This window comes from Chlamydiales bacterium (assembly GCA_016185065.1).
Taxonomy (GTDB): Bacteria; Chlamydiota; Chlamydiia; order Chlamydiales; family Rhabdochlamydiaceae.
Genome location: JACPOL010000007.1, coordinates 1 through 87716 on the forward strand (window position 1 = coordinate 1; position 87716 = coordinate 87716).

At 49.0% G+C, this 87716-nt stretch carries 71 protein-coding genes and 2 tRNA genes; 20 read left to right on the forward strand and 53 right to left on the reverse strand.

The features are described from left to right. Nucleotides 1–178: 178 nt before the first annotated feature. Together HYX48_03600 and HYX48_03605 are read right to left on the reverse strand one after the other, a co-directional pair. The gene (locus HYX48_03600) at nucleotides 179–811 is read right to left on the reverse strand and encodes a phosphoribosyltransferase (protein MBI2742981.1); all 633 of its coding nucleotides are present in this window, start codon (nucleotides 809–811) and stop codon (nucleotides 179–181) included. Continuing rightward, nucleotides 772–1866, reverse strand: a complete 1095-nt coding sequence (locus HYX48_03605) for a putative sugar O-methyltransferase (GenBank protein ID MBI2742982.1) — start codon at nucleotides 1864–1866, stop codon at nucleotides 772–774. The genes HYX48_03600 and HYX48_03605 overlap by 40 nt, the downstream gene beginning before the upstream one ends. Before the next feature lie 71 nt (nucleotides 1867–1937). Between HYX48_03605 and HYX48_03610 the strand changes: the two genes are divergently transcribed. From HYX48_03610 to dnaB, 3 genes are all read left to right on the forward strand, one after another. After that, nucleotides 1938–2774: a hypothetical protein gene (locus HYX48_03610; protein ID MBI2742983.1), complete on the forward strand. Its 837-nt coding sequence runs from the start codon at nucleotides 1938–1940 to the stop codon at nucleotides 2772–2774. A 45-nt stretch (nucleotides 2775–2819) separates the two neighbouring features. Further along, a tRNA-Ser gene (locus tag HYX48_03615) sits at nucleotides 2820–2909 on the forward strand. 271 nt (nucleotides 2910–3180) lie between these two features. Next, nucleotides 3181–4611, forward strand: a complete 1431-nt coding sequence (dnaB, locus tag HYX48_03620; GenBank protein ID MBI2742984.1) for a replicative DNA helicase — start codon at nucleotides 3181–3183, stop codon at nucleotides 4609–4611. Between the two features lie 2 nt (nucleotides 4612–4613). Here the strand turns inward: dnaB and HYX48_03625 are convergent, their stop codons facing one another. From HYX48_03625 to HYX48_03635, 3 genes are read right to left on the reverse strand one after another with little or no spacing between them, the layout of a single operon-like run. Beyond that, nucleotides 4614–5261: a hypothetical protein gene (locus HYX48_03625; protein ID MBI2742985.1), complete on the reverse strand. Its 648-nt coding sequence runs from the start codon at nucleotides 5259–5261 to the stop codon at nucleotides 4614–4616. Beyond that, complete coding sequence (locus HYX48_03630) at nucleotides 5261–5890, reverse strand: hypothetical protein (protein MBI2742986.1); 630 nt, start codon at nucleotides 5888–5890, stop codon at nucleotides 5261–5263. Before HYX48_03630 ends, HYX48_03625 begins: the two co-directional genes overlap by 1 nt. Nucleotide 5891: 1 nt before the next feature. Then, on the reverse strand, nucleotides 5892–6524 hold the full coding sequence (locus HYX48_03635) for a hypothetical protein (protein MBI2742987.1): 633 nt from the start codon (nucleotides 6522–6524) through the stop codon (nucleotides 5892–5894). Between the two features lie 327 nt (nucleotides 6525–6851). Here HYX48_03635 and HYX48_03640 point away from each other — a divergent pair, with 327 nt between their 5' ends. The 3 genes from HYX48_03640 (at nucleotide 6852) to HYX48_03650 (ending at nucleotide 9538) form a co-directional block, all read left to right on the forward strand. After that, a complete protein-coding gene (locus HYX48_03640; protein MBI2742988.1) occupies nucleotides 6852–6938 on the forward strand; it encodes an AURKAIP1/COX24 domain-containing protein in 87 nt (28 codons plus the stop codon). 78 nt (nucleotides 6939–7016) lie between these two features. Continuing rightward, complete coding sequence (gene mnmG / locus HYX48_03645) at nucleotides 7017–8837, forward strand: tRNA uridine-5-carboxymethylaminomethyl(34) synthesis enzyme MnmG (GenBank protein ID MBI2742989.1); 1821 nt, start codon at nucleotides 7017–7019, stop codon at nucleotides 8835–8837. Further along, a complete protein-coding gene (locus HYX48_03650) occupies nucleotides 8834–9538 on the forward strand; it encodes a lipoate--protein ligase family protein (GenBank protein ID MBI2742990.1) in 705 nt (234 codons plus the stop codon). The genes mnmG and HYX48_03650 overlap by 4 nt, the downstream gene beginning before the upstream one ends. A 263-nt stretch (nucleotides 9539–9801) precedes the next feature. Here the strand turns inward: HYX48_03650 and HYX48_03655 are convergent, their stop codons facing one another. The 20 genes from HYX48_03655 to mutL form a co-directional block, all read right to left on the reverse strand. Then, nucleotides 9802–11289, reverse strand: coding sequence for a hypothetical protein (locus tag HYX48_03655; protein ID MBI2742991.1), 1488 nt, complete (start codon nucleotides 11287–11289; stop codon nucleotides 9802–9804). After that, nucleotides 11286–12878 carry an F-box protein gene (locus HYX48_03660; GenBank protein ID MBI2742992.1) on the reverse strand — a complete coding sequence of 531 codons (1593 nt, stop codon included), beginning with the start codon at nucleotides 12876–12878 and terminating at the stop codon, nucleotides 11286–11288. Before HYX48_03660 ends, HYX48_03655 begins: the two co-directional genes overlap by 4 nt. Continuing rightward, the gene (locus HYX48_03665) at nucleotides 12875–14368 is read right to left on the reverse strand and encodes a hypothetical protein (protein MBI2742993.1); all 1494 of its coding nucleotides are present in this window, start codon (nucleotides 14366–14368) and stop codon (nucleotides 12875–12877) included. Before HYX48_03665 ends, HYX48_03660 begins: the two co-directional genes overlap by 4 nt. A gap of 236 nt (nucleotides 14369–14604) precedes the next feature. Beyond that, on the reverse strand, nucleotides 14605–16197 hold the full coding sequence (locus HYX48_03670) for a hypothetical protein (GenBank protein ID MBI2742994.1): 1593 nt from the start codon (nucleotides 16195–16197) through the stop codon (nucleotides 14605–14607). A 97-nt stretch (nucleotides 16198–16294) separates the two neighbouring features. Beyond that, the gene (locus tag HYX48_03675; protein MBI2742995.1) at nucleotides 16295–17419 is read right to left on the reverse strand and encodes an ATP-binding protein; all 1125 of its coding nucleotides are present in this window, start codon (nucleotides 17417–17419) and stop codon (nucleotides 16295–16297) included. Between the two features lie 77 nt (nucleotides 17420–17496). After that, on the reverse strand, nucleotides 17497–19089 hold the full coding sequence (locus HYX48_03680) for a hypothetical protein (GenBank protein ID MBI2742996.1): 1593 nt from the start codon (nucleotides 19087–19089) through the stop codon (nucleotides 17497–17499). Beyond that, nucleotides 19053–20585 (reverse strand): hypothetical protein, encoded by a 1533-nt coding sequence (locus HYX48_03685; GenBank protein ID MBI2742997.1) that lies wholly within the window; start codon nucleotides 20583–20585, stop codon nucleotides 19053–19055. Before HYX48_03685 ends, HYX48_03680 begins: the two co-directional genes overlap by 37 nt. After that, nucleotides 20582–22162 carry a hypothetical protein gene (locus tag HYX48_03690; protein ID MBI2742998.1) on the reverse strand — a complete coding sequence of 527 codons (1581 nt, stop codon included), beginning with the start codon at nucleotides 22160–22162 and terminating at the stop codon, nucleotides 20582–20584. Before HYX48_03690 ends, HYX48_03685 begins: the two co-directional genes overlap by 4 nt. Further along, nucleotides 22159–23730 (reverse strand): hypothetical protein, encoded by a 1572-nt coding sequence (locus tag HYX48_03695; protein ID MBI2742999.1) that lies wholly within the window; start codon nucleotides 23728–23730, stop codon nucleotides 22159–22161. Before HYX48_03695 ends, HYX48_03690 begins: the two co-directional genes overlap by 4 nt. After that, nucleotides 23717–25246, reverse strand: coding sequence for a hypothetical protein (locus HYX48_03700; protein ID MBI2743000.1), 1530 nt, complete (start codon nucleotides 25244–25246; stop codon nucleotides 23717–23719). The genes HYX48_03695 and HYX48_03700 overlap by 14 nt, the downstream gene beginning before the upstream one ends. Then, entirely contained in the window at nucleotides 25243–26892 is a 1650-nt protein-coding gene (locus HYX48_03705; protein ID MBI2743001.1) for a hypothetical protein, read from the reverse strand. Before HYX48_03705 ends, HYX48_03700 begins: the two co-directional genes overlap by 4 nt. An 8-nt stretch (nucleotides 26893–26900) precedes the next feature. Continuing rightward, nucleotides 26901–28493 carry a hypothetical protein gene (locus HYX48_03710; protein MBI2743002.1) on the reverse strand — a complete coding sequence of 531 codons (1593 nt, stop codon included), beginning with the start codon at nucleotides 28491–28493 and terminating at the stop codon, nucleotides 26901–26903. Nucleotides 28494–28915: 422 nt separating this feature from the next. Next, entirely contained in the window at nucleotides 28916–29539 is a 624-nt protein-coding gene (locus HYX48_03715) for a mobile mystery protein B (GenBank protein MBI2743003.1), read from the reverse strand. Further along, the gene (locus tag HYX48_03720; GenBank protein ID MBI2743004.1) at nucleotides 29536–29997 is read right to left on the reverse strand and encodes a helix-turn-helix domain-containing protein; all 462 of its coding nucleotides are present in this window, start codon (nucleotides 29995–29997) and stop codon (nucleotides 29536–29538) included. The genes HYX48_03715 and HYX48_03720 overlap by 4 nt, the downstream gene beginning before the upstream one ends. 93 nt (nucleotides 29998–30090) lie before the next feature. Beyond that, nucleotides 30091–30903 (reverse strand): hypothetical protein, encoded by an 813-nt coding sequence (locus HYX48_03725; protein ID MBI2743005.1) that lies wholly within the window; start codon nucleotides 30901–30903, stop codon nucleotides 30091–30093. Then, nucleotides 30900–31709 (reverse strand): hypothetical protein, encoded by an 810-nt coding sequence (locus tag HYX48_03730; GenBank protein ID MBI2743006.1) that lies wholly within the window; start codon nucleotides 31707–31709, stop codon nucleotides 30900–30902. The genes HYX48_03725 and HYX48_03730 overlap by 4 nt, the downstream gene beginning before the upstream one ends. A 92-nt stretch (nucleotides 31710–31801) precedes the next feature. Then, the gene (locus HYX48_03735; protein ID MBI2743007.1) at nucleotides 31802–32887 is read right to left on the reverse strand and encodes an ATP-binding protein; all 1086 of its coding nucleotides are present in this window, start codon (nucleotides 32885–32887) and stop codon (nucleotides 31802–31804) included. Beyond that, nucleotides 32884–34320 (reverse strand): adenylate/guanylate cyclase domain-containing protein, encoded by a 1437-nt coding sequence (locus HYX48_03740; protein MBI2743008.1) that lies wholly within the window; start codon nucleotides 34318–34320, stop codon nucleotides 32884–32886. Before HYX48_03740 ends, HYX48_03735 begins: the two co-directional genes overlap by 4 nt. Continuing rightward, entirely contained in the window at nucleotides 34317–35390 is a 1074-nt protein-coding gene (locus tag HYX48_03745; GenBank protein ID MBI2743009.1) for an aminopeptidase P family protein, read from the reverse strand. The genes HYX48_03740 and HYX48_03745 overlap by 4 nt, the downstream gene beginning before the upstream one ends. Next, nucleotides 35350–37101, reverse strand: coding sequence for a DNA mismatch repair endonuclease MutL (gene mutL / locus HYX48_03750; GenBank protein ID MBI2743010.1), 1752 nt, complete (start codon nucleotides 37099–37101; stop codon nucleotides 35350–35352). The genes HYX48_03745 and mutL overlap by 41 nt, the downstream gene beginning before the upstream one ends. Nucleotides 37102–37161: 60 nt before the next feature. Between mutL and HYX48_03755 the strand changes: the two genes are divergently transcribed. After that, nucleotides 37162–38403 (forward strand): CCA tRNA nucleotidyltransferase, encoded by a 1242-nt coding sequence (locus HYX48_03755; protein MBI2743011.1) that lies wholly within the window; start codon nucleotides 37162–37164, stop codon nucleotides 38401–38403. After that, nucleotides 38391–39338, forward strand: coding sequence for a hypothetical protein (locus HYX48_03760; protein MBI2743012.1), 948 nt, complete (start codon nucleotides 38391–38393; stop codon nucleotides 39336–39338). The genes HYX48_03755 and HYX48_03760 overlap by 13 nt, the downstream gene beginning before the upstream one ends. Before the next feature lie 113 nt (nucleotides 39339–39451). Here the strand turns inward: HYX48_03760 and HYX48_03765 are convergent, their stop codons facing one another. Further along, nucleotides 39452–41344 (reverse strand): SpoIIE family protein phosphatase, encoded by a 1893-nt coding sequence (locus HYX48_03765; protein MBI2743013.1) that lies wholly within the window; start codon nucleotides 41342–41344, stop codon nucleotides 39452–39454. On the opposite strand from HYX48_03765, the gene HYX48_03770 reads away from it, so the two are divergent. The 4 genes from HYX48_03770 (at nucleotide 41343) to HYX48_03785 (ending at nucleotide 45223) form a co-directional block, all read left to right on the forward strand. Then, nucleotides 41343–42101, forward strand: a complete 759-nt coding sequence (locus HYX48_03770; GenBank protein MBI2743014.1) for an RNA methyltransferase — start codon at nucleotides 41343–41345, stop codon at nucleotides 42099–42101. The two genes, HYX48_03765 and HYX48_03770, sit on opposite strands and share 2 nt — an antisense overlap. Continuing rightward, entirely contained in the window at nucleotides 42098–43210 is a 1113-nt protein-coding gene (gene rsgA, locus HYX48_03775; protein MBI2743015.1) for a ribosome small subunit-dependent GTPase A, read from the forward strand. Before HYX48_03770 ends, rsgA begins: the two co-directional genes overlap by 4 nt. 5 nt (nucleotides 43211–43215) lie before the next feature. Beyond that, nucleotides 43216–44499, forward strand: a complete 1284-nt coding sequence (gene eno, locus HYX48_03780; protein ID MBI2743016.1) for a phosphopyruvate hydratase — start codon at nucleotides 43216–43218, stop codon at nucleotides 44497–44499. A 328-nt stretch (nucleotides 44500–44827) separates the two neighbouring features. Continuing rightward, nucleotides 44828–45223, forward strand: coding sequence for a hypothetical protein (locus HYX48_03785; protein ID MBI2743017.1), 396 nt, complete (start codon nucleotides 44828–44830; stop codon nucleotides 45221–45223). Between the two features lie 62 nt (nucleotides 45224–45285). Here the strand turns inward: HYX48_03785 and HYX48_03790 are convergent, their stop codons facing one another. The 7 genes from HYX48_03790 to HYX48_03820 all read right to left on the reverse strand — a co-directional run bounded on the left by HYX48_03790 (nucleotide 45286) and on the right by HYX48_03820 (nucleotide 52069). Continuing rightward, nucleotides 45286–45900, reverse strand: coding sequence for a hypothetical protein (locus HYX48_03790; protein MBI2743018.1), 615 nt, complete (start codon nucleotides 45898–45900; stop codon nucleotides 45286–45288). 145 nt (nucleotides 45901–46045) lie between these two features. Beyond that, nucleotides 46046–47353, reverse strand: coding sequence for a hypothetical protein (locus tag HYX48_03795; GenBank protein MBI2743019.1), 1308 nt, complete (start codon nucleotides 47351–47353; stop codon nucleotides 46046–46048). Nucleotides 47354–47371: 18 nt separating this feature from the next. Further along, nucleotides 47372–48421 (reverse strand): DUF2974 domain-containing protein, encoded by a 1050-nt coding sequence (locus tag HYX48_03800; protein ID MBI2743020.1) that lies wholly within the window; start codon nucleotides 48419–48421, stop codon nucleotides 47372–47374. A 42-nt stretch (nucleotides 48422–48463) separates the two neighbouring features. Then, complete coding sequence (locus HYX48_03805) at nucleotides 48464–50353, reverse strand: sulfatase-like hydrolase/transferase (protein ID MBI2743021.1); 1890 nt, start codon at nucleotides 50351–50353, stop codon at nucleotides 48464–48466. Nucleotides 50354–50526: 173 nt separating this feature from the next. Continuing rightward, on the reverse strand, nucleotides 50527–51297 hold the full coding sequence (locus tag HYX48_03810; protein ID MBI2743022.1) for a hypothetical protein: 771 nt from the start codon (nucleotides 51295–51297) through the stop codon (nucleotides 50527–50529). A gap of 51 nt (nucleotides 51298–51348) precedes the next feature. Further along, a complete protein-coding gene (locus tag HYX48_03815) occupies nucleotides 51349–51990 on the reverse strand; it encodes an MBL fold metallo-hydrolase (GenBank protein ID MBI2743023.1) in 642 nt (213 codons plus the stop codon). A gap of 5 nt (nucleotides 51991–51995) precedes the next feature. Beyond that, nucleotides 51996–52069: transfer RNA gene (locus HYX48_03820), tRNA-Arg, on the reverse strand. Nucleotides 52070–52096: 27 nt separating this feature from the next. Between HYX48_03820 and HYX48_03825 the strand changes: the two genes are divergently transcribed. Beyond that, entirely contained in the window at nucleotides 52097–52726 is a 630-nt protein-coding gene (locus HYX48_03825; protein ID MBI2743024.1) for a 50S ribosomal protein L11 methyltransferase, read from the forward strand. A 28-nt stretch (nucleotides 52727–52754) separates the two neighbouring features. On the opposite strand, the gene groL is transcribed toward HYX48_03825, so the two are convergent. From groL to HYX48_03840, 3 genes are all read right to left on the reverse strand, one after another. After that, the gene (gene groL / locus HYX48_03830) at nucleotides 52755–54437 is read right to left on the reverse strand and encodes a chaperonin GroEL (GenBank protein MBI2743025.1); all 1683 of its coding nucleotides are present in this window, start codon (nucleotides 54435–54437) and stop codon (nucleotides 52755–52757) included. Nucleotides 54438–54469: 32 nt separating this feature from the next. Beyond that, nucleotides 54470–54769: a co-chaperone GroES gene (locus HYX48_03835; protein ID MBI2743026.1), complete on the reverse strand. Its 300-nt coding sequence runs from the start codon at nucleotides 54767–54769 to the stop codon at nucleotides 54470–54472. 121 nt (nucleotides 54770–54890) lie between these two features. Then, complete coding sequence (locus HYX48_03840; GenBank protein MBI2743027.1) at nucleotides 54891–55352, reverse strand: Hsp20/alpha crystallin family protein; 462 nt, start codon at nucleotides 55350–55352, stop codon at nucleotides 54891–54893. A 49-nt stretch (nucleotides 55353–55401) separates the two neighbouring features. Between HYX48_03840 and HYX48_03845 the strand changes: the two genes are divergently transcribed. Beyond that, the gene (locus tag HYX48_03845) at nucleotides 55402–57513 is read left to right on the forward strand and encodes a UvrD-helicase domain-containing protein (protein MBI2743028.1); all 2112 of its coding nucleotides are present in this window, start codon (nucleotides 55402–55404) and stop codon (nucleotides 57511–57513) included. Between the two features lie 249 nt (nucleotides 57514–57762). Here the strand turns inward: HYX48_03845 and HYX48_03850 are convergent, their stop codons facing one another. Continuing rightward, nucleotides 57763–58722 (reverse strand): hypothetical protein, encoded by a 960-nt coding sequence (locus tag HYX48_03850; GenBank protein MBI2743029.1) that lies wholly within the window; start codon nucleotides 58720–58722, stop codon nucleotides 57763–57765. Nucleotides 58723–58784: 62 nt separating this feature from the next. Between HYX48_03850 and rpoN the strand changes: the two genes are divergently transcribed. Further along, the gene (gene rpoN / locus HYX48_03855) at nucleotides 58785–60125 is read left to right on the forward strand and encodes an RNA polymerase factor sigma-54 (GenBank protein ID MBI2743030.1); all 1341 of its coding nucleotides are present in this window, start codon (nucleotides 58785–58787) and stop codon (nucleotides 60123–60125) included. Here the strand turns inward: rpoN and HYX48_03860 are convergent. The 6 genes from HYX48_03860 to HYX48_03885 all read right to left on the reverse strand — a co-directional run bounded on the left by HYX48_03860 (nucleotide 60100) and on the right by HYX48_03885 (nucleotide 65612). Beyond that, nucleotides 60100–60915, reverse strand: coding sequence for a hypothetical protein (locus HYX48_03860; protein MBI2743031.1), 816 nt, complete (start codon nucleotides 60913–60915; stop codon nucleotides 60100–60102). The two genes, rpoN and HYX48_03860, sit on opposite strands and share 26 nt — an antisense overlap. Further along, on the reverse strand, nucleotides 60905–62014 hold the full coding sequence (locus tag HYX48_03865) for a hypothetical protein (protein ID MBI2743032.1): 1110 nt from the start codon (nucleotides 62012–62014) through the stop codon (nucleotides 60905–60907). Before HYX48_03865 ends, HYX48_03860 begins: the two co-directional genes overlap by 11 nt. Next, the gene (locus tag HYX48_03870) at nucleotides 61998–63080 is read right to left on the reverse strand and encodes a hypothetical protein (GenBank protein ID MBI2743033.1); all 1083 of its coding nucleotides are present in this window, start codon (nucleotides 63078–63080) and stop codon (nucleotides 61998–62000) included. The genes HYX48_03865 and HYX48_03870 overlap by 17 nt, the downstream gene beginning before the upstream one ends. Beyond that, nucleotides 63073–64164 carry a hypothetical protein gene (locus tag HYX48_03875; protein MBI2743034.1) on the reverse strand — a complete coding sequence of 364 codons (1092 nt, stop codon included), beginning with the start codon at nucleotides 64162–64164 and terminating at the stop codon, nucleotides 63073–63075. The genes HYX48_03870 and HYX48_03875 overlap by 8 nt, the downstream gene beginning before the upstream one ends. A gap of 61 nt (nucleotides 64165–64225) precedes the next feature. Further along, nucleotides 64226–64831 carry a porin family protein gene (locus tag HYX48_03880; protein MBI2743035.1) on the reverse strand — a complete coding sequence of 202 codons (606 nt, stop codon included), beginning with the start codon at nucleotides 64829–64831 and terminating at the stop codon, nucleotides 64226–64228. 16 nt (nucleotides 64832–64847) lie between these two features. Next, a complete protein-coding gene (locus HYX48_03885) occupies nucleotides 64848–65612 on the reverse strand; it encodes a hypothetical protein (GenBank protein ID MBI2743036.1) in 765 nt (254 codons plus the stop codon). A 71-nt stretch (nucleotides 65613–65683) separates the two neighbouring features. On the opposite strand from HYX48_03885, the gene dprA reads away from it, so the two are divergent. The 4 genes from dprA (at nucleotide 65684) to HYX48_03905 (ending at nucleotide 73120) form a co-directional block, all read left to right on the forward strand. Continuing rightward, entirely contained in the window at nucleotides 65684–66724 is a 1041-nt protein-coding gene (gene dprA / locus HYX48_03890) for a DNA-protecting protein DprA (GenBank protein MBI2743037.1), read from the forward strand. Further along, nucleotides 66717–69317, forward strand: coding sequence for a type I DNA topoisomerase (topA, locus tag HYX48_03895; GenBank protein ID MBI2743038.1), 2601 nt, complete (start codon nucleotides 66717–66719; stop codon nucleotides 69315–69317). The genes dprA and topA overlap by 8 nt, the downstream gene beginning before the upstream one ends. A gap of 264 nt (nucleotides 69318–69581) precedes the next feature. Further along, nucleotides 69582–71972: a glycosyltransferase gene (locus tag HYX48_03900; GenBank protein ID MBI2743039.1), complete on the forward strand. Its 2391-nt coding sequence runs from the start codon at nucleotides 69582–69584 to the stop codon at nucleotides 71970–71972. Next, nucleotides 71969–73120, forward strand: a complete 1152-nt coding sequence (locus HYX48_03905) for a class I SAM-dependent methyltransferase (GenBank protein ID MBI2743040.1) — start codon at nucleotides 71969–71971, stop codon at nucleotides 73118–73120. The genes HYX48_03900 and HYX48_03905 overlap by 4 nt, the downstream gene beginning before the upstream one ends. Nucleotides 73121–73136: 16 nt before the next feature. Here the strand turns inward: HYX48_03905 and HYX48_03910 are convergent, their stop codons facing one another. The 3 genes from HYX48_03910 to HYX48_03920 all read right to left on the reverse strand — a co-directional run bounded on the left by HYX48_03910 (nucleotide 73137) and on the right by HYX48_03920 (nucleotide 76379). Beyond that, nucleotides 73137–74633 carry a class I SAM-dependent methyltransferase gene (locus HYX48_03910; GenBank protein ID MBI2743041.1) on the reverse strand — a complete coding sequence of 499 codons (1497 nt, stop codon included), beginning with the start codon at nucleotides 74631–74633 and terminating at the stop codon, nucleotides 73137–73139. 387 nt (nucleotides 74634–75020) lie between these two features. After that, nucleotides 75021–75698: a class I SAM-dependent methyltransferase gene (locus HYX48_03915; protein MBI2743042.1), complete on the reverse strand. Its 678-nt coding sequence runs from the start codon at nucleotides 75696–75698 to the stop codon at nucleotides 75021–75023. 81 nt (nucleotides 75699–75779) lie between these two features. Continuing rightward, complete coding sequence (locus HYX48_03920; protein ID MBI2743043.1) at nucleotides 75780–76379, reverse strand: LicD family protein; 600 nt, start codon at nucleotides 76377–76379, stop codon at nucleotides 75780–75782. A 144-nt stretch (nucleotides 76380–76523) separates the two neighbouring features. Here HYX48_03920 and HYX48_03925 point away from each other — a divergent pair, with 144 nt between their 5' ends. Then, nucleotides 76524–78695 (forward strand): inverse autotransporter beta domain-containing protein, encoded by a 2172-nt coding sequence (locus tag HYX48_03925; GenBank protein ID MBI2743044.1) that lies wholly within the window; start codon nucleotides 76524–76526, stop codon nucleotides 78693–78695. 187 nt (nucleotides 78696–78882) lie between these two features. On the opposite strand, the gene HYX48_03930 is transcribed toward HYX48_03925, so the two are convergent. From HYX48_03930 to HYX48_03960, 7 genes are all read right to left on the reverse strand, one after another. Then, complete coding sequence (locus HYX48_03930) at nucleotides 78883–80229, reverse strand: hypothetical protein (protein ID MBI2743045.1); 1347 nt, start codon at nucleotides 80227–80229, stop codon at nucleotides 78883–78885. A 140-nt stretch (nucleotides 80230–80369) separates the two neighbouring features. Beyond that, complete coding sequence (locus HYX48_03935; GenBank protein ID MBI2743046.1) at nucleotides 80370–81770, reverse strand: mannose-1-phosphate guanylyltransferase/mannose-6-phosphate isomerase; 1401 nt, start codon at nucleotides 81768–81770, stop codon at nucleotides 80370–80372. After that, entirely contained in the window at nucleotides 81715–82863 is a 1149-nt protein-coding gene (locus HYX48_03940) for a glycosyltransferase (GenBank protein MBI2743047.1), read from the reverse strand. Before HYX48_03940 ends, HYX48_03935 begins: the two co-directional genes overlap by 56 nt. Then, nucleotides 82860–83921 (reverse strand): glycosyltransferase family 4 protein, encoded by a 1062-nt coding sequence (locus tag HYX48_03945; protein MBI2743048.1) that lies wholly within the window; start codon nucleotides 83919–83921, stop codon nucleotides 82860–82862. The genes HYX48_03940 and HYX48_03945 overlap by 4 nt, the downstream gene beginning before the upstream one ends. Before the next feature lie 19 nt (nucleotides 83922–83940). Then, nucleotides 83941–84990: a GDP-mannose 4,6-dehydratase gene (gene gmd, locus HYX48_03950; protein ID MBI2743049.1), complete on the reverse strand. Its 1050-nt coding sequence runs from the start codon at nucleotides 84988–84990 to the stop codon at nucleotides 83941–83943. Nucleotides 84991–85009: 19 nt separating this feature from the next. Then, nucleotides 85010–85831 (reverse strand): FkbM family methyltransferase, encoded by an 822-nt coding sequence (locus HYX48_03955; protein MBI2743050.1) that lies wholly within the window; start codon nucleotides 85829–85831, stop codon nucleotides 85010–85012. Between the two features lie 159 nt (nucleotides 85832–85990). Further along, the gene (locus HYX48_03960) at nucleotides 85991–87493 is read right to left on the reverse strand and encodes an oligosaccharide flippase family protein (protein MBI2743051.1); all 1503 of its coding nucleotides are present in this window, start codon (nucleotides 87491–87493) and stop codon (nucleotides 85991–85993) included. Nucleotides 87494–87716 lie beyond the last annotated feature (223 nt).

An 87716-nucleotide genomic window follows, 5' to 3' on the forward strand; every position in this document is an offset into this window, starting at 1 on the left:
TAGCACAGAAAAGCCGGCCAGGCGTACAGGGTAGGGCAGTGGCCCACTCTGTTTTCGAGCACACGGTTTGGCAAAGCGAGGTGAAGCGCAAGGTGGTCGCAGGAGGTGTGGCGAAGCGCACACCATCCGACATGTCTATTTTTGGCTCTTCAGAACGCCAAACGTAAATTTTTTAAATTTAAATGCTGTCAAAGAGGGAGAGGAGGTCGGAGTCAGAGGTTTGGGGGAAGAGGTCGTAGAAGTTGCCGACGGCGTAAAAAGGGTCGGGAGCTGCAATACAGATGGTCTCATCGACCTGTTTTTTCAGGCGCTTTAGCGAGTCGGGCGCTGCAACAGGAACTGCGAGGATGATCTTCTTGGCGCCCGCTTTTCGCATCGATTTGATTGCGACTTCCATCGTGGATCCAGTGGCGATCCCATCATCAACTAGGATAATCGTCTTGTTTTTGAACTGCGCCTGAGGCCTCTTCCTGCGATAGAGCAGTGAGCGCTCTGCGGCGAGTTTAGACTCTCTTTCGACACTCTGTTTAAGATACTCTCGGCTAGCACCAGTTGCAGCGATCAGCTCCTCATTGAAAACTGTTTCGCCAGTCTCTGAAAGAGCGCCGATTCCAAGCTCACTATTCCCCGGAGCGCCAATCTTTCTCACAACAAGTGCCGCGAGTGGAAGCTCAAGACCTTTAGCGATCTCGAAAGCGGTAACCACACCCCCGCGCGCGAGCCCCACGACAAGAGCGCTCTTATCATTCTGATAGTTCAGCAATAGGCGGGTCAGCTGCTTTCCCGCATCTCTCCGATCTTTAAAGAGCATCTTTGATCTCCCCAGTAGAGGATGAAGTGGCCCTTGCCAGAGGCGGGCTCCTCATTCACCACCTTTGCTTCTATACCATGCGCCTTCAGTTCGCTCAAGAGCTTCTGCTGAGCGAGGGGTTTCACGCGCTTATGCTCCTTCTCGCTGTAGGGGATCTCCTTCCAGTGCGCAGGCGCGCAGATCAGATAGCCCGCTCTGGCCTGGCTCAAGATCTTCTCGATATAAGCAGTTTGCAGGCTGCGGTCGCACTCCGAAAAGAAGAGGTAGCTGATGACAAGATCGACCTGCTCCGGCTTCGCGGAGAGAGGCAGCAGCTCGACGCCACCTATCTTCTGCGCACGCAGGTAGCGCTGAGAGAGATCGAGGGATTCCGGCAGATCAAGCAGCGCATAACTCTTGGGAGGCGCAAGCGCATGCATTAGCGTGCAGAGGCCGCCATACCCACCTCCAATCTCAACCACTCTGTAGCTGCTCAAGTCGCCAAAATGGCGCTTTAGATCGGCGACGACTCTCGCATAGCGCAAAACTGCAGGAGAGAGCTCTCCATGTGCGCCGTATGAGAAGGTGCGAGGGTCTCCCACCAGATCAAGAGCGCGGCGCTGTTTAACACTTTCGAGAAGCTCCGGCGCTTTCGCAACAAGAGCTTTAAGTTCTGCCTCCCCCTCTTTTTCGCTCACATTCTCTGAAAAAAGAGTGAAGAGTGGATCTCGTTTAAAATGGGCAAAGCGCGCCTCTTCTTGAGCGAGACTCTTGCAATGCTCTGGATAGATCCCATTATCCTGAAAACAGCGCGGCTGCACTGCAACCGCAGAAATGGAGAGAGAGAGGAAAATTATACCACTTGCAAAAAACAACTTCACTTTATGACTTCCCCGGCAGTCCCACATTTTAACCCCGCTTGCATCGCTCAACTTATTCAAGTTGAGCTGCTTCAGCACCGGCTGCGCCTGGTTTAAACTCCGGGCGCCGGCTTTGTCAAAAATGCAGTTATTTTTCGCAAATGGTATTAGATAGAGCAGTCTCATAAAAAAGTTTAATAATTCGGTGCGTAGCATTTTACACTTTTACAACTGGGGGCTCTATCTAAAAATTATTCTTCCCGATAACGTTATAGAAGAGGGCTATCATGCGTATTCTGATCACACTTATTAGTCTTGCAGCGGGAGGGTATGGTCTCTGGTGGGTCGATTCTACCCATCCCGAGATCCGCAATAAGATTCAGGAGTATGTCAGCTCTGGGTCGTTCCCCACGCTCGAAGTGCGCTATACTGCGGGTCAGATCATGGAGAGCCACCGCAGGGACCTGCTTAAAGATAGCCGCCACCGCTTCCTCGAGCCTCAATTAAAGTTCTACCCCTACCTCTTGATGGAGGTTAAGTATAACCTCACTGAAGATAAGACGCGCGAAGGGGTGATTCTCTGGGATCTGCGCGACGGCGAGATGGTTGTCGACACCCGAGATTGGGAGAAGACGCACGGCTTTGGAGATTGCATCAACGCAACCACCCAGCGGCATGAATTTAAAATTTTAAATATATTAGCTAAAAAAGGCGGCTCGATCGACCGCGAAGGGCTAACAAAGGCCCTGCAGGTCGAAAACGACATCCTCGACGGCTGGATCGACAGCTGCCGCAGAAAAAAACTTATCGTCCAAGCCGGAAACCGCTACCGCCTCCACCTGCAGAACCCCAAGCTGCGGACCGTTCCAGAGACCAAGCTCGACCATAAGCTGGTGACGATGCCCTACAAGAATGCGATGAGGATCCCCCGGCGCTTCTCCTTCTCTCAAATTGAAAAGCTGACGAAATCGGCGTTTGGCCACGACTTTGCGATCCGAAAGACCTCCGATGTCTACCTGCCCGTGCACTGCATCGTGGTGCAGAACCCCGACGGCTCGATCCATACAAGCCACTGGAACGCCCTCAACGGCAAGCAGCTCTCCAACTCCCATTTTATCGAGTGAATCCTTGCTGAAAAAGCAAGGCCCAAGCTACCATCACACCCTTCTGGAAAGATGGCTGAGTGGCTGAAGGCACGTCCCTGCTAAGGACGCGTACCTGCTAAACAGGTACCGCGGGTTCAAATCCCGCTCTTTCCGTTTCCCTTAAAAAAGAGCGCTCGGAGAAGAAACGGACGTCAATGGACGAACACGGACAGGAAACGGACGAGAACGGACACGCGCGAAAAAAAGAATTCTTTCCCTCTCTCTTGCCCGCCTGTCCGTTTCCTGTCCGTGCCCGTCCATTTCTTGTCCATTAATGTCCTTTTCCCAGGCGGGCCTTCTCTTCTCTCAGTCAAAGCGAGGGAGAAATAATGATGGCACTTGGAAAGGCAAAAAGTTATAAGGTATTACTCATGGAGACACGCCGATGAAAGTTGCGCCTCATTCAAAAGAGTCGGAGATGATGGTTCTTGGCTGTATGCTCACGAGCGTAAATAGCCTGAACATCGCTGCCGATGCCCTAGATGAAAACGACTTCTACTTTCCAGAACACAAGGTCATCTTCCAGGTTTTGAAGACGGCCTACCGCAACGATAGACCCGCCGATGTGCATATCGTCTGCGAAGAGCTCAAGAGGCTGGATCAGCTCACAACAGTCGGCGGCGTCAGCTACATCACCACACTCGCACAGTATGTCGGCACCTCGGCCTACATCGAAGAGTATGTCGACATGGTGCGCGACAAGGCGCTCTTAAGACGCATGATCGAGGCGGCGCAATTCGTTGAGAAGGCCGCCCTAAACGACCCCGACGACGTCCACAACACTCTCGACACTGCGCAGCAGAAGTTCTTCGTCATTAGCCAGAGCGCAAACCCCTCTGCAGGCGTCCATATCCGCGACCTCCTCTCTGGATCGAAGGCCCTCTCCAAAACTCCCTATCTGAAAGAGCTGCAGGAGCGTCAGGAGCAGTTTCAGAAAAAGGGGCCCGATGAGCCGGGCATTACAGGCATCCCTACACACTTTATCGACCTCGACACGATGGTCAACGGCCTCTCCCCCTCCAACTTGATGATCCTCGCCGCGCGCCCTGCGATGGGAAAGACAGCGCTCGCGTTAAACATCTGCGAGCACGTCTGCTTTAAGAACAACCTACCTGTCGGGATCTTCTCGCTTGAGATGACAGCAGATCAGCTTTTACACCGCATGATCTGCTCTCAAGCTGAGGTCGAGTCTGACAAGATCAAGAAGGGAGCGCTTAGCGGCAGCGAGTTCCAGCGGATTGTCGGCACCGTGAATGCGATGCAGAAGTCTAACATGATCATCGACGATCAGCCGGGACTTAAGATCACAGATCTGCGCGCAAGAGCCCGCCGCATGAAAGAGAGCCAGGGCATCGCACTTCTCGTCGTCGACTACTTGCAGCTTCTCTCCGGTTCTGGAGTGACGCGCTCTGCTGAGAACAGACAGAATGAGATCTCCGAGATCTCGCGAATGCTTAAGAATTTAGCTCGAGAGCTGAACATCCCGATCATCTGCCTCTCTCAGCTGTCGCGTAAAGTGGAAGAGCGCGCAGGACACAGGCCGATGATGAGCGATTTAAGAGAGAGTGGATCGATCGAGCAGGATGCGGATATCGTGATGTTCCTTCTGCGCAGAGAGTATTACGACCCCTACGACAAGCCCGGCACAGCCGAGCTCATCGTCGCAAAAAACCGCCACGGCGGCATTGGAAATATCAACCTGACCTATAGGAAGGAGCTCGCGCAGTTTGCAAACTACTCAGCTGTGCGCGCAGGCTCTAGTGGAAAAGAGGAGAATGATGCGGCATTCGCAGCCTTCTCTCCTGGAGAGGATTAACTCTATAAAACTTCTCTTGGAATAAAAGCTGCCGCGTCGCCAAACGGACGTCTGCGCTCATCTTGCCATCGCTCAAAGGCGTTCCTGATAAGATAGGTTTGCCCCTGAAAATGCGCAGTGCACTGCTCCATTCTAGTCATCGCGGGGAAGAGCTCTTTAGTCCAGAGACGCGGAGCATAGTACATCACGCGCATCAGAACGGGAGCCATCCAGTATATCGTTACCCCTATTGAAAAGAAGAAATCTGTGAGACCCCCTAGAAGCGTCGCTTCAGAGAGGAGCATCCCTCCAAAATAGGCTGCATCTAGAGACTCGGCAGCTATCAATGGTAGAAAGGCGAGGAAAAGCGTAGCTACTGCCAGAGCAGCCACGAGAAAGACTGTAGCTACCGATACGCCAAACGAAAAGAGAGTGGATTTGACCTCTTCCCTGAATGCACAGCTCTCTGCTTCGCGAAGAGCTGCTCTAAACTCTTCAATGGTATGTAGATCTTGCACGTTCCAGCTGCGCCACTGCTCTGGAGGAGAGTAGAGGCCCGCCCATCGAAGAAGGGTTGCATCTTCTGCGTCCGCAAACGAGTCCTCTAGAAGAGGGCCCCAGTTAGCAAACTGCTCAGTAACGCCGCGCATGACTGATGTGAAAAAAGCCATTATTGTGCCCTGAGTGCAAGTCTCTCTGCAGTCCAGAGCGCCTGCTCAAGGTCTTCGACCTGCCTGTCCAGGTGCGAAACATAGGCGTCCATACTCCCGATTGCTGGGATGATCTCTTTGGTCCAGGCGCGCGGAGCGTAGTAGACAAAGCGCAAGCCCATTGGGACTACCCAAAAGACGAAATGACTCCACGAAACGGAGAAGATAATAGTCAGATCTAGAAATACGCTCCCGGTATCAAGAGGCGTCGTACTTAAATAGCTGGCCAAGAAGGTGTGATCCACAAATTCCAGAATGTTAAAAGGTAGTTCAATGATTATAACCAGCGCTGTGACTAGTGCGTTGTAGATGAGCGGAGTTGCAAGAATGCCGCCAATTAGCACCGCCCAGCTCTTAAACGTCTCCCAGCGCTGCAAGCTTTGAGCCTCTTCAAAAGCTGCCCTTATACGCGCAACATCACCGCTTAACTCCTGCACACTCCATCTACGCCACTCCTCTTGGCGAGGAGAGAGGCCAACTTGACCGAGAAGCGTCGCATTTCTATCGACTGTAAACGACTCGGCGATGTGAGGCATCCACTGATTTAGCTGCTCTGTATATGTGCGCATCAGCGCTGTGACACAAGCCATATTATCTCTTTATTATAAGTAAAGATTGTTCCTTCGCTTCAGCAACCTGAAGCTCGTCTTCCAGGACATCAACCGCTCTGCGTAGATGTACAACGTAAGCGTCCAAGTTATTTACTGCAGGGATGAGCTCTTTGGTCCAGACGCGCGGGCAGTAGTAGGCAGTGCGCAAGAGTACTGGAATCTCCCAGTAGATCGCATAGCTTCCCATAATCCCGAGGACCGTGGCCAGGTCTAGAAATACGTTTTCTAAGTCCGGATTGATTGGACCACTGCCCAAAATGGCAGGGGCTACGAAATCAAGGACCACAAGAGGTAGCGCTAGAACTGCAAAAAACGCTACTGCCATTGCAGCGACAATAACGGGCGTTAAGAGCACTCCGCTAATCGTTAGCGACCAGCTCTTAAACGTCTCCCAGTACATCAAGCCGCGAGCCTCTTCAAGAGCTGTCCGAAAACCTTCGACGGTATCTAAATTTTCAACGTCCCACGTGCGCCACTCTGCCTGCCTCGGAGAGAGGCCAACGTGCGCAAGAAGCGTCGCATTTTGTGCCGTTGTGAGTGAGTCGTGAATAAGAGGACCCCAACGGTCTAATTCACCAAATGCCGACCGCATAAATGCTGTAATACAAGCCATTCTAAATCCTAATAATTACTCTTTTATTCCTAATATTATACAGCGTTTTCGACATTATTAAAACATCAACATTATCAACCAAATTTTTTATAATAGAGTTGTTCTGATTTATTTTAACAAGATCCGCTTCGCTGGCAGGATCGCTCCTTCGGAGCGGCAGGATCTTCGGATTTTTTATCCTGCCGGCGCGCTTAGCGCCGATCCTGCCAGCGAAGCGGATCTTGTTACTTTTTTCTTTGATTCTCTTCGAGCATATGCTCTTTGAACGACGCTTTACTTTTAATCGAGCAAGAGTTTAGGATAAGAGGATATTTTGGAGTGATGTAAATGTCTTCAGTAAAAAAGAAGCGTCGAGCAAAGATCGCGAAGCATAAGCGCAAGAAACAGCGCCGCCGTGACCGCCACAAGAAGTAGTTAATCCCTAGGCAGTAGTTAACTCTGCTGCTTAGCGGCACAAAGAAATTATTTTAGTTTTTCACACTCCCTTCACTCATGTGGGTTTATCCAGAAGAGTTTGATGTCATTGTTGTAGGCGCAGGCCATGCGGGCTGTGAAGCTGCACACGCATCTGCACGCATCGGGGCTAAAACACTCCTTCTTACAATGAATCTGGATACGATTGCCAAGATGAGCTGCAACCCGGCAATCGGAGGCACAGCCAAGGGGCATATCGTCCGCGAGATCGACGCTCTCGGCGGGGTGATGGGTAAAGTCGCCGATGAGACTTCGATCCAGTCGCGCATGCTGAACGCCTCAAAGGGGCCAGCCGTCTGGTCGCCGCGCGCCCAAGCCGATAAGCTCGCCTATCAGACGGCGATGAAGCACCGCTTAGAAAAAACCGACAACCTCCACATCAAACAGGGCACGACAGAGTCGCTTATCATCGAGGATGGCCGCATCCGCGGGGTGGGCTCGCTCGAAGGGATCGCCTACCACGGCAAGACGGTGATCCTCTCCTCGGGGACCTTCATGCGCGGTCTTCTCCACATCGGCGAGACGCAGTTTGCTGGAGGACGGGCGGGAGATAAGCCCTCGGTTGGCCTCTCTGCCAGCTTGGAAGCTCTGGGTTTTACTCTCGGCAGATTGAAAACAGGAACCCCTCCCCGCATCCACCGCCGCAGCATCGATCTCTCTCGAGTAGAGGTGCAGCCCGGAGACAAAGATGTGCGCTTCTCCTACGATGAACCTGAGAGCCCTGGCCTGCCGCAGGTGCCCTGCTACATCACCTACACGACTGAAGCGACAAAAGAGATCATTCTTAAAAATCTCTCGCGCTCGGCGATGTACTCTGGAAGGATCCAGAGCGTCGGCCCGCGCTACTGTCCTTCTATCGAAGATAAAGTTGTTCGCTTTGCCGACAAAGAGCGCCACCAGATCTTTTTAGAGCCCGAGGGGCTCACCACAGAGGAGTTCTACGCAAACGGGATCTCCTCCTCCCTCCCCTTCGATGTTCAGCTGGCGATGATTCACAGCGTGATCGGCCTTGAGCGCGCAGAGATCATGCGCCCCGCCTACGCGATCGAATACGACTACCTGAAGAGCGGGCAGCTCTTCTCCACACTCGAGACCAAAAAGGTCGAGGGGCTCTTCATCGCAGGCCAGATCAATGGAACCACGGGATATGAAGAGGCGGCAGCGCAGGGCCTCATCGCGGGAATCAACGCCGCGAATAAGGTGCTCGGACGCCCCGCCTTCATCTTAAAGCGCTCGGAGGCCTACATCGGCGTGATGATCGATGAGATCATCACAAAAGAGCTGGATGAGCCCTACCGCATGTTCACAAGCCGTGCAGAACACAGGCTTCTTCTGCGCCAAGATAACGCCGACCTACGCCTGCGCGCCTATGGCTACGCCCTCGGACTGATCGACGAGACGCGCTACCAGAAGATGCTCTTGAAGCAGAAGACCATTGATGAAGAGACCGCACGTCTGGCAAAGACCTTTCGCCCCTTCGAAGGACAGTCAACCTCCCTCGCAAAACTTCTCTGCAGACCCGACATCACTCATGAGAGCTTGCGAGAGCAGTTTCCCGAACATGTTCAAGATCTGGGAAGAGAGATCAACCAGCAGATCGAGCTGACGCTAAAGTATGCGGGCTACATTCAGAGACAGGAGAAAGAGGTCTTAAAACTCGAGAATGTCGAGAAGCTCCTCATCCCCCATGACTTCGACTACAGCAAGATCTCAGGTCTTGGAAGAGAGGCGAAAGACCGCTTAGAGCGCATCCGCCCTGCAAATCTCGGACAGGCGGCGCGCCTCTCGGGCATCTCGCCCGCCGATATCAGCGTGCTCATGGTGGCGCTAAAACGATGAGTTTTAACCTTCTTCACTTCAAGAATCTGCCGATTCTGGAGCAGCTTAAGATTGAAGAGGCGCTCCTCCGCTGCGACACGCGCAACTTCTGCATCATCAACGAGGGGTCGACTCCCGCTGTTGTTCTAGGAATCTCCGGCAAAGTGGATGAGCTGGTCGATCGCGAGATGGCTGTGAAGAGCAGCCTTCCGCTCATTCGCCGCTTCAGCGGTGGCGGGACTGTTGTTGTCGATGGCTCAACGCTCTTTGTAACCTTCATCTGCCAGAAAGAGCAGCACCTCTTTCCTATCTTCCCCGAGCCGATCCTGAAGTGGAGCGAGGAGCTCTACCAGGAGGTCTTTGCTAATCCCCTCTTCAAACTCAAAGAGAACGACTACGCTCTCGGCGACAAGAAGTGCGGCGGCAACGCCCAATATCTAAAGAAGGAGCGCTGGCTACACCACACCTCCTTTCTCTGGGACTACTGTCCTATCCTCATGGGGCACCTCCTACACCCAAAGAAGACGCCGAGCTACCGCGCCGGCAGATCTCACGCGGAGTTTCTCTGCACCCTCAAAGAGTTCCTTCCCACTCGCGACCACTTCCTAACCAGTCTCAAAACCGCACTTCAAAAGCGCTACGGCCTCACAGAGCTTAGCCCAAGCGAGATCGCTCCCATCCTGCAGCTGCCCCATCGCCAGACCACCCAGCTCCTCACTTAAAAGAGCGCGCGAGGGAGAAGGCCCGCTGGGGAGGCGCTCGGAGCAAGAAGAGCCCGCCGGAAGAACGGACAAAAAACGGACTGGGAACGGACGTTAATGGACAGGAAACGGACAGGCGGGCAAGAGAGAGGGAAAAAATTTCTTTCTTTGGCGCGTGTCCATTTTCGTCCATTTCCTGTCCATTCTTTGTCCGTTTGCGTCCATTTCTTTTCCGAGCGCTCTTTTCCCCGGGCGGGACTTCTCCGCGCGCTTCCCTCTCGCTCTTAAAGACGGACCATGCGGCTATAGCCGAGGAGGTCGCGGCTGAGGGTGACGAGGGGCTCGATGATGCCGTTGATGAGCATATTGGCGAGGAGAATGGGGCTATTTATTAAAAACATACACGCGACCACACTCACCACAACAGACATGAAAAGAACAACACCCAAGACATTGTACCATGGGAGGTATCGTAAAAAGTCAACTCTCAATAGATGATTAGTAGAATTGATCAGAGGATCCACAAGATGATGAAAGGGCAGATAGGAAATAGAGAAGGTGTCTCTAAACCAGATGAAAAAGGGGACTTCCGTAAGATGGTGCGGATCGAGGCCGACGTAGTCTCGAAATTGCCCGTATTCTTCTTCTGCTCTTCCATGAGGAACACTACTTCTTAAAAAGCGAAAGTTATGAATAGCAAATCCTGTGCATTGAGCGCGGGCGATCTCATCTGAAAGCACCGTGATCGGGCGCTGGTTCTCTCTGATTTCTAGATATTCGATATAGGGCATTCTTGCGAGGACAGGTGGAAGTCTTAGCAGAGAATTGTGTTCAAGGACCAGTGCATTGAGCGAGAGCTGTGCAAGAGTTTCTGGAAGCGTTGTCACTCCGCCTGTGTCCTGATACCCTTTTAACTCCAGCTTTTTTAAATTTTTTAAATAGCGGATCTCGTCTGGAAGGAGGTGAGAAAAGGAGGCCGCCTCTTCCCAAGTTGTTACTGCCAGAAGAGAGTTCCTATCGTGCTCGGTTGGAGGAGATCTTAGCCAGTCGCGTATCGTTTCCGCTCGGGCTTCGGTGGGAACGTTCCATACTCGATGCTCTGCAAATAAAGTAAGGCTCGCATCTCTTAATCTTCCCACTCGCTCTAAAATAAATGTTTCAGCGGCACAAAAAGATTCTGAGGATGGATTCAGCTCGAGGTTCTGGAATTGGATACGTGTTAGTAATAGAACATCAGCCGCCTCTTTCTGAGAGGCATAGAGTTTGGGAATGGTGCGAGAGGCTAACAGAAAGCGCTGGGTTACCTTCTCTCGGGCAATAAATGCGGTAAAATTATCGAGCCTTGCAGCTTGCGTATCAAAAGTGGGAAGCTCCCGATGCAGGAAGCAGGCAAGACGCATACGCATCTGATCGTTCTGCGCATTATCGATAAGATGAATGAGCTCTTTATGGTGCCGGTCGATGCGATTTCCAGTCTCTATCGAAAAGATCTGCCTAGCGGTCGCAATTTTAGTGAGATACTCTGTCTTTAATCTTCCTAGAACTTCAGTCGGAGTACGCCCCTCACTAGCAAAGACCAGATTATATCCCGCGCTCACACTGTCTTCTACCTGCTCGAGCTCATCGCCAAGCTGTCTAAAAAACTCTCCGGCAATCTGATGTAACGCAGTGCAGGTAGCGCCTAATCGACACAACTCCCTAGTGTTTAAGTAACCGAAGGTTGTGATCGTAAGGTCCTGGCCGATCCCTGCAATGTGAGGGACGCTGCTCATGCAGCACCTACTGGTACTGGATCGCGGAGGTGGACCATGCGGCTGTAGCCGAGGAGGTCGCGGCTGAGTGTAACGAGGGGTTCGATGATGCCGTTGATGGCGATATTGGCGAGGAGAATGGGGGTGTTGAGGAGCATGAAGAGCCCTCCAAAAGATGCGCTACCAAGCATGATAAGCACAAAAAATATCTCGATCCAGAAGAAGAGGCAGGGATTATTTCCTATTTGGCGGGTTAAAGAGCCGCCCTGGTTTACAAACGCAATCAGTGGATCCATGATGAGATGGTAGGGCAGGTAGGGAAGAGAGAAGGTGTCTCTAAACCATATGAAAAAGGGAACGTCCGTGAGATGGCGCGGATCGAGGCCGACGTAGTCGCGAAATTGCCCCCAATCTTCTCCGACTCTTGTTTTTGAACAACTACCCAGAAAACGATACCCATGGATAGTAAATCCTGTGCATTGGGCCCGTGCGATATCATCGGGGAGCACTGCAATCGGATATTGGGGCTCTCTGATGTCTAGATATTCGATGAAGGGCATTCTTGCAAGGACGGGTGGGAGCCTCTGCAGGGGGTTCCGACAAAGAACTAGCTGGGAGAGCGAGAGCTCTGAGAGAGTATCGGGAAGCGTTGTCACACCAGCAGCTATCCCTAGATCAGGTGGTGGAGGAAAGCCTGCTGCTTGTGACAGCTCTGATTGTGTTACAGTAGAGCCTGTTAATTCCAGCAGTTTTAGATTTTTTAAGTGACAAATCTCATCTGAAACAACGAATCCAGAAGTAGTGATTGTCATTCTTAAGCTTGTTATAGCAAGCAAGCTATTTCTATCGAGTTCAGTTGGAGGAGATCTTAGCCAGCCGCGTATCTGCTGAGGGGCAGCCATAAACTGGAGAGCTACAGAATGATCATATCTTAGAGTCGTGCTAAACGCATCGAGACTGTTATCTCTTATCTGTCCTATTCTCTCTAAAATAAATGTTTCAGCAGCACAAAAGGATTCTACGGATGGATTCTGCTTGAGCTGCAAAAACATGGTGCGCCCTGCAAGCGCAACATCCGCCGCCTCTTTCTGAGAGGCGTAGAGCTTGGGAATGCTGCGAGAGGCTTGCAGGAAGCGCTGTGTCAGTTTTTCTTGAGCTATAAATGCGGCAAAATCATCGAGATCTGCAGCTTGCGTATCAAAAGTGGGAAGCCGCTGACGCAGGAAGCTGGCGAGCCTCATCCGCGCTTGATCATTCTGCGCAGTGTCGAAAAGGTGGAGCAGCTCTTGCTGGTGCCGGTCGAGGCGATATTGAGTATTGGGTACTCGAAAGAGAGCACGCGCTGCCACGACTTTGGTGAGATACTCCGCCTTTAATCCTTGCAGAACCTCGACTGGAGTACGCCCCTCACTAGCAAAGATCCTGTTATACTCCTTACTCGCACTGTCTCCTACCTGTTCGAGTTCATCGCCAAGCTGTCTAAAAAACTCTCCAGCAGCTCCACGCAACGCTTTGCAAGTGGCGCCCGCTCGACATAGCTCTCTACTGTTTAAGTAGCCGAAGACGGTGACAGTGAGCTCCTGAGGAATTTTTACTGAAAGCGAGCTCATGCGGCACCTACTGGTACTGGGTCGCGCAGCTTAACCATGGGAGAGTAGCCGAGCCTTTCGCGGAAGTGGCTCACGATGGGCTGGACGCCCCAGTTAAGCAGAAGATTAAAGGCAAAGATCGGAAGGTGAAACGCAAGGTTGCCAGCAACTGCTGCGAGCACTCCCACAAGTGCTATGGGATAGATAAGAATCTCTGCCAGACAGAAACAGTCAGCAATGAACCAAGCAGCTCCACCCGCAAGCATGACAGCGAGTGTAATAATTGGAATGTAGGGCAGCGAAAAGGTGTCCCTAAACCAGAGGAAGAAGGGGATCTCAACGAGCGCTTCGCGTTTTAACCCCAAGAAGTAGGATATCCCATCCTCATTCATAATGCCTTGGTCAAGCCAGCCAAGCCCCATTCCCCAAGCCGCCTCAAAAAGATGCGACGCGACCCCCGTACAGTGCATCTCCGCAACCGCCTTGGAGATGCTCAGATTTGAACTCTTATCGCTCTTAAAAATTATCAGTCTCGCATCAGCAAGCTTCAAAAGCGCCAACTCTGGAAGCAGATCAAAGCGGCTCTTCTCCAGCGTTAACCAGTTCAAGGCGGGCAAATGGGCAGAAAAATCTGTGAGAGGTAGCTCATCTACCCCCTGGCAATTAAGAATCCTTAGACCGTTTAAGAGCTCGAGCTCTGGCGGAGCATCCGATACTCCGACTAAGGTGAGATGACTCACCGAAGCTAGCAGTGCAATATTTGCTCTAAGCCACTCGCGCCGCACTGAAGTGGGGGTATCGTCTGCTGGTGGATTCTGGGCAGGAAGGATACCGCCGGCAGCACCCAAGGCATCCCACAACCGATCGAAGTTCCGATCTTTTACCAGCTCATTGGAGATCTGCTTTCCAATGATCAGCTCTTCAGCTTTTTGGAAGCGTTCAACTTGAAAAGATCCCTTGAAAGGCCTCTCAACTTCTGCTTTATATCTCACTACCTCTCTGTGGAATCTCTCTATCGATCTTTTCTGGCTCTCTACAAGCACTCTCATGCTTGTTGAAGCTTTAAACCGACTAAGCAGGCTCTCTTGAACTAGAAAGGCTTTTACAGAGACGATGATCTCTTCCGGCTCCATTGTGGCTAGCTTCTTGTTGATCCATTCTAAGCATGCAAAACTTCTCATGCTGCGCTGCTCAGCAACTTTTTCGATGCAAACTATTAAAGCATCATCTTCAAGATCTTCTGTAAGCGTAGGCGCCAGTCTATCGATAGCCCCACCCACAGAGTCTTCGGTCTCGCGATTGTATACGTCCAAAACCTCAGCGTTAAAAATGCGGGATTCAAAGATCTGATCGCCGGTTTCCTGCATCGAAAAGCGGTTGGCCTTCTGGAAGGCTCTACTGACGCGGGAGAGCGAGGTCTGATCTAAAAAGCTGAGAACGCGAGGGAGTAGCTCCTCGCTATCTTCGAAGAGCGGCCGCAGAGCTTCTACATTCCCGCGAATAACTGTCATGTGGCACACAAATTAATAATTTTCTAAACATTTTACCACACAAACTAATTAACTTTCATTCAAGAATATGGCTCGAAAATCTAATAATAAAATATTTATTCGACCTCTTTTTTGGAGTGCGTGCGACCCGGCGCCGCTTTTCCGGACATCGGCTTGACGATGTCTCTTAAAAGATATCGACAGGTCGATATCGAGAAGAGCGGCGCCGGGTCGCACGCACTCCAAAAAAGAGAGCTTTAAGCTGTGGGGGGAGCGGGAAGCCTGACCATGGGAGAGTAGCCGAGGAGGCTTCTGGAGAAGGTGACAACTGGCTGAACGGTGTAGTCGAGCAGGATGTTAAGTAATAAAGTGGGAAGCCCTATCAAAACTGCTAAAAATAAACTAGGAAACGCAACAGGCACCCCGATGAACGCCAGAAGAAGAATTTCAACGATGAGGGGAAGCTGAAATGGGCGCAGCCAGTCCAACACGCCTGTCATGATTAGTCCAAAAACATATCCAAAGTGGGGAACGTAGGGGATTGAATAGGTGTCTCTAAACCAGAGCGAAAAGGGGATCTCTTCGAGATCCTCCCGCCTCATTCCCATGAAGTGCTCCACCTCTTTATTATACCGAGGCTCCATCATGTTTAATCCCCGCTCCATTATTCCCCAGTTATAGTCTGCCCAGTGGGAGAGGATGCCGCTGCAGTGCATGCGCGCGACAGATTCGGGAATGGTGACGCGCCCAACATTGCCTTCAATCGTTACCTTTGCAGAGACACTTCCAAGAACATCTGGGATACGCGAGAAGGCCGACTGCCTTATATCCAGAGATTCTAGCTCTTTTAGCTGCGCTAGCTGCTTGGAGAGGCCCTGCAAACGGTCATCATGGTTTTCCAACTTGCCAAGGTAGAGGCGAGTTAAACGCGGGAACTTCTCAATTTCAGGGGGAAGCATTGAGAGCCTAAAAAAGTTTAGAGTGGTGATCTGTGCAAGCTCTGCCGCATGTGTGTTTAGCCAGTCTCTGTGAGTCGCTGCATCATGGTTACTCATTTCTACAAAAGGAAAATTTGGAATCTGAGAGCAGAATATCTTTAGGTTGCGATCCTCTTCCTGTCGCAAATTTATGCAGTGCATCTCCTGACGCATGAAACGATTCAAGTGAAAAGAGTCCTGCATCGTTCGAGTATCCGCAATGAATGCCGCAGAAAAGCCCTGGTGAATGGAGAGCTCCTCAAGCTGGCTTCGGTGAGTGCCGGAGAGGATGACCTCGGTGGAGACAGTGAGCTCTCCGCGAGCGTAGGCCTCCTCTCCTAGATGCGCTCTGCACACTCGCTTCGTGCGCGCATTCAGACTCTCTCGAGCAAGAGCTCCTTCAACCTCCGCAAAAACCGCATCACGCAGCTTTTGAACGGCAGCGGGCTCTCCGCCTATCCCCTGCTGAAGCGCATCTACTCGATCGGCTATTCTGCCTAGATAAACCACGTTGATACTTGCAAAAGCGCGAAGCGGCTCCATGAGAGCCCAGAACCTGTTAAATTCTGCGCCAGAAAAAGTGGCAATCATCTTTTCAGGATCTAGTCTGAGTAAATGAGTTCCAGCAGCAACCAGTTCAATCTCGTGATCTCCTACTAAGCGATCGCGATCCTGCTCGACCTGCGCGGTATGAACGCGAGAGGTCATGAGGAGCTGCTTTGCAGCCTCCACCTTCCTGGTGTGATTGACAACCTGAAAGGCCTTGCAGACCGCAGAAAGGGCCTTCTCATCCAGAAAGCTAAAGAGCAGAGGCCCTGTCCCTTTTGGATCTTGCAGAACTAATTCTAAATTTGTTTTAGGCCTAACTGCCATCGCTTATTCTCATTATTATTTCCAACAATTCTAACATAAAAACAGATTTTAAACGAATAACCAATAACAAAAAATCGATTAATATATAATTAATATTTTAAATTATGAAAGGCAGGTAGTTCTCAGAATTTATGCAAGCGAAAGAGGCATCTGGATAGGTCTCCTTCCAAAGCTTTGGCGCCTGCTCCATTGTCTTCCATTTAAATTCATAAGCAAAGAGACCTCCCTCTCTCTCTTCAAGCCAATCGATCTCTTTTTTATCATATGTTCGCCAAAAATAATTACGGCTCCAGATCTGCTGATGCTCCTGTTTTTTCAACCTCTCCATTACGATGTAATTTTCCCATAACTGACCAATATCCTGTCTTCGGTAAAGAGGATTGAAATTATTGATAAGCGCATTGCGAATGCCATTGTCGCAAAAATAGTATCGCGAAGTTTTTGTTACTTCTTTGCGGAGATTTCTACTGAAACCACGGATGTTCACCAAGACAAATACTTGCTCAAGTAGATCGAGGTATTTTTCTACGGTATTTTTCCCCATCGACAGCTGTGTTGCGAGCTCATGATGAGAGACCTCTTGGCCAATTTGAAAGGCAAGAAGGATTAAGAGGTCGATGAGCTTTTTCGACTTATGAACACCATCTAAAGCGAGAATATCCTTCAGTAGATAAGAAGAAACAAGTTCGTGCAGATATTCTTTCCGCAGCTGATCATTTTCATGAGTGATAATCTCTGGGTACGAACCATAAATAAGGCGCATTTCCAGATTGGCTCTCGTCTGGGATGGGGTTTCTACTGCATTAAGCTCCATTTGCGAAAGAGGGTACATCTTAATAACCGACTTGCGTCCTGTTAATGGCTCGCCCACCTGTTTTGCTAAATCAAATGTAGAAGATCCCGTTGCAACGACTCTAACTTGAGGAGCGTGATCAACAATAAGCTTCAAGTTAAGGCCGATCTCTGGAATGTATTGCGCTTCATCGATAATCAGAAGATCCTTGCTCCCTACAAAGGCCTTCAATTTATCAATGGAGCCACTCGATAGAAATTCGCGAACAAAAATATCCTCTCCAGAAACAAAGAGGAAATTCTTCTCCCCCTCAATAAATTTGTTCAAAAGGGTCGTCTTTCCCACACGCCTGGGGCCATGAATCACGACAACTTTACCGGGCAAACTAGAGTTTTGAAGCTTTTTTAATGAAAATTGGGGAATATACATATACCGTTTCTCCTTATATTCAGTCTATAAAAAGACCAAATTTATGTAAATACAGCATATTTATAGAGATTTTTTACTTAACTGAAACGAGGGTCGGGAAGCCTAACCATCGGGCTATAGCCGTAGAAGTTCCTGTAGAGGGTAACGACCGGCAGGACTGTGTAATCGAGCAGCAAGTTATAGATCAGGAGGGTGAAATTCGTAAGAAAGATGAAAGGCAGAAAGGTCCAAATTAAGGCTCCAAAAGCCACTCCATACATGAGAGCAGCAAGAGGTTCTAAAAAGGGAGAGAACTCTGTTAGCCCGCGCGTTGCAGATTCCACCGCTCCTATCGCCTTAAAAAACCAGACCCCCTGCTCGTAGGTATAGCGTGCTGAATAGGTGTCTCTAAACCAGAGGAAGAAGGGGATCTCTTTTAGCTCTATTCCAGGTTTCAGCCCCATAAAAAGAGAGAATCTTGTGCTGTCCTGCCTGTGAACGATATTGAACGGACGGGTCCAGCTATTCCAGATGAACTCTTCTACATGCGACCTGATGCCGCTGCACTGGTGGCGGGCGATAGCTTCTGACAGAATGGCCCTCTTTTGATTATAACAAAACGTCACCTTGAATGCGCCTGTGGCCAGAACGTCGGGAATTTTCTCAAAATTTGTAAAGCAAAGCTCTAGATTTTTGAGACTAGCTGGAAGCTCATTAGGAAGAGCGTGTAACAGAGAAAAATCATCGATTCCCGAGCTTAAATAGAGAGTTTTTAAGCATGGAAGCCGAACAACTTCTTTAGGAAGGATCGAAACTTCATAGCCTGGTCCAAGGTATAGGCTTTCGATCTGCCGCAGCTGCTCAGCATTTGCCTGATCATTTAGCCACTCTCTACGCTCGTTAACCGTGCGCCTATCATTGGGAAAAATTGCTGGATGGCCCGCTTTTAATTTCTCCCAAAACTTCGTAAAGTTGAGATCCTCTTCCAGCTGCAACTCCACGCAGCCCTCTTCTTGGCGCTGAAAGCGGTCCTCTTTGAAAAGATTAAGACGCTGCCCTCTAACTTGCCAAAAGAGAAAGTTTTGTCTGGGATGGGCGGCCACTCTCTTATGCTGGCTCTTCTCGAGCTCTCCTAAACGCACCAGCGCCCCTTCATGAGGAAATGGATCTCCACCAACTGTGGTGGCGTGAACCTCTTTAACTCGCCGAGATAAGCTCGCTTGAATCAGAAACTTTTCAAGTATATGCCAGACGGGATAACGATCTGCTATTGGATCCGGAGCGTATAGCTTTTCAAGAGCCGCATTCATCTCACCAAAGAAAATTCCCTCTCTAGCGATAGGCACTTCACCCTCATATCTAGCTACCTGTTCGATTAAACAATTAAACTGCTGCACATATATCGCATCTAGCCGCGTAGCCAGTCTCTCCTGAATGTAGTATTCAGAAAAAAATTGCGCCTTCAGCCTTGCGACCGCCTGAGGAAAGGACTCTCCTGGATTCAAGAAGCGGCGGCACTCCTCTTCCATCTTGGCGTTTAGATCTGCGCACTGCATGAGAATCTTGAGGCCCACCTCATCACGCGCAACATGATTCATCGCTGCGCGAAAAGCCTTGCTTACTCTTGTTAGGGGGATCTCCCTCTCGCAGTAGCTCAGGATGTGCGGCAGCACACTGTCAACATCGTGCATGGGATGGACCGCAAGGTAGCAAGAGGAAAAACAATGAATAAGAGCGGAGTCATCAACACTAAAATAAGAGCGATTTTGACCCATTCATGAAGATTCAGCCTGTGGCCTACTTCATCAGCAAACCCGAGCAGAGCACGTCCAATTACTCCTCCAACGTACATCACATAAGGGCAGTAGGGAATAGAGAAGGTATCTCTAAACCAGAGAAAGAAGGGCATCTCGGCTATCTCCTCGCGCCTCATGCCCAGGAGGTGTGGAGCTCCTGGTTCTGGATCTCCGTAGAAACCCCCGTTAAATCCAGCATCGTAAGCTTCATCAAAATAGTCTGTTAAGTGTGAGGTGATGCCGCTGCAGTGCTTAAGCGCAACAGCTTCTGGCAGAATGGCGCGGCTCTTGTTACCAGTAATCACCACACCCGCAGAGATCTCGGCCAGAAGATCCGGAATGCGCGAGAAGTTGGAGCCGCGAATCATAAGAGAACTCAGATTTAAGCCTCTAAGCTCATCGGGAAGAGTCCGCAGACCAACTCCGTCCAATGCTCTGACACACAGGCCTTTTAAATTGGTGAATTTGCCAATCTCTGGAGGAATCATCCAGAGATTCATAAGCACAAGAATAGTGATCTGCTGGAGCCTCTCTGCATTTTCGGGGGCGTTTAGCCATCTTCTTCTTGATGCAGCGATTTCAGCTGGGAAGATCTCGGGATGCCTCTCTCTTAACTGATTCCAAAAGCTGTTGAAGTTGTCACCCTCTTTATCTTCAAAATCTCTGCAGAGCGTCTCTGTCTGGCGAAAGCGCGCTAGGCTAAAAGAGTTCTTATTCTCATCCGCATTTGTGTGCTCGGCAAACTCTGCAAAACTATCGGGATGAAGAGAGAGCCTATTTCGTTGACTTAAGTGAAGCTCTCTTAAAGAGGCAGCAGTTAAATTTAGGCCCATTAGAAACACCTGCTCAGCGCGGCTACGCAAACTTATTTCGGAAGCAAATCTCTCGCCTTTTTCCCTAAGCTCTGATTTTAGAGCTTCCCGACGCTTTAGTAACGCCGCATCAGCAATCTCTCCCGCTGGCATTTGACAGAGCATGCGAAAGCCTTCATTCAGCTCAGCATGACAAATCAGTATTTCGGATTGGGAGATGAACAGTTCAAAAAACATCATTCTTTCTGATAATGAAAAATAGACTTGCAGCCTGCCTGTGTTTATATGTACATGTCCGCGAAATTCTTCACGGTGTCTCGATGCCGCTTCCTGTACAGACTCTCCGGCATTTATGAAGCGCCTGCTCTCTCGTTCTACCTCCGCTTCGTAGTCGGAACCTCTCATGAGAATGCGCAGGCCCACATCGATCATGGCTTGATTATTGCTATCCCGAAAGGCGTGATTGACAAGAGAGTGCGACTTCTCCTGGCAGTAGCTCAGGATGTGCGGCAGCACGCCGTCAACATCGTGCATAGGATGTGGGCGAGAAGCTGCTGTTAGCGCAAGCGTGCTACTCATAGACGCACCATCGGGCTATAGCCTAGGAGGCTTCTACAGTAGCTTACGAGAGGCTGGACGGTGTAATCGAGGAGGAGGTTAAAGAGAAGGATGGGGAGATCTAACAGAAGATTGGAAAAGCTGTAGGCGATTACAAGAAAGAAGAGAGCTAATACTTCTAGCAGCTCAGTAAAGCAGCCAGGAAACAGCCTATCTACCCCCATCAGCCAATTCAGTGCCGTTCTAAGGAGAATCCTCGTCATCGCGGGATAGGGAATTGAGTAGGTATCTCTAAACCAGAGGAAGAAGGGGATCTCCGCCAGCTCCTCGCGTCTTAGCCCCATAAAGTAGGCAGCTCTTCTGACGCGCTCACCCACAAGAACAGGAAACGACAATACCTCTCTCTCAAAATCTCTGAGATGAGTCATGATGCCAGTGCAGTGCTGGCGAGCGACAGCTTCTGGCAGAATGGCGCGTCTAGCATTGCCGCCTTTAATCGTCACAGCTGCATGAACCCTAGCTAAGACCTCGGGGATAGTTGCAAAGTCTGGGCTTGAAATTTCTAACTCTTGAAAATCTGCCAGCGTCGCTAGTTCGTTGGGGAGGCTGTGCAGATGAATTCCGCTATCTCCGTTCTCCAATAAACTGAGGCTGGATAGACGTGAAAACCTTCCAATTTCAGGGGGAAGCATCGAGAGGTTATATAGATCAAAACCAGTGATCTGCTGGAGCCTCGCTGCATTTTCGGGGGCGTTTAGCCACGCCCTTCTCGGCATCGGACGCTCAACGACATTGTCTGGGAAGATCGCGGGATACTTCTCTCTTAATTGATCCCACAACTTCATGAAGTTGAGATCCTCTTCATGCTGAAGTTCTACGCAGCGTGTCTCGAGCTCTATGAAACGCACTACGCTGTAGGAGCTCTTGTGCGTTTCAGTATCTTTAACAAATTCTGCGAGTTTATTCTCATGGATAGAGACTCTCTCTCGCTGACTTAAGTGAAGCTCCCTTAAACACGCTGGGCTCTGCAGATGGTTGAAGCGCCCCTGAAAAATTCGTTCAGCGCGCACTCTCAAGCTCTCTCTGCTAAGAAAATTCTTAGTTACTTTCGTAATTTTTTCTTTTTGGGCCTGTGTTTGAGCTGCTCCTGCAGGAGACGCATAAAGCTGCCGGAATAGTTCATTCTCCTCGCCAGCATAGATTAGCGCTCTATCGTCCGGAGGAAGACAGTAGGCTGTTTGTCTAAAGAGACCCCATAATTCTACTATTTCACGTTCTGAAAAATATGGCCTCATGACGTCCCGATGGACATACCCAAGAAACACCGCACTCTGCCTCTCGCAAGCTTGCCTTAGAGTTTCTCCTTCATCCATGAAGCGCCTGGAATCACGTTCTACCTGCGCATCGTGGCCTGGATTCTTCATGAGAATCTGAGAGCCCACCTCTAGCATGGGGTGTGAGATGCTATCTCGAAAAGCGCGGCTGACGCAAGCCAAGGTCTTCTCATGGCAGTAGCTCAGGATGTGCGGCAGCACACCGTCAACATCGTGCGTAGGATGTGGGCGAGAAGCTGCTGTTAGTGCAAGCGTGCTACTCATAGTCGCACCATCGGGCTGTAGCCGTAATAGCTTCTAAAGAGGGTCACAACCGGCTGAACGGTGTAGTCGAGCAGCAGATTAAAGAGCAGGATGGGCAGGTTGAGAAGGAAGAGGAGCGGAAAATAGGTTGCACCTAAAACTCCCAAATTAACCGTTTCAAGAACGATTGCGAGAGGTTCTAAAAAGGGAGAGTATTCGGTTAATACATGCCTTACGTATTCGACTGCCCTACCCGCTTTTATGAACCAGATCCCGTTCTGGTAGAAGTAGGGCATAGAGAAGGTGTCTCTGAACCAGAGGAAGAAGGGGATCTCTTCCAGCTCATGGCGTTTAAGTCCCATGAAGTGAGAATATTCTCTATCTCCGTTGTTATATACGATCTGCGCTGCACGGCCAATTGAGCCCCAGTAGTACTCTCGCAGATGCGTCATGATGCCGCTGCACTGATGCCGAGCAACAGCTTCAGGCAGAATGGCCCTCTCTGCATTATCATCAAAACTCACCCTGAACGAGCCCGTAGCCAGAACAGCAGGAATCTCTTCAAAGTGCGTAAAGGAAAATGTTAGGCTTTCGAGACTAGCTGGAAGCTCATTAGGAAGAGCGTGTAACTGAAGAGAAGCATCAATTCCAGAGCTCAAGATGAGCGTTTTCAAGCATGAGAGCCTAATAACTTCTTTTGGAAGAATCGGAACTGCTCGCGGATGGCTCATTGATAAACGGCTTACCTGTTGCAGCTGCAGAGCATTTGCCGGATCATTCAGCCACTCTCTACGCTCGTTAACTGTGCGCCTATCATCGGGAAAAATTGCCGGATGAACTATTTTTAATCTCTCCCAAAAATAGGTCAGGCTGACATCTTCAGCAAGCCGCAATTCCACGCACTGCTCCTCTTGGCCCAGAAAGCGGTCTATTTTGAAGAGGTTAGGATGCTTCCTTTTTGCTGCGACAAAGAAAAACTCTTGCCTGGGGTGAGCCGCCACTCTCATCTCCTGACTCCGGTGAAGCTGACCTAAACGCACCAGCGCCCCTTCATGGGGAAATGGATCGCCATCAGCTGCTGCTGCGTGAACCTCTTTAACTCGACGGCATAAGCTCGCCGGAATCAGAAGCTTTTTTAAGATCAGCGTGAAATTATAAAAATTCCCTGCGCGTGGATCCCATCGATGTAGCTCCTCAAAAGCAGCATTCATCTCACCAAAAAAAAGCCCCAGTCTAGCCACAGGCACTTCACTCTCATACCTAGCTACTTGTTCAAAGAGGAGATTAAATTTTTGCACATCTGTAGTTTCGAAATGCTGTGCTAGGCGCGCCTGAGTGTTGTCAGAAAGAAATTGTGCTTTCAGTCTTGCTACGCCATCAGAGAAGGACTCTCCTGGATTCAAGAAGCGGCGGCACTCCTCTTCCATCTTGGCGTTTAGATCTGCGCACTGCATGAGAATTTTGAGGCCCACCTCATCACGCGCAACATGATTCATCGCTGCGCGAAAAGCCTTGCTTACTCTTGTTAGGGGGATCTCCCTCTCGCAGTAGCTCAGGATGTGCGGCAGCACACTGTCAACATCGTGCATGGGATGGACCGCAGGCAAGACCTCCTAAGTCGTTAGCGACTTCTGGGTCAAGACCCAGGTTCTCAATGAAGGAATGGATCGCTTCCAGAGCGTCGAAAAAAAGAATCCCCGGCTGGTAGAAGTAGGGAATAGAGAAGGTGTCTCTAAACCAGAGGAAGAAGGGGATCTCGCTCAGCTCCTCTCTTATCAAACCCATAAAAACAGGAGATCCTCTATCTTCACCTGTTCGTACAACATCACTCGGACGCTCAAAGATGGCCCAGAAAAACTCATCCAGATGCGACATGATGCCGCTGCCGTGCATGCGCGCAACAGACTCGGGCAGAATCGCCTGCCTATGATTACCATGAATTTTTACAGTTGCACGAACTCTTCCTAGCACCTCAGGAAGGATTCTAAAATAGGCATTATAAATAGATAGCGAATTGAGGTTTGCTAACTCTGCCAGTGCGGCTGGGAGGTTACGGACAGTTGGAAATACGGCATCGTCACCAGCATCTTCTGGCCAGAGAATGAGCCTGGTTAAGGCTGAAAATCTTCCGATCTCTGGAGGGAGAGTATCTAGACCGCTAAATGATAAGTGGGTGATGGTTGCCAGTTGCGCGGCATTCGCTGGATCATTTAGCCACGCTCTCTGCGCCTCAACTGTGTCTATCCCATCTGGAAAAACTGTCGGATGCTCTTCTCTTAGCTGATTCCAGAACAGTTTTAAGTCGTAATGCTCTTCGAGCTCAAGGCCTACACAGGATCTCTCTGCCCTTAGAAAGCGCTGTAAGGCAAAAGTGTTCCCTTCACTCCGCGCACTTGCGGCAAATTCTTCTAATCTGTCTGCATCGCGAAAGAGCCCATCTCGTTGGCTTAGGTGAAGCTCGCGTAAACAAGTAGCCCTCTGCTGATAAGGCGCATCTACGCTTAAATCTAAGCGCCCCTGAAACACCTGCTCTGCGCGCTTACGCAGGCTCATCTCAGCAGCAAAATCCATAGCAATACCGCGTATCTTGTCTTTTTGCTCCTCGCGAAGCTCCAGCGCCTCCTCATCTTCAATCTCTCCTCCCGGAGTTTGATAGAGATTGCGAAACGCTGCATTTATCTGAGCCAGAAATATTACCCTTCTTGTACAAGTTGCATCATCGCGAGTGGCTCCAGGAATAAATGGGAAAATAAGCAGTCTTAATATCGCCCGCTCTTCAAATGAATAATACTCATCTATCCTGCTTGTATCTTGATCAAGATGATTTAAAAACTCTTCACGCTGTCTCAGCTCAGCTTCTTGCACAGACTCCCCCGCATTCACGAAGCGTCTGCTTGCGCGCACCATCTGCGCTTCATAGTCTGAAGCCCTCATGAGCATCTGCAAGCCCACCTCTACCATGGTGTGCCTGCTAGCTTCGCAAAAGGCGCGGCTAACAAGAGAGAGGGTCTTCTCTCTTGGGCAGAAGCTCAAGATGTGCGGCAGCACACCCTCAACATCTTGCATAGGATGCATCACTGTTCTTAATGCTACCTGGCCGGTCATAGACGCACCATGGGGCTGTAGCCGAGCAGGCTTCTGCAGTAGGTCACGAGAGGCTGGATGGTGTAGTCGAGCAGGAGATTGAAAAGAAAAACAGGGACGTCAAACAGATAAACGCAAAGCCCATACAGTATACTTAAAGGCGTGATGGTAAAAGCTATTAACGGTATAGAGATGCACTCGGGAAGATCCCACTCTCGCATTTGGGTTTCAATCCCATGTGTAGCGACAAAATAAGGAATCCCCAACTGGTAGAAATAGGGGAGAGAAAAGGTGTCTCTAAACCAGAGGAAGAAGGGGATCTCGCTCAGCTCCTCGCGTTTCAAGCCCATAAAAACGGGAGATCCTCTGTCTTCACCTGTGCGTGCAATATATTCTGGACGTTCAATGATGCCCCAGAAAAACTCTAGTATATGTGTCGCGATACCGCCGCAGTGCTGCAGGGCGACGAATTCTGGCAGAACGGCGCGCCTCTTGTTGCCAAAAAACTCTACAGTGGCACTCATCCTGCCCAGCACATAGGGGATAGTTTCAAAATCTGCGTTGCTAATCACTAGCGATTCAAGATTTATAGTGGCTAGTTCGTTAGGGAGGCTCTGCAGACTCTCTGCCTCTCCTTCATGGATATGAAGAGTCGTTAAGTTTTTAAAGCGTCCTATCTCAGGAGGAAGAATAGAGAGATCGCTTAACGATAAGAAGTCGATCTGCTCGAGCTGGGCTGCATTTGCCGGATTATTTAACCAGGCTCTCTGCATACGGTTATAAACCATAAACACGGGGAAAACGTCCGGATAATCTTCTTCTAGCTGCGACCAAAATTTTTCTAAGTTGTAATTCTCCGCAACCTTAAGATCAACGCAGAGCCTTTCTGCCTGCTGAAAACGCGTTAACTTGAAGGAGTCCGCATGTGCCTTGTCAGCTTTTTCAAACTCTGTGAAGAATCTATTTCCATACTGACAGAGCCTTGCTACCTGACTCCAGTAGAGCCCTTTTAGGCAGGCTGCGTTCTTTACGTGATGCAGAAGCCTATCTTCCTCGGCTAGTTGAAGCCCACTTGAGCAAGCTGCACTCAGCGTATAAGGCACATTTAGATGCCCCTGAAATACTCGCTCGGCGCGCGCGCGCAAACTCTGCTCGTAGGCAAAGTTTTTGAACATCTCTTTAAGCGCGCTTCTTCGCTGCTCAACTTCTCCTTCGGGAGCCTGATGTAAATTCCGAAATGCCTCATTTAACTCGCCATAGAAAATCAGACATCTCCTACTAGTGGCGATATTAGAATCAGCGCCCGCCTCTGAGGGGGATTGTTCAATGTATAATCTGAATTCTGTTCGTTCTTTCTGCGAGAAATGCTCTCCAAGTCTGTCCTCATCTCTTAGATAGATTAAAAACTCTCCCCGCTGCCGCTGCCTAGCTCCCTTTAAAGACTCTCCAGCATTCCTAAAGCGATCTGATGCGAGGCTCATATGAGCCTCTCCACCTGGAGCTCTCGCAAGAAGCCCATGCCTCTCCTCTGTAATGAGGAGCGAATTAGCGTCCCGAAAGGCACGACTTACAAGAGAGAGCGTTCTCTCATAGCAAAAGCTCAAGACGTGAGGCAGAATCTCTTCCGTGTCATCAAATATAGGATGAGCTACTGCTCTTGATGCCACCTGGCCGGTCATAGACGCACCATCGGGCTGTAGCCGAGCAGGCTTCTGCAGTAGGTTACGAGGGGCTGAACGGTGTAATCGAGCAGCAGGTTAAGGAGGAAGGTGGGAATGCAGATCAGCGCGTTGTAAGCGAACTGAGCATACATTACTAACATGTAGCCAAGAGCTTCTAATAGAGCAGAGACTGGACCAGGAAGATCTAGTCCCTGAATGTACGTTGCGATTGCAGCTGTTGAGCGATCCTGAAGAGGGTTTAACTGGTAGAGGTATGGAACAGAAAAGGTCTCTCTAAACCAGAGAAAGAAAGGGATCTCGGAGAGCTCCTCTCGTCTCATGCCCATAAAAAGGCTAAATTCCAGATTACTCCCAGCTCTCTCGCGGCCACTCATTGCCCACAAGAGTTCATCCACATGCGCCCACATGCCGGTGCGATGCTGGAGAGCGACAGACTCGGGCAGAATGGCACGCCTCTGGTTGTCTCGAATTTCTACGGTTGCACGAACCCTGCTTAACACCTCTGGAACTGTCTCAAAATCCGGGCCGCGAATTGTTAGATGAGCAAGCTTTGTAAGGTTTGTAATCTCGTCAGGAAGAGCTCTCAAGTGTATGCCGCTACCATAGCGGGGATTGAAAGAGAGATGGGTTAAGTTTCTAAATTTCCCAATCTCGGGAGGAAGAAGGGCGTAGTCAACTAGCCACAAGATCTTGACCTGCCCGAGCGCGGCCTCATTCGCGGGATCGTTCAGCCACTCTCTTATCTCTGGAGCACGCCGTTCTACTTCGGCTGGAAAGTGCGCTGAATACGTCTCTCTTAATCGATTCCAAAGATTTACGAGCGCGAGATCTTCTTCTGACTCTAGCGCACGGCACTGCCCCTCCTGCGCCACAAACCTCTCTGCACTAAATGAGTTCTGGTGCGCCCTTGTACTAGTGACAAAATCCGCAAACAGCCTTCCATGAACAGAGATTCTATCTCGTTGATTTTGGTGGAGCTCTCTTAAGCAGGCCGCACTCTGTGTGTGAGGAGCTTCTACATCCAAGTTTAAGCGCCCCCGAAACACCTGCTCTGCGCGCTGGCGCAAGCTCTCTCTGTAGTTGAATTTCGCAAATACCTGCTTAAGCGCCTCCTTTTGAGCCATGCGTTCTGGCCTATCATCCGCACTGACCCGTGGTGCATAAAGGACGCGAAAAGCTTCGTCCAACTCTCCAAAGAAAACTAGCGTTCTAGTATCCGTAGGAAGCTCTTCCGTAGGAAACCCTACAAGAATGCGAGATACAACCTCCCGTTCTTCCATTGAAAAGAGGTGGTGCATTATAAGTACATGACTAGCATTTTCAGAACGCAAGCGCTCTAAAGCTTGCTCTAGAGATTCTCCCGCATTCATGAAGCGCCTGCTCTGTAGCACCATCTGCGCTTCATAGTCAGCACCCATCATGAGGATCCTTCGCCCCTCAGCAACCATGGCGTATGGATTGCTAGCGCGAAAGGCGTGGCTGACTAGAGAAAGAGACTTATCCCCTGTGCAGAAGCTCAAGATGTGCGGCAGCACACCCTCAACATCTTGCATAGGATGGGGACGAGAAGCTACTGTTGCAGCCATTGGATGCACCTAATAATTTTCTAAGTATTTTACCAAAAAAACTAATTAGATTTAAGTATTTCCACCCCTAAAGAAATTTTAATTCCTAAATACTAAATAATAAAAATTTTCTTTGATTAGCTAAGGCGACTCTTCTCTAGAAGCGCGACAATTAATTATTTAAAGCCTCTCTTTTTGGAGTGCGCGCTGGGAGCGCTCGGAAAAGAAAAGGACAAAAAACGGACATCAATGGACAGGAAATGGACGAAAACGGACACGCGCTTAAGAGAGAAAGAATTCTTTCCTTCTCTCTTGCCCGCCTGTCCATTTCCTGTCCATTGATGTCCGTTTTTCGTCCATTAATGTCCATTCTCTTAAGCGGGCACTTCCCAATCGGAGTTACAGAAAAGCTTCGATGCTAGAGGAAGAGGTCTACAGAAAATCTATAAGATTGCGCTTTCGGATAACTCGGCACCGAGCTGTTTCATGAATTCAATCAGAGGCGCGTAGTCGCCTCTATCTGCATTTTTTAAAGTCTGGATATAATCCTTGCGGATCACCCCTTTTTCATTTAGTTGATTAGGCCAAACAGGGTGAGCACATTTGCATGCGATGAGAAAGCGGTCTGCAATTAGCCGTGAAAACCTCCCATTCCCATTCTCAAAGGGGTGTATTAAGACTAATCGGTGATGGACCCTCGCTGCCATCTCTATAAACGTAAGATCTACCGGTGACTCGGACCAGGAAATGACTTCAAAACTTAATGCTGCAAGTTGTGCTGGAATCTGATTCGGCGCAATCCCAATCGAGGTGATCGATTTTCTATAGCAGCCCGCCCATTCCCAGACTTCTCCAAACATATCTCGATGGATCGCTCTCAGCTTATCAACTTGAAACCAGTTTTTCGGATCATCAACTGGAGGTTTTAGATATTTCCTCTGTGCCTTCAATATATTCTCGGCTTCCACCCTATTCAAATCATGTATGTTATGAACCCAACTGGGGATAAGACCACTACAATCTGCTATCGGAGTTGCTCCTTCAGGAAATGCAAAATGTTTAATCATTCTTCCCACAGCTTGTAATTAGGCCCTGCTAAGAGGCGATTTTCTTCTTGTTTTAAGAGCTCCTCAAGAAAACGGGAGTCGGGTTGTTGTTCTTCCAAATTCATTGTGCCCTTAAGATAACGAATACGAGCGGCTGCCACCTTTTTTGCTTGTTTGCGTCGAATAGTTTCGATCGAATCTTGCAATGAAGGCGCGATGACAAGATCGCAGGAGAGTGCTGCACAAATTTTCTCTAAAGTCGGAATGCTTACACTCAGCCGACCCTTTTCTAATCTGGAAATTGTAGACTGAGGGGCTCCCGACCGTTTTGCAAGAATCTTTTGCGGCATGCCCAACTGCGTCCGAATGATTTTTACGAGCATTCCTATTGGAAGCCCACGGGCAGCAGCGATAATCCCACGTGCCACCTGCGTAACTTCTTCTACTAGAAGAATTTCCGATGCTGAACCTTGCTTCATTTAACCTACTCTTTATTAAAAGTTATGCATTACAGCTATAAAATTCAATGAATTTTATGCATATAGAGCATATTTATAGAAAATATTTGATGTTTAGAGGGTGAGGTTGAAGAGGAAGAGGTCGTTAAGGGCGTTGATCTCCTCTTTGATCTGGGCTTTGCCCTGGGGGCCGCCAAAGTGGCGGATGCGAGCGGCGGCCTTATCGCCCAGCACGAGGAGCCAGTTGTAAGTGATGGGCAGCTCTTGAAATGCGAGCTTCTTCTCATGCAGGGCTCTGGAGAGTATGTTCTGGTCGCCAAAAAACTCCGCATTTCTGGTTGCAGTCCACTCGGCCCATTGGGTGATGATGGGCGAGCCGTGCTTGTAGACTACAAAGCCCGAATTGAAGGTGATCTCATCTGGCAGTGCGAACGCCTCTTTTCTTCCTTCATACTGGTAGGGGTCTCGGGCGAGTGCGATCATGGCGGGGTTTTCACACTTGTCAAAGAGCTCTGAAAGAGAGGTGCGCACCTGGCAGTCGAGATCGACCCAGATGGTGCGTTCATAAGGCGTTTTAAGAAAGGCAAAGGGCTTGCTGAACCAGCCGGGTCGATGCTGCCAGAAGTCAGGATATAGGGTCTCCCAAGCAGTAGCAAGCTTAGGATCGACCTTCTCCTTGGGAAGGATGAGGCTATCTGTAGCTTCAAGCGCGACGAGCTCGCCTCTCTTCTTGCACCAGTTTTTGGCTTTCTCACTCATCCCAAAATCGACAAAGGTGACAGGAAGCGAGTTGTAGAAGTGGTAGTGCATCCACCACCAGGGAAGGATCCACTCCTGTCTGTGCGTGCAGCCGACTATCACGCCATCTTGCCCCTTCTTTAGCCCTTCGCGTCTCCACAGGTTTTCGTTCAACTTGTTCTGTTTCATTGGTAATTAAATGAACTCACGGAGAGGTTGAGGAGCATATTTTCTGTGAGCTTGCTGATCTGCTTTGCGATCTTCTGGGTCCCTTGTGCGTCTCCGTAATCATTAATGCGTGCTTGGGGATTTGCACCACGGCTCACCTGCCAGTTGTAGATCTCAGGCAGCGGGCTCTCACTGCTGCCTTCCATGAGATGTGCGAGCACGAAGGGTTCAGCTAAAAAGCGGTGGTTCTCTTTTTGGCATCTATCTGCCCACTCCAGAATGAGAGGAGAGCCGCGCTTAAAGACGAGCACGTTGATCTTGCAGAGCTTCTCATCCGGACGGAGAATCCCCCTCTCTTTTTGAAGGGCAAGACTCTCCTCTTTTTCGTACGAGAGGGAGGCTCCACTCTTGTTTTCACAGAGAGGAAATATCTCATCGAGGGGACCTCGGATCTGACAAGAGGGTGCAACCCAGAGGGTGCGCTTGTAGGGCGACTTCAAAAGTAGAAAAGCCCTCTTAAACCAGCCCTCTCTAAGCTTCCAGATCTTCTCTCCTGCCAGACTCTCCCAGATGAGCGCATGCGCAGGATCGACCCTCTCTCTGCCTGAAACGGTAAGCTCTTGCGCCACGAAGGAAAGCAGCTCTCCCCTCTCTTTACACCAGCTGCGCCCCTCTGGCGAGAGGCCCATGTCGACAAAGGTCACAGGAAAACTATTGTGAATGCGGTAGTTTAGCCACCACCAGGGCAGCATCCACTCTTCAGCTTGTCCGCAGCTGATGATGACCCCATCTCCCTCAACCAGATCTTCCGCTCTCCAAGACAGCACTCTCTCCCTCACCTTTCCCCACTATTAACACGAGTGACAAACAAGTGGCAATTGTCTTGCTGCGTAAGTCCAAGTGGCTCGAGAAAAATTCGTTAGAAAGGGGAAGAGGGGAGAAGGAGGGTGAAGGTGGTGCCCTTGCCGAGTTCGGAGGTGACGCTGATCTCGCCCTCGTGTTTCTCGATGATCGTCTTGACGATGGAGAGGCCGAGGCCTGCGCCGCCGAGGTGTTTGGAGCGGGCTTTATCTACGGTATAGAATCGAGAGAAGATGCGGCTGATGCTCTCGGGGGGGATCCCGAGGCCTTGATCGCTGATGGAGAGCTTCACCTGGTTTCTGCTTCTCTCGACGTTAACTTGAATCTGTGCAGGAGGGTAAGAGTACTTCACTGCGTTCTCGAGGAGGTTCATGAGGGCGAGTTCGAGAATATCGGGATCTGCGAGTGTGCTGGTGAAGCCACTCTTCTTCTCGATCTGAATGCGCACAGTGGGATGCGCTGTAAGAAGCAGCTGCGCGCAATTTTCAAGGAGGGCGACGATGTCGCACTCTTGGAGGCGCAGGGCGGGAAGGTTCTCCAGATCTGCGAGTGTGAGGAGGTTTTTAACGAGGAGGTCCATCCTCTGGCAGCTGCGGAGAATCTTCTGCGTAATCTCGCTGACGACCTCGCGCGGAAGCTCGGGCATATCTTGGAGCGTCTCTGTAAATCCTTTGATGATGGTGATCGGCGTTCTAAGCTCATGCGAGGCGTTGGTGATAAACTCTTTTCCAATCTCTAAAACTTTGTGATGGTCCGATTTGTTCTGCAAAACGAGTAGAGCACCGGATGAGTTTTTTTTGGGAACTGCGATGAGGTCGAAGTAGATTTTGCGGTCTGAATAGGAATCGGTAAGAACCCGTTCTCTTCTCATGCACTCTTCAAGAAGAGATCTCCCCTTCTTGAGCAGCTCGCTCGTGTTATTTAGAGGCTCTCCAACGAGATCTTTCTTTGAAATGGAGAGCATTCTGCTGGCGCTATAGTTTGCAGCGAGAACGGTGAGTTTAACATCCAGAGAGAGAACTCCCTCTTCGAGAGACTCGAGCATCAGAGCACGCTCTCTCTGCTCCCTCTTGATTCTCTTATACTGAAAAATCACTACAAGCAGCATTCCAGTAAAGGCAAAGAAAATCGGTGCAGAAATCAAGCCTTCTCTCCTTTCACGGCGTAGACTTTGATCTCGCCGTCGAAGCCTTTGAACTGCATTGGGGGGAGCTCTTGAACTGCGATGTGTGCGCTGACGTCGTCGGCTTCGAGGGTCTGCTTGGAGATTAGGATCTGCATCCCTTCTGCTGCGCTACAGAGGCGTGCGGCGAGGTTTACGTTTCTGCCGAGAACGGTGTAGTTTAACCGGTTCTCTGCACCCATATTGCCCGCTAAAACGTTGCCTGTGTGCAGTCCAATTCCCATTTCGATTTTGGGAAGCCCTTTCACAGCGCGCTCCTCGTTCCAGCGCTTTAGCTCTTCAACGATTGCAAGAGAGCAGCGAATGGCGCTTAAGGGGCTATCTTCTCGCTCAATCGGCGCTCCGAAGAGGGCCATCACCTCATCGCCCACATACTTGTCGATCACGCCGCCAAACTCATCGATGACATGGGAGACGCGGGTCATGCAGACGTTGAGCATCTCGATCACCTCTTTGGGAGTCATGTTCTGCGAAAGGTGGGTGAAGTGGCGAATATCGGCAAAAAGCACAGTGATGACCCGCTCCTCTCCGCCGAGATGGACAGTGCCCTTCAGAATCTCGCGCGCAATTTCTGGAGAGACGACCTTGTTCAATACTCCTTTGACCTTCTCCTTCTCTTGGAGGCCGCTGACCATCTTTCCAAAGGCTTCGCAGAGAGTGGCAATCTCATCTGTTCGATTCGGAGGAAAATGGGGGATGGTGATCCCTTCGAGCTTTCCCTTTTCCACAGATTGTGCAGCTTCTGCAAGCATGACGATCGGCCTTGTCATGCGACGGGAGAAGTTATGCAAGAGAAGTAGAACAAGCCCAAGAGCTGCGATTGCGATCATTCTCATCTGAAAAGAGATCGTGTACAGCACCTCTTTTGTGCCGACATCGATCTGATTGATGATGGCAAACTCCTTCGCTTCGAGATTGAAGATAAAGAAGAAGAGATTCCTCTCTTTTATGGGTTGGAAGCGCAAAAAGACGTAGCTCTTTCCCTCGAATGTGATGATGCCTGTGCTCTTCTCTTGGAAAAGAGCAGTCTCTTGCGAACTAATGGGAGGAATAGGCGCTTGGACACCCTCCGGTGTGTAAAAGAGAAGAGGACACCCCTCTTCAATCAAAAGAGCGGCCTCTCCAGTTGAAAGGGAGAGCTCGCGCATCATCTTTTCTAGGATAGCCTGGGAGGGATTTGCAGCGTCAAAGAGCTCCTCATGTAGCCTTACGGAGAGAAATTTTTCGTAACCCTTCCGCTTCGCCTCATCGATTTGTAAGATCTCAGCGCGAAGGTTTTTCTCAGCTTTCAGAAGAATCTTTGAGGTGGCTCTATTCTCGAAAAAGAAGGAGGCGAAAAAAACGAGAAAAAAGAGACCTCCGATCCAGAGAAATAGCTTCTCTCTAATCTTCACTTCTCCTCCGGGTAGAGGTTCTCATAGCCACTCTTCGTAACAATAATTGTATCCTCGTAACGGATCCCCCCCTTTCCAGAAAGATAGAGGCCGGGTTCAACTGTGATCACCATTCCCGGCTTTAGCAGAAGGTCTTTGTCGACGCCAGTGGATTTCAAACGGGGGTACTCGTGTATCTCAAGCCCAACGCCATGTCCTAGACTATGGAGGTAGTACTCTTCGACTCCCTCTCTCTTCATGACCTCTCGTGCTGCCTCGTCAAGCGCGCCAGCTCTAACACCAGCCTTGCAAATTTTAAGAGCTGCATCATGCGACTCTTTGACAATAGCTTGCCACTTCTTCAGTTTGGGATCTGGAGTGCCGAAAAAGAGTGTGCGCGTCATGTCGGAGCAGTAGGAGTCGACCTGAACGCCGATGTCGATTAGCACGATGTCGCCGCTCTTCAAGAGGGTCTCTCCTGCGCGGTAGTGGGGCATGGCGCTATTTTTTCCAAATGCGATGATCGGATCGAACGAGAGCTTCTCGGCGCCATTTTCTCTGCAGAAGAATTCAAACTCGCGCGCAAGCTCTATCTCGGAAACACCCTTTCTTACTCTCTTCTGGAGATAGCGGTAGCCCTTCCAGAGCAGCGCTGCGCTCCTGCGCATTGCATCTAGCTCGAAGCTATCTTTGATGAGGCGCAGCTCTTTGAGCAGCCCAGGATAGGGAGTGAGTTTAACTTTTGGAAAGCGGCTCCCCAGTTTTTCAAACTCTGCATAGGTGGTTGTCTCGGCGTCGAATGCGATATTTTTGGGCGCGCACCTCTGTAAAAAGGAGTGCAAGTTCTTCCCTTCTAACATCTCGACAGCTACCGGGCTCTTCTCTTTTGCAGTCTGAATGTATCTTCCATCGACAAAGAGGCAGCTCTCTCCTTTGAAAATGCAGAGAGTGCCAAGAGAAAGAGATAGACCTGTGAGATAGTGGAGGTCGACAGGAGATTCGACGATGCACCCATCGACCTTCTCCTTTTGAAGTTTGTCTATAAGGGCTTTAAGGCGCTTTTTTAGCAGCAAAGAGCTTGGTAATTTCATCAGATGTCACCTGGATCATAGTGGGTTTTCCATAAGGACAAAAATAGGGCGAAGAGCTCCTCATCAGCTCTTCAAAAAGCAGCAGGGCCTCGCGCTGCGAGAAGCTCTTCTTCTCCGAAGCTGCTGCGCGGGCGGCGATCAGAGCAAGCCTCTCACTCCTCTTATCTCGTGCTGGGCCTGCATCTGCAAGTTCATCGACAATAAGAAGCAGAAAATCTTTAACTCTCTCCTCCGGAAGAAAAGAGGGAAGAGAGTCGATGATAAAAACATTCTTCCCCAAAGAGTGAATGCCGATACTCATCTTCTGGATCTCTCCGATGTTCTCCTCGAGAAGTGAGGAGTGGGCCGTTGTAAATTCGAAAGTAAGAGGGAGGAGCAGGCCTTGCGATCCGACCTTCTCGCTTCTGTCGCTAGAAAGAAGAGCGTCGAAGATTAGACGGCTGCGTACAAGAGAGAGATCGACCATGACGATCCCCTCTTCGGTAAATCTGGGAAGCGACTGGCTATCTAGAAGGAGGTAGCGAGAGAAGAGTCCAATTGGTTTTGGGGAGTCTGAGCTCTCTGGTAGAAGAGCGAGTTCTGAACTGGAGCTTGAACTCTCTGCAAAGCGGAAAACAGGGGCTTCGGAGAAATTAGAAAAAGAGGGCGTTTCACTCTCCCATGGCAAACTCTGAGAAAAATCTGGAGCGGAACCGATAACCGGCATGTTGGGGAGTTCGTGTTTCTGCAGACTCGAGGAGACGGCTTGCTGAATGAGCGCCTTCACGCGTCTCTCATCGTGGATTCTCACCTCTTTCTTCTGCGGATGGACATTCACATCGAGCTGGTCCGGGGGTATGTGAAGGTAGAGGACAAAAATCGGGTAGCGGTCGGAGGGAAGCCGCGTTCCATACCCATCTTTTACCGCATAGGAGATCTGGGGAGAGTAGACGGGTCGCTCGTTAATAAAGAGGTACTGCCCTGTGCGATTTGGCCTGCTCTGCAGCGGCTGGCCGATAAGACCGCTTAGCTTGATGCCGCCCTCACTCATTTCGAGAGAGAGGCTATCTGTGAGAAAGCCCTCTCCCAAAATATCTTGAATGCGATCGGTGCGGCCTGGGCTCATCGAGGAGGGCGATGAGAAGACGAGCCTCTCTTGCGAGATGAGTTCAAAAGCAACTTCGGGGTGTGCAAGCGCAAGGAGAGAAGCGGTCCGTGTGATATCGGCAGCGCAAGCGGATGGAGATTTCTGGAACTTTCTTCGCGCGGGGACGTTGTAGAAGAGAGAGCGCACTTCGATTGTCGTGCCACGCGTGCGGCCACAGGGAGCAGAATGGACGATCTTCCCCGCCTCGATCTCAATTGCGGTTCCCACCTCATTTTCTGCACTAGTGCGTAAAGAAATCTTTGAAATTGAGGAGATGGCGGCAAGGGCCTCTCCTCGAAAGCCCATCGTTGAAAGAAGAGAGAGGTCGTCAAGCTCGCGGATTTTTGAGGTTGCAAACCGTTCAAAGGCGCGGAAGGCGTCGTTTTTATCCATGCCGCACCCATCATCGCTGATGCGAATTAGCTGGAGTCCGCCGCCCATCACTTCGATTGTTACCTTGCGCGCGCCGGCATCGATCGCGTTCTCTACTAGCTCTTTAAGAGCCGACGCGGGGTTTTCAATCACCTCGCCCGCTGCGATCTGATTGATGGTAAGCTCGGAAAGGAGTTGAATCTTGCCTGTCATCGATTGTACACTCACTACTTCTGATCATAGTCCATAACTCGAGAATTGTCACATCGGAAAATGCCAGCACGCACAGCCGCAACGAACGTAGTAAAAAAACTTGTAGCCGCCGGTTTCACCGCCTACTTCGCTGGCGGCTGGGTCCGCGACTTTCTCATGCAGCGCCCCTCCGATGATATCGACATCGCAACGAGCGCATCTGTCGAGGAGGTGCAAGCCCTCTTTCCCAAGACGATCCCCGTAGGCGTCGCCTTCGGCATCGTCATCGTCGTAGAAGAGAACTTCCACTTTGAGGTGGCCACCTTTCGAAAGGACAGAAACTATGTCGATGGAAGACGGCCAACAGGCATCGAACCGGCCTCGGCCGAAGAGGACGCTCAGAGAAGAGACTTCACTGTAAACGGCATGTTCTACGATCCGATCAATGAGAAGCTGCTCGACTACGTCGAGGGACAGAAGGACATCCAGAAGCGTGTGATCCGCGCGATAGGCAGTCCCGAAGAGCGCTTTTTAGAAGATCGCCTGCGCATGATGCGCGCCGTGCGCTACTCGACGCGTTTCGACTTTCCCATCGATGAAGAGACTGTAAAAGCAATTAAACTGCACGCAGCCTCCCTTCTCCCCGCTGTTGCCATGGAGAGAATCTGGCAAGAGTTTAAGAAGATGTCTCAGTTCGCCCACTTCGATTCCGGACTTGTGACACTCCATAAACTCGGCCTTCTTCCGACTATTTTTCATAAGCTAAAAGAGGTCTCTGCAGAAGAGATCGAAAGACGAGCAGAGCCGATCAAGCACTTCCCCAAAGATGCTCCTGCCATCGCAGAGCTCCTAGAGCTCTTCCCCGATCTTACCCTCGAACAGCATCTCGACCTCTGCGACTATCTGAAACTCTCAAATCAAGAGAGGGAGATCGTCAGCTTCCTACACCACTCCAAAACGCTCTTCCAGATGCCCGAAGAGTGGCAGAAAAACCTTGAAAAGGTTGAATGGGCGCGCTACTACGCAAATCCTCTTTCTGAGCTCTGCCTCAGAATTGTTGCCGCACGCTACCCGGAAGAGAAGCGGGAGCATTTTTTAGAAGCCCATCTTAAGCAGATGGAGGCGATGCAGCCTGCACTTGAACGCATACGCAAGCAGAAACCTCTCGTCCGCGCTCACCATCTTAAAACTGCGGGTGTCGCCCCCGGAAGACACATGGGCCTTCTTCTAAAAGAGTGCGAGAGAATCAACATCAACGAGGGAATAGAAGATCCCCTGCTTATCATCGAGCGCATGAGAAAAAATCCTCTATGGCCATGGTGAAACGTCTACGCATCCTTCTTCTTGTTGCACTTGCAATCGGCCTCTTCCGCTGGGTCGACCACTCTTTTCACAGAATCGGAGGAAGATCTTTTTTCAGTAAGATCGAGATACCAGCTTCTTACGCATCCGTCCCGGCAGATCAACACTTCCCAAAAGAGATCTTAACGCAACACTTCACCTATCTAGGCAAGGGCTCGCAAGCTTGGGTCTTTTTAAGCGAAGATCAGAAGTATGTACTCAAGTTTTATAAGCAGCACATCTATGAGCCCTCCTCTTTTTTAGCCTATCTTCCCTTCGGTCCGTGGAGAGCACTTCACTTAGCGAAGCAGAAGAAGTACCAGCGAACAATTGCAAGCACAAATACCGCATTCAGAAAGTTTAGAGAGGATACCGGCCTTCTCTACGTGCATCTACTTCCAACAAATGAATTGAATCTGCAAGTAAAGCTGTTTGACAAGCAGGGCGATGAGCATCTCATTCCGCTGGATAGAACAGCATTCGTCCTGCAAAAAAGAGCGGAGCTGATCTATCCACACCTTGCAGCTTTTAAGCAGCAAAATGATCTTGCAGGAGCGGAAGAGGCGCTCGCATCCCTCTTCTCTCTGTTAAAAAAATTTGGAGAGAGCGGAGTTGTCGAGAACGATCCGATCCTACGGAAAAACTTCGGCTTCATCGAAGGTAGAGCCTGCCAGATCGATGTGGGCAAGATGCGCATTGAGCCCTCTCTCATCGGCTCCGATCTCTACAAGAACGATCTTGAAGGAATCACTGCTAGCCTAAAAACCTGGCTGCAGAACAACTACCCTGAGCTCCTCCCCTCCCTCGACACCCACCTGGGGAAAAAAGCGCTCGGAAGAAGAAGAGCGCTCGGAGAAGAAATGGACATCAATGGACGAGAAACGGACAAGAAATGGACGGAAATGGACACGCGCTGAAGAGAGAAAGAATTCTTTCCCTCTCTCTTGCCCGCCTGTCCATTTCCTGTCCGTTCCTCGTCCATTAATGTCCATTAACGTCCTTTTTCCCGGGCGGGCTGCGCTCTTCTCTGTTAGAGGGGGAATTTGATGGCGAGGAGCATGAGGTCGTCGTGCTGAGGGGTGCCGGTGCTGAAGGTTTCGACTTCGTTGATGACATGGTCGATTAGCTGACTTGCACTCATCGAGCGCGCGGCGGCTAAGATCTTGCGCAGACGCTCTTTTCCAAATAGCTGCTGATTCAGATCGTGCTCTTCGATTACACCATCAGAAAACATCAGAAGAAGATCCCCAGGGCCAAAGGGTGTCGAAGAGACTTCAACACTAATCTCGCTCTCAACACCAAGAGAGATCCCTGGCGTGGTGAGCTCTTCAAGTTCTCCATTTTTTCGCAAAATAAGCAGAGGATGGTGGCCGCATGAAGTAAAATGGAGCCGCTGGTTTTTTAGATCGATCTTGCCGATCCAAGAGGTAGCAAAGTAGCCGGAATCTCCTGTGTCGAGGCAGAAGAGGCTGTTTGCACTTTCGATGATCTGATTGAGTGGAGCGCGCATCGTCTTGAAAGCTGTTCTAAGCATGCTGCGGAGAAGAAAGGCAAAGAGGCAGGCGGGGATTCCCTTGCCTGCAGCATCTCCGAGAATAACGATAAGATCTCCTTCTGAATCGAGGAAGAGGTCGTAAAAATCCCCTGTTACCTGACCTGCGGGGCGAAATCCCGTCGCGATTTCTAGGCCTTGGATGTTTGGAATCTCTTTGGGGAAGATGCTCTCCTGAATCTCATGGCCAATTTTCAGCTCTCTGAGGAGAAGCTCTTTTCCAATTTTAACTCTTTTCACCTCCTCAATATGGTGGACGATTCCATCGACCATCGCATTGAACTGCTCTCCTAGAAGATTGATCTCAAATCCAAGAGGATCATGCGCATATCTAATCGTGAGATCTCCATCTCCAACACGCTCCATACAAACCCTGAGCACTTTTAACGGACGCGCCATCCGCCTCATGAGCCACCAGGTCACGGAGCCACCGATAAGGAGGGTGAACAGGACGATTAGAGCAAAGCGGTAGTAGAGCAGGCCGCTCGTCGCTTTGAATGCTGCCTTCTCCGGAAGGTCGATCAGAAGAGAAAAAGCGGCTCCTTTCACAGGCAGCTTCAATCCAATTTTCTGATCTCTATTTTTAAGAAGTGTAAAAAAGTTGCTCTTCTCTTCCGCTTTAGCAAACTGGAAAAACTTCTCATCCATCTCTTCGATATCGCTGGGGAGCAGAAGCTCAATCTTCTCCATCGAAAAAGCGGGGTCGCTACTTAGAAAGAGCTCTCCTCCTGGCTTGAGAAGGGTGAGGTGGAAGGGGTAGGGAATCCATGCGAGACCGCCAATCTTTGCGAGAAGTTCTTTCGCATCAACTCCCAAAATAAGAGTTCCAAACCTCTCCTTTCCATCTGCAGAAATGAGAGGCTCAATCACAAAAACTTCTTTCTGTTTAGAGACCGGATTTTCGGCCAAAAAAGCATAGACCCCTCTCTCTTCTAGCTCGTCGAATTGAGAAACAGGAAGGTCCGATCCTCCCACCATGCGCGTATCTGATGAGAACTCGCATTCGCCATCTGGGGTTAATAAAAATAGCGAGGAGAGACCCTGTAGTTTTGCGATCTCTTGCAGCTGCGACGAGAGCTCGGGTTTTGGATGCTCAAAATCCAAAAAAAGAGGATAGGTTTTCAGGTTCTTCTTCTTGAGCTCAAGAAACTCCTCCAGGAGGCGCTCCTCCCCCCTTCCTATTGCATCCAAAGAGAGAAAAAGATCTCGCAGCCTCTCTTTATAATTATTTTGAAAATCGATGAGAAAGTAGATGCCGAGCGGCAAGACGATTAGGCAGAGGGAGATGAGAAGAACGCGCCTTGCGAGGGAGCCTGAGGGCTTTAAGTTTAGCCTTCCGACCTTCTTGTCTGAGAATCGGGAATCTGCCATGATCACCTGGATTATGCGTGCAATTACAAGCTTACAACACCCGATTGTTAAACATTTTGTCAAATTAAGAAATAGTCGGGCCTATAGAAAAGAAGTAAATACGGCTCTTATTGTGGGTACAAAGCTCGTTCAGGAGCTCTCTGCCCTTACCTCCTTTAAAACTTTTATCATAGAAGAGGGGGCACAGCCTCTCTCTGTAAAAGCGGAAGAGACCTTCTCCGTCACGCCGGGAATCTTAAAAAAAATCTCAGGAGTAGACCAGCCAGAGCCCTACGCGGCTGAGATCTTCCTGCCTGCGCCTGCAAATCTCAAAGGAAAAAAACGGATCCTCGCATTTGATGGGATCTCCGACCCGGGAAATCTGGGAACCCTTCTTAGAAGCGCGCTTGCGCTCGGTTGGGATGGAGCGTTTATCGTTCAAGGAAGCGCCGACCCCTTCAACGAGAAGGCGCTGCGCGCTGCCAAAGGAGCCACCTTTCACATTCCGATTTGCGAGGGCTCTTCTGCAGAGCTTCAAGAGCTGATTGAGAAAGAGAGCCTCTCTGTCTATATCGCAGATATGGATGGAAAGAGAGTGGAAGAGCAGGAGATCAGAGAGCCTCTGATTCTGATCATGGGTAGCGAGTCTCATGGCGTGAGATTCAACCCCAAGGAGGGATCAAAAAAAGTTGCGATCCCGATGGATCAGAAGATGGAGTCTCTCAACGTCGCTGTAGCTGGAAGCATCCTCATGTACCTCATAGGTTCCAAGCAATGAAAGATCGATTCTCATTCGAAGAGGAGTACCACTCAAAAGACCGAAAGGAGCACCGCAAAGAGCGCAAGCGCGTTACTCTGAGAGATCGATCGAAATTCAAAAAGAGCGACCAGGATCAGCTCAAAAAAAGACAAGCCGCCCTTCCTGAAAATCTGATGCGTGGACGCGTGCTCGCAATCTCCCCAGAAGGAATCCTCGTGGATGCCTCAGGGGATCTGATCACCTGTTCGCTGAAGGGAGCTCTTAAAAAAGAGAAGGGGCGCATAAAGAATCTGATCGCAGTGGGAGACTTCGTCCACTTTGAGATGAAGGGCGAAAAGGAGGGAGCTATCGCCTTCATCGAAGAGAGAAGCTCAGTTCTTTCCCGCGCCGACAACTACATGCGTCAGAAGGAGCAGCTGATCGCAGTCAACATCGATCAGGTGCTTATCACGACATCGGTCGTCTTTCCTGTGCTTAAACCTGCGCTGATCGACCGCTACATCATCGCAGCGCGCAAAGGCAAGATGGAGCCGATCATCGTCGTCAATAAGATCGACCTTCTAGAAACTCCTCCTGAAAACATCCCAGCATCTGCCGTGGAAAAAGAGCGCGAGCTCTACAGACGCTTTTTGCAGACATATGTCGCCCTTGGAATCTCCGTCTTTCCTGTGAGCACACACACAGGTGAAGGAATAGGGAAACTGAGGGACGCGATGCACCAGAAGACCTCGGTTTTTTCGGGCCAGTCCGGAGTGGGGAAATCCTCTCTCATCAACTGCCTCATGGGCACCTCGCTAGAGGTGGGAAAGGTGATTGCCCGCACAAACAAAGGCGCCCATACCACCAGCGCTACCCACCTCGTTCCTATCGAAGGAGGCGGCTTCTGCATCGACACTCCTGGGATCAAGAGCTTTGGCCTTTGGGATCTGTCGAAAGAGGAGATCCAATCCCATTTTTCCGAGATTCAAGAGGCGAGCGCTGGGTGCAAATTCCTCAACTGCTCACACAGGCAAGAGCCCGTTTGTGCTGTGAAAGCGGCAGTGGAAAACGGCGAGATTTCTCCCTTGCGCTTTGCCTCCTACTGCGCTTTAATTGAAGATCTCTCATCCGAGCACACTTTAAGGTAGTAGATATGTCTGAAATCGCTTCAATCCGCGCTCTTGAGATTCTCGACTCTCGTGGAAATCCCACGATAGAGGTCTTTGTTACAACAACAAAAGGTATCGTCGGGAAGGCTGCCGTTCCCTCAGGCGCCTCGACAGGAGATCATGAAGCCGTTGAACTGCGAGATAAAGATAAGAGCCGCTACTTCGGCAAAGGGGTTAAGAAGGCGGTCGCAAATGTCACTGGACCTATCTCCAAGCTGCTGATTGGAAAGAGCGTCTTCGACCAGGCCCATTTAGATAAGCTGATGATCGAAGCAGATGGCACCGAGAATAAATCCAACTTTGGCGCGAATGCCATTCTGGGCGTTTCGCTCGCAATTTCAAAGGCAGCGGCCGCAACCTCTAATCTTCCGCTCTATCGCTACATCGGCGGGAGTAATGCGCACATCCTCCCCTGCCCGATGATGAACATCCTGAATGGAGGCGCTCACGCCGACAACTTCTTAGACTTTCAAGAGTTCATGATCCGTCCCGTTGGCGCTCCCTCATTTAGTGAAGCCGTGCGCTGGGGAGCAGAGATCTTTCACACATTGAAATCTCTTCTTAAACAAGAGGGTCACGTCATCTCCGTGGGCGATGAGGGTGGTTTTGCACCGCGCCTACACTCGACGGAAGCAGCACTCGACTTCATTTTAAAAGCGATCGATAAGGCCGGCTTCAAACCTAAAAGCGAAGTCACAATTGGACTCGATCTCGCCGCATCAGAGTATTACGACAAGAGCAAGAAGTGCTATCTCGAGAAGAAGAAGCAGGAGGCAGGCCAGCCCTTCTCCTCGCGCAACACTGAAGAAGAGATCGCCTATCTAAGCTCTCTCCTCTCTCAATATCCAATTGATTCGTTAGAAGATCCGCTTGATCAGAACGACTGGAGCGGATGGAAACTCCTCACTGAAAAGTTGGGAAAGAAGGTGCAGATCGTCGGTGACGATCTCTTCGTTACAAATCCCCGCTTCCTTAAAAAGGGAGTTGAGATGGGCGTTGCAAACGCCATTCTCATTAAGGTTAACCAGATCGGCACCCTCACAGAGACCTTAGAAGCGATTGAGCTCGCTAAGCAGAGCGGCTACGGTGTCGTCATCTCTCACAGATCTGGTGAGACCGAAGACACGACGATTGCAGACCTCTGCGTCGCAACAAACGCCGGGCAGATTAAGACCGGCTCGCTCTCCCGCTCAGACCGCATTGCCAAGTACAACCGCCTTCTCGAAATCGAAGCCGAACTCGGCTCCTCCGCCCGCTACCGCCACTAGACTGGATCTGCGGGCTAGCCCGCAGCCCAGGCCCGCTCAGGAAAAGACGCGCTCGGAGAAGAAATGGACGAGAACGGACGAGCATGGACAGGAAATGGACGAAAACGGACACGCGCGAAGAAAAGAAAGAGCGAACCTGCCTCTTTCTCTCTTGCCCGCCTGTCCGTTTCTCGTCCATTAATGTCCGTTAACGTCCGTTTTCCTCGGCGGGCTCTTCCTCTTCCGCGCACTCGTGTAAAAAAAATTTTTAAAAAGTTGATTTTGGGCTGGATTTAAAATTTTTTTTACTAGTATTACGGTGAATCAGACGAGTGGAAAAGGGAGCGCAATGCGTCACACCATCTTTCTCTTTGGGGAGGCCGAAAAAGGCGACTACTGCACGCCGATCGCGTGCAAATCGCTTCCCCACCTCGTCGATGTATTAGGACATCCGCCTTCCGACACTTTGGGAATCCCCTTCGCCATTCAGACGCTGCTCTATGAGAAAGAGCTGATCTTCTTCCGCGTAAAAGAAGAGGGTTTCAGCACCCAGGATTATATGCGAGGCCTCAAGATGCTGCGTACGCGCGAGATGCCCTCTCCACTTACAGCGATCTGCATGCCCGGCGTCGGCGATGCCGAGATCATCGATTCGACACAAGCTGCCTGCCAGCTCCATAAAAGCTTTCTGATTATCACACAAAAAGATCTCTACGACTACCTGATGACTCCTCGCATGATTTAATTATTATGCCCGAGCCTGGCTACATTAGGATCTGATCCTAAAGTAGCCAGGATATGAGAATTTTAAGAGGGGTTGTAGCCCATGACGACGTCCATCCAAGGGCCCCACTCGCGTTTAAGCAGGAAGGGCTGAGCCTTGGCGGAGTCGACTTTGACGGCTTTGTAGAAGCCGGGAAGATACTCGTTTAACTTGTTCTCATCAGCTAGCTTATTAAGCGCGCCGGCGATTCCATCTCCTGGCCCCTCGCCATTTAAAAACCCGTCCCACTTGAAGTGGCTTCTGCGGATTTCAAGAAGGCAGCGTCTTAAGTTCTGCTTCTTATTTGGATTGGTGTCGTTGAGGATGATCTCGAGGAATTTTAGCGTGTTCACTCCATGCGTCTCCTCTCCCTTCTGTCTGAGATAGGAGCGCTTGCCCATGAGAAAGAGAACGGGCGTGTTCGCAAGCGTTGTCATCATGTCGGAGATCGCCTGGCGCTGGTCGGGTGTAGCGGTCAGCTTTGCAAAAGCGTCGTGACTAAAAAGAGGCTCAGCGGCAAGAGTTGCCCCCTCTTCAATCCTCCCTGCTTCCATGGGAAATGGAAAAGTTTGCGCTACCTCCGAAGATCTTCTCTCAACAACGAGAACTTGTTCAGCAGAAGGAGCAGCGGCGATATGAATAGGTGGTAGATCGAACAAAATAACCTCTGTTTTTACTTCTATTAACCCGAGCCGTAAATAGGTGACAAAGAGCGCTAGCGAGGCAAAGCAAAATCGATTTGGCAAAGCTGCAGCAAGCTATTTGCTACCTGTTTACGGCTTGGATTAATATATCTTGAAAAAGTTACTTTGTGCTCAAGAGAAATTTAAGCCACCCTTCCCAATTCTTCACTTTATTACGACTGAAAAATTCTGTGTCCATCTTATCGCCAGTGAGATAGGCGCTTGCCTCTTCCGCATTTACTTTTAAAGACGCATAAAAGCCAGGAAGATAACGTTCGATCTTACCCTCTTTGTCGAGCTTGAGAAGCGCTCCTTTAATCCCATCCGTACCCGACCCCACCCCATTATAAAAACCTAGCCATTTAAAAGTGTCGCCCGTGGCTAAGAGAAGATTCCTTTTTAAGTCTGGATTTTTGAGAATTGTATGGATAAATCTCAACGTATGCATCTTGTCAGTTGACACCCCGAGCTCTAACATCCTCTTTTTCTGAAGCAGAAGAGCCTTTTTATTCTTGGTGCCAAGATCTGTAATCATCTCTTTTACATCCGCAAGCTCCTTCTCAGAAGCTATAAGCCCATAGGCATCAAAAGGATCCTCTGACTTTTTTTCTTCAGCTTTCTTCTCTTCTGCAGGAGCCGCAGAAGCTGGCTTTGCAGCTGCGGCTGCAGGCGCAGCCAGGCTCTGCTCAAGAGAGAGCTCGATCATAGGCATGGAGAGTTCAATAGCTGCTTGAGCTGCAGCCGCTGCTGCTGCTGAAGTCGGACTCTGCGCCTCGCTTGGAGGGCTAACGATGTGAAAGGTGGGACCATCTTGCAGCTCACTTGGGGGACTGGCAATACGAGGGACTGGATCCACATCTTGCGGCTCACTTGGAGGGCTGGCAACATGAAAAGTTGGGCCCTCATCTCCATCGTGAAAGGTGGGTAGTTCAGCTTCTGGAGCCTCCTCGACAATTGCTGCTGCTGGTGGGTCTTCTGTGACTGGATCTAGCTTCTGTTCGATCTCTGTGTCTGAGAAAGCTTCGTTTAAGATCTCTGTAGGAAGCGCCCAAGCGTAGACAAAACGCACACCTGACGCCGCATCTAGCACGCTGATCTCGAGATTCTGCATCGCCTTATCAAAGACCGCTGTACATACGCTATTATCTGAAAGGACGAGATGAATTGGATATGAGAGAAAAAAGGCGCCCGAAAGAATGAGATTGCCGGCGGCATTAAGCAGAGCAAGACAGGTTATCAGCTGAGCAAAGAGCCTTGGAAGGATCTCCCTCTCGATAAAATTGAGCTCGCCTTCAGTAAGAGCTCTTACATCTGCGTCTCTACTATGGAGTTTAATTAGAGAGTCGGGAGCAAGAGCTTGCGCCAGGGGCAGAAAATCAATCTGTTGGGGAAGGCAGCATAGAGGGGCAATCGTACACGCTTCGCTCATATTCTCCTTCAAAGAATATTAAAACTTGCGTGTAGTATTTTCTCTTAGAATGTCAATTGGTTGCAAATAAAAAAAATTCGAAAATGTAACTAAATTCGTGTGCCCTGCAAGAGGCGCTGGGAACTCCTCTTGCGAAAAGAGAAGTGTGTTTTTAAGCAGCCTGCCATATTTGGGAATCACATCCCCTTGCGAGACAAAAGAGGTGAGAGTTGGAAGAGCTCTTCTCTCCTCCCACTCACGGAGAATGTCTCGTGAGACGCCAGGCGCATTGAAAGAGAATGAGGTCTTCTCTTGGTTAACTAGCTTATCTTCATAGAGAACGGTGTAAGCTGTGAGAATCCCTCCAAGACTAAATCCCATGATGCGCGCTTTGCAGCAGACAGCCTCCGCCTTCTCGAGCCACTCATGAATCTTCTCTCTTCCCTGTTCAAAAGCGCGAAGACCGGGATCGTAAATCTCTAGATCGCTGATCACAGAAGCCCAGCCGCGTTCTGTAACGAGCGAGAAGTCCGTTCCGCGGAAGAGGAGAATAGGAATCCCCTCCTCGCCTTGATAGGGAAGGAGTCCAAAGGCGGGCATGCCGTGCCAGAGGTCAAGTACTGCATCAACCAGATAGGAGGTGAGCTTGGGTTTAGAGTTTGCATCAAGGGTTGGTATCGCAATGATCTGTCCCTCTTTCAACTCTCGATAAGCGAGGACTTTGGTGACAACTTCAGCAGTCATTATCTCTCGCTGAAAAGGATCTTCTACCTTCTCATGTATCTCGTTTAGCGCCTCTTGTGTGAGGGCGATATCGCTCTCCTCCTCAGTCACTTTTCCTACAATTGGATGCTCTTCGGAAAAGTAGTTGCACTCAGCGTTGAACCTTTGAAGCTCAGGGTGCGTATTTTCAAATGGTTGGGCTTTTGCTGTCTGCAAAACAGCATAAGTGCGGGACGCCTCGTCGAAAATCACGGAGAGCATCTTGTCTAGATTTTTTACAAAGGAGGTCCTAAGCGTGCCCTGCCAGGAGCTCTCCTGTTTTTCTGTGCCCTGTTCAACAGTGAATCCAAAAAACGTTCGGCCCATAAAAAGAAGAAAAAAGATTGTGCGTTTCAGCAGAGGATCCTCTTATTTTGAGAAAACGGTTTCCAATGCTGAGTCAAACTCTTCAAGCATCACTGAAAAGTTACTCTGGTTATTTTCGCCATAACGATCTTTTACTGACAAGACGGAGAGTTGCGATTTTGAGAATTCGGGATCCTCTTCCATTCGGAGAGTAAGCACCTTCTTTCCGCTATGCACTAGAAACTCCTTTGGATCTCTCTCCCCATTGTAGCGAGCGCTTACTGCGTAGGGCCATCTGTGCGCTTTAAAAATGGACTCTCCTTGGAGATGAGAGAGAGGGCGGTCTGTGCCTAGTAGATAGTGAAATAGAGTGGGGAAGATGTCGATATGAGAGGTGAGCCTGGTCGGAGAGGCAGCAGGAAGCTGGCTGCCATCTCCAAATTTATAATAGAGAGGTACATGAGTTTGGGCGATGTTAAGAGTTGAGGCGTGGAAGAGGTGGCCATCTTCGAAAAACTCTTCGCCATGGTCGGCTGTGACCACAACGACCGCCTTATCATCATTCTTTGTCTGCTTCAGTACCTGTAAAAACTTCCCAAATAGACCATCGACATAATGGATCGAATTGCGGTAGCGATTTTTAATGAGCTCGAGATCCTGCTCAGAATAGGAGAATTTTAAGTAGTCGATCTTCTCCACGATAGGCAGAAACGGAGAAGCAGTCTCTTGCGGCCAGCTGTAGTCGAAGTGTGTCGATTCTAGAAAGATGATATGCACCTGTCCTCCTATCTCCTTCCTCGCCCGCATCTCCTCCATGAGCTTCTCCATCGTCCTCTCATCGCTCTGATAAGGGAGGATCTCCGCTCCGTGTCCAAAAACAAAGAAGCGGTCGACAAGAGAGCGCTTCTCACCGAAGAGCTTCTCATCCATCTCATAAAAGCAGAGTCGCGCAGAGGAGTATACATTCAGGGTGTATCCGAGCTCTTTTAATGCTTTTAGAGCAGGGCTGCCCGTCTTCCGATGTTCAAAGGTGCTCTTTGTCCAGTGGAAGGGAAATTTCGAGTAGAAGAGCGAAAACCAGGAGAGGTGCGTCGCATTTGCGCTTGAGAGGGCAAGATCAAAAGAGACGTTCTCTTTTTTGAAGCTTGCTAGATGAGGAGAGATCTCTTGAGTAATAAAGTCATCCCTTAAACTCTCGATAACAAAAATGAAGATATCCGGCTTGTGCACAGCTGTCAGTGGAATGGTGCTACCAAGCTCTCCGCTGCCAATATTCTCCTTGGGAAGAAAGGGGCGAACGGGAATCTTCTCATAGTTTGGTGCGAAAACCGTCTCTTTAAGAGGGAGCGTCTTTCTTAAATTCTCGTACGTAGAAGCCGTAAGAGGAAGTACTGTTGAGAGGTCCCATACAGCTAAGACCGCAACGACCGCGCAGGTGAGCTGAACAAGCTTGGTAATAGAGGTAAAAAACTCTCTCTTCTTCTCTAACTTTTCACATAAAACAAAGAGGAGCACTCCAATAAAAGGAAGAACGGCTGCAATTGTCCCAGCTACCGCCCATACAGAGAGGGGCACGTTGCTAGACTTTAGAATCTCAAGAAAGTTGCTCAAGCTCTCGTCTAACATCAGCGACATTGCAAACCAGATCGTCATATCCATCAGACGAATGAGGAAAAAATCGATCAGCTGAGCAACGAGCAGTAGAAAAGTTAGCGCGATGTAGGCAAAAAACAAGAATCGCGGAAGGTAGTGTCTCACCACTACCGCGATAACGAGGAGAAAGAGCGCCTCAAGAAAACTCTGAAGAATCACGTCCACCAGGAAGGCGAGCTGACTGATTTGGGGGATCTTCTCAAGAAGAAGAACGTGGGCAGAATGAACCAGAGCAAGGCAGAAAAATAGAAATCCGAAATAGAGGTAGTTAACTCTTTTTGGAGAAAAAATATTTTTCATTTAACTCTTCTTAGAGGGTGTCTACAAAGGCAGCAACATGCTTTTTTAGTCTTTTCGGCAGACTATAAATTGTCTTTCTTGGCCTACTTTCTCAAGTATATCCTGCGAAAAACAATTTAAATTCTTCCCAAAAACCTTAAAAAATCAAAGTTTCTGACTTTGTAGACACCCTCTTAATTTCCTATGAGAAAGCGAACAAGCCCATCGCAATCCAATCTCTGGATAAAGGGGGTTACGTCTTTTACTTCTACATTTAAAAGTTCAGCAAATCCAGGAATGAATCTCTGGACGTTGTTTCTAGTCGCTTCTTCTCTGAGCCTACGCGAGAATCCATCGATGAGGTTATCCCACTTAAAGCCGTTCTTTTTAATCAGCTTAAGCGCGCGCTTCAGCTTAAGATCTGAACATGCATATCCGATAAACCTCAATGGATGCACGTGGTTGATCTTATCTCCCTTTCTCTCCATGTCTTTCTTGTCTATGAGAAGCTGAAAGACGTTCTTATCTGACATCGAAGTGAGAATATACGCGATTGTCTGCTTCTCCCACTCGTGCAGCGGAAGCTGAGAAAAATCGGCGATATCGGCATCAGCACTAGGAGGGAGATCGGAGGGCGCTAAAAATGGATCTTCAAGATCCTCATCCTCATCATCACCCAGTGAGAACCTCTCCGCTTGCGCTGTATCGAATAAAAGGGCCTTCTGATCATTTCTTGTAGAGAGAGTCTGATCGATCTCTTTAGAGGCCTCTTCTAAGTAGGCGCCTACAAGAAGCAGCTTTTCCCGCTGCTCTTCATCCGCCACCTGTCCTGAGACGCGAAGCAGCCGCTCCTTGGCAATCTCTAAATGCTCTGAGATCTGGGCGGCATCTGAGTAGTTTAGCTCACTTGCGCAGCAGACCCCGCTTGTCATCATCACAATCAAAGAAAAGGTGGTGTATCTCATAGTTGCCTCAAAAATCGAAAAAATAGTTCACGTCCGCATTTCGAGCAAATGCTATTTAAAATAGCCAAATTTCTTCTCCGCATCTTCAAGCCAGCTTTCGGCACGGATCGTCGTGCTCTCTCCGTGGCCTGGATAGACCCTTGTTTCCAAAGGAAGAGCTGCCAGTTTTTTTAGAGAAGGCCACATACGCTTTGCAGAAGAAGTGGGAAAGCTCAAATTTCCAATTGAGCCGCGAAAGAGAGTATCTCCTGAAATTAGGACCGCTTCTTTGGGCAGATAGAAGCAGACCGATCCTGGTGTATGTCCAGGCGTATGGATCACGTGGATCTCCAATTTTCCCACCATAATCACCTGGCCGTCGGTTAAGAGGCCATCGGGGACTACCCCCTGCATGGGAAACATCATGGGGAGCTGGTCGGAACCCGGCTTTTCTAAATTCCCTCTATCCTCTTCGTGGATATAGACAGGAGCCTTTAGCTCGCTCTTCAGAAGAGCGACCTCGCCGATATGATCCCAGTGAGAGTGTGTCAGTAAAATTTTTTCAACTGTGAGCGAGAGTTCGCGAGCTCGTTTTACCAGGGTGTGCGCACTTGCAAAGGGCACATCGATAACTGCCCCTTTGTGCGTCTCGGAGCATCCAATTAAAAGGGTATTTGTATCTAGAGGACCTGCAGAAAAGATCTGTAAAATCATAAATTTGCACCGGAGAGGATTCGAACCTCTGACCTCACGGTTCGTAGCCGTGTACTCTATCCAGCTGAGCTACCGGTGCGAAGTAGAGCGACTCAGGCTATCTAGGATGGCAAACTATCCCATTTTCAGCAACAATATCCTCAATATGATCGATTGGACAAAGCAGTGGGAGCAGTTTGCCCCGAATTTTGAAAAGGGATACGCCCATATCGACCTCAAGAGGTATGGAGCAGAGCCCCCTCTACGCCTCAAGCCTGGGCCCGGGTTTGGGGATCTCTCCCATCCCACTACCCGCCTCATGCTCGAATCGATGGCTCCTGAGGTAAAGGGCAAGATGCTTGTCGATATCGGCTCTGGAAGCGGCATTTTAACTCTTGCCGCGTGGCTACTAGGCGCCACGCAGTGCATCGGCATCGATATCGATCCAGACGCCGTTGTTCACGCCCGGGAGAATGCGAAAGTCAATGGCGCTGAAGAAGGGGTAGAATTTTTTCCTTCCACCAGCCCTCCTGCTCTCAAGGGGCCGCTCCTTATTCTTCTGAATATGATCTCCTCGGAGCAGCAGATCGCAAAGGAGATGTATAAAAATCTATTCACTCAAGCAGAGCAGATCATCGCCTCAGGTATTCTAGCCACACAGCGAGACCACTACTTGAACCTAGCCCATGAATGGGGCTGGAAGCTCGCCCATGAAAAAGAAAGAGAGGGCTGGCTAGCCCTCTCTTTCCTAAAGTAAACAAGCGCGCGGAAGAGAAGAGCGCCTCTTACATCATTCCCATTCCACCCATACCGCCCATCATGCCTCCCATTCCGCCCATACCACCCATTCCGTCCATGCCATCCATTGAAGGAGCTGCATTTTGAGATTTTGGTTTTGGCTTCTCGGTAATCATGGCTGCGATGGTGACGAGTAGACCTGAGATCGACGCTGCATTTGTGAGCGCGCTCTTGGTCACGAGAACTGGATCTACGACTCCATCCTTCAAGAGGTCGCTGAACTGGTCTGTAAGGCCGTTGTAGCCCCAAGCGCCCTCTTTTTCGAAGATCTTCTCTGCGATCACGTTGCCCTGCTTTCCGCAGTTAGTCGCAATGGCAATTGCTGGAGCAAAAGCTGCAGCGCGAATGATCTCCACTCCGATCTTCTCATCGCCTGAAACAACGAGCTTATCGAGGCACTTTACAGCACGCAGAAGCGCAACGCCACCGCCAGGGACGATCCCTTCAGCAACCGCCGCGCGCGTCGCATGGAGAGCATCCTCTACACGGGCTTTCTTCTCTTTAAGTTCAGATTCTGTGGCAGCACCGACGTTGATTACAGCCACACCACCTGCGAGCTTCGCAAGGCGCTCTTCGAGCTTCTGCTTGTCGTAGTCGGATGTGCAGCGTGCGATCTCAGCGCGCAGCTCTTGAACGCGGAGCTGAACTTTTTTCTGATCGCCCACGCCATCGATAATCGTCGTCTCTTCTTTGGAGACTTTGATCTTCTTTGCTTTTCCAAGAACTTCTAAACCAACTTCATCTAATTTGAGGCCAACTTCTTCTGTGACGACAGTTGCGCCTGTGAGAGTCGCAATATCCTGCAGAACTGCTTTGCGTCGATCTCCAAAAGCTGGCGCCTTCACTGCGCAAACTGGAAGACCCGCCTTCAGCTTGTTAACCACAAGAGTTGCTAAGGCTTCGCCATCGATATCTTCTGCGATGATAAGAAGCGGCTTCTGTCCTTTTTCCATGACCTTCTCAAGAAATGGAACGAGGTCTTTAACATTCGAGAGCTTCTTATCTGTAATCAGGATTAGCGCGTTTTCTAGCTCGGCGGTCATCTTTTCTGGATTTGTGATGAAGTAGGGAGAGACGTAGCCTTTATCAAACTGCATCCCCTCTACCACATCGAGAGTTGTATCGATCCCTTTGGCTTCAGCAATCGCAATCGTTCCATCCTTACCCACTTTCTCCATCGCAAGAGCAATGATTGCGCCGATATCAGCATCATTATTTGCAGAGATCGTAGCGATCTGCTTGATCTCTTCAGGGTTTTTTACAGGAGTAGCGAGAGCTGAAAGAGCTTCGCACATCTTCTCAACAGCCTTCTCGATTCCGCGCTTCACGCTCATCGGATTTGCGCCCGCAATCACGTTTTTTACACCAGCGCTATAGATCGCCTCTGCAAGAACGATCGCAGTTGTAGTTCCATCTCCAGCGACGTCCGAAGTTTTAGAAGAGGCCTCTTTAACGAGCTGCGCTCCCATGTTCTCAAACTTATCTTTCAGCGAGATCTCTTTTGCGACGGTGACGCCATCTTTTGTAGAGAGAGGCTGTCCCATCCCTTTGTTGATGACGACATTGCGTCCCTTAGGACCTAGTGTCACAATAACCGCTTTCGCAAGAGTCTTCACCCCTTTGAGAATAGACTTTAGAGCCTCTTCGTTGAATTGCATCATCTTTGCCATAAGCATTCGACTCCTGTATTAATCTTTTTTAGTTATGCTAGAACGCCCAGGATGTCATCTTCTGACATAATGAGGTAGTCCGTAGAGAGATCATCTGTTTTTACTTCGCTTCCAGCATAGGCTGAAAAGAGCACTCTGTCGCCCACTTGGATGCCCATAGCGTGCACTTTTCCCTCTTCATCCGTTCTGCCAGGACCCACTGCGACCACTTCGCCCTGTTTCGGTTTTTCTTTTGCAGAATCCGGAAGAATGATGCCGCCCTTTGAAGTTTTTGCCTCGGAGCGTTTAACGAGCACGCGATTGCCTAAAGGTCTGATCTTCTTGAATGCCATAGGTACTCTCCCAAAAAATTTTTAAAATCTTACAAATGAAAGCAAGATCGTAGAGCTCTCCCCGTTTTTTGTCAAGGAACCAAACCACCATTTTAGCAAACACAAACCGCGACTGCTAAATTTATACTGTGGCTTTTACGGGAATCTTTTTGGAGAGCGCTTTCTGCGCTTTGGGGAAGGCGATTGTGAGGATGCCATCTCTGCAGGTCGCCTCGGGCTGGCGGCTCTCGTCGATGTTGCCTGGAACGGCGATGCGATACGAGAAGACATTTACAGCTCTACGATAGAACTTCCTGCCTTTATCCTCTTCTCTTCTCTCGGCTTTTATCCAGAGAAGACCCTTATCGAAGGTGGTTTCGATATTTTCGGGCTTGATGCCGGGCACTGCGGCCTCAATGTAGATGCTCTGCTCATCTTCAGAAACGGAGAGACCAGAAGCGTCGGAGAACTCCTGCAGCCACCCCTCCTCCTCTTCATCGAAGAGGGAGAATGGGAAGCGCATCGCTGGAAAAGACCAGAAAGAGCGCGAGACGAGTTTGTGCTTCTTAGACATTGTCGATCCGGAGTTCAGAGTCGTTAACATAATTTCTTGACTCTGTTTTTTTTGTCAAACTTTGTATAGAATTCATCTCATGTCTGAAGGATTGAATCCACAACAACAGGAAGCGGTAAACCATATCGAGGGCCCAGCTCTTGTTCTGGCTGGCGCAGGGTCTGGGAAGACGCGGATCATCACTTTCCGCATCGCCCACCTTCTAAGCTTGGGCGTTCCCGCTTCAGATATTCTCGCTGTTACTTTTACCAACAAGGCAGCTGGCGAGATGCGCGAGAGAATTCATAAACTCACGCACCAGTCGGTGCAGGCGAGCACCTACCACAGCTTGTGCGCGAAGATTCTGCGGGAGTCGATCGATGCATTGGGCTTTCAGCGCGATTTTGTGATCTTCGATGAGGATGATAGTGAGAAGGTTTTAAAGGAGTGTCTAATTGCGCTTCACTGCAAAGAGGAGAAGAGCTTCCTAAAAACGGCAAAGCTGCAGATCTCTACAGCAAAAAACCAGCTTTTAGAACCTGAAAAAGTGGCCGAAGAGGATGATTTCACAGGCTCTCTCTATCGCCTCTATCAGCAGAAGCTTAAAGAGTATAATGCTCTCGATTTCGATGATCTTCTCTTTCTCTCGGTCAAACTCTTCCGCACCTTCCCAGAAATTTTGGAGAGGTATCAGAAGCGCTGGAGATTCGTCTTAATCGACGAGTATCAAGACACAAATACAGCTCAATACCTTCTTACAAAACTTCTTTCCGATAAGCATCAAAACGTATTTGCAGTGGGAGATCCGGACCAGTCGATCTACTCCTGGCGCGGCGCTGACGTGCACAACATTTTAAACTTCGAGCGCGACTTCCCTGGAGCTAAGATCATCTCCTTAGAACAGAACTACCGCAGCCGGAAGAACATCCTCGATGCTGCCAATGCCCTCATTGAGAACAACACGGGGCGCTTTGAGAAAAATCTCTGGAGCGACCGCGGCGAGGGAGAGAAGGTCGGGATCTTCGTTGCTGAGAATGAGCGCGCCGAGACGGATTTCGTCATGAAGCGCTTAAAAAAGCATCACGAAGATGAGATGCTCTCGCTAAGCGACTGTGTGATCTTCTACCGCACCCACTTCCAATCGCGCGCATTTGAGGATGCTCTCCTGAGAGAGAGAATCCCCTACGTAATTATCGGCGGCCTCTCCTTCTATCAGAGAAGAGAGGTGAAGGACATTCTCGCCTTTTTAAGACTAACTCTAGGCGGAAGTGATTTCATCTCGTTTGCGCGCACGATCAATCTTCCCAAGCGTGGCTTTGGCGAGGCGACGATCGCTTCGCTCCGCACATTTGCACAAGAGAGCGGTGTTGACATCCTCTCGGCATGCATGGCGCTTGTGGAGAGAAGAGGCGACTTCAAGCTAAGCCAGAGGCAGTATGATGGCCTCAAGAGCTATGTCTCTCTCATTCAGAGTTTAAGAGAGATGGTCCAGCTCAAAGTGCCGCTTCACGAGCTTGTCTCTCACGCCATTGAGCGCTCCTCTTACATCGAGATGCTGAAAGAGGATCCAGAGACCTATCAAGAGCGTCGCGAAAACCTGGAAGAGCTCGTCTCCAAAGCCGCGGAATGGGAGCGCGAGACCGACAAACCCACCTTAGCTGCCTTTTTGGAAGAGCTCTCATTGAAGAGCGCGCACGACGACAAGAATCAGGACATCCCTGCTGTGCGACTCATGACTCTGCACAATAGCAAAGGGCTCGAGTTTGCTCTAGTATTCATCGTGGGCATGGAAGAGGAGCTCTTCCCTCATGCGAACTCGCTGGGGAGCTCCGAAGCCCTCGAAGAGGAGAGGCGCCTCTGCTACGTGGGCATGACGCGCGCAAGAGAGTTTCTCTATCTAACCTCTTCACGCTACCGCTTCCTCTGGGGCGTTCCTCGCAACATGAACCCGAGCCGGTTTCTCGAAGAGATTCCCTCGAACTACGTCCAGCTCTACCACAAGAGGGCTGCTCCTGAAAGGGAGATCGATCCCTTCGAAGAAGAGAGCGGCTTTGCTGTTGGCCAAGAGGTTCTCCACCGCGACTTCGGAGTGGGCATCATCGAAAGAAGCTACCAGACCTCCTACGGGCTTACCTACGATCTCTTCTTTCCACAGGCAAATGCCCGACGCACCCTCATCGCCAAGTTCGCCAAACTCGTCCCCGTAGCATAAGCCATGCTCTGCACGGCTTGCTCGGGGGCGCTCGGAAGAGCCCGCCGGAAAAATGGACATTAATGGACGAAAACGGACAGGAAACGGACGAAAATGGACAGGCGGGCAAGAGAAAGGGAAAGAATTCTTTCTTCGGCGCGTGTCCGTTCTCGTCCGTTTCCTGTCCATTCCCGTCCGTTGACGTCCATTTCTTCTCCGAGCGCTCTTCCCCCCGGCGGGCTCTTCCGAGCGCTCTTTTTTTCCTCAGAGCTAGGCCCTCGGCCTAGCTCTAAGGAAGCGAGCGATGACTTGGTCGACGGTGATCCATTTTTTCCAGTGCTTGTCGCGCAGGCGTAGACCTTTGAGGTTGGGGATCCAGAGCGGCGGGAAGAGAACCTCCCCTTTTGTCCATGCGGGGCGCCAGAATTTGGCGGTAAGCGCATTGCGGCAGATAGTGAGCGTTGGAATGTTAAGGCAGGAGGCGAGATGCCCTATTCCAGAATCGTTTCCAATCATGTAACCAGATTCATAAATGTAGTGAGCGCACTCATCTAGCGAGTGAAAAAGAGGCGCCTCCAATGTGGGATCTGAAAATAGAGAGGAGCTCTTCTTCTCCTGCTCTGTGAGAATAAAGACCGGCCTATATCCCAACTTCTTCAAACGCTCGTTGAGTTTGATAAACTTCTCTTCAGGCCAGTTCTTGCCTGGGCGCGAACTCGTGGGATGGAGCAGAACTCGGTTAGGATAGCGTCCGTGTGCAGCTTCGGCAGGAGGATGGATTCCATTGCTCTTGCTCGTCTTTTCTAACTTCAGCTGATCTCTGCAGAAAAGATAGAGGTTGTCTGCAAACGGAAGATTCCCATCAAACTTTCCATTCTCCCAGTAGCGGTAGTCGGTGTTGGGGGTTGCAATTGGATTCAGAATGGTGGTTTTTTTTGGATGGTTGAGTTCGCAGTGGGCGATAATCGCCTGCATCCAGGGGGACTTCTCATAAAAAATAAAAATACGCGCACACTGCTCAAGCTCTATTGAAAGCTCCTCAAGAGCGGGAAATGGACGAATAGGAAGGCCGGGAAACCAGCTCTGCATTCCCGAGAGAAATGGGTGGTAAGTCGTTACGTGATCGCCATTCAGATGCAGGTTGTTCGAGAGAATAAGCGAAATTAATCCATCTCCCAAACCCAAACAACTTAAAACGACCGATCTCTTTCTATTATTTTCTTGATTCATTCTTTAATTCACTCTATTAAAAAAATAAGAGCGCGTATTTTTCGTAATCTACATAAGTATACATGAATAACCTTTTATTGGGACAACTCCCGCAAGTCGGCGTTCGCCAAAACCAGAATCTCCTTCTCTCCATGGCAATGCAGCAGGCTTTTCATGTCTTGCAGATGCCCATCATGGAGCTCGAACACTGGTTAAAAAACGAGATCGAGCAGAACCCGGTTTTGGAATATGAAGATCGGATAGATGAAGAGGAGGAAAAAGAGCTCGACTTCGACCAGAATCGGCCTGGAGCGTTTGAGATGGTGGATCAAGAGTCTGAAGCCCCGCTTTTCGAAGAGCAGATGCATGAGCTCTCTCTCTTTGCACACCTCATGGTCCAAGCAGAGATGGCGCTCTCTCCAGAAGAGCTCAAGGTTGCAGAGCTATTAATCGGGAATCTAGATGAGAGAGGCTTTCTCAGCACACCTCTCTCTACACTCTTCTCTAAAGATGAGCTTAGCCTTGCCGAGCTCGTCCTCAGCAAGGTTCAAACATTTGATCCTCCAGGCGTTGCAGCCTGCAGTTTAAAAGAGTCTCTTCTTCTTCAGCTGTGTTTGAAGGGAAAAGAACATACTCTTGCCTACTCTCTGATTGAGCTTCATTTTGAAGAGCTCGTCCACAATCGCCTCCCTCTTCTCCAAAAAAAACTTGGCTGCACAAGTGAAGAGCTTCAAAAAGCGATCTTCCAGGAGATTGCAAACTTAGATCTACATCCCGCTTCGCGTTTTAATCTCGATCCCGTTCAGCCCATCATCCCCGATCTAATTCTTTCGAAAGAGGAAGAGGAGTGGAAGGTAGAGGTTAACGAGGAGGCTCTTCCCTCCTTTCGCGTGGCTCCCGTTTTTCTTGATGCGAGCGAGAATCCTTCGCAAGAGAATCGTTTCTTTAGACGCCAGATTGCCGCGGCAAGGTGGCTCGAGCGGATCCTGGAAAAAAGACGTAAAACACTCCAAGAGATCGGCGCTTTTCTGATTAAAAAACAGGCGGCATTTTTAAACGGAGAGACCAGCGCGCCTCTTCCTCTAATGATGCAAGAGCTAACAACAGCGCTTTCGCTTCACCACTCGACGATTGTCCGCGCAGTCTCGAGCAAGTATGTTCTCTGCAGGCAGGGGCTTCTACCTCTGCGCAGCTTCTTCACCCACTCTATCCAAAAAGAGAGCAGCGCTGAAGTCTCCTCAGAACAGGTGAAAGAGATCTTGCGCGCACTCGTGGAAAAAGAGGATAAACACTCTCCCCTTTCAGATCAGGCTCTCTCAAAGCGCATTCAGCGCGAAGGGATCCCTGTTGCAAGACGCACAGTCACTAAGTATAGAAAAGCGCTAAGAATCGCCTCCGCTACCGCCCGCAAGAATCACTTTTAAAGTAGGCGACTACTAGTATTTTCCAGCGGAGGGAGAGCTTCTTCTGCTTCTCTATGGAGTGCAAGATTTCTGAAGGAGCGAGCTTTGAAAAAGTTACGATCTCTTCATCCGTTAAACGGACCATCACAAAGAGCGCCTCTTCGGGTTTTGGGAGTATCGCTCTCAAGTTTTTTTCACACTTTTTAAAGATTCGATGGTCCGATCGCAGCCGAAGAAGGAGAGCTGCCAGTAGAAGCCAGGGAAGAATAGCAATTCTCTCTAGAGCAGGAATCCAGATCGCAGCGTAACTTGCGCATACGGCAAGAAGCAGCGTGAAAAGAAAGAGGCTTCCTTCAAATGAGGTGCGAAAAAGAGGGCCTAGCCACCTGCGCCATGATCTCTCTGAAGTGAGATAGGCAAAGTGCTCTTCGAAACGATTGGAAAGAAGAGGTGTACGCACCGCATGCACAGCCTCATGCGCAAGCACTTCGCTGCGCTTATAAAATCCAAAATAGGAGCCGCTCTTAAACTTGGGATGGAGTTGAATTAGGGGCGGATTGCCAAGCCAGGTTACGGCGCCCTGCCAAAAAGGAAGGCGGCTTCTGCTGTAGAACGCCTTTACCCAGTCGGCAGAGAAGCCAAAAAGCGTGCGTGTAGACTGGTGCGCATCTCTCCACTCTTCTTGCGAAAGAAGAGTGTTAATCTCCTCTTCCTCTTCGGAGTTTTCTATGCGTTTTAAAAACTCTGCTTCACTTTCAGAAGGAGCAGGAAGAATCCCTCTCTGATTAAGCGAGAGAAGATCAGAGGACATGGCGCTTTTTGTAGAAGAGTGTGAAGAGGATGCTGAGGCCGATCAGATTTAAAGCTCCGATCGCTCCCACAACGAGAAAGAGTTTATTCGATTTTTTGGTAATCACCATCAGACGCTCGCGCACCATCTTCTCAAATTTACTCTCATCTTCAAACCACTGACCAGCATAGAGGTGGTAGGCCCACATCGCCTCTTTTTCTGTGGGTGCATCGAAGTAGAAGGCGGGGAAGACGATATCCTGGCGTCCCTCTTGATTGTTAGACTCTTTAATCGCATTGCCAAAAAGGAGGAAGGTGCGGTGGAGGACGCGGTTTAGCACCTCATCACGCGCGGTGCCTGGGTAATCTTTTTCGATCTGATCCCACTCTTTTTTAAGCGAGGTCATGCATGTTTTCAGAATGGGGTGTCCAGGCGAGATCCCGATTAGATTATTTGTGGGGAAAACACACGAGGGCAAGCTGCTCATGTAGGGCATATCCATGCCGCAGTAGAAATTATAAGCGAGGTTCATCGAATCGAAGGATTTAAAACACTTCACATCGTGATCGACGTAGACGCCCCCCTCTTGATAGAGGATCTCGTAGCGGAGAACATCCGACTTCTCGCCATAGTTGTCGGTTTTGTGATAGCAGCTCTCGAGCATCAAAAAATTAAAGTCGCGCACCAGCTTGAGCTTCATCCCCGGGCAGGGAAGGGGTCTCTCTCTATCTGTCCAAAAATTGATAGTCCATCCAGGATGCTTTGCAATCCATCCACGGACGTTCTCGACCGACTCGCGAGGAAAAGGCTTCGGGCCGAGCCAGATGAGATGGAGTGTGTTAGGAATGCGATTTTCGCGCTGGCTCTTCTCTGAAAGAAGGCTCTTCTTAGAATCGTAGAGAGCTTTGAAAAACCGCAGGTTCTCAAAATCCTCTTTTGTCTGAATGTAACTCCAAGAAGGGGAGCCTCTTCCCATCAAGCTCTCAAAATCCTCTGCGCCACTCTTCTGGATCTGAGCTTGCGCCTGCGAGGGCTTCTTGATGCCGAGAAAGAGAGCTCCTGCACTTAAGCAGACTGTAAAAGCGCAGAGAACAATGAGAAGTTTACGCCTTTTTGACATCGCCTCTTCTCAATTGCCAGATTAGAGCTGCAGCAAGCGATAGGTTGCATGCGAGAAGCAGAAAAGCGAGAATTCGCATGTTGCTGGTCTTTTGCGAGATCTTATCCATCTTTTTCTGAACGAACTTCTCTCCAGCGCTGCTCTTCACCTTCTGATCCGACCAGGCAGTTGCATAGAAGTGTTTTGAGTAGAGCGAGGGCATGCCGCTTTTAGCAAAGAAATAGGAGGCAGGAAGAACGATATCGACGTTACTATCGCGGTTCAAAATATCCTCTTTTAAAGCATTGGTCAGCGCGATATAGGTGCGCTGCATGACGACCTCTGTCCGAGAGTAGCTATCTCTTCCCTGATATTTTTTGCCAAGTCCTTCCCAGTGCTGGGCAATTAGATCGATCACTTTGCGCAGTGCAGGGTGGTTAGGTCTTGAACCGATGACGCCATTTCCACAGGTGACGCTCTGGCCTACAAAAGGCTCGTGCGGCGTCTCTAGGCCGCAGTAGAAATCGTAGGCGGTGTGCAGTGGCAAGAAGGGCTGGAGGCAGTTCGCATCGTGATCGACGTAGACTCCACCCTCCTGATTCAAGATCTCATAGCGAAGGATATCCGACTTCTCTCCATAATTCTGCGACTGGATGTAGCAGTGTCCCAAGCGGGAGAAGTTAAAATCTTTGACAAACACCTTCTGCATCCCTCGGCAAGGAGTTGGCCGATCGCGATCCGTCCAGAACTTCACTGTCCAATCGGGATTCTGGGCCATCCACATGCGGACGTTCTCCACGGATTCGGGAGGAAAAGCTTTAGGCCCTAGCCAGATGAAGTGGATTGTCTTGGGGATTTTTACGCTTCTTCGGGCTGATGCCAGCTCCTTTGAACTCTTCTCATAAACGCGTTTGCACGCTTCTAAAAAAGAGCGATCCTCTTGCTGAACGATGTGACTCCAGTGTTTGGTTCCATCACCCATCAGGGAGTAGAACTCCTCTTTCGATTTATCCACTGGCTTCTTATCGCCAGAGCAGGCGCTCATCAGGCTAAGAATGCAAGCAAGCAAAATGAGGCTATTACGCATGGCTTGCTCTCCTGTATGTGATGACAAGAGCCAGCATAAGAAGGCCGCAGAAGCCGGTCATCATGATGAGCAGGAGTTCTGTCGTCGCAACCCTGCTTAAAATCTCCTCGCTATCTTGAATGAGCTTCTTCTCGGAAGAGCTCTCCTGCTTTAGCCAGACCCCTTCATGAGAGTGTGTTGCAAAAGCGTGCTCTGATGCTACTTTTTGGCTAAAAAACGCAGAGGGAAGCACGATATCTACGTTCCTATCTCGGTCGATCTTCTGATGGATCCCCTCATTGAGAGCATAAAAGGAGCGGTGCTTAACGCGGTTCATTACAGATAGGGGGTCGCTTCCAGGATAGTCGGCTTCAAGCTGCTGCCAGCGCCTTTTCACCCAGTCGATCGCAGCGGCAAGAACAGGATGCTGAGCTCTCGATCCGATGATGTGCGTTCCAGGAAAGAGAGATGAGCTTAAAATCGAGGGAGCAAGCTCTTCAAGCCCGCAGTAGAAGTCATACGCGGCGTTGAGAGGCTCAAAATTTGCATTGCAGAGGAGGTCGTGGTCAATATAGAGCCCGCCCTCTGCAAGAAGAATCTCGTAGCGCAGAAGCTCGGAACGCTCGCAAAAATTGTCTGATAAAAAGTAGTTAGAGAGCAGATTGGGAAGGTGGCAATCTTCTACTAAAACCTTCTGCATTGCGGGATGGGGAGCCGCGCGGTCGATATCGGTCCAGAACTTGACTGTCCACGAGGGGTGCCTGTCGATCCATGAGGCGATATTTTTCACAGAACCTGGAGGGAACTCTTTAGGTCCGAGCCAAACAACGTGAAGCGTTTTGGGAATCTTTAGGGCTTCGGAGGGAAGAAGAGCTTTTTCAAAATTCTTTTCATAGAGCTTTTTGAAAAAACCGAGCGTCTCTTTATCCTCTCGCGTCTGAACATAGTTCCAACGGAAGGTCTGCTTCCCCATGAGAAGTTCAAAGTCACGGCACTCCTGCCACTTTTTTGAAAGGGGGCTAGCTCCCTCTCCTCTGAATAGGAAAAATAGTCCCAGGGCGACAATCGGCAGAAGAAGAAGCCACTTCGCTTTCAGATTTCTCATAAATAGAGAGCCTATCTGGCAAAGTTTATTTCCGTCAACCGGAAGAAGAGCGCGCTTCTCTTTAGAAGCGGAAGCCGAGGCCTGCGCCGAGGTCTAGGCCGCCGGTCTGTCTATGCGACATGTTGTTGAAGCCGAACCAGTTGAAGCGGTAGGCCGCAAGAACGTCGACGAAGAACCACTTGTTCACATCAAACTCCATCCCCGCCTGATAGAATGAGGCAAAGCCCCACTTATGCGTATGCTTGGGAATAAAATCAGAGTCGTTGAAGAAGTGGACATAAGCCGCACCAACTCCGATCCCCAGGTAGGGATGGAACCAGGAGCTGCCGCCTATTTTTGCATTGATACCGACTGTTGTAGGAACGAGGGTAATTCGAGTTTTATGCCCTACTCCTACGCTATGGCCGCTTTTATGCGTTACCGCTCCATTGGCGAAGACGGCCCAGTGGCGGAAGAACTGGTAGTCGTATTCGATAGAGCCTTCTGGCCAGAAGTTCCCATAGATCTTTCTGGTAAGGCTGCCCTGGGGATAGAAAGCTGCACCTCTTATCTTTATGCTGTTTTTTCTCATCGTCTCTTCCACAGGAGCTGCTGCATCTGCAAAAAGCGATACGGCCGTAGAAAGAGAGAGAATCAGCGTCGCAAAAAGTAACCTTGTGTGTTTCATTTTTCCCCAAATTTATTTAAAAGCGGAAGCCGATGCTGGCGCCCACATCTCCGCCGCCTGTGAGCCTGTGCGGATGATGATGGTTGAAGGCGAACCAGTTGAAACGGTAAGCGGCAAAGAGGTCGAAGAAGAGGCACTCGCGAAGGTCGAACTCGATGCCCGCTTGAGCGATAGAGGCGACGCCCCACTTATTCTCATATCTCTTCACAAAAGAAGAGTCGTTGAAAAAGTGTGCATAGGCCCCGCCAACACCAAGACCCAGGTAGGGATGGACGCATCTGCCACCGAACTTTGCATTGATTCCCAATGTGACTGGAACGAGTGTAATAGTGGTTTTCTCTCTCTCGCCGATGCTATGTCCATTGCGGCGGGTGTAGGCTCCATTCAAAAAAAATGCCCAATGCTTACTGAAGAGATGGTCGAACTCGATCGATCCCTCTGGCCAGTAGCGGCCGTAGATCTGTCTTGTGAGGCTGCCTTGCGGATAGAAGGCTGCGGCGCGGAATTTGAGACTATTTTTTCTCTCTTTTGCGATTCGAGAAGTAGGCTGTGCAGCTGTCTCTCGCCGCGCTTCATCTGCGGTTTCATTTGCTCTCAAAGAGGGAATCGCAGGGCTGCTTTCTTCACCTTCATCTCTTCCTGAAGGCTCAATTAGCCAGACGCCGCTTCCAGCAACAACCTTTGTGATAGAAGCCTCTTTCTCTGTTTCAGAGAGCTCCTCATCTGCAACTAGCAGATTCACGCTCATCATAAAAAAAGAGAATAGAGTGAGTATTTTCATTATCACTTATATCTCTTATTCTCTTAAAAATGTTCAAGAAAAATATTGTCGCATGATGTACAACTTTGCGCATGCATGAGAGTGAAGCGCTTCTTGTTTTAACACACAGACTTAAGCCATCAGAGGTAAGAAAGCTTGTGAAAGCTGCGGGCTCGGCAGCGGAGGCGCTTAAACTTGCGCATCCGCAGCTAGCGGGATGGGAGGCAGCCTCTGACTGGAGAGAGGATCTCGAACTGGCTACTCGTCACAAGATAAAGCTTCTAGCCTTTACAGACCCCTGCTACCCGTCCGCTCTCCTTAAACTGCCAGACCCTCCACCGCTCCTCTATATTAAGGGGAAGCTCGCTCCAGAAGATGAGGGTGGTGTTGGGGTTGTGGGGACGCGCATCTGCTCATTATATGGAAAAGAGGCAGCCTTTAAGATAAGCGAGGAGGTGGCGCGCTTTGGGCTAACTGTGGTAAGCGGGCTAGCGCGCGGCATCGACACAGCGGCTCACATGGGCGCATTGAAAGGAGGAAGAAGCGTCGCCTTCATCGGCTCCGGCCTTGCAGATCTCTACCCCAAGGAGAACATTAAGCTGGCGGAGGAGATTGCACAGCGAGGAGCGGTCATCAGCGAACACCCGATGCTAACCCCGCCCGCAAAACACCTCTTCCCCCGAAGGAACCGCCTGATCGCAGCTCTCTCTGCGGGCAGTTTTCTGGTGGAAGCTCCGATAAAAAGCGGGGCGATGATCACGATGGATTACGCGCACTCTCTTGGAAAAAAGTGCTTCGCCCTGCCCGGCAGAATCGACGTGGAGAGCTTTCGTGGAAATCATTTTTTAATTAAAAGCGGAAAAGCCCTACTTGTGGAAAATGGGCAAGAGATGGTATCCATACTTCAACCTGAAAAAGGCAAATTATCTTTTGAACCAACTCGTAATTTAGCTTTTCTCGAAGAAGAGGAGAGGGCTCTACTCCTCTGTTTTCCCTCGGAAGAGGTGAGTTTTGATGAGCTCGCATCGAAGGCTAAGCTCTCGATACCAAAATTAAGTGCGAAATTAATGGGTCTTGTTTTAAAAGGGGCCATTCGGGAATTCCCAGGGAAATATTACAAAAAAAATGGTTAAAGCTCTAATCATCGTCGAGTCTCCTACCAAGATTAAAACTCTAAAAAAATTTTTAGGGAAGGGCTACCATTTTGAATCCTCTCTCGGCCACATTCGAGATCTTCCTCAGCGCGGATTTGGCATCGATATCGAGAACGACTTTGAACCTCAATACGCTCTGCTCCCCGAAAAAAACGAGGTGATCCAGCGTCTAAAAAATGCGGCGAAAGCGGTAGACGTCGTCTACCTCTCTCCCGATCCGGACCGCGAAGGAGAGGCTATCGCGTGGCATATCGCTTCAATCCTCCCCAAGTCTACAAAGATCCAGCGCGTGACCTTTAACGAGTTTACAAAAGACGCGATCCTAGAAGCGCTTGAACATCCCCGCAAGATAGACCAGGCTCTAGTCGATGCCCAACAAGCACGACGTCTACTCGATCGCATCGTGGGATATAAGATCTCTCCTATTCTAATGCGCAGAGTGCAGGGAGCTCGCGATGGAGGCCTCTCTGCAGGAAGAGTTCAATCGGTAGCATTAAAGCTGGTCGTCGATCGCGAAAATGAGATCGAGGCGTTTATCCCAGTGGAGTACTGGAATATCGGCGCTATTCTTCAGCCCTCAAGCAGCGAGCAGACCTTCCGCGCTGCCCTCTACTCTGTGGATGGACGACGCGTAGAAAAAGAGCCTGTTCCAGGAAAAGAGACCTTTACAATTCCGAACCAAGATGAGGCGGAGAAGGTCACTTCTAAGCTCAAGAAGGCGAAGTTTAAGGTCGATTCTGTTGAAAAGCGCGAAAAGAGGCGCAATCCCTCCCCTCCATTTATCACTTCGACACTTCAGCAGGAAGCAAGCCGTCACTTCGGTTTTTCAGCTTCAAGAACGATGAATATCGCTCAAGGTCTCTATGAGGGTGTAGATTTAGGAAATGAGGGCCCTGAAGGTCTTATTACCTATATGCGTACCGACTCGGTGCGCCTTGCTCCCGAAGCGATCGAATCTGCACGCAGATTGATCGCGTCCGAATTTGGCAAGGAGTATCTCCCCTCGGAAGGAAGACAGTTTACTGCAAAAAAGAGCGCGCAAGATGCGCACGAGGCGATCCGCCCAACAAATCTTCTTCACACTCCTGACAAGATCAGAAACTATCTTCACGATGATCAGTTTAAACTCTATCAGCTAATCTGGCGCCGTCTGGTCGCATCGCAGATGAACCCCGCAATCTACGACACCGTCTCCTGCGATATCGGTACCGATCAGAACATCATGCTGCGAGCAACAGGATCCACACTAAAATTTTCAGGGTTCCTCGCTGTTTACGAAGAGAAGGAAGATCGCACACACCAGGATGAGGAGAAGGATGAAGATCGCCTTCTACCGCCTCTTGTTGAAGGGCAAGCGCTTAAGCTCGAAGATCTTCAATCTCTTCAGGTCTTCACTCGCCCCCCTCCACGCTACACTGAAGCCTCTCTGATCAAAGAGATGGAGAAGTTGGGTATCGGACGCCCATCGACCTACGCAGCGATTATGAATAAGATTCAGAGTCGCGACTACTCTGTTAAGGAGAAGGGAACGCTGAAACCAACCGAGCTCGGAAGAGTAATCGCTCGCATGCTTGAGGACAACTTCAAGATCATCATGGATGTCGGCTTTACTGCTGCCATGGAAGATGAGCTCGAGTTTGTCGCAGAAAATAAAAAGAACTGGAAAGAGCTGATTAAAGATTTCTGGAAGAGCTTCATTCCTCTTGTCGAAGCTGCAGAGAAGGAGGCGTTCGTCCCGCGCCTCATGACCGACATCGACTGCCCCGAGTGTGGCCATAAACTACAGAAGATCTGGGCGCGCAAAAAATACTTCTACGGCTGCTCCAACTACCCTACGTGCAGCTTTACCACCGCCGTTGAAGCGCTCAACTTTAAAAAAGAGGATTACGACCCCAGCTTCAACTGGGATCAACCATGTCCTAAGTGCGGCAAGCCCATGAAATTGCGTCACGGCAAGTTCGGCCCCTTCTTGGGCTGCTCAAACTACCCCGAATGCCGCGGCATTGTCAATGTGACCAAGGTGGGAGAGCCCCTCCCCTCGGAGATGCCGACATGCCCTGCAACCGATTGCGATGGCAAGATGGTGCAGCGCAGATCGCGTTTTGGCAAGCCCTTCTTCTCCTGCTCAAACTACCCCGATTGCGATGTGATCGTGAATAAGTTGGATGATCTTGAAGAGAAGTATAAAGATCATCCCAAGACCCCCTACGTTAAAAAAACCAAGGGGCGCTTCGGCAAAAAAGGGGCCGCATCTAAAAAAGAGGAAGCCGCTGAGAAGAAGCCTGCAAAAGGCAAGAAAGCGAGCGCTCCTAAAAAAGCTGCTGCCAAAAAAGCTCCTCGTGCACAAAAAGCTTTAACTCTCTCTCCAGCACTTCAAGAGGTGACTGGTGAAAAAGAGCTCTCCCGCACAGCCGTCACCAAAAAGGTGTGGGACTACATCAAAGCTAACGATCTTCAAGACTCTAAAAATCGCCGCATGATTGTTCCCGATGCCAAGCTGGCCAAGATTCTCGGAAACAAGCCCGTCGACATGATGAAGCTCGCCGGCCTCCTAAGCAAGCACCTCTCCTAACAAACTTGATAAGATTTTACACAGAGATCACAGAGGCACAGAGAGGGAGGAGGAGAAAGAAAAAATACCGCAAAGCGGCAGAGCATCCATTTTTTCTGCTTCCGCAGAAAAAATGATCTTCTCCTCTTTCTCTGTGTCTCTGTGATCTCTGTGTAAAATTTTCTTCAGATCTTTTACTCATCTAGCTCATGGATTTTGCTTCACTCAAAATGAAGTTTTCAACTATAGCCTAGCGATATATCATCTCCACCCTCAAAACACGCTATGCAGGCTGCCAAACAGATGATCGTAATCGATGGACGCGTATTCAGCACGGATGCTCACGACCGCGGCATGGGCCGCTATGTGCGATTCATCATCCAGACCGTTGCGGCCGCAGGGTTTGAGATCTGCCTAATTTTATATAAAAACAGTCGCCTAGAAAAAGATGATCCTCTCCAAGCTCTCATAAAAAAAATCGAGTTCGTGGATATTTATCCGGATATTCACTGCGAGCCGGAGATCCACACCTCTTCTCATGCCATAGAAGTTATTCTACGGAATAGTAAGGCTGAGGCTTTTATTGATACGACGCCTTTTCTTCTTCCTGCGCGTCTCGATATCACCGTCTGCCCAGTCATCGCCATTGCCTATGACCTCATTCCGTTGAAACACCCCAAAGAGTACAATCTCATTTCAGAAGGTGTCTGCTCCTCTACTTATCGAAATGGACTCAGGCGTCTCATCAATGCCGATTTTATAATTGCAATTTCCAGTTACACCAAAGACGCGATCTCTGCCTACCTTGGCATTGAGAAAGAGAGGATCGAGGTGATCTATCCCTGCCTTGATGAAGCCTACCTTCTTCCTCATTCAAGTGTGCAAAAAACAAAGGATTTTTTTTCAATCATCGGAGGTCACTTCTCTAAAAATCCTGAATTTGCACTTAAATTATTCAACGCATTAACTCTTTCAAAAAAACAGAATTTTACTCTTTGTGTTCCAACACTCCATCAGATCAAAACGCTCGAGTACAATTTTTTCTCTCTAACAAAAGAGCTTTTAATTCAGCACTCTCTCAGTGAAGAGGAGAAGATTTCATCACAGGCCTCCGCCAGAGTCGCTTTTCACCTCTCGCGAGATGAGGGATTTGGTATTCCTCTTCTCGAAGCACTCTTCTTACATACCCGCGTTATCTGTTGTGATATTCCCATCAACCGAGAGATCCTGGAAAAATCGGGAGAGACGTATAAAGGAATGATCTCTCTTCTACTCTCTCTCGAACTCAATGAGCAGTCCATCTCGGAAATCGAGAGTTTTATCAACCTTTCAGAAACGGATGAGAATGATCTCCTATTTAAAAAAATAAGAGACTCCTTCATCAACCACTGGACAGAAGAAGCTCCGCTCGTCATTCAAAGAGCAGTTGTAGAGGCCGCAGCAAACCACCTCGCCTTTTCAAACGAAATCACTGCAAAAATGGTCTGCAATACGCCTGGTGATTTCTGCGGTGTTGCAGACTATGCGTATAGTATCCCCTGCGGAACTAAGAAGAATATGCTCATTTATACCGCCGATACATCGATAAAAAAACTCGATGCTCTACCAGGCGTGCGCATAAAGACGCATCTATCTTTTCCAGCAGACTTAGATAAAAAAACTCCAACGATCTTCCACTTCGCTATATCAGAACGCCTCTTCTTCGGAATCGAACTCCTGCGCAAATACGGATCTTCAAATGATCTTGTAATCCTCCATGATCACTCCTATCTATTTGGACTCTATAGAGCTTTTCTTAACAGGAATTATGACGACTTTCTTACTGCTTATTTTATCGAGGAGGATGCTCCCTTTGCCAAACAACTTAAGAATGCAAGACATTTAAATTTCGATGAGTTCAATGCTTCCCTAAAGGGATATAGCTCCGCGTGGCTTCGCAGACTAAACATTCCGGCGATAAGTCACTTGACAGAGAGCGCGCAAAAGGAGCATGAGCTTCTCTCTTCCTCAACCCTGAAGATAGATAAAAAGTATGTCGACATCGGAATAGAGGATAGAGTCTCCTTTCTGTTATTTCGCGCAGCAAAAATCTGGCGCAGACAAAAAGGTCTTTTCGATACGGATCTTCTCGTGGGAGTTTTTGGATCGATTACAGATAATAAGTATATCCCAGAAATTGGCGAAGCGGTAGCTCGGGCATGTAAAGCTGTTAGACATCGTTCTGAAGGCTGCTCAAAAATACACCTTGTTCTCTGTGGAACAGTGCTTGATCGAGCAGTTTTTGATCGAGCAAAGTCCCACTTTGCAAGCGAGGGTCTCGACTCTTTCTTTCACTACGAACACTCCCTAACAGATGAGATGTTTGATGGGCTCATTGCAGCGACAGATCTTGTGATCTCTTGCAGAAGACAGGATCGAGGACAGTTAAGCCATATCGTTCCCAGAACTCTTTCTCTAGGCAAGCCTCTTTTGACCAACTCTAAAAGTGGTTATACAATGGTTCAAAACGACTGCCTGATCGATGAAGAGGAGTTCACACTCAATCTGGAGAAGAAGCTCCTACATATTGCAAAACATCCGGAGGAGCTCAAATCCATCTCCTCATTTAATCGGAATCTCTTCTCGGAAAAGCATGATGTCGCCCAATTTTTTAATCACATCAAAACTTTTGCATGAAATTTACAAAAACAATCGACGTTGAAGATTTTCAAAGCGCAGAACTGAAGCCCTACCTGCAAGCAATCGCAGATGAGGAGATGGCTTTTTTCGGAATTGAAAATCCCGGCATTACCTGCGATTCGAAAAATTGGGAAACGGCGATGGCGCTTCGCGCATTTGGAGAGAACGATCTTTTAAAAGAGGGAAAGCTCTTTGCGGGAATTGGAGCAGGAATAGAACGCCTAACTGAGCTGTTAGCCAGCAGAGGAGCTCTGGTTTTTCCGACAGACCGCTATCTCGAGCCGACGTTTCGGTCAGATGCGGCGCCTTCCGGTTATATGATTAGCCCAAAGAGTTTTAGTAGCTTCTGCTCTCATCCCAAAAACATCATTCCCGTACACTCCGATCCACGCTCTTTAAATCTCCCCTCAAATCTCTTTGATGGAGTCTACTCTTTAGGATCGATCGAGCATTTTGGAAGTTTGGACGCTGTAGAAGCGGCCTCTCATGAGATCGCGCGAATTTTGAAACCAGGAGGAATCGCCTCAATCTCAACGGAATTTTTTCTAGAAGGTCCTGCTGGTAGATCCTCGTTCGATGAGAACTGCATCTTGTTTACTCCAGAGATGATTGAGAAGCATATCATTCGCTCCTCTGGCCTGGAATCTCTCGGTACGCCAAATAACCGGCCTTCTGCTCAAACTTTTGGAACGAGAAGAGTGCTTACCGATTTTCTAAAGTCTTCAAAATCGGCAAAAACTTTTCTAGATAAGGTGGACGCCTATCCGAATCTGGTCCTATATCACGATGGCTTTCTATTCTGCTCCGTCCACATCTTGCTAAAAAAACCTCTCGACTGGAAGCCAGTAGCGGTATCTGAGGCAAAAGTCTCTCTCTTTTCGAAAGAGATCGAGACTCGCAATCAGTCCGCGATCATAAAACTGCAAAATGGGCTCTCAAATCCTAATGCAACTCTTCTTTCCAACAAGACCTCTGAAACCAAACTCCCGCAAAAAACTCTCCTGTTTCATCTGCTCAGCGAGGTAAATGAGCTTCTCAAAAGAATGCCTAAATTAAGATATTTCATTATGAGGCTGCTCTTTCTCTCTCCGGGGCTCGCAGCCTTTCTGCGTCGCAAATTAAAAACCTTCGGCATCGTTCCATAAGAGACTATCTACAACCCTATTCTTTTTTAAATAAATAGCAGTCTGAAGATGAGCGAGATACATCCAAGGAGCAGTGTTCTTTCAGATAAGAAACTGCTTGTGAAGTAGAAGTCCAGCTCACATCATCAAACCAGATATACCCTCCTTTTTTTACTTTTGGGAACCATTTTTCCACATCAAACAGAGCCTGTTCTGCTGAGTGATTGCCATCCACATGTAAAATATCCACAGATTCATCCGCGAAACGAGTCACAGCTTTCGCCGATGTCATCCTCTTTACAGAACAGTACTCTTTCAATTGGTTTCGCTTTAAAACTGAAAGGAATCCACGGTAGATTTTTCTCATATCGAGCGCATTCCACCAATTATAAGCTGCCCCTCCCGTCTCATATCCAACTAAACATTCTTCTTTGCTCCAGGGATCTACAGCATAGACCATCCCATTCCCTAAATATTTAAGCGCCTGACAAGTGGGATAGATAGAAGCTCCTCCATACACACCGATTTCTACACAAACTAGTGGATATGTGTCGTGAATGAGATCCATCATTTTTTCTGCCTTCTCTCGACTGCAAAAGCCCTCAACTTCATGTTGACGAGACAAAACTTCAGCTTTATAAGCTTCCCACTTCAGGTCGACTCTATTGTCGTAAATGAAGTTTAATTTCCTGAAATGATCTATATTTTGTTGCACGTATCTAGGGTACGTTTCATCTATTGAAACCTGTCTAGTGCGATGTCCATTTATCATCAGCTCATCTTCTCCTTGCGGAGCTACTTCGATGCTAGATCCATGAGCATACGCCTCAAACTTAGCCTTTACTCTATCCGCGCCGCCCATCCAAGTAAAATGCCATCCTCCATTTTTTAAATAATAGGCAGCATTTTTTGCCTTCCAGTCCACTTTTTTGCCGCCGTAGTATCCACTGATTATCCCTCTAAAAATTGAAGGCGTTATCGTTTTCAAATAACCATAGGTTGTCGCTCCTGCGCTATCCCAAGGAATAAAACCTAACCGATCTAAAAAGTAGAAATAGAGAGCCATGCATATCCCAACCTTGTCATATCGTCCACTCTTCAGTGGCGATGAAATCTGATCAAAACAATCTCCGCGCCAGATTTCATCGACATCGGAAATGAAAATAATATCGTCATTTGAGCAGTGACTTAACGCTTGCATGATCTGATCTCTCTGAAAGACTTCCCTTTCAAAATTAGCATCTTCCGTTCTCTCTCGGGCAGTATAGGACTCTGGTAGATCAACTACGATACAGATGATTTTATCTAGAAATTTGCTAAAACGTTCTTTGTTCTCAGAAAAATATAGCGGTTTAGGAAGCCCTTTATGCGTATGTGTGGCTTCTACCAAAACGAATTTATCCACATGGTCATTCAATTCATTTAGTCGAATCTCTAAGATTTCTAATTCGTTATAAAAGCTAAAGCAGTCGTAAACAGTAGCAAAACTGGAGCTGCACAGGAGGAAGGATAGTAAACATAGACTCAAACGCATAATCACAATAGACACTCCATGAGCAGGTGAAAAAAATGTTGGGATTCTAGGGTTTAAACAAGTTTGAGTCAAAAAAATTGCAGACAGCTCTCAGCGGATGGGTGTTGGCCAGAGGCTCTCGATGAGAAATTCGGTGGAGGAGAAGTCTATGATCTTCACTTTTTTCTTATCTTCTCTGGTCCACCAGGCGCACTCCATGACATCTTCTCTATACTGCGTCGTTCCCTAAGAGACTGTCCACAAAACCATTCAGCTTGCCTTTTTTGTCTTTTGGATTTCTGTGTCTTGTTCGATTTTACTGACTTTACCCAAGTCACCCACAATCTCCACAAAACACAGAAATCGAAAATCCTAAAAACTCAAACCAAAGTGGCGTGTGGACGGCCTCTAAAGAGAGTCATTCCGAATGTATAACACCTGCTTAATGTGATCACCAATAGGGTATGAAAGAACTTTACTACCCTTAATATTGAATGGGGGTTTTGTAAGGTCCAATGGGCGGTTCCTTCCTCGATACTCATTTTCTCTGTTACTTTTTGTTCTGTCTACAGAGTCAGTAAAACTGATAGCAAGATCATTTGTTAATAGACAGTGCTTATACTGCTTAATTTTTTTTAGAAATGTCTGAATATCCGCGTGTTGTAAGTGTTGCAACACATCTTTGCATATCATCAAATCTCCCGCAGGAAGAGACATAGCGAGAATATCTCCCTGCACAAAATGAATATTAGCAGCGCCAAATTTTTTCTGGTTTAGTTGGACCACTTGCTCTACTACATCAACTCCAACATAATTGACACCACTCCAATCTATATATCGTGAAAATTCCCATGTGCCACAACCCAAATCTACCACATCATGAATATCATTAGAGCGAATGAAATTAGTTAAAAACTCCATATATGCAGATGCATTCACAGGAAAGGAACCCCAACCTGACGATGGATCCCCATCCTCAGCCACTCCCCATTCCAAGTTGCTATAGATTGATGTAAACGCCTCAGAGCAACTCTTCTCTGCAGCACTTGCTTGTGCAAAAAACAAGAAACATAACAATGCTTTCATCAACACTCCATGAGCAGGTGAAAAAATTGTTATGATTCTAGGGTTTAAACAAGTTTGAGTCAAAAAAATTGTAGACAGCTCTTAGCGGATGGGTATTGGCCAGGGGCTCGCGATGAGAAATTCGGCGGGGGAGAAGTCTATGATCTTCACTTTTTTCTTATCTTCTCTAGTCCACCAGGCGTACTCCATGACATCTTCTCCATACTGCGTCTTCAAGTAGCGCATCGGCGAGGAGGAGGCGGTGAGTTCAATGGGCCCGAACTTAACGCGCGTTAGATTTTCAAGCTCGTGAGGCTCCCAGTAGTTATCGGGCCAATTTTCTCTGGCCATTTCATGTGCAAGAATGATATTCCCCGTCTCTTTATCTCTCTTCATTAGAAAGATATCGATTCCATCGCCAAGGCCTCTTCTTCGCACTACTTTAAATCCAAAATATGTGCGCATAAGCTTTAGACCGAAGCGGTAGAAGCTCTTTTCAAGTGCCCAGACTCTTGGAGCGTCCTCTTCGAAAATTTCAATATCGGCATCATAATCCCAGGGGATAAATCCTCCGTGCCGCGTGGCTCCAATGAGAGTTCCTCCATCAATCCAGTAGGTGATCTGATTCAAGTTAAATAGCTGATCTAAAAGAGAGAGAGACTGGTAGATCCTGCCAACGCTGTAGGGATCTCTTCTTTTCAACTGATCGCTTGTTAGCTCTGTTGAAAATGAGAACCTACAGAAAAATAGAGCAAAAAAAAGAAAAAATAAAATCCCTCTATTCACAAAAAATCTCTTCATGCTATCAGCCTAGATAATCAATAAAATTTTATAAAGAGAAGATCTATGCGCTCAAAACACGTACTCACTACTCTCACACTATTTTCCATCTCTCTTCTATGCAATACAGCTACCGCATCAGAAAGAAGACACGGCGCGCCCTTGATCTCAATTTTAAAAGAGGAGCAACCAGAGGAACCATCTCCTGCTCCAGTTCTTGCTTCAGGGCCTTTCATTCCTCCTATTCAAGAAAATAAAAAGGAGGAGGTGAATCCATCCACGTTGAAGAAGCCAGAAAGAGATGAGACCTGCTCGACCTCCGCTGCTAAAGGCTACATGAATCTGCGCCATATCGAAGCGAACGGTATTGGGTATAAACACGGGTATTCAACAGCAGAGCTCTTCTTTGCCAATAGTGAGAAAAGTTTTATTCCCTTCCTAGATCTACGCGGCCACTTGTTTAACACTGGTAAATTTGCCGGAAACGTCGGGTTGGGTTTTAGAAATTTTCCCAGCGAATCTTCGCGCGCTTTTGGAGCTAACATCTTCTACGACTTTAGACGAGAGAGAAAACACAACTTCCATCAGGTGGGACTGGGACTGGAATCCCTTGGCGCAGTCTGGGATTTCCGCGCCAACGGATATATCCCTGTGGGATCTAACAGCGACTATTTTGACAGTGAGTTTCACGAGTTCGATGAGCATGAGATCATCCTCCGCCGCAAAAAAGACATTGCGATGTATGGAGTTGATGCTGAAGCCGGCGCCCACGTTTATCGCTGGAACAACTTAGACCTCTACACTGGAATTGGGCCCTACTACTTCGTTAGAGGCCACAAGGATGCAATCGGCGGCAAAGCGCGCGTTAATGCGAGGTTTTTTGCAGACTGTGCATTTAATCTCTCTCTCGAAGGAACCGTCTCTTACGACTCGCTTTTTAAGGATATCTACCAGGGCCAACTCTCTATCTCCTTCCCCCTTGCAAGAAGCAAGAAGGTCGAAAAGGGACGACATAAGGGAACATGTTCGGATTTCACGGCACTTCAAAGACGTCTAGTGCTGCCTGTCGTGCGTGATGAGATCATCGTTATCAAGAGAAAGAAGAAGAATAGCGTGGCGATCAACCCTGCTACAGGGCTTCCTTACCAGGTCTGGTTTGTAAATAACACGAGCTCTTCTCTTGGAACTTTTGAGAGCCCCTACCCTACTCTTGAGATGGCTCAGAACGCCTCTTCACCTAACGATATCATCTACGTCTTCTCAGGCAATGGAACAACAACAGGCATGGATAGTGGAATCACTATGCAGGCTGGACAGAAGCTCTTAGGCTCTGGAACTAAGCATCCGCTCTCAACAACTGCTGGAACTATCACCATCCCCGCCTTTACGAACATTAATCCAATTCTCTCAAGCACCCTGCTTGGCAGCGATGGCATCGTTCTCCTCGCGAATAATAATGAGATTGCCGGGTTAACCTTGGATGCGACGAATGGCAGAGCCGGTATCCTTTATCAGGAATCAGACCCGATTTCAGGTCTATTGGTCCGCAATAACTTAATCCTCGGTGGCCCCGGCGGATCGGGCACAGGAACGGGCTCGGGCTCTACTGCCATAGCAATTAGAGTAGAAAATCTGGATGGCGACCTGACTGTCCACGACAATACATTTATTGGTGGAACTGCAGGCACAGGAATCTCGACAACAACCGCTATCAATGGAAATAGCAAGCATTATATCTTTAAAAACACAATTAGCGGCTTTGTAAGTTCAGCCATCGACCTTGAGGCTTCGGAATCCGGAGCTAGGTCGTTCGCAAGTATTCACAATAATACGATCACCGGAGAAGCAACCGGCGGTGGTATTAGTATCATAACTTCCCCAACCGATCCAGATGAGTCTTTCTTCAGCGCAATGGTCGAAGACAACCAGTTCAATGATATTAACGGTACTGCTTTAGCTCTGCATGTTAGCCAGAGCTCAAATAGCAGCGGCCTCTTCCAAGTGACTGGAAACACTTTTAATAACTGTAGCACTCCATTTAATGCTTCAGTGGATACTGTGGGACAGACCTCTTGCGTGATCTTCAACAACAATACAGCCTTCACGAACTCTGGCCCTTACGTATTTGATGGAACAAATGGCTTATTAAAAGCGGCAATTGATGATAATATTGGCGATCTACAAGTGGTAGGAACGATCCATCTCTCCAAGGCTGAAGGCTTTCAATGCGTCAACTAAGCTAAAGCATTAACGAGAACATTTGCGCAACAGGTAAAAAGTAACAGGATAAAGAGGATCGCTGCAATAAGCAGCGGCAGGATATGCAGGATAAAAAAAATCGCCATCCTCAATATCCTGCTGCTCCATAAAATGGAGCGATCCTGCTAGCGCAGCGGATCCTGTTTACTCTTGAAATCTTGACTTCTTAGACCTTGCCTGCGAATAAAATTCTGCTTTTAGAGCGGCCGATCATGTAGAGGGCGAGGTTGATAAGGATGAAGAAGTAGAGGAGCCAGAATCCCGAGGTGTTGAAAAAGTTGGTGACGACGATGAAGGCAAATGTTCCGGCAAATCCCTTCACGATGTTTCCATGGAGAAGCACTGCTTCTTTAAGCTTCACATCAGCAAGCCGCAGAACATAGCCTCCGATGGTTCCCATGGCCATCACTCCAACCCATCCAAAATTAAGATAGGCCTCTCCAAAAGGACCCGACCTAAGGCCTGTATGCTGCAGCCGGTCGAACTGTACGAGCTCCGTCACATATCCTCCATAGCTCCACGCTTCTCGAAATTCAGATGCAAACCTCGGCAGAAATGAGAGGAGCGCTGCGAGATAGCTTTTTCCGTAGAGGTACTCTCCATCCCAGTAGGAAAGCAGCCAGGCGAAGTCGCGATTATCTGAAAGATGGCTTCCGTATAAGGTCTGATACCAAAAATTCAAAAGCAGATGAAAGGGGTCATCTATCCCTGTCCGCGCAGAAGCTAAAAAAATTGCACCGAGTAGAAATACCGGCATGAATGCTGCAACTTTCCAGAGAGTCACCCTCCCTTTATTGAAAAAGATGCGGTAGGAGAGGACCATCAGCAAGTTAAAGAAGGTGAGTAGCCTAGATCCTAAGAATAGAGAGAGGAAAAAGAGAGCGAACAGGAGCAGGAGGGTCTCTTTTTTTCTCCACTGCTGATACCGAACACCAAAATACCAGATTGCAACCGTAAAGGCGCAGATGGTGAGGTTAAAAAGAGGGCGGAGGGAGCTCTCTCTAATAAAGTAGTCGCGCGCTGAAAAGCCGAAACCGGCTGAAAAGAAGAAGGGGGCGATGAGGGCAAACAGCGCGATCGTTAAAAGGAGGAGGGCGTAACAGCTGCGTTTGGAAGAGATGTTTCTCTCGATGATCCTCTCCATTCCACTCATCAGCTTTTTCAAAGGCAGAAAATTCACCCTCCTTCTGGGGCGATCGTGAAGATAACGCCCCACCCAGAGAAATAGATATCCCACAGCTCCAATGGAAAACGCCTTATCGACAAAGGGCTCGACCCTCTCATAATCCCTACCAAGCGCGGGGATGTTAAAGATCGATGCGCTAAACGGGTACATGAGAAGGATGAAGAGAACAAACTGCAGAAAAATTGTAAAAGTCCAGAAGTCGAGCTTCCACCCAGTTTTTTTGTAAGATCGATACCAGAAAAAGAAAAAATGGCCGAGAAGCAGAAGGTCTACAGCCATCCACAGAGGTGAAAATCGTACTCCGCCAAATAGAAGCTCAATTTTCATTAAAATGTCCAATTTTGGCCAAAATAGGGGGCAAAATCGCCATTTTTTGGCTATTTTTGGTACCCATTTTTAGCCATTTATTTGCAAATAGCTAAATATAAGCAGCTTATGCTACCTGCGATTTTGATGCATTTTTGAGGTCAAATGGTCGCGGGAACCCTGCCGTAGATATCGTCGAAGCGGACGATGTCATCCTCTCCAACATACTCACCCACCTGTACTTCGATAATCTCAAGAGGGACTTTACCTGGATTCTCAAGGCGATGAAGCGTTGATTTCGGAACGTAAACACTCTCATTTTCATGAGCGAGGACCTCTTTCTCTCCGATCGTCACCTTAGCAGCCCCCTTTACAACCACCCAGTGTTCGCTGCGGTGGTAGTGCATCTGAAGACTTAGTCGCTGCTGAGGAGCCACCATGATCCGTTTGATCTTATACCGCTCTCCCTCTTCCAAAATGGTAAAGCTGCCCCAGGGGCGGTAGCTAGTCACATGCTGCATCGTCTCTTTAGAGTGGGTCTGCTTCAACTGATCCACGAGGGCTTTAACGCGTTGAGACTCTCCTTTCTTTCCAATAAAGATCGCATCTTCGGTTTCGATGATGAGTAGTTCCTCAAGGCCGATTGTGGAGATGAGGCGCTTTCCACCAATGATAAGGCAGTTTTTTGTATCGATCGTCTTTACGTTTCCGATCTTAACATTCTGCTCCTCATCCTTATCCATGACTTCATAGACGCTATCCCAAGAGCCGACGTCTGACCAGCTGATGTCTAGCGGAATGACAGAGGTAGGAGTCTTCTTTTCTAAAAGGGCGTAGTCGATAGAGAGATCTGGCATCTCAGAAAATTGCGCAACCATCTCTTGAAAAGAGAGTTGGCACTTCTCTCCAATTTGCGGGCAGTGCTTTTGAAGCTCGCGGAGGAAGGTCCCGATTCTAAATACGAAGATTCCCGAATTCCAGAGATAGTCGCCACTCAGAAGATAGCGCTGAGCTGTTTGAAGATCTGGCTTTTCAACAAAACACTCCACATTGGATGGTTTTGCATGAGCGATCTGTTTAGCTTTGATGTACCCGTAGCCCGTTTCAGGTTTATTGGGGCGAATTCCAAATACCACGTGTCTTCCATGCTCTGCCTCCTCTTCTGCAATCTCAACTCCCTTTAAAAAGGTCTCTGTGGGGGAGAGAATGTGATCTGACGAGGAGACGACAAAACAGTCGTCATCTTGCGCTCCCATGAACTCTTGCATGTACTTAACGGCGAGCGCAATCGCAGGCGCAGTGTTCTTTCGCTCTGGCTCGACAATGATCTGCTTCTCCAATCTGCGGTCGATCGCCCCAACTTGGCTCTTAACCAGGTGGTAGTACTCCTGGTTGGTGAGGATCACCATGTCCTGAATATCGAAGGTGGGCATAAAGCGTCTGACGCTCTTTTGCAGAAGCGACTCGCCCTCTCCAAAATGAAGAAACTGCTTTGGAAATGCGCGTCTAGAGATGGGCCAGAGACGGGTCCCGCTGCCGCCGGCTAGAATGATGACTCTCATGAAACTCCCCTACCTTATTTTTTACAAAAGCGTGAAACTGCCTTTTAAATCTCTCTTCGTTAAAAAATTCAGCGTGAGCTTTGATTCCTTGCGGATCAAACTCTCCCTGTCTCTTTTCAAAATCCTCTACGGCTACTATGAGGCTCTCCACTGTCTGGTCGGGGAAGAAGAGGCCGGTCTTGTCTTCAACAACCGTCTCTAGCGACCCTCCTTTTCCAAACGCGATCACTGGAGTGCCAGCAGCCTGAGCCTCGACGACGATAATTCCAAAATCCTCTTCCGCTGCAAAGACAAAGGCCTTGGCCTTAGCTAGATGCTCGTTTAATACAGCATCCGACTGGTAGCCTAAAATTTCAATATTCTTCGCCGCTCGGCTCTTGATCTTCTGCATCTCCGGCCCATCGCCGATCACAACAAGCCGCTTATCCGGCATCTGAGCAAACGCCTCGACAATGAGATCGATCTTCTTGTAAGGGACGAGTCTGGAGGCGGTAAGATAATACTCCTCTTTACTCTGAGCGATGGCAAACTTGTGCGTTGCAACTGGAGGGTAGATCACGGTGGCCTCACGGCCATAAATCTTCTGGATCCTTCGCGCAATAACATGAGAGATCGCAGCAAAGTGATCGACTCTACTAGATGAGGCGATATCCCAAGAGCGCAGATAGTGAAGAGCGAGACGCGCGCAGATCTTTCGAAAAGCTCCAAGTTCAGCCAGATACTGGTGAGTGAGATCCCACGCATAGCGCATTGGGGTAAAGCAGTAGCAGAGGTGGAGCTGCTCTGCATGCGTTAGGGCTCCCTTGGCAACTGCATGTGAAAGAGAGATGACGAGGTCGTACTCAGTCAGATCGAGCTGTTCGATGGCAAGAGGGAAGAGGGGAAGATAGTTGCGGTAGGCGGTGCGCGCTCTTGGCATCTTCTGAATGAATGAGGTCTGGCACTCCGCTGCTGCAAAGGCCATCCCTTGAATTTTTTTATCATCTCTAACAAGAGTTGCAATCGGAGAGGGAAAGAGTTCGTAGATCGCTTCGAGGCACTTCTCCCCTCCTCCAATTCCCACTAGCCAATCATGTACGAGCGCGCTCTTCATGCGTTTATCACCTCTTCGAAGATCTGCAAGTGCCTCTCTGCTGCCCTCTTCCAAGAAAATTGAGAGGCGCGTTCAAACCCCTTCTGCTTTAAATCGGATTGTAAAGCGGGATCTCTTAACACCTTTTCCACTCCTCTTGCGATATCTAGCGGGTCATAGGGGTCGACATACTCTGCAGCGGGGCCGCACACTTCTGGAAGGCTCGCAGCGCGCGAAACAACAACCGGGCAGCCGCAGCCCATCGCCTCTAATGGCGGCAGCCCAAATCCTTCATAAAAGGAGGGAAGGACTGTGAGAGCCGCTCTCCGGTATACCAAGGGAAGCTCTTTGTCTTCTATATTTTCCAAAAAGAGGACCTGTGGATTGGAAAAAAACGCGTGCTCCGCAGTTCGAAGACCAGCTTTCTTTCCGACAATTACAAGAGCGTGGTCTGAAAAACCTCTCTTCTGTAGATGTTCGAATGCTTTGATGAGACCTTGGACATTTTTATGAGGTTTCAAATTTCCGACAAAGAGGATAAACTTTTTGGGGAGAGAGCTTAATGCCTCCTCCCTTTCTGTTTCCGCAGAAGCTGCTGAGAAAAAACCCATATCGACACCGCAGGGGACCACATCGATTTTTTCCTGAGAGAGTCCCGCGTATTTTTCTAGCTCGCTTTTTGAAAATTCTGAATCTGTAATGATGCGGTTTGCATACCTCTTCAACCGCGAAAAGATCAATTTAGTATAGCACTTCTCCTGGAGGCGAAGCCGCGAGAAAAATGCTAGATGGTAGGCGTCGTGTACTGTTGCGACTCTTCTTTTTGCACGGACGGGCAGCAGAGGAATATTCAAATGAGGAGTCCAAAAAAGATCGCAGGAGGGGATGATCTTTGGCAGTTCGATCTGTTCGCTGATTGAATAGATGGGAGCAGTGCATGGCCTAAGCTCAAAAGCAGAGAGCCAGCTCACCTTCTCCACAGCTTGGGGGCTGACGATGAGCTCGATGCGGAAAGGACTCTCTCTTAGTTCAAAAAGGAGGTTCCTGAGGTAGGTTCCTATTCCCGAACTCAGAATCATCCGCGCATCTACGCAGAGGCTATATTCCACAAAGCTGCTCGCTGCCTTGCAGTTCGTTTAAGTCCGAGCGCACCATGACGCGCACGAGCTCTTCGAGAGAGGTCTTCGCTCTCCATCCAAGTTTTTTATTTGCCTTCGACGGATCTCCGATCAGCAGATCGACTTCGGATGGACGGAAGAGATCGGCGGAGACTTCGACCAGAACTTTCCCAGTTTTGGCGTCGATCCCCTTCTCATTAATCCCTTTCCCCTCCCAGATAATCTCGATATCGACCTCTCGGAAGGCGAGCTCGACAAATCTTCGCACAAGCGTTGTCTCACCCGTTGCAAGGACATAATCCTCAGGAGCATCCTGTTGAAGCATTTGCCACATTCCCTCGACAAAATCCTTCGCGTATCCCCAGTCCCTCTTCGCATCGAGATTTCCTAAAGTGAGCCTCTCTTGAAGGCCCATTTTAATTTTCACTGCTGCAAGAGTGATCTTTCTGGACACAAAATTCTCGCCGCGCCTTGGGCTCTCGTGATTAAACAGGATCCCGTTGCAGGCGAACATGTTGTACGCCTCGCGGTAGTTGATCACTGCCCAGTATGCATAGAGTTTAGCCACTCCGTAGGGAGAGCGGGGATGAAATGGGGTCTCTTCGCTTTGAGGAACGGCGCGCACCTTTCCATAAAGTTCTGAGGTTGAGGCTTGATAGAAGCGAATGCTGGGATCGAAGTTGCGAACCGCCTCAAGCAGACGAATCACACCGACTCCATCGACATCTCCTGTATACTCAGGAATAGAAAAAGATGTCTTCACGTCGCTCATCGCACCTAAATTATAGATTTCGGTCGGCTTCGCAGTTTCAATAATACGGGTTAGACTATGAAAGTCGGCCAGATCGCCCTCTTGGAGAAAAAAACGTCCGTTTAACGCCTTATCTTCGCAGAGATGCTTGATGCGCCCTCGATTGGGAACAGAGCTGCGTCTTACCATTCCGTGTACGATGTAGCCTTTTTCTAGAAGAAGCTCTGCAAGATAAGAGCCATCTTGTCCTGTGATTCCTGTAACTAAAGCGCGTTTCATCTTTCTTATTCCTTTAGCATTATTTTATAGGAAGAGCCAAGTAGTCGTGCGGCGAGACCCTATGAGTTGTGTAGCCAAAACTATGAAGCTTTTTTATCGTCTCGTCAATCCTAGATTTTATTTCGCTGGTAGCCGTTTCATAAGAAAATTCTCCCATGATTTCAACCACAATCACAGGCTTGCTTTTTGCTATAGTCTCTCTAGCTCCATCCAGGATCTCGTTTTCCATCGAGACAGCATCTATTTTGATAAATGAGACATTCTTCAGATTTAGTGAATCGATTGTGATCAGATCGACATACATTCCCGTGCCGCCAGCAAGGGGGGTGCTCCCCTCATTTCTAGAGGCGAGTGGAGAGAGCTCGATCTCTCCTACTCTGCTCCCGGCCCCCGCCCAATAGAAATCGACATTGATGGCTTGATTAAGGGCCATATTCATCACAAGCTCTCTAAAGAGTTTAGGCTGAGGCTCGATTGCAACCACCCTTCCATCTTTAACCGCACGTGCCATGACTGCGGTATACGTTCCTACATGGGCCCCTACGTCGACAACTGTCGATCCGGGAAGGGCGTAAAGAGAAATATACTTATGCAAAAAGGGCTGCCAAGCCTCTTTTCGCTTCAGAGTGTCCTTAATAGTATCATCCACGGCATCTACGTAAAAATAACCGGGCTGCTTTGTGTGATAAACTCGATAATTTTTTACTGGGAAGTCCTCGAGATACTCCATGAGAGTCTCTTTCTTAGAAGAGTGTATCTTCTCAGGATTCAACAGACCAAAAGAGCTGGCTTCTGTTTTGCCGAACAAAACTAGTAGCAGTAGAAGACAGTACATTTTCATGAATCTATCTCACTATTTCAAACTGATGATTTTTGAAGGATTTTTTCTCAGATTTTAGAGTCACTTCGCAGGACATACTTGAACAAGTAGACCAAGAAGTGATTCTAAAATGTGGGAAAAAAGACTCGAAAAGCACATTTTGGAAATAGTGAGATGGGTTCATAAATTAATTTTTCTCAGCCGAAGTTTTTGTAGCGCCCAGTTTCTAGGAAACGATGCTGACAATATTGCCACAATAAAAGTTATTCCCGTGAGCAGAATAAGATTGAGCAGTAGTAGAAGTCTGTCTTCAGTTGAATAAAAAAACCACTTTCCGATCAGAAGAACAGAGAAGCAAGCGGCCCCTGGCAGCAGAATATCCTGAACAAGCCAGCGCGCTCTTTCGGTTACCAGATACCTGCGATGCAGAAAGTAGCTGGTCATACACACCATCGATAGGTTCACAAGACTCCAGGTGGCAGAGGCTCCTGCCATCCCCCATCTGGAGATCATGTAAGGAAGGAGTAGACAGGAAACGATAAAGAAAAATCCATTCTGATAGAGAGCAATCTTAATCCAGCCATGGGCGAGCTGAAGCGCGTAGGGCATATGTAAAATGCCATTAATCCCACTGCCAATCGCCAAAAATGTGAGAGGCCATCTTGCACTTTTTGCGATCTCGTGGCTTCCTGTCCAGACAAGCAGGATCTCAAATGAAAAAAAGCTAAGAAGCATGGCGAGAGGGAGAACGAAGATTGCCATGATCTGCGTCGTCTTGTGATAAAGTTGGGACACTCTCTCCTCATCTTTCTGCGCCACAACATAGGAAAAGAGAGGAAAGGAGGTGGAAAAGATCGGATTTACCACAACGATCAGCCCGCTTGCGAGAGCAGCAGCGATCGAGTAGTAGCCAAACGTCTCAAGAGGAAGGATCTTACTGAGCATGATCTTATCTAGATGCATGAGAAGAACCTCTAGAATCGTCATTATCGTCATCCCGCCTGCAAACTTTCCTCCCTCAGAAAGATAGCGTTTATCAAAAAAAGTCCTCTCTTCGCTCTTCGGCATCTCTCTCCAGAGCAGATATCTCATGAAAAGAGAGTAGGAGATCCCGCTTCCCGCCTGCCAAATAAAGAAGAGAACTGGCGATGGACTCACAAAAAACAGAAGGGAGAGAGCCCCCATAGCTCTGATCGTGACGAAGGCTGCAAAAGAGAGGTTCATCAGCGTCTGCTTCTGCAGCCCCTGCATCGCATTTTGATAAAGCAGCGCTGGCAGCTGAAATGCAAAACTTACGCCCATGAGCGCAATCGATCGTTCAACAATAGCTGTATCCAGAACTTTTACATTGAGCCAGCCCACAGTAATCTGAGGCGCAAAAAAGAGGATCGCCCCTCCGACAGCCATGCAGCTAGTCCAGTAGACGATTTCAATTGTACGCATGAGATTGCGAAAAGACTCTGGAGGAGCCTCGAGTGCGCGGTATCTAGAGAGCTGGCGGTTTAGAAATGAGCTTAGCCCCGTATCGAAAAGGCAGCTAAGCGTGGTCAGTAGCCCAAACAGGCCCACCAACCCATAAGCCTCTGCACCCATCAGCTTGGCATACAGAGGAATGATCAGCAGCTGCACTCCCGCTTGCCACCCCTTTCCCAGAAAATTCGCCACCAGACTCTTTCTTAACATCTCACTCCCTTCCCAAAGCAAAGCAGCATCAAAAGTAATAATATAGCTGAAGAGACATGTCGGGTAGGCCAGGGGAAAGCTTCGCTTTCTCTCGGGGCCTCCCTGCGACCCTCTTGCGCTGCATCTCGCTTTGCCAAATCGCGTCCTCGGAGAAGGGGTGTACAGAGTACTACCCCGTTGGCGCGCTCACCGCGCTCTCCTGCGGGTGCAATTTTGCTGTGCG

Bases quoted from the DNA above. Each gene is read 5' to 3' on its own strand.
- HYX48_03955 (MBI2743050.1), bottom strand. From the start codon at position 85,831: ATGAAAATGTACTGTCTTCTACTGCTACTAGTTTTGTTCGGCAAAACA.
- HYX48_03610 (MBI2742983.1), top strand. From the start codon at position 1,938: ATGCGTATTCTGATCACACTTATTAGTCTTGCAGCGGGAGGGTATGGT.
- HYX48_03695 (MBI2742999.1), bottom strand. From the start codon at position 23,730: ATGCACGATGTTGACAGTGTGCTGCCGCACATCCTGAGCTACTGCGAG.
- HYX48_03675 (MBI2742995.1), bottom strand. From the start codon at position 17,419: ATGTATATTCCCCAATTTTCATTAAAAAAGCTTCAAAACTCTAGTTTG.
- HYX48_03770 (MBI2743014.1), top strand. From the start codon at position 41,343: ATGATCACCTGGATTATGCGTGCAATTACAAGCTTACAACACCCGATT.
- HYX48_03905 (MBI2743040.1), top strand. From the start codon at position 71,969: ATGAAATTTACAAAAACAATCGACGTTGAAGATTTTCAAAGCGCAGAA.
- HYX48_03640 (MBI2742988.1), top strand. From the start codon at position 6,852: ATGTCTTCAGTAAAAAAGAAGCGTCGAGCAAAGATCGCGAAGCATAAG.
- HYX48_03635 (MBI2742987.1), bottom strand. From the start codon at position 6,524: ATGGCTTGTATTACAGCATTTATGCGGTCGGCATTTGGTGAATTAGAC.
- HYX48_03690 (MBI2742998.1), bottom strand. From the start codon at position 22,162: ATGAGTAGCACGCTTGCACTAACAGCAGCTTCTCGCCCACATCCTACG.
- HYX48_03825 (MBI2743024.1), top strand. From the start codon at position 52,097: ATGGCAAACTATCCCATTTTCAGCAACAATATCCTCAATATGATCGAT.
- HYX48_03865 (MBI2743032.1), bottom strand. From the start codon at position 62,014: ATGTCAAAAAGGCGTAAACTTCTCATTGTTCTCTGCGCTTTTACAGTC.
- rsgA (MBI2743015.1), top strand. From the start codon at position 42,098: ATGAAAGATCGATTCTCATTCGAAGAGGAGTACCACTCAAAAGACCGA.
- dprA (MBI2743037.1), top strand. From the start codon at position 65,684: ATGCATGAGAGTGAAGCGCTTCTTGTTTTAACACACAGACTTAAGCCA.
- HYX48_03755 (MBI2743011.1), top strand. From the start codon at position 37,162: ATGCCAGCACGCACAGCCGCAACGAACGTAGTAAAAAAACTTGTAGCC.
- HYX48_03600 (MBI2742981.1), bottom strand. From the start codon at position 811: ATGCTCTTTAAAGATCGGAGAGATGCGGGAAAGCAGCTGACCCGCCTA.
- HYX48_03720 (MBI2743004.1), bottom strand. From the start codon at position 29,997: ATGAAGCAAGGTTCAGCATCGGAAATTCTTCTAGTAGAAGAAGTTACG.
- HYX48_03910 (MBI2743041.1), bottom strand. From the start codon at position 74,633: ATGCGTTTGAGTCTATGTTTACTATCCTTCCTCCTGTGCAGCTCCAGT.
- HYX48_03835 (MBI2743026.1), bottom strand. From the start codon at position 54,769: ATGGCATTCAAGAAGATCAGACCTTTAGGCAATCGCGTGCTCGTTAAA.
- HYX48_03680 (MBI2742996.1), bottom strand. From the start codon at position 19,089: ATGCACGATGTTGACAGTGTGCTGCCGCACATCCTGAGCTACTGCGAG.
- HYX48_03845 (MBI2743028.1), top strand. From the start codon at position 55,402: ATGTCTGAAGGATTGAATCCACAACAACAGGAAGCGGTAAACCATATC.
- HYX48_03880 (MBI2743035.1), bottom strand. From the start codon at position 64,831: ATGAAACACACAAGGTTACTTTTTGCGACGCTGATTCTCTCTCTTTCT.
- HYX48_03670 (MBI2742994.1), bottom strand. From the start codon at position 16,197: ATGGCAGTTAGGCCTAAAACAAATTTAGAATTAGTTCTGCAAGATCCA.
- HYX48_03725 (MBI2743005.1), bottom strand. From the start codon at position 30,903: ATGAAACAGAACAAGTTGAACGAAAACCTGTGGAGACGCGAAGGGCTA.
- HYX48_03815 (MBI2743023.1), bottom strand. From the start codon at position 51,990: ATGATTTTACAGATCTTTTCTGCAGGTCCTCTAGATACAAATACCCTT.
- HYX48_03630 (MBI2742986.1), bottom strand. From the start codon at position 5,890: ATGGCTTGTGTCACAGCGCTGATGCGCACATATACAGAGCAGCTAAAT.
- HYX48_03700 (MBI2743000.1), bottom strand. From the start codon at position 25,246: ATGACCGGCCAGGTAGCATTAAGAACAGTGATGCATCCTATGCAAGAT.
- HYX48_03945 (MBI2743048.1), bottom strand. From the start codon at position 83,921: ATGATTCTGAGTTCGGGAATAGGAACCTACCTCAGGAACCTCCTTTTT.
- HYX48_03935 (MBI2743046.1), bottom strand. From the start codon at position 81,770: ATGAGAGTCATCATTCTAGCCGGCGGCAGCGGGACCCGTCTCTGGCCC.
- HYX48_03940 (MBI2743047.1), bottom strand. From the start codon at position 82,863: ATGAAGAGCGCGCTCGTACATGATTGGCTAGTGGGAATTGGAGGAGGG.
- HYX48_03655 (MBI2742991.1), bottom strand. From the start codon at position 11,289: ATGAGCAGCGTCCCTCACATTGCAGGGATCGGCCAGGACCTTACGATC.
- mutL (MBI2743010.1), bottom strand. From the start codon at position 37,101: ATGACAGGCAAGATTCAACTCCTTTCCGAGCTTACCATCAATCAGATC.
- HYX48_03650 (MBI2742990.1), top strand. From the start codon at position 8,834: ATGAGTTTTAACCTTCTTCACTTCAAGAATCTGCCGATTCTGGAGCAG.
- HYX48_03805 (MBI2743021.1), bottom strand. From the start codon at position 50,353: ATGAAAAATATTTTTTCTCCAAAAAGAGTTAACTACCTCTATTTCGGA.
- mnmG (MBI2742989.1), top strand. From the start codon at position 7,017: ATGTGGGTTTATCCAGAAGAGTTTGATGTCATTGTTGTAGGCGCAGGC.
- HYX48_03900 (MBI2743039.1), top strand. From the start codon at position 69,582: ATGCAGGCTGCCAAACAGATGATCGTAATCGATGGACGCGTATTCAGC.
- eno (MBI2743016.1), top strand. From the start codon at position 43,216: ATGTCTGAAATCGCTTCAATCCGCGCTCTTGAGATTCTCGACTCTCGT.
- HYX48_03760 (MBI2743012.1), top strand. From the start codon at position 38,391: ATGGCCATGGTGAAACGTCTACGCATCCTTCTTCTTGTTGCACTTGCA.
- HYX48_03745 (MBI2743009.1), bottom strand. From the start codon at position 35,390: ATGAAATTACCAAGCTCTTTGCTGCTAAAAAAGCGCCTTAAAGCCCTT.
- HYX48_03810 (MBI2743022.1), bottom strand. From the start codon at position 51,297: ATGAGATACACCACCTTTTCTTTGATTGTGATGATGACAAGCGGGGTC.
- groL (MBI2743025.1), bottom strand. From the start codon at position 54,437: ATGGCAAAGATGATGCAATTCAACGAAGAGGCTCTAAAGTCTATTCTC.
- topA (MBI2743038.1), top strand. From the start codon at position 66,717: ATGGTTAAAGCTCTAATCATCGTCGAGTCTCCTACCAAGATTAAAACT.
- HYX48_03840 (MBI2743027.1), bottom strand. From the start codon at position 55,352: ATGTTAACGACTCTGAACTCCGGATCGACAATGTCTAAGAAGCACAAA.
- HYX48_03885 (MBI2743036.1), bottom strand. From the start codon at position 65,612: ATGAAAATACTCACTCTATTCTCTTTTTTTATGATGAGCGTGAATCTG.
- dnaB (MBI2742984.1), top strand. From the start codon at position 3,181: ATGAAAGTTGCGCCTCATTCAAAAGAGTCGGAGATGATGGTTCTTGGC.
- HYX48_03875 (MBI2743034.1), bottom strand. From the start codon at position 64,164: ATGAGAAATCTGAAAGCGAAGTGGCTTCTTCTTCTGCCGATTGTCGCC.
- gmd (MBI2743049.1), bottom strand. From the start codon at position 84,990: ATGAAACGCGCTTTAGTTACAGGAATCACAGGACAAGATGGCTCTTAT.
- HYX48_03925 (MBI2743044.1), top strand. From the start codon at position 76,524: ATGCGCTCAAAACACGTACTCACTACTCTCACACTATTTTCCATCTCT.
- HYX48_03710 (MBI2743002.1), bottom strand. From the start codon at position 28,493: ATGGCTGCAACAGTAGCTTCTCGTCCCCATCCTATGCAAGATGTTGAG.
- HYX48_03860 (MBI2743031.1), bottom strand. From the start codon at position 60,915: ATGTCCTCTGATCTTCTCTCGCTTAATCAGAGAGGGATTCTTCCTGCT.
- HYX48_03795 (MBI2743019.1), bottom strand. From the start codon at position 47,353: ATGAGCGAAGCGTGTACGATTGCCCCTCTATGCTGCCTTCCCCAACAG.
- rpoN (MBI2743030.1), top strand. From the start codon at position 58,785: ATGAATAACCTTTTATTGGGACAACTCCCGCAAGTCGGCGTTCGCCAA.
- HYX48_03660 (MBI2742992.1), bottom strand. From the start codon at position 12,878: ATGAGCTCGCTTTCAGTAAAAATTCCTCAGGAGCTCACTGTCACCGTC.
- HYX48_03800 (MBI2743020.1), bottom strand. From the start codon at position 48,421: ATGGGCCGAACGTTTTTTGGATTCACTGTTGAACAGGGCACAGAAAAA.
- HYX48_03870 (MBI2743033.1), bottom strand. From the start codon at position 63,080: ATGCGTAATAGCCTCATTTTGCTTGCTTGCATTCTTAGCCTGATGAGC.
- HYX48_03605 (MBI2742982.1), bottom strand. From the start codon at position 1,866: ATGCTACGCACCGAATTATTAAACTTTTTTATGAGACTGCTCTATCTA.
- HYX48_03665 (MBI2742993.1), bottom strand. From the start codon at position 14,368: ATGACAGTTATTCGCGGGAATGTAGAAGCTCTGCGGCCGCTCTTCGAA.
- HYX48_03625 (MBI2742985.1), bottom strand. From the start codon at position 5,261: ATGGCTTTTTTCACATCAGTCATGCGCGGCGTTACTGAGCAGTTTGCT.
- HYX48_03765 (MBI2743013.1), bottom strand. From the start codon at position 41,344: ATGGCAGATTCCCGATTCTCAGACAAGAAGGTCGGAAGGCTAAACTTA.
- HYX48_03930 (MBI2743045.1), bottom strand. From the start codon at position 80,229: ATGAAAATTGAGCTTCTATTTGGCGGAGTACGATTTTCACCTCTGTGG.
- HYX48_03850 (MBI2743029.1), bottom strand. From the start codon at position 58,722: ATGAATCAAGAAAATAATAGAAAGAGATCGGTCGTTTTAAGTTGTTTG.
- HYX48_03785 (MBI2743017.1), top strand. From the start codon at position 44,828: ATGCGTCACACCATCTTTCTCTTTGGGGAGGCCGAAAAAGGCGACTAC.
- HYX48_03960 (MBI2743051.1), bottom strand. From the start codon at position 87,493: ATGTTAAGAAAGAGTCTGGTGGCGAATTTTCTGGGAAAGGGGTGGCAA.
- HYX48_03715 (MBI2743003.1), bottom strand. From the start codon at position 29,539: ATGATTAAACATTTTGCATTTCCTGAAGGAGCAACTCCGATAGCAGAT.
- HYX48_03685 (MBI2742997.1), bottom strand. From the start codon at position 20,585: ATGAGTAGCACGCTTGCGCTAACAGCAGCTTCTCGCCCACATCCTATG.
- HYX48_03915 (MBI2743042.1), bottom strand. From the start codon at position 75,698: ATGAAAGCATTGTTATGTTTCTTGTTTTTTGCACAAGCAAGTGCTGCA.